Origin of the sequence: Streptomyces sp. NPDC096012, from assembly GCF_040426375.1 — a bacterium.
In the GTDB taxonomy this organism is placed as follows: Bacteria; Actinomycetota; Actinomycetes; order Streptomycetales; family Streptomycetaceae; genus Streptomyces.
The window spans coordinates 1-83,844 of record NZ_JBEOTD010000039.1; the positions used below are offsets into that span (position 1 = coordinate 1).

Consider the following 83,844-nt stretch of genomic DNA (forward strand, 5'->3'; position numbering starts at 1 on the left):
TCACGCCCCCCACCTGCCCCCCCCCCGCCCCCCCCCCGCGGGCCACCCCGGGGGCCCCTTGGGCCGCGCTGAACCGTCGGACCATGCGGCCCCGGTGCTTCTGCGGTGAGCCGGAAGAGGAGTGCCGGTCAGGCCGTGGGGACCTTGTCGGGCGCCTCGACCGCGGGCGCCTCGGCCGCGCGGCCCGCCGTCACCTTCTGCTTCACGAAGGCGATGGCGATCACGATCGCGGCCACCGCCAGCGACAGCAGCACGGTCTTGCGGCCGCTGCTCGGGCCCTCCGTGTCGGTGAGCATGTAACCGAGGACGAACACGATCAGCGCGGCCGTGGCCCAGGTCAGGTACGGGTACAGCCACATCTTCACGACGAGCTTCTCCGGCGCCTCGCGCTGGATGATCCTGCGCATCCGCAGCTGCGAGAAGCAGATCGCCAGCCAGACGAACAGGGCCACGGCGCCACTGGAGTTGAGCAGGAACAGGAAGACGGTGTCCGGGAACTTGTAGTTGAAGAACACCGCCACGAAACCGAAGACGACCGAGGCCAGGATCGCCGTCATCGGCACACCGCGGGAGGTGGTCCGGGCGAAGGCCTTCGGGGCGTCACCGCGCTGGCCGAGCGAGAACGCCATCCGGGAGGCCGTGTACAGGCCGGAGTTGAGGCACGACAGCACCGAGGTCAGCACGATGACGTTCATGATCTCGCCGGCGTGCGCGATGCCCAGGGAGTTCAGCGCGGCGACGTAGGAGCCGTCCTTGGCGATGGCCGGGTCGTTCCACGGGACCAGCGAGACCACGACGAGGATCGAGCCGAGGTAGAAGACGCCGATACGCCAGATGATGCTGTTGGTCGACTTGGTGACCGCGCGCTGCGGGTTCTCCGACTCGCCGGCCGCCAGGGTGGCGATCTCACTGCCCATGAAGGAGAAGACGACCAGCAGCACACCGGTGAGGATCGCGCCCGGACCGTGTGGCAGGAAACCGCCGTGACCGGTCAGGTTGCCGAAGCTCGCCTGGTCGGTGTGGGCACCCGGCAGGACGCCGAAGACGGCGAGCAGGCCGATGACGATGAACGCGCCGATCGCCACCACCTTGATGCCGGCGAACCAGAACTCGAACTCGCCGTAGGAGCCGACGGAGACCAGGTTGGTGGCGGTCAGCACGAACATCACGATCAGCGCCCAGCCCCACTGCGGGACGGCCGGGACCCAGCCTTCGAGGATCTTGGCACCGGCGGTCGCCTCGACGGCGAGCACGACGACCCAGAAGAACCAGTACAGCCAGCCGATGGAGAATCCGGCCCAGCTGCCGAGCGCGCGGTCGGCGTGGGCGGAGAAGGAGCCGGAGGTGGGGTTCGCGGCGGACATCTCGCCCAGCATCCGCATCACCAGCACGACGAGCGTGCCGACGAGGGCGTACGACAGGAGGATGCCGGGACCGGCGGTGGCGATGCCGGTGCTCGAGCCTACGAAGAGTCCGGCACCGATCACACCACCGATGGCGATCATCGACAGGTGACGGTTCTTGAGACCTGCTTGAAGTCCGGAACCAGGGGTCATGGGACGGATTTCCTTTGCGCCGGTGGAGCGTTTCCCGTACGCGGCGGGCGCCGTGGTACGGCGGTGTACGGGGCCTCGCACGAGCGGTGTACGAGGCGGTCCAGTGAATCTGAGGCGAATCGATTGGGGAACCTCTGATTCCAGATTGTTACTTGAGGTTCCCTTGAGCTTCAATGGCCTGGCTCACATTTCCGGCGCAGGCACCCGGGGCTGCGGGGGCCGGTACCCGGAGCTGCTGCCCCGGTGCGGGCGTGTCACACTCGTGGCATGCGCGTGTACCTCGGCTCGGACCATGCGGGCTACGAACTCAAGAACCACCTCGTCGAGTGGCTCAAGGCCGCCGGGCACGAGCCCGTCGACTGCGGACCGCACGTCTACGACGCCCAGGACGACTACCCGCCCTTCTGCCTGCGGGCCGCCGAGAAGGCCGCCGCGGACCCGGACGGACTCGGTGTCGTGATCGGCGGCTCCGGCAACGGCGAGCAGATCGCCGCGAACAAGGTGAAGGGCGTGCGGGCGGCCCTGGCCTGGAGCGAGGAGACCGCCTCGCTCGGCCGGCAGCACAACGACGCCAACGTGGTGGCCGTGGGTGCGCGCATGCACAGCACGCAGGAGGCGACCAAGTTCGTCGAGGTCTTCCTCAGCACCCCGTTCTCCGGTGACGAGCGCCACATCCGCCGCATCGACATGCTGTCCGCATATGAGGCGACCGGCGAGCTGCCCCCGATCCCGGCCCACCACCCGCAGCAGGACTGAGCCTCCCCCTGGGGCTGGAAGGAACAGGAACACCGTGCCAGAGGGGCACACGATCCACCGGCTGGCACAGGACTACGCCGCCCGCTTCCTGGGCACGGCGCCCCGCGTCACCAGCCCCCAGGGCAAGTTCTCCGACGCCGCGGACCTGCTGGACGGCGCCGTGCTCACGGCCACCGAGGCCCACGGCAAACATCTCTTCCTGCGTTTCCGGGACGCCGACTGGGTCCACATCCACCTCGGTCTCTTCGGCAAGGTCGGCTTCGGGGACGCCCCGGCGCCCCCGCCGACCGACACCGTCCGGCTCCGGCTCGCGACCGGCACCTCCTACGCCGACCTGCGCGGTCCCACGACCTGCGCCCTGATCACGGACGCCGGGAAGCGGGCCGTGCACGACCGGCTCGGCCCCGACCCGCTGCGCGACGACGCCGACCCGGACACCGCCTACCGCAGGATCTCCCGCAGCCGTACGACGATCGCCGCGCTGCTCATGGACCAGAAGATCGTGGCCGGCGTCGGCAACGTCTACCGCGCCGAGGTCCTCTTCCGGCACGGCATCGACCCCTACCGCGCGGGCCGGGACATCACCCCGGCCGAGTGGGCCGCCGTGTGGGCCGACCTCGTCGAGCTGATGCGCGAAGGGGTCCGCGACAACCGGATCGACACCGTACGACCCGAGCACACCCCGCGGGCGATGGGCCGCCCGCCGCGGGTGGACGACCACGGCGGCGAGGTGTACGTCTACCGCCGCGCCGCCCAGCCCTGCCACATCTGCGGCGACGAGATCCGCACCGCCGGTCTCGCCGCCCGCAACCTCTTCTGGTGCCCCACCTGCCAGCGGCCCTGAACCGGCGCCGGGGTCCTTCCGGCGGCTCGCCTCCCCACCCGGGCGGCCGGCCACCGATCAGCCGTGTGAACAACCCTGCGGGTCATACACCTAGAAGCCGTGCGGCAGCCACGGCGCCACCGGGGAGCCGAAGGCCACCGACGCCTCCGTCAGAGCACCCGGCCGCAGCTCCCGCACCCGCCCGGCCGCCGCGAGCGACAGCAGGCTCACCCCGCCGAGGTACGCCGCCGCCAACCCGCCCACCGGCAGGGCGAGATCGGCCGCGTCGGACGTGCGCTCGCAGGACGCGCCCCGGGCGTCGCCGGTCAGCCGCCAACGCCCCGCGTTCCAGGGGCAGAAGACGTCCTCCACCTCCAACACGACGGCCACGGGCGTCTGATACGTACGCGCCGCCAGGGCCGCGCCCACGTCCACGAGACGGACGTACCCGGCGTCCCGGAGCCGGCGCCCGCACCGCCGGATGTCGGAGACCAGGTGCTGCCACGGCTCGTCGACCGGCCGCCCCCGCAACGACAGCTTCGTCATCAGGTCGATGCCGAACAGGAAACGCCACAGCGCGCCCTCGGTCGCCGGATCGAGCCCGGCCAGATCCTCCAGGGTCACCGTGCCGTCGTGTCCGCCGGGACCCCAGCCCATCTTGGTGCGGAAGCGCGTGTACCCGGTGACCTCGCCGTCCCGCTCCGCGACCACACACTGCAGCGCCGAGGCACCCTCGCGCTCGCTCTCCGGGTCCAGCAGGGCGGCCTGCTCCCAGCCGGGCTGCCGGGCCAGCATGCCGGGGCGGCGGGGCACCAGGGTCGCGTACACGGCCTCGCACTCCTTCAGGACGTCCGCCGGCGGTGCGTAGCGCACGCGGACCTCCTCGGTGCCCGGCGGCAGCGTCAGGGTGACCCGGCCGGTATCGATCTCAGCGTCGAGCTGCAGGGTCGCCGTGCCGAACCCGAACCGGCCGTAGATCGCGGGCTCGGAGGCGAGGAGCGCCGCGAGCGGCTCACCCTTGGCGCGCGCGTCGTCCAGCAACCGCCGCATCATCGACGTCAGCACTCCGCGCCGCCGGTGCGTCGCGGCCACGCTGACCATGGTCACCCCGGCCGTGGGCAGCACGGCACCGCCCGGCACGGTCATCCGGAAGCTGAAGGCCGCCGACGTACCGACGAGCGTGTCCGCGTCCCAGACGGCGAGGGACCGGTCGAACTCGGTGAGGGATCTGTCCAGTTCGCGTTCCTCGGCCGGGGTCGCACCGCCGCCGAAGGCGCGGACCAGGTGGTCCCACCACCGGTCGAACTCCTCCGGGCGCAGCGTCTTCAACTCGGTGCCGTGCTCAGTGCCCATGAGCCATGCCTACCAGGGCATAGCGGGACGAGCCAGCGAATTTCCGGGAGGCCGGGAGGCACGGCGCAGCGAGCCCCGCACGGGGGACAAGTGGGACCACCCGTGCCAAGGGGCCGGTCCGATGGATAGGGTCGCGAACTAATGGCAGCAGGACGAGTGCGGCGCGCGAAGGCCGATACGTTCGCGGCGCGGTGGAAGATGAAGTGGCACCGGGCCCGCATCGCCCTGCGCAGAAGCGCCGTGGACTACTTCCGCGGCGACGGTTCGGACTGGATCGCGTTCGCCGGGCTGCTGCTGACGATCCCGGTCCTCGCCGCCATGACCCTCGGCAACGCGGTGTGGTGTTCACCGGCCACCCTCGTCCTGCCGATCGTCGCGGGCGGCCTCCTGCTGCGGCCGGCCAGCCTGCTCGGCCTGTACGCGGCGGCGGCCACCGCGCTGATCGTGGAGTCGGTGCGGCTCGGCCCGTACACCGAGGGCCCCTCGCGGGTCACCCCCGGCCTGGTCCTGGTGGTGGCGGCGTGCGGCTTCTTCGGGCTGCTGACCGCGCAGTTCCGCAGCCGGGTCGGAGTGCCCTGGCGGCGCGGCGGCACCATGCTCTTCGACCTGCGCGAGCGGATCCGGGTGCAGAGCAAGCTGCCGAAGCTGCCGCCGGGCTGGCACCACGAGATGGCGCTGCGGCCGGCCGGCGGGCAGTCCTTCTCCGGCGACTTCGTCGTCGCGGCCCGCACGAACGGCGGCCGCACCCTGGAGGTCGTGCTCACGGACGTGTCCGGCAAGGGCATGGACGCGGGCTCGCGCGCCCTGCTGCTGTCCGGTGCCTTCGGCGGCCTCCTCGGCTCCCTCCCGCCGCACGCCTTCCTCCCGGCCGCCAACGGCTACCTGCTCCGCCAGGAGTGGGACGAGGGCTTCGCCACCTCCATCCACCTCGTCCTGGACCTCGACTCCGGCGACTACGAGCTGTACTCCGCCGGTCATCCGCCCGGCCTCCAGCTCAGCGCGGGCAGCGGACGCTGGGAGGAGAAGGCCGCCGAGGGGCCGCTGCTGGGGGTGTACGACGGCGCCCAGTTCGACTCCGTGAAGGGCTCGCTGCGCCCCGGCGACGTGCTGATGCTGTTCACGGACGGCCTGGTGGAGACCTCCGACCGGGACATCGTCGAGGGCATCGACCGCCTCACCGGCGAGGCCGACCGCTATGTCGCCGGCGGCTTCCACGGCGCCGCCTGGCACCTCATCGAGGCGGTCGCGAAGGACGTCAACGACGACCGCGCCCTGCTGCTCATCTGCCGCCAGGCAACGGGGAACGGCCGCTGACCCCATGGGTTCCATGGGTTCCACGGAGCGAGGGGACGCCGAACGGACGGGACGGGGAGACGGGGAGACGGGGAGACGGGGAGACGTCGGGACCGCACCGCCCCTCACGCTCGTCGAGGTCGAGGTCGAGGTGGAGGTCGAGGTCGAGGTCGAGGTCAAGATCAAGGTGGAGGCCGAGATCGAGGTCGAGGCCGTCGCGGAGCGAGAGGACGCCGAACGGATGACGGAGCAGGACGCCGGGACCGCACCGCCCCTCACCCTCGCCGAGGTCGAGGCCGTCGCGCGCGCCGCCCACGCGGGGCAGACGGACAAGGCGGGACGGCCGTACGCCGAGCATCTCGCGGCCGTCGCCGAGGGCGTCCGGGCCCGTGGCGGTGACGCGGAACAGATCGCGGCGGCCTGGCTGCACGACTCCGTGGAGGACGCCGCACTCACCCGGGAGTGGCTGGCCGCGGCGGCGCTGACCCCGCGCACCAAGGCCATCGTGGACGCCCTCACCAAGCGGCCGGGGGAGGAGCAGGAGGAGTACGCCCGCCGGATCCTCGCCACCCCGGGCGCGCTGCTGGTGAAGGAGTCCGACCTGGCGCACAACGCCGACCCCGGCCGGCTGGCCGCCCTGCCCGAGGCGACCGGGAAACGGCTGACCGGCAAGTACGCCCGCATGCGTGCCCTGCTCGGCCTGGACCGCCCGGACGCCGGCTAGACCCCCGCCCGGGCGTGGGCCGGACGACGACCCGGCGTGGGCTGCACCGGAGCGCCCGGGTGTGGGCCGGACGACGGCCCGGCGTGGGCTGTACCGGAGCGCCCGGGTGTGGGCCGGACGACGGCCCGGCGTGGGCTGTACCGGAGCGCCCGGGTGTGGGCCGGACGACCGCCCGGCCTGGGCTGGACGGCCGCGGGCTAGACGCCGGCGCCGGCCTTCTCGCGTTCGGGTTCCTTCCGCTGCCGCTCTCTGGCCAGTTCGGCGGCGTCCTGCTTGAACGCCCACTCCAGCTTCGGTTCCATCGCGAAGCGGAAGACACGCTGCACCGGCCGCGTGCACAGCAGGGTGACGGCGGCGGCCGCGAGGACGGTGACGGCGAGCGCGCCGACCGCCCCGTGCCGCCGGGCCAGGTCGAACCCGCCCGTGTACACCGTGGTCTTGACCACGAAACCGTGCAGCAGGTAGCCGTACAGCGTGCCCGCGCCGAGCGCGGTGAACCACGTCCGGCGCCCCGGCACCCAGGAGAGGAAGCAGGCGGTCAGCAGCACCGCGCAGCCGAACACCGCCAGTGTCATGAGCGGCCCGGTCCACCAGGGGGCCCCGAGATCCTGCGCCGAGTACTGCCGGTAGAACCAGCCGCCGTCCACGTGCGGTACGGACCACCAGCCGATGGCCAGGGCCGCGGCGAACACCGGTACGGACAGGATCCGCACCCGGCGCCGGCGCACCAGCGCGAAGTGCTCGGGCTTCAGCAGCAGACCGAGGACGAAGCAGGGCAGGAACTGCAGGACGCGGCCGAGGTCCAGGTTGTCGTCGATCCCCCGGGTGACGGATCCGATCATGGCGATCCCGAGCGCGACGGGCAGCGGCCAGCGCACCAGCTTCCAGACGGGTGTGGTCAGCCGCCAGATGAACAGCGCGCACAGGAACCAGGTCAGGTAGTACGGCGAGACCAGGCTGATCGGGTCGCCGGCGTGGCCCGCGTAGCGCCTGAACAGCGAATAGGCGATCTGGAACAGCAGATACGGCACCACGACCCCGGTGATCAGCCGCTTCAGCCGGTCCGGGCGCATGTCGAAACTGCGCGAGAAGTAGCCGGAGATGATGATGAACGCCGGCATGTGGAAGGTGTACACGACGTTGTACAGGCCTTCGAGGACCCGGTTGTCCGTCTTGATCGCCGACCAGGAGTGCCCCAGCGCCACCAGCACGATGGCCAGGTACTTGGCGTTGTCGAAGAACGGGTCCCGCGCGGTGCCGGGTCTCGCGCCCTGTTGCCGCGGCTCCTGCGTACCCGCCTGGGTGCGCGGTTCGGGCCCTCCACGCGCCGGCGACTGTGCCGGGGGGAGGGGCCTGCGGTCGTGGCCGGGGGACGGGGCGGCGTCAAACATCTCAGGCACCCTAGCGTCGGCTGCGGGATTACGTAAAACCACACGCGGTTATTTCTGGTTATCGCGTCCGAGTACCCGGAAATTCACCGAACTTGCCGCCTCCGTCGGCGTGATGATGGGCACACAGGTGTCGTCCGTTCATCCCGGATGTACCGATTAATCCAGACTAACTCGGGCATACGACGTCTCGGTGTTACGTACTTCGAATCGTCGGCCGTGCAATGCGTGGATATTGAAACGAAGTTCCGTGAATTGAGCGTGGATTCAGTGCCCGCGTGTCCCTTCGTATTCATGTGCGAGCCGTCGCGCGAGCGGGCGCCGGCCCGACGTTGCGTCATGGGCCGCATAAGGGAGCCGGGTTGGTGGCACGATGGTTCTGGCGGGGGTGCGTGGGCCGCACCTCCGGGCCGGGAGAGCGGACCGACCGAGGGTGTGATCAGTGTGGCCATTTCACTGTCCGTGGTGCTGCTGTTGGCGATCATCCTGGTGGTGCTGATCCGAGGGGGGAACATCAAGGCGGGCCCGGCGATCGTCGCGATCCTCTTCGGCTTCTTCCTCGCCTCGACCGGCATGGCGCCGTCCATCAGCCGGTTCCTGAACTCGATAGCGGAGTCCATCAACTCGATCAGGTTCTGACCCGCCGGGCCCGCGCCGACGAACCGCTCACCCGGCACGCGCACGCCGACCGTCCGGAACTGCGCAGGGCCCCGGCACCGGAACGGCAGAAGGTCCGAAGAGACCGGAACGGCCCAAGGTCCGGGGAGACCGGAACGGCCGAAGGCCCCGGCACCGGAACGGCCGAAGGCCCCGGCACCGGAACGGCCGAAGGCCCAGGGAGAGGAGGCAACCTCTCACCTGGGCCTTCGGTGTGTGGAGCGGGCGACGGGAATCGAACCCGCGTAGCTAGTTTGGAAGACTAGTGCTCTACCATTGAGCTACGCCCGCAACAATGCGCCGCAGGTCCGTGACCGCGGCACTGAAGTGCATCGTAGCGGGTCGCCGGCCGCCGAGGCGAACGTGTTGCCCGGCTGTGCGGCCGGCGTCACCGCCGCGCCCGGCCGCTGCCTCCGAATACGGCCGCCGTGGCGGGCCGGGGCATGTACCCTACGTGTCGCACCAGACGGGGTGTGGCGCAGCTTGGTAGCGCGTCCGCTTTGGGAGCGGAAGGCCGTGGGTTCAAATCCCGCCACCCCGACCACCGGATCACGATGTCGTGATGATCGCCTTTTGGGGCGCTGACCGGCTGCGGTTACTATGCAAGCTGGTCGCCCGTGTGTCCCGGCCCTCACGGCTATGTACTCCTCCGGGCGGCCAGATCCGCCGGACCTGTCAGGCTCCGGTAGAACCCGAGAAGTCAGCCACAAGGAGACCGAACCGTGAAGAGCGCCGTGGAGACCCTGAACCCGACCCGGGTTCGGCTCACTGTCGAGGTGCCCTTCGAGGAGCTCAAGGACAGCCTCGACGCGGCGTACAAGAAGATCAACCAGCAGGTCACGGTGAAGGGCTTCCGCAAGGGCAAGATCCCGGCCCGCGTCATCGACCAGCGGTTCGGCCGCGGTGCGGTGCTGGAGGAGGCCGTCAACGACGCGCTTCCGAAGTTCTACACCGAGGCGGTCAACGAGGCGGAGCTGAGCCCGCTGGGCCAGCCCGAGGTCGACATCACGGACCTGAAGGACGGCGAGACGCTGAACTTCACCGCCGAGGTCGACATCCGTCCCGCCCTTCAGATCCCGGACTACTCCGGCATCGAGGTAGAGGTCGACGCCGTCGAGGTCACCGACGAGGACGTCGAGAAGTCGGTCGAGCAGCTGCGCGAGCGCTTCGCCTCCACCTCCCCGGTCGACCGTGCCGCCGAGGACGGGGACGTCGTCACCATCGACCTGGAGGCCAAGGTCGACGGCGAGGTCCTCGAGGACGGCGTCGCCGACGGCGTCTCCTACACCATCGGCTCCGGTGAGCTGCTGGACGGCATCGACGACGCCGTCAAGGGCAAGTCCGCCGGCGAGGAGGCCACCTTCACCTCCGAGCTGAAGGGTGGCTCCGCCGCCGGCAAGGAGGCCGAGGTGACCGTCAAGATCTCCCAGGTCGCCGCCCGCGAACTGCCCGAGCTGGACGACGAGTTCGCGCAGCTCGCCTCCGAGTTCGACACGCTGGAGGAGCTGAAGGCCGACAGCCGCAAGCGCCTCGCGAACATGAAGCAGTTCGACCAGGCCACCCAGGCCCAGGAGCGCGTCCTGGAGAAGCTCCTCGAGCTGGTCGAGGTCCCCGTCCCCGAGAAGCTGCTCGAGGACGAGGTCAACACCCGCAAGCACAACCTGGAGCACCACCAGCTCGGCCAGATGGGCCTCACCCTCGACAAGTACCTGGAGATCCAGGGCAAGACCGCCGAGGAGTTCGAGACCGAGACCCGTGACGCCGCGGTCAAGGGCATCAAGACCCAGTTCGTCCTGGACGAGCTGGTGAAGAAGGAGAACCTCAACGTCAACCAGGAGGAGCTCACCGAGCACCTCATGCGGCGTGCGGCCTCCTCCGGCATGTCCCCCGACCAGTTCGCCCAGGCCGTCGTCGAGGGCGGCCAGGTGCCGCTCCTGGTCGGCGAGGTCGCCCGCGGCAAGGCCCTGGCCGTCGTGGTCGAGGCCGCCACGGTGAAGGACACCAACGGCGAGGTCATCGACCTGGACGACGAGGAGGAGGAGACCGAGGCCGCCGAGGCGTCGGAGACCTCCGAGGAGAACGCCGAGGGCTGAGCCGCCCCACGGCGCCTCTGACAGCGTGGACGGGCCCCCGGGGGAGTGTCTCCCGGGGGCCCGTCCGTCGTACGGTGAGTGAGCGGTCCCGGGGACACGGGGCCGGCCCGTCGTACGGGGGCGTGAGCGGTCCCTGAGGCACGGGGCCGGCCCGTCGGAGCCGGCCGGCGGAGACACGCGGCCGGGCCGCCGTACGGGAGCGTGAGCCGGCCCCAGGGGCGCCGGGAACCGCGGGAACGGCCTCGGCGCGCCCGCGGTCCGCGGACCACCGCACGACCCCCCGGTAACCGCACCGGTTCCCCGCGTGAGCGCTACGCCCCCGGCGAACACTCCCATCTCCGGGATTCCCCGGAGGGACCTGAGCGTTAGGGTCCATGAATACGGGGGCAGGGGAGTCTCCTGACACCCCCGCCAAGCCTCCGGCAGGACGACGTGAGACGGCCCGGCGCCGTCGTAAGACGAGCAGGTGGATACGTGACGAATCTGATGCCCTCAGCCGCCGGCGAGCCTTCCATCGGTGGTGGCCTCGGCGACCAGGTCTACAACCGGCTGCTCGGCGAGCGGATCATCTTCCTCGGCCAGCAGGTCGACGACGACATCGCCAACAAGATCACCGCGCAGCTGCTGCTCCTTGCCGCTGATCCGGACAAGGACATCTACCTCTACATCAACAGCCCCGGCGGCTCGGTGACGGCCGGCATGGCGATCTACGACACCATGCAGTACATCCCGAACGACGTGGTCACGATCGCGATGGGCATGGCCGCCTCGATGGGCCAGTTCCTGCTCACCGGCGGCGCCGCGGGCAAGCGCTTCGCGCTGCCGCACGCGGACATCATGATGCACCAGGGCTCCGCGGGCCTCGGCGGTACGGTGTCGGACATCAAGATCCAGGCCGAGTACCTGCTGCGCACCAAGAAGCGCATGTCCGAGCTGACCGCCCAGCACTCCGGCCAGACGGTCGAGGCCATCATCCGCGACGGCGACCGCGACCGCTGGTTCACCCCGGAAGAGGCCAAGGAGTACGGTCTCATCGACGAGATCATCACGCACGCCTCGGGTGTTCCGGGAGGCGGCGGCACCGGTGCCTGACCGGCCCGGCCACGCCACGCACCGAGACCGAAGCCCCCAGAACGCCACCAGGACGGTGAACACCCCATGAGCAACTTCCCCGGCACCGCCAGCGGCATGTACGAAGGGCCCCGCCCCGACAGCCGTTATGTCATCCCGCGCTTCGTCGAGCGCACCTCCCAGGGCATCCGCGAGTACGACCCCTACGCGAAGCTCTTCGAGGAGCGCGTGATCTTCCTGGGTGTCCAGATCGACGACGCCTCCGCCAACGACGTCATGGCGCAGCTGCTGTGCCTGGAGTCGATGGACCCGGACCGGGACATCTCGATCTACATCAACAGCCCCGGTGGCGACATGACCGCCCTGACGGCGATCTACGACACCATGCAGTTCGTGAAGCCCGACATCCAGACGGTCTGCATGGGCCAGGCCGCCTCCGCCGCGGCCATCCTGCTCGCCGCCGGCACCCCGGGCAAGCGCATGGCCCTGCCGAACTCCCGCGTGCTGATCCACCAGCCGGCCGGTTCCACGGGCCGCGGTCAGCTCTCCGACCTGGAGATCATCGCCAAGGAGTTCACCCGGATGCGTGAGCAGCTGGAGGACATGCTGGCGAAGCACTCCAACCAGCCGCTGGAGAAGATCCGCGAGGACATCGAGCGCGACAAGATCCTCACGGCCGAGGAGGCGCTGCAGTACGGCCTCGTCGACCAGATCATCTCCACCCGCAAGCTGAACAACTCCGAGGTCCGCTGACCCCGGAGGACGTACTTTTCGCCCCTCTTGGCACGGTGCACGTCAAAGTGAACCCTGCCAAGGGGGGCCCGAACACCGGGCCCGGCAAGGTACCGTCGGACATAAGGCAGCACCAGGAGCCGCTGGACCTCAGTGTCCAGTCGTCTCCCAGGCGAAGGGGAAGCACACCGTGGCACGCATCGGTGACGGCGGCGATCTGCTCAAGTGCTCGTTCTGCGGCAAGAGCCAGAAGCAGGTCAAGAAGCTCATCGCAGGGCCCGGTGTGTACATCTGCGACGAGTGCATCGACCTCTGCAACGAGATCATCGAGGAAGAGCTCGCCGAGACCAGTGAGGTCCGCTGGGAGGAACTGCCGAAGCCCCGCGAGATCTACGAGTTCCTCGAGGGCTACGTGGTCGGCCAGGAAGCGGCCAAGAAGGCGCTCTCCGTCGCGGTGTACAACCACTACAAGCGGGTCCAGGCGGGCGAGAACGGCGGCGGGAGCGGCCGTGACGACGCCATCGAGCTGGCGAAGTCCAACATCCTCCTGCTGGGCCCCACGGGCTCCGGCAAGACCCTCCTCGCGCAGACCCTGGCGCGCATGCTGAACGTCCCGTTCGCCATCGCCGACGCCACGGCGCTGACGGAGGCGGGCTACGTCGGCGAGGACGTCGAGAACATCCTCCTGAAGCTCATCCAGGCGGCGGACTACGACGTCAAGAAGGCCGAGACGGGCATCATCTACATCGACGAGATCGACAAGGTGGCCCGTAAGAGCGAAAACCCGTCGATCACGCGGGACGTCAGCGGCGAGGGCGTGCAGCAGGCCCTGCTGAAGATCCTGGAGGGCACCACGGCCTCGGTGCCGCCCCAGGGCGGCCGCAAGCACCCCCACCAGGAGTTCATCCAGATCGACACGACGAACGTCCTGTTCATCGTGGGCGGCGCCTTCGCGGGCCTGGAGAAGATCATCGAGTCCCGGGCCGGCGCCAAGGGCATCGGCTTCGGTGCGACGATCCTGTCCAAGCGCGAGCTCGAGGCCAAGGACGTCTTCGAGGACGTCATGCCGGAGGACCTGGTCAAGTTCGGCATGATCCCCGAGTTCATCGGCCGCCTCCCGGTGATCACGAGCGTCCACAACCTGGACCGCGAGGCCCTGCTGAAGATCCTGGTCGAGCCCCGCAACGCACTGGTCAAGCAGTACCAGCGGCTGTTCGAACTCGACGGCGTCGAGTTGGACTTCGAGCGCGAGGCGCTGGAGGCCATCGCCGACCAGGCCATCCTCCGCCAGACCGGCGCACGCGGCCTGCGCGCCATCATGGAGGAGGTCCTCCAGGGCGTGATGTACGAGGTCCCGTCCCGCAAGGACGTCGCCCGCGTGGTCATCACCGCCGACGTGGTCCTCTCCAACGTCAACCCGACCCTGATCCCGCGCGACGCCCGCGGCCGGGGCTCCGGGGAGCAGAAGACGGCGTAGCACCCGGCACATGCGAAGGGGCCCCGGTCGAGTGACCGGGGCCCCTTCGCATGTCCCTTTGCGGGCGTCAGGCCTTCACACGCACATCGGTGCGGAGCTTGGCCGCGATATCGGCCGCGTCGCCGATCGAGCCGCCGTCGCCCGAGGCGATGGAGGCGACGCTGAACGACGACACCAGGGCGACGGTGCTGTGGTCGCCCCAGATGCACACGGGCATCTTGATGGTCTTCGGCACCCCGGCCGACGAGGACGACGAGCCGCCGCTGTCGATCTGCGCGATCTGGCACTTCATGACAGCACCCGAGAGGCCGGAGGGGTGGACCGTCTCCGGGCTGCCGACCAGCTTGCCCTTGGTCTCCGAGCCGCCGTTGTCCTTGGCCGCCTCGGACTTGGCCTTGGCGAACATGGCGTCGACGACCGCCTCGGGGTCGTCGATGGTCCCGTACACGCCGCTGAAGGACAGGCCCTTCTTCGTCAGCCCGGTGCCGCTGCCGTAGGAGGCGCTGACCTCGGTGGGGTTCTTCACGCCCCACTTCTCGAAGTCCGAGCGGTCGGAGTCGTCGAAGCCGCCCGACGAGCCCGAGCCGGGGTCCTTCTTGTAGGTCCCGCCGATCACCGTGGTCGGGGTGGTCAGCTTGTGCGGGCCGTCGTCGGCGACGTCGGTGCCGCTGCCGCCGATCACGAAGTAGGCACCCACCGCGAGCGCGGCCACCACGGCGACCGCACCGATGATCAGGCCGGTCTTCTTCTTCCCCCCGGCCGGCTGCGGCGGCTGCGGCATGCCGTAGGGCTGCTGCCCGTACGGGTTCGGCTGCTGCGGGCCGCCCTGCTGCGGATAGCCGTATCCCTGCGGCGGGGCCGCAGGGGCCTGCTGGGGGTAGGCGTAACCGGGCTGCGGCGGGGCCGGGGGCGCCTGCTGGGGGTAGCCGTAGCCGGGCTGCGGAGCCTGCGGCTGCTGGCCGTAGGGGCCCGCCTGGCCGTGGGGGCCCTGCTGGCCGTACGGTCCGGGCTGCCCCTGCTGGCCGTACGGGCCCGGCTGCTGGGGCGGGCCGCCGTACGGGCCCGGCTGGTTGCTGCTCATTTCTGGGTTCCCCTCCAGATGCTTATGTGTTCCTGACATCCTGGCCCAGGCCAGGGGGGCTCAGGGCACCGGGGGTCTCACCGTTACAGAACAAACGCGTTTCGGGACCGCCCCGTGACACCTCTAAACTGACCCCCGTGACCGAGAACGCTCAGCAGCAGCCACCCGCGCCCGAGAACGAACTGCCGACCCAGTACGCGCCGGCCGATGTAGAGGGGCCGCTGTACGAGCGCTGGGTGGAGCGGGGTTACTTCGAGGCGGACGCGAAGAGCGACAAGCCGCCGTACACGATCGTCATCCCGCCGCCGAACGTCACGGGCTCGCTCCACCTGGGCCACGCCTTCGAGCACACCCTCATCGACGCCCTGACCCGCCGCAAGCGCATGCAGGGCTACGAGACGCTGTGGCAGCCCGGCATGGACCACGCCGGCATCGCCACGCAGAACGTCGTCGAGCGCGAGCTGGGCAAGGAGGGCAAGTCCCGCCACGACCTGGGCCGGGAGGCCTTCGTCGAGCGCGTCTGGCAGTGGAAGGCCGAGTCCGGCGGCCAGATCAGCGGCCAGATGCGCCGCCTCGGCGACGGCGTCGCCTGGTCCCGCGAGCGCTTCACCATGGACGAGGGCCTCTCCCAGGCCGTCCAGACCATCTTCAAGCGGCTCTACGACGACGAGCTGATCTACCGCGCCGAACGCATCATCAACTGGTGCCCCCGCTGTCTGACGGCGATCTCGGACATCGAGGTCGAGTACCAGGACGACGACGGCGAGCTCGTCTCCATGAAGTACGGCGACGGGGACGACGCCATCGTCGTCGCCACCACCCGCGCCGAGACGATGCTCGGTGACACCGCCGTCGCCGTCCACCCCGACGACGAGCGCTACCGGCACCTGGTCGGCAAGCTCATCCGGCTCCCGCTGACCGACCGCTCCATCCCGGTCGTCGCCGACGAGCACGTCGACCCCGAGTTCGGCACCGGCGCCGTCAAGGTCACCCCGGCCCACGACCCGAACGACTTCGAGATCGGCCGGCGGCACGACCTGCCCGCCATCACCGTGATGGACGAGCACGCCGTCATCACCGTCCACGGCCCCTTCCAGGGGATGGACCGCCTGGAGGCGCGCTCCGCCATCGTCGCCGCGCTGCGCGCCGAGGGCCGGATCGTCGCCGAGAAGCGGCCCTACGTCCACTCCGTCGGCCACTGCTCGCGCTGCAAGACCACCGTCGAGCCCCGCCTGTCCATGCAGTGGTGGGTCAAGGTCGGCCCGCTGGCCAAGGCCGCCGGCGACGCCGTCCGCGACGGCAAGGTCAAGATCCACCCGCAGGAGATGGAGAAGCGGTACTTCGACTGGGTCGACAACCTCCACGACTGGTGCATCTCGCGCCAGTTGTGGTGGGGCCACCGCATCCCGGTCTGGTACGGCCCGAACGGCGAGGTCGTCTGCGTCGGCCCCGACGAGGAGGCTCCCACCGGCGAGGGCTGGCACCAGGACACCGACGTCCTCGACACCTGGTTCTCCTCCGGCCTGTGGCCCTTCTCCACCCTGGGCTGGCCCGAACAGACCGAGTCGCTCGCGAAGTTCTACCCGAACTCCGTCCTGGTCACCGGCTACGACATCCTCTTCTTCTGGGTCGCCCGGATGATGATGTTCGGCCTGTACGCGATGGACGGCACCCCGCCCTTCCACACCATCGCCCTGCACGGCATGGTCCGTGACCAGTTCGGCAAGAAGATGTCGAAGTCCTTCGGCAACGCGGTCAACCCGCTGGACTGGATGGACAAGTACGGCTCCGACGCCCTGCGTTTCACCCTGGCCCGCGGCGCCAACCCGGGCGTCGACGTCCCGATCGGCGAGGACTGGGTCCAGGGCTCCCGCAACTTCGCCAACAAGATCTGGAACGCCACCCGCTTCGCGCTGATGAACGGCGCGACGGTGGACGGGCCCCTGCCGGACCCGTCGGCCATGTCGGCCACCGACCGCTGGATCCTCTCCCGCCTCAACTCCGTCATCGCCGAGGTCGACGCGTACTACGAGGACTACCAGTTCGCCAAGCTGTCCGACGCCCTCTTCCACTTCGCGTGGGACGAGGTCTTCGACTGGTACGTCGAGCTGTCCAAGACGACGTTCCAGGCGGGCGGTGCGGCCGCCGAGGCGAGCAAGCGCGTCCTGGGCGAGGTCCTCGACGTCACGCTGAAGCTGCTGCACCCGGTGGTCCCGTTCGTCACGGAGACCCTCTGGACGACGCTGACGGGCGGCGAGTCGCTGGTGATCGCCGAGTGGCCGACCGACAGCGGCTTCCGTGACGCGGCGGCCGAGCGGGAGATCTCCACCCTGCAGTCCGTCATCACCGAGGTCCGCCGCTTCCGCGCCGACCAGGGCCTGCAGCCCGGCCAGCGGGTCCCGGCCCGCCTGACGCTGGACGGCACGGACCTCGCCCCGCACGAGGCGGCCATCCGCCAGCTGCTGCGGCTGCAGCCGGAAGGCGACTCCTTCACGGCCACGGCCACCCTCCCGGTCGGCGGAGCGGAGGTCGCCCTGGACCTCTCCGGCACGATCGACGTGGCCGCGGAGCGCAAGCGCCTCGCGAAGGACCTCGCCGCGGCCGAGAAGGAGAAGGCCCAGGCCACGGCCAAGCTCGGCAACGAGGCGTTCCTGGCCAAGGCCCCGGAGAACGTGATCGACAAGATCCGCACCCGCCTCACCAAGGCGGACGCGGACATCACCCGGATCCAGTCCCAACTGGACCGTCTGCCCCAGGCCTGACCCGCCCCCGGGCCCCGGAGCCACGCCACTCCGGGGCCCCCGCCCCCCACCCCAGGGACCCGCAAAACGCGACCCACAACACCCCCGCGCTGGATAGCCACGACCGGCCACCCACCCCGCCAGGGGCGCGGGGAACTGCGCGACGGCCCACGACGCACCCGCACTGTGGACGACCACGACCAGCTACCCACCCCGCCAGGGGCGCGGGGAACTGCGCGAGGCCCACGACGCACCCGCACTGGACGACCACGACCGGCCACCCACTGCCCAGGGGCGCGGGGAACTGCGCGACGGCCACGACGCACCCGCACGGAACAGCGACGACCAGCCACCCCACGGCCGCCCCCCGACGCACCCGCACGCAAGGGACACCTCCAGCCACCCCGAACCGGCGCCGCACACCCCCGCCCCGCTCCGTAGACTGGCCCCGTGAGCGACCTCCCGCACGAAGACGACCAGCCCGACCCCCTCGACAGCTTCGAGGAGATCATCGCCGAGGAGACCACCCGCGACCCCGATCTCGCGGTGATCGAGGCCGGCAGCCGCACCCTGCGTACGCAGGGCGGCGCGCCGCACGCCGACGTGCCCGGGCGGCCCGACGACCCGGAGGTCGACAGGGCCCTGCGCTTGGTCGAGACGGAGCTGGCCGGCCGCTGGGGCGAGACCAAGCTGGAGCCCTCGGTCAGCAGGATCTCCGCGCTGATGGACGTCCTCGGCGAGCCGCAGCGCTCGTACCCGTCCATCCACATCACGGGCACGAACGGCAAGACCTCCACCGCCCGCATGATCGAGGCCCTGCTCGGCGCCTTCGAGCTGCGCACCGGCCGCTACACCAGCCCGCACGTGCAGTCGATCACCGAGCGGATCAGCCTGGACGGCGCGCCGATCACCGCCGAGCGGTTCATCGAGACGTACCAGGACATCAAGCCGTACGTGGAGATGGTGGACTCCGCCCAGGAGTACCGGCTGTCCTTCTTCGAGGTGCTCACCGGCATGGCCTACGCGGCCTTCGCCGACGCGCCGGTCGACGTCGCCGTCGTCGAGGTCGGCATGGGCGGTTCCTGGGACGCCACCAACGTGATCGACGGCGATGTCGCCGTGGTCACCCCGATCGACCTGGACCACACCGACCGGCTCGGCGGGACACACGCGGAGATCGCCACCGAGAAGAGCGGCATCATCAAGCAGGACGCCACCGTCATCCTGGCCCAGCAGCCGGTGGACGCGGCGCAGGTGCTGCTGAAGAAGGCCGTCGAGGTGGACGCCACCGTGGCCCGAGAGGGCCTGGAGTTCGGCGTCGTGGCCCGGCAGGTCGCCGTCGGCGGCCAGCTGCTCACGCTGCGCGGCCTCGGCGGCGAGTACCCCGAGGTGTACCTCCCGCTGCACGGCGCCCACCAGGCGCACAACGCGGCCGTCGCGCTCGCCGCCGTCGAGGCGTTCTTCGGCGTCGGCGCGCAGCGCGCGGAGCCGCTGGACGTCGACACCGTCCGCAAGGCCTTCGCGGCCGTGACCTCGCCGGGCCGGCTGGAGACCGTACGGCGCTCGCCGACGGTCGTGCTGGACGCGGCGCACAATCCGGCGGGCGCCGCGGCCACCGCGGAGGCCGTCCGCGAGGCGTTCGACTTCACCCGGCTGATCGGCGTGGTCGGCGCGAGCGGCGACAAGAACGTGCGCGGGCTGCTCGAGGCCTTCGAGCCGATCTTCGCCGAGGTCGTCGTCACCCAGAACTCCAGCCACCGCGCCATGGACGCGGACGCGCTGGCCGCGATCGCCGTCGAGGTGTTCGGCGAGGAGCGGGTGCAGGTCGAGCCGCGGCTGCCCGACGCTCTGGAGGCCGCGATCACGCTGGCCGAGGAGGAGGGCGAGTTCGCGGGCGGTGGCGTCCTCGTCACCGGATCCGTCATCACCGTCGGCGAGGCCCGGCTGCTGCTGGGGAAGGGCTGAGATCCTCCGTGCGTACGCTCTGTTCATCGACACTCATCGGCGAGTTCTTCATCATCGGGTTCGCCGGGCTCGTCGCCATGAAGGACCCTGACCTGTCCACCTCCACGGTGTGGCTGGTCAGCGGTATCGCCATGCTGCTGTGCCTGCTGCTGTGCGGCATGGTGACGCGCCCCGGCGGGGTGGCCCTCGGCTGGGCCCTGCAGATCGCGCTGATCGCCTCCGGCGTCGTCATCCCGACCATGTACTTCATGGGTGCGATCTTCGCGGCACTGTGGTGGGCGTCCGTGCACTACGGGCGGAAGGTGGACGAGGCGAAGGCCCGGTTCGCCGCGCAGGCGGAGGCCGGCTCCTCCACGCCTGACGCTGCGTGACGGGCGCCCCGACACGCCCTGTAGCCTCGTGCCACCACCGCAGACGTCTGTCAGAAGGAGTCCCTCCGTGAGCCAGCGCACCCTCGTCCTCCTCAAGCCCGACGCCGTCCGTCGCGGCCTGACCGGCGAGATCATCAGCCGTATCGAGCGCAAGGCCGGCTGGCAGATCACCGCGCTGGAGCTGCGCACGCTGGACCGGGCCACGCTGGAGCAGCACTACGCCGAGCACGTCGGCAAGCCCTTCTACGAGCCGCTGGTCGAGTTCATGACCACCGGCCCCGTCGTCGCCCTGATCGTCGAGGGTGAGCGGGTCGTCGAGGGCCTGCGCCAGCTGGCCGGCCCGACCGACCCGATCGCCGCCGCCCCCGGTTCGATCCGCGGTGACTACGGTGTGATCGTCCGCGAGAACCTGATCCACGCCTCCGACTCCGAGGAGTCCGCCGAGCGCGAGGTGAAGATCTTCTTCCCGGGCCGGGCGTGAGCCGCGGCGAGCCGCTCTCCCGCCGATTCCCCTGAGCGGGCGTCAGCTCGGGCCGCCCTGCCTGACCAGGGACGGCCGTACGTTTTCGGCCGTCCTTCGGCATATGCCTTGCCGATCGGGGGAACGTCTGCCTCCGATGGACCGTCTCCACAAGCGAGGCGGCCCGCCATCTGGTGACAATGGCGGAGACCCTCGCGCAGTGTTCGTGCAGGCGCGTCTACGATGGAAGCCTTCACGTCACAGCACCCGCCTCGCCGACCTGATATGCCCTCAGAAGCTCAGGAAAGCCAGATGAATCCGGATGGGGAACTCAATGTCGTTCATCGGCCGTGACATGGCTGTCGACCTCGGGACCGCCAACACGCTGGTGTACGTCAGGGGTCGCGGGATCGTACTCAACGAACCGTCCGTCGTCGCGATCAACACCAACACGGGTGGGATCCTCGCGGTCGGTGCCGAAGCGAAGAAGATGATCGGCCGGACGCCCGGCAACATCGTCGCCGTGCGGCCGCTGAAGGACGGTGTGATCGCCGACTTCGAGATCACCGAGCGGATGCTCCGCTACTTCATCCTGAAGATCCACAAGCGGCGGTACCTGGCGCGCCCGCGCGTCGTCGTCTGCGTGCCCTCGGGCATCACGGGGGTCGAGCGCCGCGCGGTCATCGAGGCGTCCTCCCAGGCCGGTGCCCGCCAGGTGCACATCATCGAGGAGCCCATGGCGGCCGCCATCGGCTCCGGTCTGCCGGTCCACGAGGCGACCGGCAACATGGTGGTGGACATCGGCGGCGGCACCACCGAGGTCGCGGTCATCTCGCTCGGCGGCATCGTGACCGCCCAGTCCATCCGCGTCGCCGGCGACGAACTGGACAACGCGATCATCCAGTACATCAAGAAGGAGTACAGCCTTCTGCTGGGTGAGCGCACGGCGGAACAGATCAAGATCACGATCGGTTCGGCGTACGACCTCGACGCCGACGAGCACACCGAAGTCCGCGGCCGGGACCTGGTGTCCGGGCTGCCGAAGACCGTCGTCATCTCGGCCGCCGAGGTCCGCAAGGCGATCGAGGAGCCGGTCAACGCCATCGTCGACGCGGTCAAGACCACCCTCGACAAGTGCCCGCCGGAGCTGTCCGGCGACATCATGGACCGAGGAATCGTTCTGACCGGCGGCGGAGCCCTGCTGCGCGGGCTCGACGAGCGGCTGCGGCGGGAGACCGGCATGCCGATCCACATCGCCGAGGACCCGCTGGACAGCGTGGCGCTCGGCTCCGGCAAGTGCGTCGAGGAGTTCGAGGCGCTGCAGCAGGTCCTCGACGCCCAGCCACGCAGATGACGTAACTCTTCGATTCCGCCGTACGAGACGTTCTCCTCTCGTGCGGCGGATCGTTGATATAGAGGCATAAGCTCCCCCGACCGGGCCTGATCGGTTCACGCGGCACCCTGCGCGTCGTCCGAAAGGCCCGCCGAATTCCTACTCGAGGAAGGGCACGGCCGCCGCACGTGAGGGACACGAAAGAGAGCCGGCTGCTCCTGGTCCTGCTGATCGCCATCGCGTTCGCGCTGATCACGGTGGACATCCGAGGAGGCCGGAACTCACCGGTCGACGGCGCCCGGCAGGCCGCGGCCACGGTGTTCGGCCCGGTGGAGAACGGACTGTCCTCCGCGGTCGACCCGGTCGGCAACGCCGTCTCGGCGATCCGGGACTCCGGCAGCCGCCACGACCGGCTCGCGGTTCTGGAGAAGGAGAACGCGGCCCTCAAGGCGAAGCTCGGCAGCGACGACCGCAACCGCAGCCGCCTGCAGCAGTTCGACAAGATGCTGAAGATCGCCGGCGAGGGCCAGTACGGCATCAAGGGCGCCCAGGTCATCGCCATCGGGTCGGCCCAGGGCTTCTCCTGGACCATCACCATCGACGCGGGCGCCAACGACGGGCTCGCGCGGGACATGACCGTGCTGAACGGCGACGGGCTGGTCGGCCGCGTCACCACCGTCGGCCCGGACACCGCCACCGTGCTCCTCGCCAACGACCCCGACTTCACCGTCGGCACCCGTATGGAGGGCAGCGACGAACTCGGCTTCGCCTCCGGCCAGGGCGACCGCCCGCTGCGCGTCGAACTGCTCAACGGCAAGGCGGAGGTGAAGAAGGGCGACCGGCTCATCACCTTCGGCTCGCAGGCCGACAAGCCGTTCGTGCCGGGAGTGCCGGTCGGTGTCGTCTCCCGGGTCGACCCCTCCGGCGGCGGCCTCACCCGCACCCTCTACGTCACCCCGTACGTCAGCTTCACCAAGCTGGACGTCGTCGGCGTGGTCGTCGAGGCCCCGAAGAAGGACCCGCGGGACACGGTGCTTCCGACCAAGCCGAAGCCCGTCCCCACGCCGACGGTGACCGTCACGGTGTCCCCCTCGGCGGGCGCATCCAACGACGGCCAGCAGCAAGCGCAGCAGTAGGAGCTGACTTTCCCATGCGTCTCAACCGGATCCTGCTCTCCAGCGCTCTGGTCGTCGTGGCCCTGGTGATCCAGGTGAGCGTCCTCGCCCGCCTGCACCTGCCGGGTGCCGTCCCCGACCTGCTGCTGCTCACCGTCCTCGGCCTCGCCATGGTGTACGGCCACGTCGGCGGCGCCCTCGTCGGCTTCGGCGCCGGACTCCTCGCGGACCTGGCCCCGCCCGCCGACCACGCCGCCGGCCGCTACGCGCTCGTGCTGTGCGTCATCGGCTACTTCGCCGGGCTCATCAAACCGGAGAACGGCCGCCTGAAGTCGGCGACCGGCCCGATGGCCGTCGTGGTCGCCGCCGCCGTCGGCTCCACCCTGCTCTACGCCGGTGTCGGCGCCCTCGTCGGGGACACCGCCGCCCGCCACGTCGGCCTGCCCGGCCTGCTGATCTCGGCGGCCCTGTACGACCTGCTGCTCGCCCCGTTCGTGGTCCCCGCCATCATGTGGCTGGCGCGCCGCGCCGACAACGACCCGCTCGTCGAGTCCGGCCCCGCCGCCAAGTCCGGCGACATCTCCGCCGGATGGCTCTCCTCCGGCACCGGCCTGCGCATCGGCAGCCAGCGCGGCGGCCTCGGCGCGCTGAAGGCCAAGGCCCGCGTGCGCTCCGCCCGGGTCGGCCGCATCAAGGGGGTCAAGCGGCTGTGACGGCCGGAGAGTTCACCCGAACGGGGCAGCGTTCGCGGAACGCGGGGTCACAGACCGGCCGTTCATCATTCGTACACGCCGACGCGTCCGGCACATCCGTGCACTGAGAGGGGGAGACAGCCGCAGTGACCAACATCCCCGAGACCGGTCGGACCCCACGGGTCCAGATCCGGCTCGTCGTCATCCAGATCCTCGTCCTCTCCCTCCTCGGCACGCTCGGCGGCCGGTTGTGGTACCTGCAGATCCGGGAGGGCGCCGCCTACCAGAAGGAGGCGTCCGGCAACCACGTCCAGCAGGTCGTGGACCCCGCCGTGCGCGGCGACATCCTGGACGCCCGCGGCGTCCCGCTCGCGGACAACGAGACCCGCCTGGTCGTCTCCGCCTCCCGCACCGACCTGCTCAAGCAGCCGGACGACGGCAAGGCCGTCCTCACCAAGCTGGCCGGCGTCCTCGGCCTGAAGCCCCAGGACGTCGAGCAGCGGGTCCGGCTGTGCGACGCCAAGACCCCCCAGCCCTGCTGGAACGGCTCGCCCTACCAGCCGATCCCGATCACCGACGAGGCCACGGCCAAGCAGGCCCTGCAGATCCGCGAACGCTCCGAGGACTTCCCCGGCATCACCGCCGAGCCCGAGGCGGTGCGCCGCTACCCGGGCCCCGGCAAGTCCAACACCTCCCAGGTGCTCGGCTACCTCTCGCCCGTCACCGACGCCGAGATCCAGCAGGCCAAGGACACCGACTCGCCCTACCTGCGCTCCGACATGGTCGGCCGCTCCGGCATCGAGCGCACCTACGACAAGATGCTCCGCGGCAAGGCCGGCGTGACGCGCTACGAGGTGGACAACCTCGGCCGGGTCATCGGCAAGGCCCGGTCCGACGCCGCACAGCCCGGTTCCAACCTGGTCACCAGCATCGACTCGCGCGTGCAGCGGGTCGCCGAGTACGAACTGGACAAGGCGATGAAGATCGCCCGCCAGCAGTTCGACAAGATCACCGGCGAGAACTACAAGGCCGACTCCGGCGCCGTCGTCGTCATGGAGGCCAAGACCGGCCGCGTCGTCGCCATGGCATCCGCCCCGACGTACGACCCGAACGTGTGGGTGGGCGGCATCTCCGCCAAGGACTACAAGGCCCTCACCGGCAAGAACTCCGACTACCCGCTGCTCAACCGCGCCACACAGGGTCAGGCCGCGCCCGGCTCGACCTTCAAGGTGGTCTCCACGGCCGCCGCCGTCCAGGCCGGCTACCCGTGGGACGGCGGCTACCCCTGCACCAGCTCGTACTCCGTCGGCAGCCAGGTCTTCAAGAACTTCGAGGGAGAGAGCTTCGGCCCGATCTCGCTCGGCCGGGCGCTGGAGGTCTCCTGCGACACCGTCTTCTACGGCCTCGCGGACAGGGAGTGGAAGAAGGACGGCGGCATCAACCCCAAGAAGGGGCAGCCGAAGGACTTCTTCTACAAGACCGCCCACCAGTTCGGCCTCGGCAAGGAGACCGGCATCGACCTGCCCAACGAGGTCACCGGCCGCGTTCCCGACCGCCAGTGGAAGCTGGACTACTGGAAGGCCAACAAGGACGCCTGGTGCAAGTCCGGCAAGAAGGACGGCTCCTACGTCGAGAAGATCGCGTACGAGAACTGCCTCGAAGGCAACAAGATGCGCGAGGGCGACTCGATCAACTACTCCATCGGCCAGGGCGACACCCTCGTCACCCCGATCCAGGAGGCCGTGATCTACGGCGCCGTCGCCAACGGCGGCACCATGTACCAGCCGACCATCGGCAAGGCGATCATCAGCGCCGACGGCAAGACTGTCACCCCGATCAAGCCCAGGAAGAACGGCAGGCTGCCGGTCAGCCAGGCCACCCTGAAGGGCATGGACGACGCCTTCGCCGGCGTCATCACCCGCGGTACGGCCGCCTGGAAGTTCGGCGGCTGGCCCCAGGACAAGATCCCGCTGCACGCCAAGACCGGCACGGCCGAGGTCTACGGCAAGCAGACCACCTCCTGGCTGGCCACCTACTCCAAGGACTACACGGTGATCATGACGATCGCCCAGGCCGGTACGGGTTCCGGAGCCTCCGGTGAGGCCGTGCGCAACATCTACAGCGCGCTCTACGGCGTCAAGGGCGACGGCTCCATCGACGAAAAGAAGGCACTGCTGCCGCAGCCGCAGACGAGCCTGCCGAAGATCCGCCCGGACGGCACCGTCGTCGACCCCAAGGTCGTCGGCGACCCGGCCAAGGACGTCGAGGCCGCCCAGAAGGACAACACCACCAACGGCGACGCCCAGCAGCCACCGGCCGCCACGGCCTCACCCGGCACGGGCAACCGTGTCACCCGCAGACGGTCCCGCAGGAGGGGAAGCCGGAGGATGCCCTCATGACCGGCGTGAACAGCTTCTCCGTCTCCGGGTACGGCCCCGAGCGGGCCGGCTGGACCAGGATCTTCGCCCGCGACTCGCTGGCCCGCCGGCTGGACTGGCCGATCCTGCTCGCGGCCACCGCCCTGTCCCTGCTGGGCTCGCTGCTGGTGTACTCGGCCACCCGCAACCGCACCGAGCTGAACCAGGGCGACCCGTACTTCTTCCTGGTCCGGCACCTGATGAACCTCGGCATCGGGATCGCCCTGATGATCGGCACGCTCTGGCTCGGCCACCGGGCCCTGCGCAACGCGGTGCCGATCCTCTACGGACTGTCGGTGCTCCTCGCCCTCGTGGTCCTCACCCCGCTCGGCGCGACGATCAACGGCCAGCGCAACTGGCTGGTCATCGGCGGCTTCTCGCTCCAGCCGGCCGAGTTCCTCAAGGTGTCGATCATCCTGGGCATGGCCATGATGCTGGCCGCCCGGGTGGACGCGGGCGACAAGCCGCACCCCGACCACCGGACGGTGTTCCAGTCGCTGTGCCTGGCGTCCGTACCCATCCTCATCCTGCTGCTCATGCCCGACCTCGGCTCGGTGCTGGCCATGGTGGCGATCATCCTCGGCGTGCTGCTCGCCTCCGGGGCCTCCAACCGCTGGGTCTTCGGCCTGCTCACGGCGGGCGTCATCGGCTGCGTCGCCATCTGGCAGCTGCACATCCTGGACGAGTACCAGATCAACCGCTTCGCGGCCTTCGCCAACCCCGACCTGGACCCCGCGGGCGTCGGCTACAACACCAACCAGGCCCGCATCGCCATCGGCTCCGGCGGCCTGACCGGGGCCGGGCTCTTCCACGGCTCGCAGACCACCGGCCAGTTCGTCCCCGAGCAGCAGACCGACTTCGTCTTCACGGTCGCGGGGGAGGAGCTGGGTTTCGTCGGCGCCGGCCTGATCATCTTCCTGCTCGGAGTCGTCCTGTGGCGGGCCTGCCGGATAGCGCGTGACTCACCCGAGCTGTACGGCACCACGGTCGCTGCCGGCATCGTCGCCTGGTTCGCCTTCCAGTCCTTCGAGAACATCGGCATGACCCTCGGCATCATGCCCGTCACCGGCCTCCCGCTGCCCTTCGTGTCGTACGGAGGCTCGTCGATGTTCGCCGTGTGGATCGCGATCGGGCTGCTGCAGTCGATCAAGGTACAGCGGCCCATGTCGGCATAGGACCCAGGCGGTCCGGCCGTCGCCCCGGGCGGCCGCCGGACCGGCACGGCCGCCCGCCGGACCGGCCGGAAGGGTAGTGCCCCCCGGCCGTACCGCCGGACCGGCCGGAAGGGTGGCGCCCCTGCCGTACCGCAGGACCGGCCGGAAGGGTAGTGCCCCCCTGCCGTACCGCCGGACCGGCCGGAAGGGTGGCGCCCCTGCCGTACCGCCGGACCAGCCGGAAGTGGTGGCGCACCCTGCCCTACCGACCCATGTGCCACTAGATTCGGGTCATGGCGGATACGAAACGCGAGATCGAGCGCAAGTACGAGTCCGGCGACAGCGGCCTGCCCGACCTGACCGGCGTCGACGGGGTGGCGAACGTGATCGACAAGGGCGTGGTCGAACTGGACGCCACCTACTACGACACCGCCGACCAGCGCCTGACCGCCGCGTCCCTCACGCTGCGCCGCCGCACCGGTGGCACCGACGCCGGCTGGCACCTGAAGTTCCCGGTCGCCCCCGGAGTCCGCGACGAGATCCGGACCCCGCTCTCCGACACCGTCCCCACCGAGATCGCCGCACTGGTCCGCGCCCGGGTCCGCGGCGCCGAGCTGGTCCCCATCGTCCGGCTCCGCTCCGCCCGCGACGTACGCCACCTCGTGGACGCCGACGGAAACCTGCTGGCCGAGGCGAGCATCGACACCGTGACCGCCGAACGGCTCATCGGCGAGGGCGGCAGCGCCCAGTGGACGGAGATCGAGGTCGAGCTGGCGGACGGGGTCGACCCCGACCTCCTCGACCGGCTGGACAAGCGGCTGCGCAAGGCGGGCGTACGGCCCTCGAAGTCGCCGTCCAAGCTGGTCAAGGCACTGGAACTGACCGGCGGCATCCGGCACGGATCCGGCAGTCGGGCCAAGCCGGTGACCGCCGGCGACCACGTCCTCGCCTATGTGCGCGAGCAGCGCGACAAGATCCTCGAACACGACCCGGGAGTCCGTCGCGACGTCCCGGACTCCGTCCACCAGATGCGCGTGGCCACCCGCCGTCTGCGCAGCACCCTGCGCACCTTCGGCACGGTCCTCGACCGCGCCGTCACCGACGCGGTCGCCGCCGAGCTGAAGTGGCTGGCGGGCGAGCTGGGCCTCGAACGCGACCAGGAGGTCATCGCCGAGCGTCTGACGGCCGCCCTCGACGGCCTCCCGCCCGCCCTGGTCCAGGGACCCGTACGCAAACGGCTGACCACCTGGGCGAGCGTCCGGCACGACAGCGCCCGCGGCCACCTCCTCGGGATCCTGGACTCGGCCCGCTACCTGGCCCTGCTCGACACCCTGGACGCCCTGCTCGCCGACCCGCCGCTCAAGAAGAACGCCTCCGGGAAACCGGCGAAGGTCCTGGCCAAGGCCGTACGCAAGGACTTCGCCAAGGTCTCCCGCCTGGTCACCGAGGCCCTGGACCTGCCGCCCGGCGAGGAACGCGACGTCGCCATCCACGAGGCCCGCAAGAAGGGCAAGCGCACCCGGTACGCGGCCGAGGCGGCCGTCTCCGCCCTCGGCGCCCCCGCCCGCTCCCTGGCCAAGTCCATGAAGTCCCTGACCAAACTGCTCGGTGAACACCAGGACAGCGTCATGGCCCGCCACACCCTGCGCGAACTGTCCGCGGTGGCGCACGCCGCGGGGGAGAGCACCTTCACCTACGGCCTGCTCCACGGCCGGGAAGAAGCGCGGGCGGCGGAGACGGAGGCGCAGCTGCCGGGCCTGTGGAAGGAGATCAGGACCAGGGTGTCCGTCTGAGCGTACGGGGGAGGTCTCCGGGCGGGTTACGCTTGATGGTCACCCCTGTCAGCTCACAAAGGTTCCCCCGATGTCTGTCGAGTCGGTGTTCCCGCAGCTCGAAGCCCTGCTCCCGCATGTGCAGAAGCCGATCCAGTACGTGGGCGGCGAGCTGAACTCCACCGTCAAGGAGTGGGACGGCTGCGAGGTCCGCTGGGCGCTCATGTACCCGGACGCGTACGAGGTCGGTCTGCCCAACCAGGGCGTCATGATCCTCTACGAGGTCCTCAACGAGCAGGAAGGCGTCCTCGCCGAGCGCACCTACAGCGTGTGGCCGGACCTGGAGGCGCTGATGCGCGAGCATCACGTCCCACAGTTCACGGTCGACAGCCACCGCCCGGTCAAGGCCTTCGACGTGTTCGGCCTCAGCTTCTCCACCGAGCTGGGCTACACGAACATGCTCACCGCCCTGGACCTGGCCGGCATCCCGCTGGAGTCCAAGGACCGCACCCTCGACGACCCGATCGTCCTGGCGGGCGGCCACGCGGCCTTCAACCCCGAGCCGATCGCGGACTTCATCGACGCGGCGATCATCGGCGACGGCGAGCAGGCCGTGCTGGACATGACGCGCATCATCCGCGCGTGGAAGGCGGAGGGCCGCCCCGGCGGCCGCGAGGAGGTCCTCCTCCGCCTGGCGAAGACGGGCGAGGTGTACATCCCGGCGTTCTACGACGTCGAGTACCTGCCGGACGGCCGTATCGCCCGCGTCGTCCCGAACCGTTCCGGCGTCCCGTGGCGCGTCTCCAAGCACACGGTGATGGACCTGGACGAGTGGCCGTACCCGAAGCAGCCGCTGGTCCCCCTCGCCGAGACCGTCCACGAGCGCATGTCGGTCGAGATCTTCCGCGGCTGCACCCGCGGCTGCCGCTTCTGCCAGGCGGGCATGATCACCCGCCCGGTCCGCGAGCGCTCGATCACCGGCATCGGGGAGATGGTCGACAAGGGCCTGAAGGCGACCGGCTTCGAGGAGGTCGGCCTCCTCTCCCTGTCCTCCGCGGACCACTCGGAGATCGGCGACATCGCCAAGGGCCTGGCGGACCGCTACACCGAGGACAAGATCGGCCTCTCGCTGCCCTCCACCCGCGTCGACGCCTTCAACGTCGACCTGGCGAACGAGCTGACCCGCAACGGCCGCCGCTCGGGTCTGACCTTCGCCCCCGAGGGCGGCTCGGAGCGCCTGCGCAAGGTCATCAACAAGATGGTCTCCGAAGAGGACCTGATCAGGACCGTCGCCACCGCCTACGGCAACGGCTGGCGCCAGGTGAAGCTGTACTTCATGTGCGGCCTGCCGACGGAGACCGACGAGGACGTCCTCCAGATCGCCGACATGGCGACCCACGTCATCCAGAAGGGCCGCGAGGTCTCCGGCTCGGGCGACATCCGCTGCACGGTCTCCATCGGCGGCTTCGTCCCCAAGCCCCACACGCCCTTCCAGTGGGCCCCGCAGCTCTCCGCCGAGGAGACGGACGCGCGCCTGGAGAAGCTCCGCGACAAGATCCGCGGCGACAAGAAGTACGGCCGCTCCATCGGCTTCCGCTACCACGACGGCAAGCCAGGCATCGTGGAAGGCCTGTTGTCGCGTGGCGACCGCCGCATCGGCGCCGTCATCCGCGCGGTCTACGAAGACGGCGGCCGCTTCGACGGCTGGCGCGAGCACTTCTCGTACGACCGCTGGATGGCGTGCGCGGACAAGGCCCTGGCCGCCTTCGGCGTGGACGTCGACTGGTACACCACCCGCGAGCGCACCTACGAGGAGGTCCTCCCGTGGGACCACCTCGACTCCGGCCTGGACAAGGAATGGCTCTGGGAGGACTGGCAGGACGCCCTCGACGAAACCGAGGTCGAGGACTGCCGCTGGACCCCGTGCTTCGACTGCGGCGTGTGCCCGCAGATGGATACTTGGGTACAAGTAGGCCCGACCGGCAAGAAGTTGCTGCCGCTGACGGTCAAGAACGCTGGTCAGGCGCCCACTTCGAGCGATCACACGCACTGAGGTGAGCGAGGCACTCGATCGGGTGATGGAGGCGCTGGCGGGGGTGAGCGAGGAGGAGGTGGCGGCTGCGTTGGCTGCAGTCGGCGTTTCCAGTCCTCGCCCGTCGGCGCCGTTGCCTTCCAGCCGGACGCCGCTGCCGGGTCGTACAAGTGCTCCGGCTATCGTCTCCGAGGTTGAGTGGGTCTGAGACCCCGTTGCAGGCTTGTGTGGCTCTCAGCGCTTTCCCTCTGGGTGGGAGGATGTAGGAGTGTGCACGGCCTGAGTTCACTAAGCTGGCTCCCCTGGGTGTGAGCGGGGTCAGGGCCGTCGAGAACCTGACGGAGGCCACGAAACGCCTTCGTGTATCGGTGGCCTTGCTTTCGTAGCTGGCCCTGACCGTCAGGGGAGGTCAGCGTTGCCCAAGCCCGTAGGCCGGTACGTCTACTGGTCCGAGAGGCTCGTCAGAGCGGTGATCGACGATAACGGGGTCCAGTTGGATTCCCGTGTCAAGGCATCCCTCAAGCTCGGCGTGGCTGGCGGTGGTTTGGACCTTGCAGGCCGAGACAGGGAGAAGACCACCTTCGAGGTCGCCGAAAAGCTCAAGAGGAAGCTCCGCCGATCCATCGTGTCGGACTTCGACGCCTCTGGACCCTTGCAGCTTGTACAGGGAGCGAGCTGGGTCGAAGTGGCGGAGTTCCGGCGGTGGGGGTACCCACGCCATCGCCTCGGTCAGCGGACCGCCGTGGTCCACGCGTGGACGGTCACTCGGCAAGGCCGACGTGTCGACCTCTGTCTGTTCGGTGGCTTGAAGAACCTGAGGGGCTACACCGTCCCAGAGGAAGATCCTGTCCGGGGTTGGACATCCTCAGCCGCTCCAGCAATCGAGGAACTGGTCGCTTCCCGAGGTGCGGCACCGAGCGAGGCGGGGGGCGATGCCTGCTCGTTCGATGAGGAGGAGCTTGCCGTGGACACACTTAAGATGGCCCTTTCCCAAGGCATCTATCGACACCCGGATGACCACATGGGGCGCCCCGAGACTCGTGCGTTCACGGTGATGGGCTTCGATGCTACGGAGTACGCTGCCCTCATCTACAAGGATGTGACGCTAACACCAGGTCGGTGGGACTTCGACCGGGAGCCGGAAATGATGGGTACGAGCCGTATCCTGATCGGGGCTCCGCTGTGGCTCCGCACCACGCGCCCCGGCTCCATCAGGACGTACTTCGGCTCCAACAGAGTTCAGCTCGCTCCATCTGGTCGACAACCCCTGACGCGGGTGCTCTTTCAGCCCATGCAGCAGGACGGCGGCCAGGTGTCTGGCTAGGCCCGCACTCTAGGTGAGGGCTTGATGCTCGATGTCCCGCCGGGCTTAGGCTTCCGTCCGCAGATGGATACTTGGGTACAAGTAGGCCCGACTGGCAAGAAGTTGCTGCCGCTGACGGTCAAGAACACTGGTCAGGCGCCTGCTTCGAGCGGTCACGAGCACTGACGTGAGCGAGGCACTCGATCGGGTGATGGAGGCGCTGGCGGGGGTGAGCGAGGAGGAGGTGGCGGCTGCGCTGGCTGCGGTCGGTGCTTCGGTCCCTCGCCCGCCGACGCCGCCGGCGTCCTCTCGGACACCGTTGCCGGGTCCTGGAAGTACCCGGTGGAGTGGCTGAGGGAGCTGCAGGCTGGCGGCTGCCCGGTCCCCAGCCCCCTTTCCACGGCGACAGCCCAGAGAACCCGATCCCGGTCGCCATCGAGACCTCTCACGGGCTCCTGGTCGCCTGCTTACGCACCACTGGCAGACCCATCTAGGTCCGTGCACCTTGCTCCGCCAGCCTCTTCGACGAAGGGCCGCTCTCCGCAGGGACTTGACCCGGGCTCCCCCTAGCAGCACCCTATTCGCTGTCGTAACATGAAGTGCTTACCAGCTCACGCGTTGAAGCCAAAGGGTTTAGGGGGGATTATGAGTATCGATTTTGGGTTGCTCAAAATCCGAGAAGTCATCGTTCATGAGGTCCCCAAGGTCTTCAAGCGCGATATGAATCCTGCCCCCTTGCGTCTGAGTCAAGTATCGAGCCCTCTGATTCCTGAAGTTCTCAAAAATTTGCAGGTCAAATTTCGAGGGGATTTGGCACACTCTGGACGCGAAATCGTAGAGGATTCTCCACGCTCCTCCAAGGTGCCGGATATCGTACGCGATTATCTAGATGGAGATGAATCCGACTTCGTCCCCGTTTCACAAGATCTGGCTGAAGCCCTAAGGGCATCTCAGGATGGCGCCAATTCGGGCGGGTTGCTCTTGATAGCCAGCGCATCAATTTCTGGAAGCCGTGCGCTACTAATCGTGAAACTGGCAAACGAAAATGGGATGCGCGCAACGTTTGACTCGGTTGACGGAAAAGACACCTTTCAAGTTACGTATCTAAATGACCTGCTATTCGCAGGAAAAGCGCAGGTCTACAAGGCGGGACTTTTCCTTCAACCGCAGGATGACGAGCATCCGCTTGAAGGATTCGTCTCCGACAAGCAGACTCCCGGTACCCGCATCGCCGGATTCTTCCTCCATGATTACCTAGGGTGTCGCCCGAAGGAACAGCCAGAGGAGCTGACGCTGCGCTTCTTCGAATCCTCAGGAAAATGGATAGATTCCTTCACCACCAGTTCAGAAAAACAAACGCGGTACACGGTTGCGCTACTGTCTGAACTTCAAAGCAATCGCAGAAGCATCTCCATGCGAGGATTCGCTAATTCCCATCTCGATGAAGAGGATCGCGATGCATACGTCCACTTGATGAGCGAATCAGGTGTGCCCAAAACGCCATTCGAGAAGGATCTTTATCTAGTCGAAAGTAAGCTTGCAAAGATTCAATACACCTTCGACAGTGGCACAGTAGTGATTGTCCCGCCTTCCGCGTTCACGGAAGGAATAGTTCACGTTGCCGACGACGATGACGGCCTTAGTCGGCTCGAGGTTCTTGACCACCTCAAGGAAATGAAGAGTCGAGGCAGCGGCGGACGCCGATCCCGGAAACCGCGCGATCTGGAAAGCTCTGATGGATCAAGTCCAGAATGAGGCGAGACTTAGGTACATAGACGAAAAACCCATATTCGACACCCTAGCGTCTAATGTCGCCGAGCTTATACGCACCGAGACGGCAGCCAATGGGATAACTTGCGAAGTTCAGGGGCGTAGCAAAGACGTAGCGAGTTTCGTCAGAAAGGCAATCCAGAAAAGGTACGCGAACCCCTGGGAAGAAATAACGGACAAAGCTGGGGTTCGAGTCATTCTTGAGCACAGCAATGACGTAGATGAAGTGCTCGAAGTAATCCGAGCAGCGTTCACAGTACTGCGTGAAGAAGATGAGCGCGATCAGCCTGAGAACGAAACGCGGCTAGTCTATCCCAGGGTTCACCTGCAAATCTCCGATCCCAGTCATGATCCAGCGAGTGGGACATCACCGCTGGAATGTGAGATTCAAGTTAGGACTAGGGCGCAGGATCTCTGGTCCCGCATGTCACACACGCTTCTTTACAAGCCGGCCGTTCCATCCACGCCCGTTGTCAGACGCTCCCTGTATCGTCTCCTAGCGCTGGTCGAGTTGTACGACTCGGAAGTGGCCCGGGGGGTCGAAGAGATGGAGTCCAACCCAGATTTTCGAGAGGTTCAACTACTACGTCACGCCGAACGAGTATTTCATCTTTTCGTGGCATCTGACTATGAAATCTCGATCTCAGAGGAGATTATGCCTGTATTGACCTCCTTGATTGAGGACACTGAATCCTACGGAATTAAGCTGGTTGACTTTTCGCGGCATCGATTCGCTAAGCTGGATGACACCTTCCGCGAGTACGGACCGATGAGCGAGGTCGGTCAATCGGGACAGTACGTTCTAGTAGGGCAACCTGAGAGTGTAATCATTTTCCAGCTACTCGAAGAAATGCCACTTCGCCTCGCAGCTGCATGGCGTGAAGCATTGCCTGACGATTGGCTGGATGAGCTTTCAAGTGTTTGGGGAGTAGCTTTTGAATGAAGGGTCGGGCATCTCGGTTACTGCCCTTTTCGCAGAGGTGCTAGTCGTTGGAATTGGCGCGACTCTGGCTAGCGCGGGATTTATGTTTTGCGCACTCGACGAACACGTGATTTCTCGGGTACTCCAAGCTGACACAGGGTTCCTGCTGGCCTGTGGACTTACTCTTTCATATGCGGTGGGCATAGTGCTTGACCGGGCAGCGGACCTACTCCTTAAGCCTCTGAGTGACAAATACAAACACGACCATTTCCCGAACCCTCGCGACTACGCGATTGCTCGCGAGCATATTTCTACAGTTCCCTACTTTCTGGCGCGTACAGAATACGCTCGAAGCCGTATGCGGGTCTGCCGCGGTTGGGTAGTCAACGGGGCATTGTTGACGTTGGCCGTTGACGGGAATCTCATGCGACATGGGGATAAGCTGAACGTTGCAACGTTGATGACCGTCGTCACCATTCTCGGAATCGCGTTGACTGCGGGCTCGTTCTTTTCCTGGAAAAGCATAGTGAAGAGCTCGTACCAACAAATCAAGCTGCAAAGTGACATAATCTCAGCTCGCGTTGCCCCGCTCGCATCGCCAAGCAACTAGAGAGCGCATCGCGCCACGACCAAGCCACAAACGCACCAGAAAAAGCACAGCTTACCCAAGCTGATGTCAGCTACCTCACGCCGGTACGCTCCACTCTGACCAGCATGCACCTTCACACGCATCAGAAACGGCGCCATGGTGACCAGAACCGCGGGCTCACCATCAAGTCGAGGGGTAGACGGCATTGCGAAGTGTGGCGCGCCGACAAAGGCAGGCGGTCCGGTGTCAGCGGAAAGTGGTGTCGGGTACCTCCCGGGGTCCGATCCATCAAGGTCCCTGGTCGGCCTATGGTATTGCTCAAGGAGAAAGAAGCCAGGGAGAAGAAGCGCAAGCTACGCAAGAAGCGCTAGCCCAGCCTGACATCCACGAGTGACATCAACGACCGCGCACACACCAGCACACGAGCACGGTTTAGCTCAACCGAAGCGACCCACGCACCTCCGCGGCAGAGTCAGCCGCGCCCGAACTCCTAATGCGGTCGTCGACAACTGCCGACGGCTCAGCAGCAGGTCAGGGCGTTGACCGATTAGGTGGGCCGCAGGTCACAGCCGCCGGTGATTAGTTGTGACTGTTCAGAGATTAGAGCGTCCGGCAGGCAAACCAGAGTCACGCCGCCACAGAGGACAGCTACAGAAGAGCTGCGGATGGCTCGGTAGCAAAGGAAACGCGCTTGCCACTTCCCGGCCGGCAGCCGACTCAGCCCGGGAGATCGCGGCCCACCATCCAAGAGCTGACCTAGGCGAAGCTGGAGAGGGAAGCCTCAGACTATGGCAGGCTGGCAGGGCCCTCGGCCCTTATCCCGCTCGACGGCACTCCGCCAATCAAAGTTTTCTTCCTTCGCATTGACAGCGCTACAGACCGCCTCGGCTGCTGGCCATGTGCGATATCAAGGCGGCCGACCCTGACCGGTGTCAGCGCAGCGTGAAGAATCTGTCGAAGAACCCCTTTAGCTTCTCGAGGACCACTCTCTTCTTGTCCGCGTGGTTGTTGTTACGGGCGAATCGGGAGACGGGGGGCAAGATCTTCGTGACGGCGATTCCCATGGTGGGGAGTACTCCGTCGCGGAAGGCGCCCGCAACGAAAGCGCGTGTCTCCTCAGCTTTAAGGTTCTCGTCGGCGATGATTTGCGTAAGCTCTTCCTCGCGCTTGGCCTCGATGTAGCGGCCCCACTCCTCGTCTGTGTCCGCATCCGCCGAGACAGAGTCGACGAACTCTATGACAAGGTCCTTCTTGTTGCGCAAGCTAATGCTGGAGTCGAGAGCCCTCTGGATCCCTGCGCGGATGGCGACCTCTCGGTCATGGCCGTTGCCAAGCTCTCCCTGCAGCTTCTTGACAAGCATGAGGATGTAGTCAACGTTGACCTCGACCTGCTTGACGAGCTCGATCTCGAAGACGACGTCCTCGTTGATGCTCTCCTTGGCGGCGTCGGTCTTGCGCCGGAAGTCCTGGTAGAGATCGAGGTAGAGGCTCTGGTAGTCCTGCAGCTGCCGCTCGGTGAGGATCTCGTTGCCGGCGAACTCGTCGAAGGCAACAAGGATGTTGCGCAGCCGCAGGACCGCCCCGAACAGCTTGATGAAGTGCTTCTGGTTGGCCTCACCAAGGATCGCGGCACCGAGCGGGTAGACCTCCAGCAGGTCGGAGACCGTCTGCTGGTACTCGGCGTGGTACTCGGCGTACGGGGCGAGCTTCACGATGCCAGCGGCATCTCTACTGCCGAACAAGGTGAGGGCCTCGTCGACCTCTTCCCCCAGGTCACGGAAGGAGACTATATTGCCATAGGTCTTGACGGAGTTGAGGATACGGTTTGTCCGGGAGAACGCCTGGATGAGGCCGTGCTGACGTAGGTTCTTGTCGACCCACAGGGTGTTAAGGGTGGTCGCGTCGAAGCCGGTCAGGAACATGTTGACGACGACGACGAGGTCAATCTCGCGATTCTTGAGCCGCTCGGACAGGTCCTTGTAGTAGTTCTGAAACCTCTGCGCCGACGTGTCGTAGCTGGTCCCGAACATACCGTTGTAGTCCTGAATGGCGTCCTCGAGGAAGTCGCGCGAGCTGGCGTCCAGGGCCTCTATCTCGAACTCTTCCTCACTCAGCAGTCCGTCGGCGTCGGCCTCGTTAGCGGAGTAGGAGTAGATGAGTGCGATCTTGAGCCGCTCGTAGCCCGGTATGGTGGCCTCGCGTTCGCGTTGCAACCGCTCGAAGTGGTTGTAGTAACGCTTGGCCGCGTCGATGGAGGCGGTGGCAAACATCGAGTTGAAGCCGCGCACGCGCCGGTCACGCAGCTGGTAACTCGAGTTGCGGCGGGTCTTTTGATCGAAGTGGTCGAGGATGTACTCGGCCACCTGGGCAATTCTCTCCGGGGCAAGCAGGGCGCGCTCAGTGTCGATTGTGGATACCTGCTTGTCAACCAAGCCGGATGCGACCTTGATCGTGTTGACGTAGTCGATACGGAATGGCAGAACATTCTTGTCATTGATCGCGTCGACGATCGTGTATGTGTGCAGCTTGTCGCCAAAGGCCTGCTCGGTAGTACGTAGTTTGGGGTTGCCGCTGGTTCCGGCATTGTCGGCGAAGATCGGCGTGCCCGTGAAGCCGAACAGGTGGTAGTGGTGGAATGCCTTGGTGATCGCAGTATGCATGCCACCGAACTGAGAGCGGTGACATTCGTCGAAGATGATGACGACGTGACCGTCATAGATCTGGTGGAGCCTGTTCTGCTCGACGAACCGGGAGAGCTTCTGGATCGTGGTAACGATGATGCGTGCGGCAGGGTCCCCAAGCTGCCGCTTGAGGACGGCAGTCGAGGCGTTAGAGTTCGCTGCCCCCTTCTCAAATCGGTCGTACTCCTTCATCGTCTGGTAGTCGAGGTCTTTGCGGTCCACGACGAACAGCACCTTGTCGATGCTCGGCAGGCGGCTGGCGAGCTGAGCAGCCTTGAAGCTGGTGAGAGTCTTGCCCGAGCCGGTGGTGTGCCAGACGTATCCGCCGGCAGCGGCGGTCCTGGTCTTCTTGTAGGTGGTGCAGGTCTCGAGACGCTGCAGAATCCGCTCAGCGGCGACTATCTGGTAGGGGCGCATCACCAGCAGGTTGTGGTTCACGTCGAACACGCAGTACCGGGTCAGGATGCTCAGTAGCGTGCGCCCCGCGAAGAACGTCTTGGTAAAGCCGACGAGGTCCGTGATGGGGCGGTTGTTGGCGTCGGCCCAGCAACTAGTGAACTCGAAGGTGTTCGAGGTCTGCTTGTGTCCCCGGCGTCGGCTGGTGACCTCACCGACGTGCCGGTTACGGGTGGTGTTGCTGTAGTACTTGGTGAGCGTGCCGTTGCTGATCACGAACAGCTGCACGTAGTCGAATAGTCCGGAACCCGCCCAGAAGCTCTCCCGCTGGTAGCGGTTGATCTGGTTGAAGGCTTCGCGGATGTCAACACCGCGGCGCTTGAGTTCGACGTGCACCATCGGTAAGCCGTTGACGAGGATCGTGACGTCGTACCGGTGAGACCGAACACCCTCGGCCTCGTACTGGTTGAGCACCTGCAGCCGGTTGTTGTGGACGTTTTGCTTGTCTAGCAGATAGACGTTCTTCGTGGTGCCGTCGTCTCGGGTGAGGGCCTGGATGTGGTCCTCCTGGATGCGGGCGGTCTTCTGATCGATGCCGTCGTTCTTGGCGGCGATCTTCTCCGCGAAGAACCGACCCCATTCGCCGTCGGTGAACGTGATGCCGTTCAGCACTTCTAACTGGGCGCGCAAATTCGCGACCAGGGCAGATTCGTCCCTGATGCGGAGGTGTTCGTAGGCCTGCGCCTGCAGTTGGTTGATGAAGGCAGCCTCAAGCAAGGCCTCGCTCTGGTACCGCTCCTCGGCGGTCGGGTCGGGCTCGTATTCGGCGACGACGGTGCACTCGTCGCTCACTGCAAGCATCTCGAAGCAGTGAGCGGTACCAGAACTCTCGATCATGCAGAGGACTCCCCGAAAGTCAGCAGGCGATCACGGCAGTGTTCGTACTGGCGGCGCCGTGCCTCAATCTCCGCCTCAAGCTCCGCCTCAAGCTCCGCCTCAAGCGACTCCAACGTCGTCAAAATCCTGACGACTTCCCGCTGGATTTCCTTTGGCGGAACTGGAATACGAATCTTGGCCATGTTCTCGCCTGTGACACGCACAACCTTGGCGCCAGCCGCATACTTCATCTTCTGGTCACGGAACATCGAGGATTGGAAGAAGTACGAAACATAAAGAGGGTCAAGAGAGTGCTCGAATCGATAGCAATCGTCATGAATTGCGATGTCTTCCGGCCCAAGCCAAGCCACGGCCTTACAAACAGCTTCCGCAGTCTCGCCTGTCGCGGCGATCACCAGATCTCCATGACTGGCCATCCGCAGCCGAGCCGCGAGCTCAGGTGGGACAAACGAACGGGTCTCAGTCGCGAACGTTCCGTAACTCGTGTAGATCTCGCCGTAGTGGATACATCCGACTCCGGAGTCGACAAAGTCATTCTTGGTGATCCGGCGGCCCCGCTCGAACTGCCCAACCTCGCCGAGTCGCTTGTAGTGGACACCTTCTGGGCAGTGTTTCGCGATCAGTTCGTCGATGCGGCTCATGCGCGGTCCCCCTCAAGGTCCGCGACGATGGCGTCGATCTGTCGACGGAGTTCGGCCTGGCGGTTCACGATCCGCTCGATCTCCTTATTGAGCACCTTGATGTCGACGGTCTCGCGGATGTTCTTCTCTTCAATGTATGAGGAGACCACGATGTTGTAGCTGTTCTCGGCAATCTCACTGTTGTCGACCAGGCGTGCGAAGTGGTCGACGTCGGCCCGCGCGATGTAGGCGGCCAGGATCTTGGTTCGATTAGCCTCGGAGAGCTTGTTCTTATTGCCCTCGCGCACGAGCTCAGCGGTGCCGTCGATGAACAGCGTCTTATTGTCGTTCTTGGACTTCTTGAGCACGATGATGCAAGTTGCGATCGTGGTACCGAAGAAGAGGTCCGGCGGCAGCTGAATGACCGCGTCGACCAAGTTGTTGTCGATCAGGTATTTGCGGATCTTCTGCTCAGCACCACTGCGGTACAGCACGCCCGGGAACTCGACGATCGCCGCAGTCCCGTCGATGGCCAGCCAGCTGAGAATGTGCATGGTGAAGGCTAGGTCGGCCTTGCTCTTCGGAGCCAGCACGCCAGCGGGCGCGAACCGCGGGTCGTTGATGAGTAGAGGGTTGGAGTCACCCTCCCAGTTGGTGGAGTAGGGAGGGTTAGACACGATCGCCTGGAAGGGCTCGTCGTCCCAGTGCGCGGGGTCGGTCAGAGTGTCGCCATGCGCGATGTCGAACTTCTCGTAGTTGATGTCGTGCAGGAACATGTTGATCCGGCACAGGTTGTACGTGGTCGGGTTAATCTCCTGACCATAGAACCCCTGGCGGACGTTTTCCTTGCCAAGCACCTTGGCGAACTTCAGCAGCAGCGAGCCCGAACCGCAAGCCGGGTCGTACACCTTGTTCACCTCGGTCTTACCAACGACGGTGATCCGCGCAAGAAGCTCGGAGACCTCCTGCGGGGTGAAAAACTCACCGCCGGACTTGCCGGCGCTGGAGGCGTACATCGCCATCAGGTACTCATATGCGTCACCGAATGCGTCGATGGTGTTCTCGGTAAAGGATCCGAGGTTGAGGTCGCCAATCGCGTCGAGCAGCTTGACGAGCTTTTCGTTCCGCTTGATCACGGTGGAGCCGAGCTTTTTGCTGTTGACGTCCAGGTCGTCGAACAGGCCCTTGAAGTCGTCCTCACTGTCAGTCCCCCGCGCGGAGGCTTCGATACCGGCGAAGACCGCTGCGAGGGTCTCGTTGAGGTTCTGGTCCTGGCGCGCACATTTGCGGACGTTGGCGAACAGGTTCGAGGGCAGAACGTAGAAGCCCTTCTCCGCGACCGTCTCTTCGCGCCCGAACTCCGCCTCCGAGTCCTGCAGTTGTACGTAGTCGAAATCCGGGTTGCCCGCATGGCGCTCCTGCTCGTTCAGGTAGGCCGTAAGGTTCTCCGAGATGTAACGGTAGAAGAGCATCCCGAGCACGTAGCTCTTGAAGTCCCAGCCGTCGACGCTGCCGCGCAGGTCGTTCGCGATCCGCCAAATGGTCCTGTGCAGCTCACCGCGCTGCGCTTCCCTGCTCTCCCAAGTCACCTCCGGATTGTCGCAGGCCCGAAGCTCCACCGGTAACCACTTCGTCCTCCAGAGCGTCATCCGGCTGTCCCAGCTGCGAGTGTTCTTTGAGCACGCGGCTCTCAACTCGCTAGGCACCGCGATCGATGCCCAGCGGTGGGCGAGCAATCCACTCACTACCCTCAGCGTTCAAGCCGCTACCAACCGTCCTCAGTTTCGGTATGCCGCGGGATCCACCAGGCCAGACGAACCCATCAATGTGCGCCTGAGGTCATGCTGGCTACGCAGACATGACATCGCTGGGTATGAGGAGGTCGTTTCGGATGACGCCCTTGAAACGAGCTCACCAGAACGTCTGCCTGGCCAGCATTGCGAGCAGCAGCGAAGCATAGTAATCACCGTGACCACGACCGGCCAGCATCGGCTCCAGGACAGCGACTCACCGGCCGAGGAGACCTAGCAACCGCTTGCCGGTAGTTCGGGACGAAAAGGTCGTGTGTCACAGTCCTGCTAGACACCCGTGGCACCACAGCTACTACGACTGCCTGTTGCTCCACCGTCCCCGACGCCGCATCCTCGGTCGTATGGCGGTCTCTCCTGACACCCGTGACCTCTGCCGGGCCGTTCTCGCGCCTGACTTGGTCGAGTTGGCCGTTTTGGCTCTGGAGACCTACGCCGGGCCAGAAGAGACTTGGGTTCACCAGGCCGCGATCAGGCTGAGTGACGGACGGCTTCACCGCCTGGCCCGCTGGTTGAACTCGGCCGAACGAGAACCGGAGACGTTCCGCTGGTACGCCGGCGAACCCACCGACGTGTCACCCGAATCCCACCGGTTTGCCGTCGACTTCATCAACGGTCTGATCGACAAGGATCTCTCTGATCCTCCTGCGCCGCTGATCAGCGTGCCAGACGCGTGCCAGATGCTGCGGGGAACCACGGGAAACACCGGTCACTCACCCGGCGCGCCCACAGACGATGAGGCCGCTCGACAGCAGGTCAGCAAGCCCATCGGCCCCAAAGCGCCCAAGCTTCCCAAGCTGAGAGCTCCCGCTCTCGCTGAGACCGCCTGCTCCTGGGTACCGTCGTGCTCGTGTGTCCGGTGCGCGTTGGGTTGGTCACCCGAGGCTCGCACTGGTTGATCGTGCGCGACTAGGGGAGCTGGTACGGGCATGGCGGTTAACGCTGCTCGATCGGAAGAGGGGTTCACGTCGGCCAGGGCTACGCGGGTGATGAGTGCCGCGTGCCAGGCTGCGGGCCTCGATGGCAGAGGTGCGGAGCTGATTCGTCTCGGAGAGAACGCGCTGTTCCGGCTAGCCTCGGTGCCGGTGATCGTCCGGGTGGCAAGGGGAGAGCCATGGTTGCCGAAGGCCCGTGTCGAGGTGGCGGTGTCCGAGTGGCTGGCCGCAGAGGGTTTCCCGGCGGCCAGACTCGTTGACGGCCTGGATCAGCCGCTGGTGGTCGACGGTCACCCGGTGACCCTCTGGCGTCTCATTGTGGAGGGCGACCGTAAGGCCACGTACGGCGAACTGGGCGGCATCCTGAGGGACCTGCACTCTATGAGGGTGCCCACGGGCCTTGAGCTGCCTGCGTTCGACCCCTTCGACAAGCAAGAGCTGCGGATCAGTAAGGCACCGATCCCAGACGATGACCGGGTCTTCCTCCGGAAGCGGTGGCAGGAGCTGCGCGGCCAGTTCGAGGAGTTGAGGTTCGAGACTCCGAAGGGGCCGGTGCACGGTGATGCCCACGTGCAGAACCTCATGGTGAACGATCGGGATGAGGTGATCCTGATCGACTTCGAGGCCTTCTGCTTCGATCACCCGGAGTGGGACCTGATGGTGACGGCGGTCGAGCATCACAGCCTTGGGTGGCAGACCGATGAGCAGTACGCGGACTTCGTGCGGGCGTATGGGCGGGACCTGTACGACTGGCACGGCTACGACACGCTCCGGCGGCTCCAGGAGTTCGGCATGACGACGTGGCTCATGCAGAACGTGCAGGAGAGCGAGGGGACGGCGGCCGAGTACCGCCGGCGTATCGCTGGTTTGCGTAACGACGATGCGCCGCGGGATTGGCGTCCCTGGTAGCTGCTACTCGTCCTCGTCGTCCAGGCGGGCGAGAGCTTCGCTGACCTGCTCGTTGAAGGCGACGACGGTGGGGTGAGTGGCGTGTGCGCTGACCTCGGCTTGGAAGTCGGTGACGTAGCGCTGGAAGCGGGAGGACTGGAGGGAATCGCCGCCGTCCACGGCAAGGCTCGCGGTGGTGACGGCGGCCTCCAGTTCGCCGTTCAGTAGCTGGCTCTGGGCGAGCACCATGCGGCAGAAGCCCAACGTGCGGGCGTACTGCGGATCGGTGCTGTCTACGGCGCGCTGTGCGTGCTCGACTGCTTCCCGTCGCATCTTCAGGTCCCGGAAGCAGTGGCAGAACTCGCCCAAGAGTTCGGCGTCATCGAAGTAGCTCAGCCATGCCGGGTCATCGGCGCCTTCGGCCCGCTCGAAGTGTCGTTCTGCTTGGTGCATCGCCTCGGCTGCTCCGGCCCGGTCGCCGGCGTTGGAGAGTGCGCGGGCCTCCATCGCCCAGTAGTTGGCCATGGCTCGTGGGGTGGCTCGGCCTTTGGCACCCTCGACGGCTGCGCGGGCGAGCTGGATGGCTTGTGTGTGCTCGCCCAAGTAGTTGGCCTGGTGGCTGAGGTTGCCCAGGATGCGGGCCCCGAACATGCGGTCATCGATGACCTTGGACAGCCGTAGTGTGGAGGTGAGGTAGCGGTGGGCAAGCCGGTGGTTACCGACGTCGTATGCGGTCCACGCGAGCAGCTGGGAGACCTCGGCGGCGGCCCCGTAGAGCGCTGTGCCCACCTTCTCGCTGTAGCTGGCGTTCAGCAGGGGAAGGACCTCGTGACGGAAGTAGTGGCGTAATGCCTTGTGGCCGTGGCCTCCGCCGTACTTGAAGTCGAGTTGCATGAACATGGAGGCGGCATCTCTGATCGCGTGTACGTCGCGCATGCCGACTCGTTGTTGTGCGGGCCTGTCGGCCTGGACGCCGTCGGGCCGGTCGATTATCCATGACAGGACGGCTGAGCTTAGGTCGGCCTCCGCAATGATGAGACGGTCTGAGACGGGTGCGTCGGCACCCTCCTGCGCAAGACCGTCAAGCACCGACAGCACGTCCGGGACCGTGCTCGGGTAGCCGATCGGCTCGGGAGCGGTCGACCGAGTGTGGTCGAAGAAGCCGAGATCGCCCGGCGTGATGCGGCGGTCCAGCTTGGCACTGAGAACGTCGGCCATGATCGCTGCAGTCTCCGGTTTGATGCCGACGCCGTCTCGCCAGCGCTGCACAGCGATGTGTGTCGTTCCGAGACTGATGCCTCGCTGGGCGGCAGCGTCCTTCATCCGCTTGGCCAGCCCTTTGTTGGAGACCTTCGCTTCGTCCAGGACCGCGATCAACTGAGCGTTCGGTTCTCGGCTCATGCTCCCCTGCCAACCCGAGAATTACGGCGAGTGTTCATCGTGTCACAGCAGTGTCGCGTTGGGGGTTCATTGGTGAACCCCTCGCACATTTGCCGATGTTCACGTGAACCCCCCGATGAACGCTCCCGGCCAAGCCTGCCGCGCCGTTCACTGGTCACCACAGTTCGGCGAGCCATGGGGCTCGCCAGTGCACGGGAGGGAACGCGGTGGAAGCGCGGCAGAGCAAACACACAGCGAACGCCCCGATGGTGGGCGCATCGCACCGCTCGTGGTACGACCCCTCTAGCGGCCACTTCCGGGCGCTGACGGTCTACGCAGAGGACCCGGACTGCGTTAAGGCCGCGCGGGACATGGTCGGCTCCTACCTCACGACGTGGAGCTTGGAGTACGTGGTCGATGACGCGAAGCTCGTCGTGTCGGAACTGGTGGGCAACGTCGTCCACCACGCCGTACCGGATGAGCGCCTGTCGATGCCCGGCGCTAAGAGGCGCATCGACGTGTGGCTGATCAACTGGCCGGGAGTGCTGGGGATCGGAGTCTTTGACGAGGACTCGAATCCGCCCGATTTGCCGGCGGGTGAGTTCCTCTCGCCGGACTTGGCAGGTGACTTCATTGAAGCTCTGGTACCGGACCGTGGACGCGGGCTGCTGATCGTTCAGCGTCTGGCCGATGCGGTGTGGTGGTCGCCGGGGCTCAAGGGCGCTGGTAAGTCGGTGTGGTGCCGGTTTGATCTTGATCGTGTCTGGGCCGACTGGTTCGAGTCGTCGGCCTGATAGACGCCGGGTCGCCACCCCTGCTCTGCTCCCTCGCGATCGGGAGCGGGGCGGCGGCCCGGTAACTGGCCGGAGCCTGACCACTCCGGCCGATGGGGCGCGGTCTCTCGGACGGCCCGGGGGCTCCCCTCCCGAGCGAGAGTCCGCGCTTCACATCCCCATATAGGCCGGGCCACCCCGTCAGCCCTGGAAAGCGAAGGGTGGCCCGGCTGGGAACACGGCGGTTCCCGGTGCCTGATGGTACCGGGGCCGCCGTGCTGCGTTTGTGCCCTGGTCCAAGGAAGTTGATGACCCGTTACCTAGATCAGGGCAGAGGTGGGCAAGGTGACTGGCTCGGGTGAGGGCTGGCTGAACGATGGTCTCGATCTACCGGGGGCGGACTTCGGTCTCTGGGTGTCCGGGGTGGACTACATCTCCGGTTGGCGTGAGGCGCGTGAGGCTGCCGATCGGTTGAACCGCGCACTCCTGGGCGTGGGCTTGGAACTGTCCGCCGTGCGGGCCGTCGCGTCCACGAACGAGAATGGGCGCGGGGTGGTGCGGCTGACGGGCTGGCCGGCCGTCGTGGACCGGCTCGCTGAGCTCCTGGAGACACGCGCGGACAGCGATGGCGGTGCAGCATGAGGGGTGCTTCCGCTGGTGAAGTCTGCGTGAGGTCGGCGACTCTCCTGTTTGATGCCCCAGCCACAGAAAGTCAGCCACGACGATGCCGTGCGGCGAACGAGATGGCACGCGTGTGTCTCGCTCAGCCACCCACCGGCAGCAACCACGCTTCCGTGTTCTTGATCGTCGCGGCCGGTACCGCCCGAGACTCGGCATCGATGAGTGGTCGACGCCTCGACTTCTTGGGCGTGCTGCGGGCGGGGGCGCCGGCCGACCGGACGGGACCGGCGTCCACGCCGCACGCCCGGCCGGGGCGGCCGGGCGCCCCGGCGCGCCGCAGGCGCGCCCTTGAGGAAGTGAAGGCGGTTTCGACCGATCGTTGTCGGCGCTCAGGCGCGGGGGCGTCGTGCGGGCTGCTTGCCGGCGGTGATCCGGTAGGCGAGTTCGGCCCGGTCGGCGCCGAAGCGCAGTTCTTCGAGGATCAGCGGGTGGTCGCCGGTGCCGTGCGCGACGCGGCAGACGTGCAGGATCGGTGTGGCGTCCGGGAGCTGGAGCGTGGTGCGCTCGTCGGGCAGGGGCATGCGTGCTCGTACGGTCTCGGCCCAGGTGAGCTTGTGCCCGGCGTGGGTGAGCACCCCGTAGAGGGCGGCCGATGGCTTGCACGGCTCCTGACCGAGCAGGGGAACGGCCTCGGCAACCTCGAACGGGATCAAGGTGCGATGCATGGCGCGCGTCCCGGTGCTGGGGTCGGTGAGCAGTCGGTCACAGCCGAACAGGGCTTCCTCAGCTTCCAGTTGGAGGAGTCGGCCCGTGGCCTTCGTCGTGCGGGTGCGGTAGGTGCTCGGCTCCTCGACCTCCTGCCAGATGCCGCCGCTGGGCATCACGAACTTGCCGTCGCTGGTGCGGCTGACGCCCCGTTCCAGGGTGAGGACGGGCTGACCGCTGGAGCGGACAAAGCTGCCTTTGCCGTGCCGGACGTCGATGAGCCCTTCGGCCCGCAGTGCTGCAATGGCGTTGCGGACGGTCGGCCGGGAGACACCGTAGCGGGCCATGAGCTGTGCTTCGGACGGCAACAGGGACTCGGGCGCGAACTCGCCGGACAGGATCGCCTCACGGATCGCGGCGGCCACCTGCTGGTAGAGGGCTCCGGGGCGCTGGATCTCCGACATTCGGTCATCTCCGGGTGAGGTCGTAGGCACGTCGCACGCGCGACATCACTCGTCAGCATAAGTAGTTGCGCCACCGCCGTACAGAGCTCCATAGTCATCACTCGTCAGGACAAGTGACGTCAGCATGTGACTGGCGTCCCGACTGGCCAAGGAGGCCAACGAAATGCAGTCCATTCCCGTGGACACGGCGCGGCTGGGCGTGCTGCGATGCGCCATCGCTCCGGAAGCGAAGATCAGCAACCACGAGACACAGGAGGTGAAGAGGGACCGGGACGGCAACCCGGTGTGGACCGTAGCCGTCACCGTGCGGCAGGACGGGCGGCGGATCTCCGTCATCGAGATCGCCGTGAGCGGTCAGCCCAAGGGGATCGAGGAAGGCCAGATCGTCAAGGTCACCGGCCTGACTGCGTTCATGTGGTCGATGGGCGATCGACACGGCGTCAGCTTCCGCGCCGACGCCGTCACCCCCGTGACCGGTCCGGCGCATGCCAAGGGCGGTGACGCCTGATGGGACCGCTCCTGCTCGCCCTCGGCCTGGCCGTGCTGGCGTGGGTGCTCGTCGTCGGTGACCTGGTCCGCCAGCACCGCCCTGTCTGGCACTGGTATCTGATCGGCTACCCGGCCACCGCCTGCCGGGTCGTGTTCACCTGGCGCAAGGTCGCGATGCTCAATGACCTCGCCGTGTCCAAGCGTCCGCCGCGCGGGTTGCTCGGTGACCTGGTCGTCAAGGGTGACCCGCTGCGGCCGGTGGCCCCGCGGATCTCCTTCCCGCGCGCCACCCGCATGGGCCTGACGGTGCTGGTTCGGCTCCATGCCGGACAGACCCCGGCGACCTTCCTGAAGGCCGCTGACGCGTTCGTGCACGCGTGGAGGGTCCACGCGGTCCGGGTCACTTCGCCGGAGCGCGGGCTCGTCCTGCTGACGGCGACAGCCACGGATCCGCTTCAGCGGCCCGGCTTAGCGTCTGCTCCGTCCGAGTTGCTGTCGGCGCTCATCGGGGTCCTGGAGAGCGGCGGCGCCTGGGTGATGAACCTGCGGCTCGTGCCCCACTGGCTGATCGCCGGTGCCACCCGCTCGGGTAAGTCCACGCTGCTGGCCCGGCTGATCACCCAGCTCGCCCCGCAGCCGGTCGCCCTGATCGGCATCGACTGCAAGGGCGGCATGGAACTGGGCCTATTCGCCGACCGTCTCAGCGCGCTGGCCACCTGCCGACGCGAAGCGGTCGCCGTGCTCTCCGCACTCGTGGTCGACATGCAGGACCGCATGAGCGCCTGCCGATCGGCTGGGGTCCGCTCTATCTGGGAACTGCCGGACAAGATCCGGCCGGTGCCGGTCGTCGTGATCGTGGACGAGATCGCCGAACTGTACCTGTCGGACGGCACCCGTGAGAGCAAGGCGGAAGCCGAACAGTGCTCCACCCTCCTGCTCCGGATCGGGCAGCTCGGGGCCGCGCTCGGCCTGCACCTGGTCGTCGCCGGCCAACGCGTCGGCTCCGACCTCGGCGCCGGCGTCACCGCGCTGCGTGCCCAGCTCGGCGGCCGGATCTGCCACCGCGTCAACGACCCCGGCACGGCCGAAATGACCCTGGGCGACCTGAACAAGGACGCCGTAGCGGTTGCCCAGTCGATCACGGCAGAGGAACGCGGCGTGGCTGTCTGTACCGGCCCGGACGGCGGCTGGAGCCGTGGTCGCTCCCACCTCACCCCGACCGAAGAAGCCGTCTCCACGGCGCGGAAGTACGCCGCGACGGTCCCGGAACTGCCCGCCCTGAACGGCGCCGTTGAGGTGCCGAAAGGAGACGACAAGTGATCAGCGAAGGTGCGGCGTTCACGTTCTCGGTGATCTTCGGGATCATCACCGTCCTCCTCGTCCGCTCCCGCGACGTGCGTGCCTGGGAAGCGGTCTGCGTCGGCCTCTTCGGCCTCTACCTCGGCCAGACCCCGGTGGTCTTCACCATCCACGGTCTCGTGACCTGGCTCATCAGCGGCTTCGCCCACCACTGACCCGAAGGGACACAAAGCCATGCCCATGCCTCGCGTGAGGTGCCCCCACTGCAAGGGCGACGGAGCCCGCAAGACCTGGACCGGACGTACGCGCCGCTGCCGCGTCTGCCGGGGCACCGGAACCATCCGCTGACCACCAACCCGCCCCCGACGCCACGGAGGTGATCTCCATGACCCACCCCGGACCACCAGCCGTCCATACCCCTGCCGCTTCGGCGGCCCACCCCGGAAGGTCACCACCATCACCCCGGACTTCACTCCGGCTGACCGGCGCGCCGCCCTCGACCGCGCGGCGCGCCTGCGTCAGCTCCCCGAAGTAGACCGCGACGCAATCCGTCTCGCACAAGACCCGAAGTTCCCTCGCCTGCTGGAGCAGATCACCGCTACCGGCGGCTGCTCCCACCCAGTCCACCTCTCCGGCTCCACCACCACAGTGGACGGCACGACCGGCGAGATCCTCCACCACTACGACACCCGCAACGAGCCCGGCGAACGCCTCCTCGTCCGCTGCCGCAACCGCCGCGCAACCATCTGCCCGGCCTGCTCCCGCCTCCACGCCGGAGACACCTACCACCTCGTCCGCGCCGGCCTCCTCGGCGGCAAGAACGTCCCCGACTCCGTCCGCCACCGGCCCCGACTGTTCGTCACTCTCACCGCTCCGTCGTTCGGCTCGGTCCACCGATCATCGGAGCTGTGCCGTCCCCGCCGCGACGGCGGCACCTGCGAACACGGCCGTCCCCTCGGCTGCGGCCTCGTCCATGCGCCGGACGAACCGAGTGTCGGCCAACCGCTCTGCCCCGACTGCTACGACTACACCGCCCACGTCCTGTGGCACGCCCACGCCTCCAAACTCTGGGACCGCTTCGTCATCGACGTTCGGCGGCGCCTCGCATCATCGGTCGGCCTGGTGCAGTCCCACTTCCTCCGGCACGCCCGGCTGTCCTTCGCCCGCGTCGCCGAGTACCAGAAGCGGATTGCCGTCCACGTTCATGCCGTCGTCCGCCTGGACGGCCCGACGGGACCCGACGACGAACCGCCGGTCTGGGCCACGGCCGAACTCCTCATCGATGCCGTACGCGCCTCCGCCCGGCGGGTCCGGGTCCACACGCCCTACAGCCCCGCCGTGGGCGAGTTGAACCTACGCTGGGGCGCCCAGACCGACGCCCGACCCCTACGGACCGACGGTGACGGCCCCGACGATGACGCGGTCGCCGCGTACGTCGCCAAGTACGTCACCAAAGGCGCTAGCGACACAGGCGCCGGCACTGACCACCCGCTCTCAACGTGGGCCGACATCGAGTCGGCACCTGTGAGCGAACACACCCGAACCCTCATGCGGACCTGCTGGCGCCTCGGCGGCCTACCCGAGTACGCGCCCCTCCGCCTGCGTGCCTGGTCTCACACGCTCGGCTACCGGGGACACATTCTCACCAAGTCCCGCGCCTACTCCACCACCTACGCAGCACTTCGCGCCCAACGCGCCCACCACCAGGGCCACACCGACATACCCGACGCAATCACCGAACGGAACTGGCGCTACGCCGGCTCTGGCCACACTCCCGGCGCTGCCCTCATCGCGGCCGGCGTTGCCGAAGATCTCGCCGAGTCTCGACGGCTCGGCCTGGAAAGGAGGCAAGAGGGGGAGCGGTGCCGATGACCGCTCCGACCGAACGTGAACATCGGAAATCTCGGCGCTCGTCGCTGCCTCGGGCTGATGACGAGACGGCCGTGAGTCTGATCGAGAGCGAGATCGTGATCGTTGACGATGACGGCACGGAAGAGCCGTTCGACCCCGCGTCGTGGTTCGACTGACACGAAGAGCCGCCTCCCCGTATGCCTCGGGGTTGCGGCTCTTTTTCGTGCGTCGGTTCGGCCTTGTCAGAAGGCTTCCGCGAAGTCGTCCTCTCGTATCACGAGCCGTTCGCGCACGTCCTTCGGGATCAGTAGGCGAAGGTGCACCTTCGGTGCCCGTACCTTCGGCACCTTCGTGCGGGTGACCTCGCACCGGATGCCGACTCGGTACAGGTCTGCGGCCATGGCCTCCATGCCGCCTTCCCGCCAGTGTTCGCGGAAGGTCTTACCGCCGTGGACGTTGACCCACCGGTCCTTGGCCGTCTCGGGGTCGATGTCTTCCAACTCCCCGATGAGCTTGTCGAGCGTCGCCTCTGCCTGCTCCTTCGTGAACCGGGTCTTCGTATACCGGCCTCCGGGTTCGAGTTCCTTCATGTAGAGAGCGATGGACTCTTGAAGACGCTTGACCTCCCGCCGTACTTCGGCCCCCTCGGCGTACTGGCGAACCTGCACCGGGAAGTCGCCGAGAACCTTGAGCACGTCCTCCACGAGGCGCTCGTAGACCTGCTCGGGGTTGGGTGCGCCGAGGCCGCCGCTCTTGCAGTTGCGGCACCGTAGGTAGTGGTAGGTGCCCCATGTGTTGTTCGTGATGTGAACGGTCATGTTCGTCTTGCAGTCGGCGCAAAGGAGGACGCCGAGGAACTGAGTCGCTCCACCGACACGGCGCGGAGGCTGGTTCTTCTTGCGTTTGTCGAGAGCGGCGCCGAGGGTCTCGAACTCCTCCTCGGTGAAGATCGGCGGAGCAACCTTGATCGGTCTGCCGTCCTTGCCGAGAACAGGCTTCGATCGCCGTTGTCCTCCCCGCTTGTCTTCTTCTACTCGGTAGCCGCGGAGCGCAGGGTTGCGGAGACGACGGTGGAGCGTTGCCACGGTCAGCCCTTGGCTCATGAGGCCAGACCGCTTCAGGCAGCGCACCATGAACCGGGCGGAGCGTCCTCGCAGCGCCATACGCCGAGCCCAGTGCAGAGCCTTGTACGCGTCGGGTTCGATGACGAGACCGGGCTTCCCCGATCCGTCTTCACCTGTGACATAGCCGTACGCCGGCTTGCCGATGATCCATTCTTCTTGGGTCTTCGCGTAGTCCCACAGGCTCGTGACACGCGTGGAGGTGTTGGCCGCCTCGATCTCCGCGATACCGCCGATGATCGTGACCATGATCTTCCCGGCGGTCGTTGTGAGATCAAGGCTGTCATTCTTTGAGACCAGGTTCTTCCCGCGTTTCAGGCTCCACTCGATCATCGTCGAGAGGTCGGAGAGGCGGCGTACGAAACGGTCGAGCTTCCAGAACAGGAGCTCGTCGAACTCAGGGGAGCGGTTGTTCAGCCAGTCCCCGAGTGCCTTCCTCTTCCATGGCGGAACCTTCGTTGCCGACACGTTCAGGTCTGAGGCGACGCCGACGACCCGACAGCCGCGTTCCCTCGCCAGGATGCGAAGGTCAAGTTCCTGCCGCACCGGCGACGTGGTCTCGTCCGTCAGCACAGACAGGCGCACCGATAAGAGAGCCCGTGGGGCGTCCTGGGGGAGTAGGGCCTCAGCCTGCTTCAGTTCCTCCAGGAGTGCGAGATCTGCGTCGGTCCACTCGGCCTCAACTGTGTACTGCCTCTGATCGGTTGTTGCGCGCTTCCGCGTCCGTGTCCCCATGTCTTCGACGTTAGAGCTGGATTTGGGCGTGTGTCCATATGCCCGGCCATGGACACACAGATTCAGGTGGGGCCGACAGGGAAGAAGCTCCTGCCTCTGACCGTGGTGAACAAGTAGCTGGTTGAGCCCGGGGTGGCAGGAGTCCTCTGGCAGGGGGCGTTCTGGGACGCCCCCTGCCCTGTTGTGCCGTTCCGCACTTACTCCCTCGCCGGTCAGGCGGACGCTTCGACCGGACCTCGCCTCGCTTGCGCACTCCAGGTCAGCGGTTCGGCGTCACTCTCTGATGAGTGGCTGAGCCAGCCCGGCACCGTGTCGCAGATCTTTTCCGGCCGGCCGCCCTGCAAGACGCCGAAGGCAAAGAGCATCTCTGCATCGACGTACGTGCCGAACGGGCCATCGTCATTGTCCGTATGAGGGGACCAGAGGAAAGGCGGACCCGCCTCGCCGCGCAACACGGCGTGGCATGCCTATGACAGATTGAGCCGCCTGTTCCACGCGATGTTCCCGGCCGAGGAAGCGGGGCGTCGCGGTACCGAGCGATCAGGAGCCAAGAGCATGGAACAGCCGGAAGTGATGACCGACCTGGATGTCGCCAGCGCCGACAAGCACGTCATGAAGAAGCTGCCAGAGATCACCCTGGCCTTCTGGATCATGAAGATCGCTGCGACGACCCTTGGCGAGACGGCCGGTGACCTCTTCTCCCAGACTCTCAAACTGGGCTACTTCCTGACGACGATCGCCCTGTTCCTGGTCTTCGTGGTCACGCTCGTCGTCCAGCTCAACTCCAAGCGGTACAACCCTCTCTTCTACTGGACCGTCATCCTGTCCACCAGTATGGCGGGCACCACGATGTCCGACTTCATGAACCGGGACGCCAGCGAGAAGTACCTCTCCAACGGGGCCACCTCGCTGGGCTGGGGGCCGCAGGGCCTGGGACTGGGTTACCCGGCCGGCGCCGCTATCCTGACCTCGATCCTGGTTGTGATCTTCACGGTCTGGAAGTTCACCGGGATGACTTTCGTCATCCGGGACATCACGACGTTTCGCGGTGAGGCCCTCTTCTGGTCGGCGATTCTCGTCTCCAACACGCTGGGCACGTCCATGGGGGACTTTCTGTCCGACAGTTCCGGGCTCGGCTACCTGGGTGGCGCACTCCTGGTCTCAGGACTGCTGGCGGTGCTCCTCCTCCTCATGCGGGTACCGGCCGTTCCCAACGTCCTGCTGTTCTGGATCGCATTCGTGCTAACCCGTCCGCTCGGTGCCACCGCGGGTGACTTCCTGACCAAGCCCATCGCCAAGGGCGGTCTCGACCTCGGCACGGAGGGCTCGTCCGCGGTGCTCCTCGCGGTCCTCCTCGGTCTCACGTGCTATGCCCACATGCAAGAGCGCAGGAACGCCGTCCCGGGTGGCAGGGTCGTGACCCGAAACTCCTGAAACCGGTATGAACCCGGCGGGGGGGCGGGTCAACCTTCCGTGCGGGATTCGGCACCGGCACGCGGCCCATGGCGCCCGCGGGTCCCAGTGGATGTGGTCCTGTTGGCCTGTGCCCGCAGATGGACATGCAGATCTAAATCGGCCCGACGGGCAAGAAGTTGCTCCCGCTGACGGTCAAGAACGCGGGTCCGACGCCGGCTGCGAGTGGTCACGCGCACTGACGTGCGTGAGGCACGCGATCGGGTGGGTGAGGCGCTGGAGGGGGCGGGTGAGGAGGAGGTGGCCGCTGCGTTGACTGCGGTCGGCGCTTCGGTCCCTCGCCCCTCGGCGCGGCTGGCGTCCTCTCGGACACCTTTGCCAGCGTCTGGAAGTAGCCGGTACATCGTTTCCGAGGTGGAGTGGGTCTGACGGGTATCTGACGGGTATCTGACGGGTAGGGGCGCGGTGGCATAGGCCGCTCGATTGAATCTGCGAAGCCCCCTCCTCACCTGAGTGTTTGGGGCCCTGGACGAGCGGCATCTGTGGAAGAACCTGCGCACCTGACGAGGCTGTGGCTGTCCGCAATCACAGTCACGGGGCCAGTCAATAGTCGGAAGCACAGAACGGAGACAACGTCCGCCAGGCCCCGTGCAAGACATTGGCCCGTGCACGGGTGTCGCTTGCTAATCTCGACTTTCTGCGCGTGCACGGACCGCGTCGATTTGCCTTGTTAGCGGTGGCGTTGGTCACGTGCACAGGAGTTGCGGGGCATGCGGACGGTGGTGTGCCCCGGCTGCGGCCCCAGCCGCCTGCCACACCCTGCTGTGTGGGGCGCTGGCTCAACTACTGGGACCGTGACGACATCATTGCTCCGCGCCCGTGGCTGGAGCGGGATGTGCTGCCCAATAGCGCCGGGTGCCTGCCGGTCAGCGACCGAGTGGACTCCGATGGCATCTGGGTCCACACCGCCACCGAATACCTGGCGCAAACGAGCGTGGCCGGCCCGGTCATGGAGGCCCTCCGCCTTGCCGCAGAGGGGCCCACCGCATGAGCTCCCCGCGATTGCTCCTCATCGTGGCCCCCCAGAACATGGCCATGGGCCATCTGAGCGCATTGGAGGACTCCGCGCATGCCTTGCGCGAGGTGCTCCAGCGTGATGACCTGGGCCACTGCTCCCCTGCACCATCCGACGGAATGGCTTTGCCGTACGAGGCGGACGCCACGTAGGCACGGATCGAGGCCGCGGTGCGTGACGCCGCTCGGCGGGCCGGCGCAGTCGGCGCCACCCTCGTCCTGGCTTTCCTCGGCCACGGCATGTCGCCGCGCGGGCGCTCGGACCTCTATCCGATGGGAGTCGACGCGGAGCCGGACGTGTTGAGCACTGCGGTGAACGTCGGCCATCTCGGGGGAACCTCACGACGCCTGCGGCTGGTGGTCAGCTTGCATGCCACGGTGGCCGACGACTGGCCCGAGTCGCTGGGCCTATGGCTCCTGGACGGCGGCACAGTGTGCGAGCGAGCGGAATTTCCCGGTGCCCCGACGCAGGCAGGGGTTGAGACGAAGCTCGGGGAGTCCGTCGCCTGGGGGCGTAAGCATGCGCGGCTACGCAACGCGCCGCTGAGGCACGTGGACGTAGCGGGTTCCCACCTCGCTGCTGCTGCGCTGGAAGCCTGAGGAAATCGACTTCGGGCGTGCGGTTGGGCGTGAACCACGTGGTGGTGCGCTGGAGCATGCGCCTGAACCCGCCCGCGCACCTGTGGTGGATCAACGACCATGCCCGGGCGGGACTGGAGAAAATGAGCACCTGTGCGGCCAGGGCCCCCGTCGACTGGCTGGCTGAACATGAAACGAACCAGCCACACGACCTCGGCGAGCGGTTGCGGGCCGGCCGGTACACGCGCGCGGTGGCCTTCTCCCAGCGCCCTGCCCACCTCAAGCAGAGATGACCGCTACCGGCGGCTGCTCCCACCCCGTCCACCTCTCCGGCTCCACCACCACAGTGGACGGCACCACCGGCGAGATCCTCCACCACTACGACACCCGCGACGACCCCGGCGAACGCCTCCTCGTCCGCTGCCGCAACCGCCGCGCAGACATCTGCCCGGCCTGCTCCCGCCTCCACGCCGGAGACACCCACCACCTCGTCCGCGTCGGCCTTCTGGGCGGCAAGAGCGTCCCCGACTCCGTCCGCCACCGGCCCCGGCTGTTCGTCACTCTCACGGCCCCGTCGTTCGGCCCGGTGCACCGGTCATCGGAGTTGTCCCGTCCCCGTCGTGACGGCGGCACCTGCGAACACGGCCGTCCTCTCGGTTGCGGCCTCGTCCACGCGCCCGACGCGCCGAGTGTCGGCCAACCGCTCTGCCTCGCCTGCTACGACTACACCGCCCACGTCCTGTGGCACGCACACGCCTCCAAGCTCTGGGACCGCTTCGTCATCGACGTCCGGCGGCGCCTCGCATCATCGGTCGGCCTGGCGCAGTCGCGCTTTCGCCGGCACGCCCGGCTGTCCTTCGCCCGCGTCGCCGAATATCAGCGGCGGGCGGCCGTCCACGTCCATGCCGTCGTCCGCCTCGACGGACCGACCGGACCCGGCGACGGACCTCCGGCCTCGGGCACGGCCGAACTCCTCATCGACGCCGTACGCGCCTCCGCCCGGCGGGTCCTGGTCCGCACGCCCTACAGCCCCGCCGTGGGCGAGTTGAACCTACGCTGGGGCGCCCAGGCCGACGCCCGGCCCCTGCGGACGGACGGTGACGGCCCCGACGATGACGCGGTGGCCGCGTACGTCGCCAAGTACGTCACCAAGGGCGCGAGCGACATAGGCGCCGGCACTGACTACCGGCTCTCGTCCCGGGGCGAGTCGGCGCCCGTGAGTGAACACGTGCGCACCCTCATGCGGACCTGCTGGCGCCTTGGAGGCCTTCCCGAGTACGAGCCCCTCCGCCTCCGGGCATGGGTCCACACGCTCGGCTACCGGGGACACATCCTCACCAAATCCCGCGCCTACTCCACCACCTACGCAGCACTTCGCGCCCAACGCGCCCACCACCAGGGCCACACCGACACACCCAACGCGATCACCGAACGGAACTGGCGCTACGTCGGCTCTGGCCACACGCCCGGCGCTGCCCTCATCGCGGCCGGGGTTGCCGAAGATCTCGCCGAGTCTCGACGGCTCTGCCTGGAAAGGAGGCAAGAGGGGGAGTGGTGCCGGTGACCGCTCCGACCGAACGTGAACATCGGAAGTCTCGGCGTTCGTCGCTGCCTCGGGCTGATGACGAGACGGCCGGGAGCCTGATCGAGAGCGAGATCGTGATCGTTGACGATGACGGCACGGAAGAGCCGTTCGACCCCGCGTCATGGTTCAAGTGACCGATGTCACGCAGGAGTCTTTATGCATCACTCCATTCCATGAATGTCGCCGATTGCCCGAATCGCCCCTGTCGGGAAAACGTGAGTTCACCATCCAATGGCCAAGCTCTAGTCAAGAGTTGATTCCATTGTTGGATGGTAGGGGTGTATTCCGTTTCGAAGGTTTGCGCTTGATCGTGTAGAAGTTGATCTGTCCGTGTTGACCAGCGGACCGCAACACCTTCTGGGGGATAACTTCATGCGCAGACGTGCAATAGCCGGCTTTTCCACCCTTGCCGGTGCAGCCGCTCTGACCGCCACTCTGGCGCCCGCTGCGGCAGCTGACACGAACCACTCAGCCTCTCGTGCCGCGACGGTGATCGAAAAAGCAACGGGGACTGCCAACCTACGCTCGACCGCCCTGGACTCGCCGGTGAACGGTGCCCAGGTGACGCTCCCCGCTCGCGGTGATGAGCCCATCACTGCAACGAAGGGAGACGCGACCGTCTCCCTTACGCTGCCGGCGACCGGAGCTAAGCAGCAGTCCAGCACGAACGACACAAATATCTTCGCGGGCAACGACGCATCCGTGACTGCAGCCGCACAGGCGACCACTGATGGTGGTTTCCGTGCGCTGTTCACACTCAACGACGCCAACGCTCCGCGCCAACAGTCGTTCAGGCTCACCCTGTCCACGGGGGCTACGGTCCGTCAAACCGCCGAGGGCGGCCTGATCGTCTTCAACGCCGACGGAACGATCATCGGCGGCCTGGAGACCCCGTGGGCCAAGGATGCCAATGGCAACGCCGTACCCACGACCTACACCGTTGACGGTGACACCGTTACGCAGACGGTCACCCCGAACGCCGACACAGCCTTCCCGGTGGTCGCTGACCCCAAGTGGACGTGGGGGATCATCAGCGGAACTGTGTATTTCAACAAAAAGGAAACCTCTCACTTGGCTGCCAACGCGGGCTTCGTAGCCGTGCTCTTCGCCGCAGCACCGCCGCCGTTCGACGCGTACGGCATCCTGAATGCGGCAAATATTTCCCGGGTTGCCTGGAACGCCGGCTCCGACCACAAGTGCGTGGAGGTAAAGGTGCCCACCTTCCTTCCGTACGAATACTCCGGCGGCTACTGCAAGTAGACTGCGTCTTAGACCGGACATTCGTCCGTAGAGAGAGGACCTAGGACATGGAAGCTTTTGCCGGACCGTCCATCCTCATCCTGGCCGCGGCGGTCATCCTGGCAGTCAAGTACCGCCGGCTCCTGGCCGGACGGCAGCCGTTGCGGGTCACGTCCACCATGTCCGGCCGCATCGCCGTCGTCGTGGCCTTCCTCGCGGGGGGTGCCTGGGCGTGGTCCCAGGGGCCGTCCATCATCAACGCCGGTGTGCTGGGGCTGAGCCTGGCCCTTCTGGTTGGTGTGGCCGCCGAGTTCTTGATGAGCAGGACAGCGCGACGCTGACAAGCCGAGGTTCGTCGCACGGGGCCGGAGTCCATGATCACTCCGGCCCCTCATGCGTATCTGCGAAGACGGATCAGAAGGCAACCATGATCTTCCCGGCCGTGGTGGTCAGGTCGATCGCGTCGTTCTTGGAGACGAGGTTCTTCCCGTACTTGAGGCACCAGTCGATCATGGTGCTGAGGTCACTGAGCCGCCGCACGAAGCGGTCCAGCTTCCAGAAAAGGATCTCGTCGAACTCCGGTGTCCTGTTGTGTTCAGCCAGTCGCCGAGTTCCTTGCGCTTCCAGGGCGGAACCTTCGTCGCCGACACGTTCAGGTCGCTGGCCACGCCGACGACTCGGCTGCCGCGGTCCAGGGCCAACTTCCGGAGATCGAGTTCCTCACGGACGGGTGACGTCGTGTCGTCGGTGAGCACGGACAGCCGTACAGACAACAGGGCCCGTGGAGCGTCGTCGGGTAAGAGCCCCTCCGCCCGCTTCAGCTCCTCCAAGAGAGCTAAGTCCGCCTCGGCCCACTCGGCCTCAACTGAGTACTGGGCGCGGTCAGTCGCTGTGCGCGCCCTCGTCCGCTTCGCCATGACCAGCACCGTAGCGGGATGTAGATGCATGGGGGTATGCCCGCAGATGTACACCCAGATCCAGATCGGTCCGACGGGCAAGAAGTTGCTCCCGCTGACGGTCAAGAACGCGGGTCAGGCGCCGGCTTCGAGTGATCACGCGCACTGAGGTGGGTGAGCGCTCGATCGGGTGATGGAGGCGCTGGCGGGAGCTGATGAGGAAGAGGTTGCGGTGGCGCTGGCTGCGGTCGGCGTTTCGGTCCCTCGCCCGCCGGCGTCGTCGGCGCCCTCTCGGACGCCGTTGCCGGCGACATCAACCGACTCGGGTGATCGGAGGGCAGTGCCACCGTGCGTCGATGACCTCGGGCCTTGGGAGGTACATGCGCAGTGCCACGTACCAGATGCCCTGCTGCGGTGTGGGCAACCAGTTCGACTCCCGACCGGGTCCTGGTGAGTCGGGCCGCAGGTAGAGGGTCAGGCCCCCGTCGGCGTCCCTGACCAGCCCCTGGGTGCGGTCTCCGATGGAGTACCGGTCGATCGGATTCGGGATGAGGTTCCGGTCCTCGTCATAGGCGGTCAGCGACCAGAAGGCGTCGACCGGCGGCAGCGTCCCCGCCTCATAGTGCAGTTCGTAGTTGCCGGCGGCCAGCGTTTCGCCGGCGCCGTCGGTGAAGGCCGCCAGATAGACGGCTTCCTCGGGATCATTGATGGCGATGCCCACCAGGGACTGCTCCGCGGCCCGCCGGAGAAAGTCGTCCCCGAGGTGCCCGATCTGCGGGGGAGGGTACCGCCAGCCGTCGATCAGCTCGCCCCACTGGCCGCTGAGCAGCTGCTGTTCGAGCATGGGTACGGCGGTGGCGGCGGCCCTGATCAGGCCTTCCTTCACCGGCTCCGGTTGCGCCTCGACGTCCAGCCCCGGGCCGATGCCGATCTCCGCGAACTGCCGTAGCAGGACATCGTGGTGTTTCGGCGGAGGATTCTCAGCCAGCACCGCGTTGAGCGTCTTCCACGGCCCGAGCGGATCCTTGGCGGGGTCGACCGGTACCGGTACGTCGCGGCGTTCCGGGAGCTTGGCGCCCTCCTGGCCGAACAGGTGAAGCGGCGTCAACCGGTACTGCTGCTGCAGCGCGTGGACGGCCGCGAGGTCGTTTTCGTCCTCGACGAGGGTCCGTCCGGCCACCAGGATCCACGGGGTGGGGGCGGTCGCCGTGCGGTGTACCCCCGGCGGGAGGTCCCCGGTCCACTCCGGGCCGATGAGGGCGAAGTCACCGGCCTTCGATCCGGTCGCCCGCATGCCCACGTAGTCGTAGTTGTCGGAGGTGAAGGCGACCAGTTCGAAGGTGAAGTAGCGGTTGCCCATGTCCGGGTGCGAGAGAATGAGGGGCTCCTCGCGCAGGTCCACCCACGCCCACGAGTACAGCGTGTCGTTGTTGGGGGAAATACCCTCCCGATCCGAGGCGTCCCAGAGCCTGCTCGCATGCCAGAAGTGGTTGACGGGCGCGTAGGGCGTCGTTTCCGTCTCGGGCTTCTGGGTCACCCAGCGATGGCGGAGCACGGCGTTGTTGATGTAAGGGAAGCCGTAGACGAACGCCTGTTGCCCCAGGGTGTACGCATACTCGCGGCGCCAGTCGTCCAGCCGGCCGGTCAGCGTCGGCTCACCGAGTGCCATGCCACAGGCACGGTCCGCGTCATCTTCCTGGCGCGGTCGATGGTCTCCCCCGGGTGACGTACGGCGGCCGCGGTGGCCTTTCGGGTGGCGGCCGCCGCCTGACCGATGCCGGTCGCCGCCTCGCCGAGACCGTGCCGCAAGCGTTGTATGGGCCGGTAGCCGGTAGCTGAGGATGCCATCACCGCACTCCTCTCGTATGGCTGGACAGCACGGCTTGTGGCCACCACGCGAACTGAGGAAGGACCTTCGACGACGTGGTCCGGCTCTCCCGGTGCAGGCCAAAGGCGGCGTTCTGCGCCATGCTCTATGTGGTACCGGGTCGAGTGCTCCAGCGCACCTACTACCTCGAGTAGATCACCGCGTCCTCACCCCGGCAACCGGGTCCGGCAGGTCATGGCGCACGACCCCTGGTCCCCGTTCGAGGGCGGCGGGGAGCGGGATCGTTTCGTCGTCAACCGCACCGCTCGCCGGTGATGCCCCCCATCCCCGGCACGACCAGCGTCCAGCACCTTCTCAGGCGCCACCGGGCTGTGGCCCCAGACCCCGGATACGACTGTGAAAGTGCCGGGGTGCCGCCTTGGGCACTGGTCGGGCCCGCGATACGGGTGAAGGGGAGCGTCCGGGTGCTCTTCGGGCCGGCTGGACACCCCTTCTGCCTGTGTCTGGGCGAGGGATGACCGGCTGGATCGCGCATCACCTGATCCACAACTCTTGACGATGACCTGATCGGGAGGGGGCTCGCTGCTGTCTTTCGGTGCGTGTCGGCCCGGGGAACCCGACGGTGCGCCATGGCCGGGTTAGTGTCGACCCGCTATGCGACGAAGCACGGGAGTCTCTGCTGTGTCATCCGCTGAGTCGGCTACCGACTCGACGCCCCTGCGGATCATCCTCGCTCTCGCTCTCGCTTTCACGGTCACCGTCGTCGATCCGCTGGTTCTCGACCTGAATCTGCCGGAGGTGAACCGGGCCCTCCACGTGCCACCGCAAGCCGTGGGGTTGCTCGGCGGGGCAGCGACGCTGGTGATGGCCACCTCCGTGCTCGCCGCCGGCAGGCTCGGGGACTCCATCGGTCTCAGGCGGCTGCTGATGCTGGGACTGGTCATCGTCACGATCGCCGACCTGCTCTCCGTCTTCTCGCCCGGCTACGGCTTCCTGCTTGGGATGCGCTTTCTGGCCGGTCTGGGGATGACCTGGCCGGTCTGGGGATGACCGCACTGCTGGCAGTGCCGCTGGCCCTGCTGAAGGTGTCCGTGACGCCGGAGAAGCGGCCGATCGCCATCGGTGGCCTGATGGCCGTTGACGTGATCCTGTGCGGTGTGATCCCCGCGTTCACGGGGTGGGCGGTGGCGGTCGTCGGCTGGCGCTTCCTCTTCCTGATCGCCCCACTGCTGTGCTTGGTGTCGCTGTGGTTGACGTCCCGGTACGTCCCGGAGTCACCCGTCCAGCCGGGCCGTCGCCTCGACGTGGTGGGTGTCGCCCTGATCGGGGCGACCCTCCTGGCGCTCGTCGTCGGCCTCGCCGCGGCGCAGAACGGCATTCTCCGGCCCGAGACATGGGCACCGCTGGTGATCAGCCCGGTTCTCGCCGCGATCTTCGTGCTTCATGCACGCCGCACTCCGGAACCCGCCGTGGACCTGGCGCTGTTCCGCAGCGCACCGTTCAAGGTGGCCTTGGCGGCGACCCTCACGCTGAATTTCCTGATCGCGGGGCTCGGCATCGTCCTTGGGCAGTTCGGCAGCGTTGTGCTATCGCTCTCGCCCGAGTCCGTCGGTCTGCTGTACCTGCCCGGTACTCTGCTGATCGCCGGTACCGTGATCCTGGCCGGAAACCTGATCGGGAAGTGCGGTCCGCGCCCGGTGATGATCAGCGGTCTGGTGGTGATGGCGGCAAGTGGACTGCTGCTGGCGGCCACAGCCGGCCCCGCGATGGCGCTGTGGCTGCTCGTGCCGACCACATGGCTGTGCAACCTGGGGTCGGTGGTCACTTCCGCATCGGTGTCCGAGACGGTCCTCTCCCAGGCGCCGCCCGGGCACTCCGGCGCGGTGGCCTCCGTCCAGATGGCCCTCGCGATGACCGGCGCCGCTTTCGGGCCCACCGTCTACGTTCTGCTGCTCAATCTCTTCTTCCGGCGGCAGTGGCTGATGGACGCGAAGTCACGCGGGCTGTCGGTGGCCCGGGCCGGACGGGCCGTGGATGCCGTGCGCAGCGGACTGGCGCAGACGCCGGGCAGCACCGTGTACGACTCCAACCTGCTCCGTCAGGCCTCAGGACTGGACCTCGGGCTGGACTTCGCCGACGGTCTACGGCTCACCATGCTGACCGTCAGCATCCTGCCGCTCGTGGTGGCGGTGCTGGCCTTCCTGCTGATGCCACGCCGAAAGAAGCCCACGGTCCGACACGGGTGATCGGAGGGGAGTGCCCCGGTGCGCCGATGACCTCGGGCCTTGGGAGGTACACGCGCGAGACGTTGACGGCGTCGGTGGTGTTGTGGGTGTCGACACGAAGACCACGGTGAGTCGGCCACAAGCCAGTCGTGTCATGACCTGCCGGAACATCCGGTGCACGTTGCCTTTGGCAAGTCGATGTCCGTACCAGCGATTGCTGGCTAAAGTCGTTTGGTGACTACTGGTTGTGGGGGCAACCAGAGTTTGGTCGGCTCTGCCGACATCCTGGGGAGGGCCTGTAGCGCATGAGTCGTCGCTCTGCTGGTTTTGTCGGTGCCTGGGCAGAAATGCAGCGTCAGCACCAGCGTCAAGTGGAAGCCGAAGCCAGACGGCTCCGGGAAGAGGCACGGCAGGCGCGGGCCTATCAACGACGTGCCACGCAGGAGTACCGGCAGTACCGCCAGGCAGAGGCGAGGCGACGCACGGAGGAACTGGACGCGCAGGTCGCCACCTTGCAGGGGCTGCTGACCGCGGGCTGCCAGGCGCCGGCCTTCAGAGCCTCGTCCCTGATACGCACGGAAGAGATCCCGCCGTTCGACCCGGGACAGCTCGCCTGGCCCGTGCGCATGCCGGATCCAGGCCAGTACCAGGTACAGGGAGGTTGGACCGCAAACCGGCGTGCACAGGCCCAGGCGGAGGCGCAGGCTCGTTTCGAACGGGACTGGCACGCTGCGCAAGCTGCCGAGGCCCAGCGACAGCAGCGGCTGGCTGCCCTCCAGCGGGACTACGAGCAGAGGACTGGGGCTCAGCGTGCGGGGGTGCGTCGGCACAATGCCGGCATCGTCAAGGTGACCGAGGGCGTGAGGCGGGGAGACCCCGACTCCGTGGTCGAGTACTTCTCAGCGGCTCTCTACTCGTCGCCTGCCTGGCCGGAAGGGTTTCCTCGACAGGTCGCGGCAGCCTTCGACTCGGCGGCGCGACAGCTGGTGCTGGACTGGGAGCTGCCCGGATACGACGTGGTCCCCGAGGCGAAATCGGTGAGGTACGTGCCCACCCAGGACGAGGACAAGGAAACCGCACGTCCGGTCACCCAACGCCGTGGGCTGTACCGAGAGGTGCTCGCGCAGAGCCTGCTGTTGGTCCTGCATCAGCTCTTCGCGGCGGACGAGTACGGCATCCTCGACTCGGTGGCCCTGAACGGCTTCGTCGACGCTCACGATCCGGCCACGGGCCGACGCACGCACATCTTCCTCGCAACCGTCATGGCCCAGCGGGCGGCGTTCACCGGCCTGCACCTGGAACTGGTGGACGCGGTCAGCTGTCTGACCGACGCGTTGAGGGGTCAGCTCGCGTCCCGCCCTGATCAGCTCACCTCCGTGCGCCCGGGCCGAAAGCCTCAGGACGTCGGGAACCATGTCGTCGCGCACGGAGGTGACGAGGAGCCGGATCTGTATGAAATGGATCCGATCGCATTCGAGTCGCTCGTTGCCGACCTGTTCCGCGCCATGGGCATGCAGGCTGTGACGACCCAGCGCTCGAACGATGGCGGCGTGGATGTGGACGCGCTGGACCCGACGCCCATCCGAGGCGGCAAGCTCGTCGTACAGGTGAAGCGCTACCGCAGCACGGTGCCGCCCACCGCGGTGCGTGACCTTTACGGGACGGTCCAGGACGTGGGCGCCAACAAGGGAGTGCTGGTGACCACGGCGGGCTTCGGCCCCGGCTCACACGCATTCGCCCGGGGCAAGCCCTTGGAGCTCATCTCGGGCGGTGAACTCGTCGACCTCCTGCACCGGCACGGGCTTCGTGGGCGCCTGGGGGAGGGAGGGCGAGCCACTCCAACGCAGCCGTCTCCTACCAGTCCTGCAACAGCGCCCGACAACCACAACGTGTTGGGCATGACGTGGTCCGGGAGTGTCGCACTGGACGTCTGCGCTCTCGTCTGCCGTGGTAACCGAGTCCTGAGCGAAGACCACTTCGTCTTCTTCAACAATCCGCAGACTCCGGACGGCTCGGTACGCACAGTGCCGGCCGCGGCACCGGACAAGGCAGCGCTCCGTGTGTCCTTCGACGCGCTGCCGGAAGCGGCTGATCGGTTCGTGCTCGTGGCGGCCGTTGATCCGGAGGTGGACCCGGAAGCCGACCTGTCCGGATTCACCGATGCGTGTATTCGGTTGCTGGACCCGGCAATGACTGAGCTCGGTCGGCTCGAAGTCTCCGACGGCCGTTCCGGCGAGACCGCACTGGTGCTCGGCTCCTTCCGGCTCAGGCCCAATGGCGACTGGGACTTCGTGCTTGGAGGGAAGGGGTACACAGGCGGGCTGGAGCAGCTCGTCCAGGAGTACGGCATCGAAGTGGAGTGACGACACGGGGGCTTCTACACGGTGCTGACCTTGCCTGCCGATGGACACGCAGATCCAGATTGGCCCGACGGGCAAGGAGTTACTGCCGCTGACGGTCAGGAACGCGGGTCCGACGCCGGCTGCGAGTGGTCACGCGCACGGAGGTGGGTCTGGGCGCCCTTCAGGAGGTTCAGGAGCAGCAGCCTGAGTGGTCGGTGCTGCGCTGTCCGCCGTGGAGGTCGTCGTCGCGGCCTGCGTCGAGCCGTTCCCATTGCGCGGTCGGCCGTCCGTCCTTGCGGAACTGCTGACCGCGGGTCCCGTACGGCTGAGGCCAGCCCGGTGGGGAGTCCTCCCAGGTCTCCTGCCGCCCGTGGACGGTCATGTCGAGAATGCCGTAGGCCGGGGCCATGGGTTCGACGCCGCGGCCGGTGGTCCAGTACGTCTCGTGGACCCGGTCCCCGTCTCGGAGGTAGCACGCCTTCATCCCGAAATGGCGGCCGGCCAGGAGCCGTTCGTGCGACTCGGCGGGCACCGAGTACCAGGGCATGTCCCAGCCCATGAAGCGGCGGTAGCGGTCGGACTCCTCGAAGGGGCCCTGGCAGAAGGCCGCGAAGGTGACGTCACGCTGATGCAGATAGGACAGTTCGCGGACCTGGCCGGTGAAGAAGGTGCAGCCCTCACACTGGTCGGCGGCGCGGTGGCCGTCGTGCCACATGTGATACGAGACGAACAACTGGGTGCGGCCCTCGAAGACGTCGATCAGGGGAACGGCCCCGGCGGCGGTGACGAGCGGGGTGGACGGATCCACCTCGGTCATGGGCAGGCGCCGCCGTGCGGCGGCGATCGCGTCGCCCTCCCGGGTGTGCGCCTTCTCCCGGGCGCGCAGGGTGTCGATGGCGGTCAGCCACTCCCGGCGGGAGACGACCGGCGGCGTGTTCACAGCAGTCATGCTTGTACTGACCCGGCAGCCCATGAGAACTCATCGGTTGGGCCCGAGGCGGGCGAGAGACGATTGGGGTACAGCAGCGAAGTACGGCAACCTCGGCGTCCAACATCGTCTCGCATAGCCGGCACGGCCGGCCACAGGTGGCCTTCGCCCTCGGGCTGGGCGGTCTCGGCGCCGCGAGCACGCTGAGTCCCTGAACGGTCGGCCCCACCCGCGTCCCCGTCGTGAGCGGGTACTCGTACGACCTTGGGGACGTCGAGGAGCAATGTGTAACCTGAGCGGCTGCGAAGGGGAGTAGCCCCGCAATACCGGTCGTCGACATACGGGAACCCTGTGCCGGGTTCCCGGTGGCCGGGCCCGCATCGTGACGCGGATGGGCGAGACCTTCGGCCCTTTGTCGACGACGTATACGTGTCGGCGGGGTCGAAGCTGCCGCCGTCCTCCTCTCGCGCGGTTGTCCTCGAAGCCCCCGCCGACGCGGGAAGGCTGACCGAGACGTGATCCATTTCCTGTTGCTGATCGTCTGTGCGGTGGCGATCTACCTCTCCTGCGAGTGGTTCGTCAACGCCGTCGAGTGGCTCGGCGAGCGCCTCAACGTGGGCAAGATGGCGGTCGGAACCATCCTGGCCGCCTTCGGCACCGCCCTGCCCGAGTCCGTCGTCACCCTCGTCGCGGTGACCACCGGCGCCACGGCGGAAGCCAAGGACATCGGCGTGGGCGCGGCCATGGGTGGCCCGCTCGCCTTGGCCACCGTCGCCTACGGCGTGACGGGCACGATGCTCCTGCTGAAGCGCCGGCGCGAGCGCAACGCCGTCCTGGCCACCACCGGACTGCCTCCCTCGGACCCGCTCACCCACCCGGAAGCCGAGGACGCCGTCGGCACGGAAAAGGACATGCGGAGGCTGGCCAAGGACCAGAAGTGGTTCCTGCCGATCTTCATCGTGAAGGTGGCACTCGGCCTCCTCGCCTTCGCCTTCAAGCCGGTCCTCGGCCTGCTGTTCTTCGCGGCGTACGCGGTCTACTTCTGGCGCGAGATCCGCGGCGGCCAGGACGAGGACGGTGACGAGGAGGAACTGGAGCCACTGAAGTTCCAGCCCAGGGCCGCCTCGCCCGCCACCTGGGCGGTGGTCGCCCAGACCCTGGTCACCCTCGCGGTGATCTTCTTCGCCTCGCAGCTGTTCGTGAAGCAGCTCGACGCCATCGGCCCGATGATCGGCCTGTCCGCGTCGGTCACCGCTCTGCTGCTCTCCCCGATCGCGACCGAGCTGCCGGAAATCATGAACGCGGTCATCTGGGTCCGTCAGGGCAAGACCAAGCTGGCCCTGGCGAACATCTCCGGCTCCATGATGATCCAGGCCACCGTCCCCTCGGGCCTGGGCCTTCTCTTCACCGGCTGGCACTTCGACGCCGCCCTGCTGTGGTCCGGGCTGATCACCATCGCCGCGATCGTCTACCTGCTGCTGACCATGCGCGCCCACCGGCTCACGCCCGCGCGCCTGGCCCTCACGGCCGGCTTCTACGTCCTCTTCGGCCTCGGCCTGATTCCCCTCCTCGCCTGACCGGGTTCCACCGGTGCTGTCGCCGAGGCCCGGGCGGCGGCACCACGAGCACGCCGCCGCCATTCCCGGCGCGCGGCGGCCGGGCCGCACCCCGTGGAGCGACACAGGCCCACCCGGCCGGCGAAGAAAGATCGTCAGCCGTCTCCTCGCGCGTCGCCGGTCGCCCGTCGGGGTCGAAGAACTCGAACGCGCAGGTGCGCGTGGCGTCGCCGAGGGCCGCCAAGCCGGTCAGGGAAGCGTGATCCGGTCCCGCCGGGGCAGAACATCGCCCATCCACATGGGCCACCCCCCAGATGCCGTTTTCCCGGGAGATGTCTCCTCCCGCCCAGAGATACGCCAGCTGAGCTTGGCGGGATTGCTCGCGCTCCTACGGAATGGAACGCGCAATGACTTCGCCAAGCTTCACTGAAGTCACCACCCGTCGCTTGTTAGGTAAGCCTTGCCTGCTTTACTTTCTGGAGGCCACCTGTGCGCGTCATACCGGAGTCCCCATGTCCAGCGGCAACATCGTCCTGCTCGGAGCCATAGCAGGCTTCACCATCTACCTCGGTCTCCCTCTGGGGCGTCTCCGCACACCCACACCCCGGCTCAAGGCCGGCCTCAACGCCGTCGCCATCGGCATCCTGATCTTCCTCGTCTGGGACGTACTGACCCACGCCTGGGAGCCCGTCGACGAGGCGCTGGGCAAGCACGCCTGGGGGACCGTGGCGTCGGGGGGCTTCACGCTGGTGGCGGGGCTGACGATCGGACTCGCCGGGCTCGTCCACTACGACGGCTGGATGGCCCGCCGCCGCGAGGCCGCTGCCCGGCCCGCGGGTCCAGGTGCCGCCGCCTCCACCGAGCTGGCGCCGAAGACCCGCAGCCAGGCGGCATCGCTCGCGCTGATGATCGCCACCGGCATCGGCCTGCACAACTTCGCCGAGGGTCTCGCCATCGGCAACTCCGCCGCCCAGGGGGAACTCTCCCTCGCCCTGCTGCTGATCATCGGCTTCGGCCTGCACAACGCCACCGAGGGCTTCGGCATCGTCGCCCCGCTGGCCGCTGAGAGCGAACGACCGTCCTGGGTCAGCCTGCTGCGGCTCGGCCTGATCGGTGGCGGTCCCACCTTCCTGGGCACCGTCGTCGGCCAGCACCTGGTCGACGACACGCTCTCGATCGCCTTCCTCGGCCTGGCCGCGGGCTCCATCCTCTACGTCGTCATCGAACTGCTGGCCGTCGCCCGCAGGACCGGACTCAAGACCCTCACCACCTGGTGCATCCTTCTCGGCCTCCTGCTCGGCTTCGTCACCGACGCGATCGTCACGGCCGCAGGCGCCTGAGGCGGGAAGTTCGGCCGAGCTCACGAGTGATCCGAACACCCTGGTCAGGCAGGAACTGTCCGTCTCGGTGTCCGTCTCGTTCGGCGACGGACACCACCGTTCAGCCGAGTCCGGCCCTCGGCTCGCGATGAGCGCCCGGACGTCATGAACGCAGGTGGATGGCCGCGATCCGGTGTGCGTCGGGATCGCTGCGGGGCGAGCAAGGACGAGAGGCGGCTGCTGTCGGCACTTCCGGCCGGGTAAAGCAGGCGGCATCACGAACGCCCCTGCCGGGGCCTGTAGGTGCCTGGGACGCTCACTCGGAGGGGGAGTGGGGCTGAGTACCTCCGCGTACGCCCCATGCGGACACCCGTGGCCGGCCTCGGCTCTTGGGAAGCGCTGCGGGTAGGGCAATGAGTCGACGTGGCGGCGTCTTTTCGCCCGATCAGGCAACGGACGAGTCGCCACCCACTGGCAGGGGTGGCGACTCGTTGCAGTCGGGCGCTGACGGAAAACGGTGGGCGAATGCCTCTGGGGCGTTGCTCGCAGGCCTACGCCACGCCGACTTCCACGGTGTCGCGAGTCCCCCACTTGCCGATCTTCCAGCAGGTGAACATCGCGTAGAAGTACATCGGGCGCAGGATGAGCAGCCGCCAGATGCCGGTGAAGGGTGCGCTGAAGAACAGGGCGGCTCGGAACCAGGCGGATTCGTCCGAGCGGTCGATGCAGAAGAACCTGAGGGCGATGATCCAGTTCACGCCGAGCCCGACGACGGCGGTCGAGATCAGGAGCGCCGTCAGGTTGTGGCGTTGTGCCGGGTCGGTCAGCAGAGCCACGGGGATGGCGACGGAGAGGATGAGCTGCGCGACCTCCATGACGGGCATCCACCAGGCGACGCTGGTGGGGCAGGTAGCGGAACCACCAGAAGGTGCGGACGAAGGTGCCGCGCATCCAGCGGAACTGCTGGTTGAGGTAGTGGCGCACGGTGACGGGTACGAGGGTGAAGCAGATGGAGCTGGGCTGGTGGACGGTGTCTCCGTCGAGGAGGCCGTACAGCGTCATCAGTGAGTCGTCGTTCATCTGCATCGGCCGGCCCCGGAACGTCTCGTTCGGGTAGGCGTCGGCGTATTTGCGGATGACCTCGCCGCGGTAGAACGCGAGCGTGCCGGAGTTGACCATGACGCGCTTGAGAACCGACTGCGCTGAGCGGAACCCACGGGTGAAGGGCAGGTACAGCATGCTCGTCATGAAGGTGAGCAGGTTGTCCCTGCTGTTGAGCACGACGACCATGCCGGCCACGGACTTCACCTTCGGGTCGGCGAAAGGCTTGAGTCCCTCATGAATGGCCTGACGGTCGAGGACCGAGTCGCTGTCGAGAGTGATGAAGACGTCGGCCGGATCAGTGGCGAGGACTTCCATCTGCGCGTGGCGCTTGCCTCGGTTCACAGTGCGGGTCCACGTGGATTCGATGCCATGCGCCTGGGCACGGTCAGTGAACCAGTCGCGGACTGAGTCGTAGGTGATGGGTCGCCCGGTTCTCCTGTCGATCGAGCCGTCGTCCACCACATGGATCCGGTCGGGACGACGGGACTGGTCGAAGACGCTCTGCAGGCAGAGCCTCAGGGCGGCCTCGTCCTCGTTGTAGACCGGTACCTGGACGGTCACGGTGAGGCTTTCGAGCTGCTTCTGCTGACGCGGAGTCGCGGTGAAGGGCTTCTCCTTCCAGGCCAGCGGAACCCACCAGAGAAGCAGGAAGCTGACGGCCCAGGCCAGGGCGAGGTGGTTGCCGTGGCCGTGGAATGCGGCCAGCACCGCGAAGGTGTGGTAGATGCCCCAGCCCACGAACCCCAGCAGGGGCAGGGTGGCCACGACTACGAGGCGCTTCCGGGACGCGTAGACGGCCGAAGGTATCTGCTGCATCGTCAGATCACCTCCGGTCCCTTTCCGCGGCGGAACCCCAGCCGAATGAACAGTGCTCCCAGCACTACCAGTCCCAGTGCGGCGGCGATGAGCCACGTCTGGTCGAGCACGATGCTGCCGATGGTCAGGCTCGTGCCCGTGGCAGCGAGCTGTCCGTATCCATGCATGGATGGGTCACCCCCGATGAAGATGGGCACGGCGGCGTACGACGGTGCCGCCGGGCCGAAGACACAACTGCGCCTGAATCGCAGCTGGTGATGAAGTGGCTTCGTGACTCGGCCACTTGCCGGCACGCGGCAGTGTCACCGGCCCCCTCCTGCCGGTGGACGCGCGTGAGTCACGGGTGGCGCTCCGCCCCTATCCGGAGCAGCCACAGGTCTCTTCCCCCGGAGAAACACGCTGAACACCTAATCACTTGTGGCGGAGAAGTGGAGGCGTCGTTCGTTGTTTCACGGCATCAGGTGGGGGCGCACAGGCGCACTGGTGGTGAACATGCGGCGCGCACCGGTCCGCGTAGGGGCGGCGGTGTCGCACGTGCTGCTCACGTCACCTGTGCCCCGTGCTCGGCACTCGCGGGCGAGGGTGCGGCCTGCCGGTCGAGGTGTGCCCGCTGTGGCCTGGTGCTTGAGGGAGCGCGGTGCGGTGCCGGTCGGCCCAACGACCTGATCGCCCTTCACCCGTCCACCGGCGACGGCGCACACCGCCATGCTCCGCCCAGTACAGGATGCTGCCGGCTGCCACGGCAGACCCGAGTCCCGCGCCCACCAGCGCGCCGAACCCGCCCCCCGAGGTGGCGCCCAAACCGGCACCGGTCGGCAGTCCCGCCAACACGGCAAGGATGAAGGACCTGCGGATCCTCTCGTCCACGTCCACCACTTCCTTTCAGTCGAACTCCGGACCCACATACGTGACTGAGCGGCTCGTCAGGGTCCGTTTCCTGATGCCGGCCGGGGCGACGGCCCACTCCCGCCACGCCGGCCGTGGCCTCAGCGGCCGGCCGCGGGTCAGCGGGGTGAGCGACTGTGCGGGACCCGGGCCAACGGGCTCACCAGTCCGTACAGTTGCTCGAACGCATCGTGCAGCACTGGGCGGTCAACCGGCGCGGCCGTCATCGCAACCTGTTCCAAGAGCTGACGGCGACGCTGACGCGTCGCTTCGAGCACACACTTTCCGGCACCGGTGAGGCAGAACTCCCCGGACGGCAGACGGCGCACCAGCGTGCGCTCCTCCAATCGGTCGAACAGCCGCATCACCGACAAGGCACTGACGCAAAGGCGCCTCGCGACTCCCTCCGGGTCGGACTGCTCCCTCTCCAGGGCGAGCAGACCGCGCATCTGCTCCTCCGAAACGGTCGGCGCTACGTCTTCATGGGCCCGCTGCCACAACCGGATCATCGATTCGGCGACACATTCCGCCGCCGAAATGGCTTCAGCAGGTACGGGTTCCACTGACATGGCTTACCCCTTCCTCGCGGCCGTCGTGGAAAGGCGCTTACCCGCCTGACGCCGCATCAGCCGCGCCCATGCGTTCGAAAGGGCCCTCACCTGGGGTAATGGCGAAACCGCGCGTGGAATTCGCCGGTCATTCGAGTGACGGCCCGGAGTGGGAAGTCGTTTCCGCCGGCGGGCGTCCCCGGCACCGTGTTGCCGGTAGGTGCGGACGCGAGAGTGCGGGTGCTGCGGGCGTCTGGAGCGGAATCCTTGGGCTTCCACTGCGGAACCGTCGCGGCCGGCACGTCGAGTCGCCGGCCGCAGACCCGGACGCACCGGGAACTCCTGGCGGAACGACTCGCGGACGACTCGGTGGCAGTGACCGGGATCAGCCGACAGGAGGGCCGTGGGCGTTGCCGGGGGAGGGGCATGGGGGCGTAGTGGATCCGATCCGTCTCTCGGACGGCGACAACGGCTTCCGAGTACGTGTGCCGGGCCGCCGGAAGCCGGGAGTGCGGCCACTGCACGACCTGCTCGACGCCGAGGTGCTCGTCGAGAGTGGTTCCGTGACCGGGAGAGTGGTTCCGTGACCGGACGGCTGGACCTCGGTTTGTGTCCGGACGGCCTGGACGGTTAGAGCTCGGTTTGTGTCTGGGCGGCCTGGGGGTTGGGCCTCGGTTTGTGTCCGGGCGGCCTGGACGGTTAGACCTCGGTTTGTGTCCGGACGGCCTGGACGGCAGGCCCTCGGCTTGTGTCGGGACGACCTGGATGGTTGGACCTCGGCTTGTTCCGGACGGCCTGGATGGTTGGACCTCGGCTTGTTCCGGACGACCTGGACGGCCCGCCCTCGGCTTGTGTCGGGACGACCTGGACGGTTGGACCTCGGCTTGTTCCGGACGACCTGGACGGTTGGACCTCGGCTTGTTCCGGACGACCTGGACGGCCGGCCCTCGGCCTGTGTCCGGACGGCCCGGGCGGCTGGTCACACGCCCTGGGTGTGCTTGCCGCGGGCGGTGACGTGACCTGCGGCAGACCCGCTCCCGACGCCTGCCCGCGCACTGCCGCGGGGGCCGGCGTCCGCCCGCGGACCGCGTGGCCGTGCGGACTCCCGAGCGGCGTTGCTCGGCGGCCGCCGCCGGCATGGCCGTGCTCGCCGTCCCGCACGCGGGCACGCCCCTGCCACGCTCCTGCCAGCCCATGCGGCTCGCCCGGCCGGTCGGTGCGCGCGTCACACGAACGGCCGCTGCCGAGCGGCCCCGTTGCCCGCCCCGCTGTTGCGGAGGGGAGCGGCCCCGCGTTGCAATCAAGTGTGAGGCACTTTGGTGGGGCCGTCCCCGCCGGCCGCCCCGCTCCGGGGACAGGGGCCGGCCGGAAGGGGCTCAGGAGCGACGCCCTGGGCATGCTCTCCTCGGTCGCCATGGGCCTGGCCTCCGCCGGCCCGGCGTACAGCCTCGCCGCCACGTTGGGCCTCATCGTGGCGGGGGTCGGACTGCAGGCCCCGATCGTCACCATGCTGGCCTTCATCCCGATGCTGCTGGTCGCGTACGCCTACCGGGAACTCAACGCGAGCAACGCCGACTGCGGGACGACGTTCGCCTGGGCCACCCGCGCCTTCGGGCCGCGCACGGGCTGGATGGGCGGCTGGGCCGTGATCGTCGCCAACATCATCGTCATGGTGAACCTCGCCGAGATCGCCGCGATCTACGGCTTCCGCCTGGTGGGCCTGAACAGCCTGGAGGAGAGCCGGCTGTGGGTCACCCTTGCGGGCATCGTCTGGATCGCCCTGCTGACCGTGGTCTGTTACGTCGGCATCGAGGTCTCGGCGGCCGTGCAGCGCTGGCTGCTGTGCCTGGAGCTGCTGACGCTGATCCTGTTCGCCGTCGCCGCCCTCGTCCGGGTCTACACCGATCCCCCGCCGACGGCGATCCACGTCTCCGCCTCCTGGTTCAACCCCTTCGAGGTGCCCTCGCCCAAGGCCCTGACGGCGGGGCTCCTCGCGGCGGTCTTCATCTACTGGGGCTGGGACACCGCCTTCTCGGTCAACGAGGAGACGGTCGACAGCGCGCACGTCCCCGGGCGCGCCGCGGTCATGTCCACCGTGCTGATGCTGGTCCTGTACGGGCTGGTGTCCACGTCGGCACAGGCCTTCGCGGGGGTCGGCACCTCGGGCATCGGGCTGGGCAATCCCAGGAACTCCGGCGACGTGTTCTCGGGACTGGGCGAGGCCGTGTTCGGGAGCCGGGACGTGGGGCTGGCCCTGTCGAGACTGCTCATCCTGATGGTGCTGACCTCGGCGCTGGCCTCCGCCCAGACCACCATCCTGCCCCTGGCCAGGACCGTCTTCTCCATGGCGGTCCACAAGGCCGTACCGGCCCGGTTCGCCCGGGTCCATCGCAGGTTCCTCACCCCGACCTGGGGGACCGTCGGTATGGGGGTGGCCTCGATCGCCCTGCTGGTGCTGCTGACCTCGTTCAGCCGGAACGTGCTGGCCGACTCCGTCGGTTCCGTCGGCCTCGCCATCGCGTTCCACTACGGGCTGACCGGCTTCGCCTGCGTCTGGTACCACCGCAAGGTCCTCACCCGCAGCGGCAGGGACCTCCTCTTCAAGGGGGTGCTGCCGGGGCTGGGCGGACTGATGATGCTGGTGCTCTTCCTCTACGCCACCTTCGTCGTCTACGCGAACCCCGGCTACGGCGCCAGCACCGTCGACCTGCCGCTGATCGGACCGACCGGCGGCGTCACCGTCGTCGGCGTGGGCGCCCTGCTGCTCGGTGTCGTGCTGATGCCGCTGGTCACGCGGGGCCACACGGTGGCCCTGAAACTCCAGCGGAGCCTGCTTCCGCGCCGCCTGCCGGCGCACACCGCCCTGGACTCGGCGAGCTGCTACCAGCCCGCCGACAACGGCTCGGGGGTGGGCGGCGACTGGTACGACGTCATTCCGCTGTCGGGCACCCGGGTCGGCCTGGTCGTCGGGGACGTGCTCGGGCACGGCCTGCGTGCCGCGGTCACCATGGGCCGCCTGCGCACGGGGGTGCGCGTGCTGGCCCGGCTGGACCTGAGCCCGGACGAGCTGCTGTCCCGCCTGGACGACCTGGTCGAGCAGACCGCGTACGAGCGCGGAGCCGGCCACGGCCCGGGCCACCACAGGCAGCACGCCGACGAGGCCCTGGGCGTGTCCTGCCTGTACGCGGTGTACGACCCCGTCTCGGGGAGCTGCAGCATGGCGCGGGCCGGGGAGTCGGTGCTGGCGGTCGTCGGACCGCGCGAGGGCCTCGTCCACCCGCCCGAGCTGCCCCCGGGGCCGCCGCTCGGCATGGGGGGCCCGCCCTACCGGAGCGCGGAGTTCCAGCTTTCCCCGGGCAGTCTCGTCGCCCTGTGCACGGACGGCCTCCTGCAGGCGGCCGAGGACCGGCACGCCGGGCTCGCGCAGCTGTCCCGCATCCTGGCCGAGCGGGCCCCGCTGAAGGACGTGTGCGACCGCGCGGTGTACAGCCTGCTGCCCGGGGCGGTGGACGAGGACGCGACGCTGCTCGTGGTGCGCACCCGCTCGCTCGACCCGAACCGGTTCAACCAGTGGGAACTGCCCCCGGACCCCGCGCAGGTTGCCACGGTCCGCAGCGCCGTCGGCAAACAGCTGCGCGACTGGGGGCTGGACGACCTGGCGTTCACCACCGAACTCATCGCCAGCGAACTGGTCACCAACGCCATCCGCTATGTCGGCGGCCCGATCCAGGTGCGCCTCATCCGGGACCGGACCCTGATCTGCGAAGTCTCCGACACCGGTCACACCACGCCCAATCTGCGGCACGCGGCCAACGACGACGAGGGTGGCCGTGGCCTGTTCATCATCGCCCAGATGACCCACCACTGGGGCACGCGCTACACCTCCACCGGCAAGACGATCTGGACCGAGCAGGACCTGCCGGCCACAGACGACGTCCGATAGCCCCCCGGCCCCGTACCGGCTGGGCGGCCCCGCGCGTGGACGGTCCGGAGCCGTACGGCGGGAGGGCGGCGGGGCGGGAACGGTCCGGGGCCGACGCGGTGCCGCGGCCCGCCGCCGCGGGCGCGCGAGCGGTGGGCCGGGCCGCCCGCGAGGCGCCGGCCGCGGCCCGCGAGACCGTACGCAGGCCCGTGCCGAGTTCCGCCGGACGCTGTTCGGGCAGCCGGTCCAGGTTCCCGCCGTGGACCGGCGGGAACCCGTGGCCCGTGACACACGTACTCTTGGTAGGAGTACGACCGCTCTCACGAAGGACTAGGACACTGGGCAAGCGACAGCCCGAAGGCCCGCCGCCCGCACCCGCGGTGCAGCGCATCCGACTGCGCTACACCAAGCGCGGCCGCCTGAGGTTCACCAGCCACCGAGACTTCCAGCGCGCCTTCGAGCGTGCGCTGCGCCGCGCCGAGGTGCCCATGGCGTACTCGGCGGGGTTCACGCCACACCCGAAGGTGTCGTACGCCAATGCCGCACCCACCGGCACGGGCAGTGAGGCGGAATATCTGGAGATCGCGTTGACCGCGCCGCGTGACCCGGAGACCCTGCGCGTCCTCCTCGACGAGTCGATGCCCACCGGGCTCGACGTCATCGAGGCGGTCGAGGCACGGACCTCCGGCCTCGCCGACCGGCTGACGGCCTCCGTCTGGGAGCTGCGGCTGGACGGTGTCGACCCGGTCGACGCCGAGCGCGCGGTCGAGGCCTTCACCGGGGCCGACGCGGTCGAGGTGCAGCGGACGACCAAGAACGGCGTCCGCACCTTCGACGCCCGCCCGGCCGTGGTGAGCCTGGAAACGCATGGTTCGCCGGCTGATAGGCCGAGCGACCGGCCCTGTGCGATACTGCGGCTGGTTGTTCGGCACGTGACGCCTGCCGTACGACCCGACGACGTCCTGTCCGGTCTCCGCGCCGTGGCCGACCTGGCGCCGCCGGTCCCCGCAGCGGTGACCAGGCTGGCGCAGGGGCTTTTCGATGAAGAGACCGGCACGGTGACCGACCCGCTCGCGCCCGACCGCGAGGCAGCCGAGGCCCTGACGGCCCAACCGGTTGCCGCCGCGACGGCGCCGACGCCGGAAGGTCCCGCGTAGGGACGGACGTCGTAGCGCAGCCCTCGTACTCGGGAGCCACCTGGGTCGGGCGGCGCACCGACCAGAAGACTTTCGCCAGGCCGTACCGACAAGGCGTACGGAACCGGCGAGACAGGACACAGAGTGCTCCCGTGTGGCGCCCGCGCCCCGGACGGCGGCCATCGCGCATCGCGCGTACCGCGGACGTCAACGGCGGACGGTCTTTTCGGACCGACGCCGGACCAGGCACGGCGCCCGGGAGCCTGACGGGAGAAACGCCCGCATGCTCGAGCCGACCGAACCCATCGAGGGTTCCGAACCGAATACGCCCAGCGACACCCTGCCTTCGCGCAGGCGTCGCCGTGCCGCCTCTCGCCCCGCGGGTCCGCCCGTCGCGGCCGAGGTGCCCACCGAGGTCACCGTGCCGGCCATACCGGCCGCGGACGCCGACGAGGTCATCGAGGTCCTCGGGGCCGACGACCCCGAAGCGGCGGCACAGCCCGAAGGGCAGGAAGAGGCCGCCGCGACCGCGGCCACCGAGGTAGCCGCGCAGGCCGGTCCCCCGGCGGCCGCCGCCGAGGAGGCCACCGCCACCCGGCCGCGCCGTCGCGCCCGCCGGGCGTCCGCGCCCACGGGTTCGCCGGCCGCCGAGGCCCCCGTGCCCGCCGAGACCGTCGTACCCGCGGCTTCCGCGGTGAGCGAGCCGGAGCAGGCCGCCGTCGCCGAGGGCGGCGCGGTCGTCGTCGGCGAGGAGGCCGCGCCGCGTCGCACCCGGCGCCGCGCCACCCGCAGCGTCACCGCACCGACCGGCGCCGCCGCCGAGACGACGGCCACCGAGACGACGGCCACCGAGACGACCGCCGCCGAGGCATCGGCCACCGACGCATCGGGTGCCGAGCAGGCCGCCACCGCCTCCGACGCGAGCGCCGAGGGCGCCGCGTCCGCCGGCCCCGCCGAGACCGCGCCCGCCGCGCGTCCGCGCCGGCGTGCCGCGCGCCGTACGTCGGCGCCCGCCGGGCCCGCCGAGTCGGCCGAGACGGTGGTCCCCGCCACCACCGAGACCGTGTTCCCCGCCACCGCCCTGACCGGGAAGGCCGGGGACGAGACGCCTGTCGTCGAGACGCCCGCGGCCGTCGAGGAGAGCGCGGCCGTCGAGGAGAGCGCGCCGGCCGCGCGTCCGCGCCGCCGCGCGACCCGCCGTGCGTCCGCACCCTCCGGCGCGCCGAAGGCCGCCGGGACCACGCCGGCCGAGGCGACTCCAGCCGCCGGGACGCCGGCCACCGCGCCCGCCGCCGAGACGCCGGCCACCGAAGCCGTTTCCGTCGCGGCAGCCGCCGCCGAGACCACCGAAGGCGCCGAGGAGGCCGCTCCGGCCGCCGAGGAAGCCGCTCCGCGCCCTGCCCGCCGCCGTGCCACGCGCCGCGTGTCCACGCCCGCCGGTGCCCCCGCACAGGAGGAGGCCACCGTGTCCCAGGCCGACGAGTCCGCCACCGAGCCCCAGGCCGGCGAGGCCACTGAGACCACCAAGAGCGCCAGGCCGGCCAGGGGAACCAGGGCCGCCAGGGGTGCCAAGGCCACCGAGGGTGCCGTCGCGCAGGGCGAGGAGGCTCCGGCCGCCGAGACCGCCGAGGTGTCCGACCGGTCCGCGTCCGGCGCCCAGGAGACGCAGGCCGCCGCCGAGGCCGGTGCTCCGCGCCGGACCCGGCGCCGGGCCGTGAGGGCCGCCTCGGGCTTCTCCGAGCCGGCGCAGTCCGCCGCGTCGCGGTCCGCCAAGGCCCAGCCCGCCGAGCCCGAGCCCGCCGAGGCCCAGCCCGCGGCCCCCGCGGCCGAGGTCCCCGCGGCCAAGGCCACGCGCCGGCCCAGGCGTCCCGCCGTCGCCGTGTTCCAGGCGCCGGTGTTCACGGAGCCCAGGTTCCAGACGCCGGAGCGTGCCGCCGCCGAAGCGGCCGCCGAGGCCGCCGAGGAGCCCGCGGAGTCCGTGGAGCCGGTGCAGGCCGAGGAGTACGCGGAGGAGCGCGCCGACGCCGGCTCGCGCCGCCGCCGTCGCCGCCGGGGTGCGCCCCAGGCCGAGGAGGCGCCGGCCGCCCGGACCGCCGTCCAGGACCGGAAGCCGGACGAGACCGACGAGGCCGACGAGGCCGACGACCTCGCCGAGGGCGAGGACGCCGACGAGGCCGAGGGCGCCGACGGCTTCGAGGAGTCCGGTTCGCGCCGTCGCCGCCGCCGTGGCGGCCGTCGCCGTCGCCGTGGTGAGACCGCCGAGGGCGAGGGCCTGGACGCGGACGCCGACGAACTGGCCGACGAGCAGGCCGCGCAGGACGCCGAGGACACCGCCGAGCAGGAGGACGAGGACGCCGAGGAGGCTCGCGGCGACGAGTCCGGCGGTTCCAGCTCCAGCAGCCGGCGCCGTCGCCGCCGTCGTCGCCGCGCGGGTGACGCCGGTCCGGAGGCCGAGCCGTCCGAGGGCGACCCGGAGCGCACGATCGTCAAGGTCCGTGAGCCCCGCAAGGCCGCCGAGCCGTCCGACGAGGTGCAGTCCATCAAGGGCTCGACCCGTCTGGAGGCCAAGAAGCAGCGCCGCCGGGAAGGCCGCGAGCAGGGCCGCCGCCGCGTCCCGATCATCACGGAGGCCGAGTTCCTGGCCCGCCGTGAGGCCGTCGAGCGCGTGATGGTCGTCCGTCAGCACGGCGACCGTACGCAGATCGGCGTCCTGGAGGACGGCGTGCTCGTCGAGCACTACGTCAACAAGGAGGAGTCGACCTCGTACGTCGGCAACGTCTACCTGGGCAAGGTCCAGAACGTGCTGCCGTCGATGGAGGCCGCCTTCATCGACATCGGCAAGGGCCGCAACGCCGTGCTCTACGCCGGTGAGGTCAACTTCGAGGCGCTCGGCATGGCCAACGGGCCGCGCCGCATCGAGTCCGCCCTGAAGTCCGGCCAGTCCGTCCTCGTGCAGGTCACGAAGGACCCCATCGGGCACAAGGGCGCGCGTCTGACCAGCCAGGTCTCCCTGCCGGGCCGCTACCTCGTGTACGTCCCCGAGGGCTCGATGACGGGCATCAGCCGCAAGCTGCCCGACACCGAGCGGGCCCGGCTGAAGACCATCCTCAAGAAGATCGTCCCCGAGGACGCGGGCGTCATCGTGCGCACCGCCGCCGAGGGCGCGAGCGAGGACGAGCTGCGCCGGGACGTCGAGCGGCTGCAGGGGCAGTGGGAGGACATCAAGAAGAAGGCCAGGACCGGCAACGCCCCGACGCTGCTCTACGGCGAGCCGGACATGACCGTCCGGGTCGTGCGCGACATCTTCAACGAGGACTTCTCCAAGGTCGTCGTCAGCGGTGACGAGGCCTGGTCGACCATCCACGGGTACGTCTCGCACGTCGCCCCGGACCTGGCCGACCGGCTGTCGAGGTGGACCAGCGAGGTGGACGTCTTCGCCACCTACCGGATCGACGAGCAGCTCGCCAAGGCCCTGGACCGCAAGGTCTGGCTGCCCAGCGGCGGTTCGCTCGTGATCGACCGGACCGAGGCGATGATCGTCGTCGACGTCAACACCGGCAAGTTCACCGGCCAGGGCGGCAACCTGGAGGAGACGGTCACCAGGAACAACCTGGAGGCGGCCGAGGAGATCGTGCGCCAGCTGCGGCTGCGCGACCTCGGCGGCATCATCGTGATCGACTTCATCGACATGGTCCTGGAGTCCAACCGCGACCTGGTGCTGCGCCGTCTGCTGGAGTGCCTGGGCCGCGACCGCACGAAGCACCAGGTGGCGGAGGTGACCTCGCTGGGCCTGGTGCAGATGACCCGGAAGCGGGTCGGCCAGGGCCTGCTGGAGTCCTTCTCCGAGACCTGCGTCCACTGCAACGGCCGTGGCGTCATCGTGCACATGGAGCAGCCGGCCTCCGGCGGCGGAGGCGGTGGCGGCAAGCGCAAGAAGCGCGGGCGCGGCGGCGACGCGCACGAGCACGAGCACGTGCACGTGCACGAGACCGCCGCGGTCGCCGTCGAGAGCGGCGAGGCCGTCGAGCCGGAGGTGGAGACCGCCGTGGAGGTGGCCGCCGAGCTGGCCGAGCCGGTGGCCCTGCCCGCGCCCGACTTCGCGCTGGACGAGGAGCTGTTCAGCAGCGTCGCCGAGGCGGAGGCGGCGGCAGGCCGTGGCCGTACGCGGCGCCGGGCGAGCCGCCGGGCGTCGGCTCCGGCCGGCGCGCCGAAGGCGGACAGGGCCGAGAAGGCGGCCGAGCGGGCCGAAAGGGCCGAGCGGGCGAAGGCGGGCCGGGCGAAGGCCGAGGCTCCGCGGGAGGAGCCGGCACTGCCCGAGACCGCTGTGGCCGCCGCGGCGCCGACCGCGCAGGACGTCACGGCCGAGGAGGCCGCCGCGCGTCCGGTGCGACCGGAGCCGGCCGCCGAGGCGCTGGCCGAGCCCACGGCCGCCGAGGACCAGGTGGTCCCGGCGCCGCAGGCCGAGCACGCCGAGGAGGCCGCGCCCAAGGGCCGTACGCGCCGCCGGGCGACCCGGAAGGTGTCGGCCCCGGCCGGTTCCCCGGCGGGCGCCGAGACGGCCGTGGTGACGGTCCCGGAGACCGCGTCCGCGGACGCGGCCCCGGCGGAGGCCCCGGTGGAGCGGCCGGAGGCTCCGGCCGCGGTCGAGGAGGCGCCCGCGGAGAGTGCCGCCCCGGCCCGTCCGCGCCGCCGTGCCGTGCGCAGGGCCACCGCGCCGACCGCGTCCGAGGAGACGGCCGTCGTGGTCGTCCCGGCGTCCGCGGCGGACGAGACCCCGGCGGCCGAGGCCCCGGTGTCGGATGCCCCGGCGTCCGGCGAGCCCGCCGAGGAGCTGGCCGAGGCGGTCGCCGCGGCCAAGAAGACCGTCCGCAAGGCGGCCAAGAAGGCGACGGCGAAGAAGGCCGCCACCAAGAAGACGGCCGCCAAGAAGACCGCGGCCAAGAAGACGGCCGCCAAGAAGACGACGGCCAAGAAGGCGGCCAAGACCGTCAAGACGGCCGCGGCGAAGTCGACGGCGAAGAAGACCACTTCGGTCTCCTCCACCGCCGACGCCGTCCTCGCCAACCTGCGGGCGCTGCCGGCCCAGTTGGCCCAGCTGCACCCGGCCGCGGTGTTCACGAGCGTGCTGACCCTGACCCTGCTGCTG

General features: G+C 68.1%; 65 protein-coding genes, 2 tRNA genes and 3 pseudogenes. 51 read left to right on the forward strand and 19 right to left on the reverse strand.

Annotated features, from left to right (window positions below):
* Positions 1-128 precede the first annotated feature (128 nt).
* The gene (locus tag ABVB68_RS29320) at positions 129-1,556 is read right to left on the reverse strand and encodes an amino acid permease (protein WP_353604193.1); all 1,428 of its coding nucleotides are present in this window, start codon (positions 1,554-1,556) and stop codon (positions 129-131) included.
* Positions 1,557-1,823: 267 nt separating this feature from the next.
* Here ABVB68_RS29320 and ABVB68_RS29325 point away from each other — a divergent pair, with 267 nt between their 5' ends.
* Both ABVB68_RS29325 and ABVB68_RS29330 read left to right on the forward strand, forming a co-directional pair.
* Complete coding sequence (locus tag ABVB68_RS29325) at positions 1,824-2,312, forward strand: ribose-5-phosphate isomerase (protein ID WP_353604194.1); 489 nt, start codon at positions 1,824-1,826, stop codon at positions 2,310-2,312.
* Positions 2,313-2,346: 34 nt separating this feature from the next.
* Positions 2,347-3,156 (forward strand): Fpg/Nei family DNA glycosylase, encoded by an 810-nt coding sequence (locus ABVB68_RS29330; protein WP_353604195.1) that lies wholly within the window; start codon positions 2,347-2,349, stop codon positions 3,154-3,156.
* 90 nt (positions 3,157-3,246) lie between these two features.
* On the opposite strand, the gene ABVB68_RS29335 is transcribed toward ABVB68_RS29330, so the two are convergent.
* Positions 3,247-4,488 (reverse strand): GNAT family N-acetyltransferase, encoded by a 1,242-nt coding sequence (locus ABVB68_RS29335; RefSeq protein ID WP_353604196.1) that lies wholly within the window; start codon positions 4,486-4,488, stop codon positions 3,247-3,249.
* A gap of 141 nt (positions 4,489-4,629) precedes the next feature.
* Here ABVB68_RS29335 and ABVB68_RS29340 point away from each other — a divergent pair, with 141 nt between their 5' ends.
* Positions 4,630-5,802 carry a SpoIIE family protein phosphatase gene (locus ABVB68_RS29340; protein ID WP_353604197.1) on the forward strand — a complete coding sequence of 391 codons (1,173 nt, stop codon included), beginning with the start codon at positions 4,630-4,632 and terminating at the stop codon, positions 5,800-5,802.
* A 220-nt stretch (positions 5,803-6,022) separates the two neighbouring features.
* Complete coding sequence (locus ABVB68_RS29345) at positions 6,023-6,505, forward strand: HD domain-containing protein (protein WP_353604251.1); 483 nt, start codon at positions 6,023-6,025, stop codon at positions 6,503-6,505.
* Between the two features lie 197 nt (positions 6,506-6,702).
* On the opposite strand, the gene ABVB68_RS29350 is transcribed toward ABVB68_RS29345, so the two are convergent.
* Positions 6,703-7,896: an acyltransferase family protein gene (locus ABVB68_RS29350; protein WP_353604198.1), complete on the reverse strand. Its 1,194-nt coding sequence runs from the start codon at positions 7,894-7,896 to the stop codon at positions 6,703-6,705.
* Positions 7,897-8,337: 441 nt separating this feature from the next.
* On the opposite strand from ABVB68_RS29350, the gene ABVB68_RS29355 reads away from it, so the two are divergent.
* A complete protein-coding gene (locus ABVB68_RS29355; protein ID WP_184959728.1) occupies positions 8,338-8,532 on the forward strand; it encodes a hypothetical protein in 195 nt (64 codons plus the stop codon).
* A 235-nt stretch (positions 8,533-8,767) separates the two neighbouring features.
* Here the strand turns inward: ABVB68_RS29355 and ABVB68_RS29360 are convergent.
* Positions 8,768-8,841 (reverse strand) — tRNA-Gly (locus ABVB68_RS29360).
* 176 nt (positions 8,842-9,017) lie between these two features.
* Here ABVB68_RS29360 and ABVB68_RS29365 point away from each other — a divergent pair.
* The 5 genes from ABVB68_RS29365 to clpX all read left to right on the forward strand — a co-directional run bounded on the left by ABVB68_RS29365 (position 9,018) and on the right by clpX (position 13,923).
* A tRNA-Pro gene (locus ABVB68_RS29365) sits at positions 9,018-9,094 on the forward strand.
* Positions 9,095-9,272: 178 nt separating this feature from the next.
* Entirely contained in the window at positions 9,273-10,643 is a 1,371-nt protein-coding gene (gene tig / locus ABVB68_RS29370; protein WP_353604199.1) for a trigger factor, read from the forward strand.
* Between the two features lie 486 nt (positions 10,644-11,129).
* Positions 11,130-11,735 carry an ATP-dependent Clp protease proteolytic subunit gene (locus tag ABVB68_RS29375; RefSeq protein WP_018545112.1) on the forward strand — a complete coding sequence of 202 codons (606 nt, stop codon included), beginning with the start codon at positions 11,130-11,132 and terminating at the stop codon, positions 11,733-11,735.
* 66 nt (positions 11,736-11,801) lie between these two features.
* Complete coding sequence (locus tag ABVB68_RS29380) at positions 11,802-12,467, forward strand: ATP-dependent Clp protease proteolytic subunit (protein WP_353604200.1); 666 nt, start codon at positions 11,802-11,804, stop codon at positions 12,465-12,467.
* A 169-nt stretch (positions 12,468-12,636) separates the two neighbouring features.
* Positions 12,637-13,923 (forward strand): ATP-dependent Clp protease ATP-binding subunit ClpX, encoded by a 1,287-nt coding sequence (gene clpX / locus ABVB68_RS29385; protein WP_353604201.1) that lies wholly within the window; start codon positions 12,637-12,639, stop codon positions 13,921-13,923.
* Between the two features lie 67 nt (positions 13,924-13,990).
* Here the strand turns inward: clpX and ABVB68_RS29390 are convergent, their stop codons facing one another.
* Positions 13,991-15,004 (reverse strand): hypothetical protein, encoded by a 1,014-nt coding sequence (locus ABVB68_RS29390; RefSeq protein WP_353604202.1) that lies wholly within the window; start codon positions 15,002-15,004, stop codon positions 13,991-13,993.
* 137 nt (positions 15,005-15,141) lie between these two features.
* On the opposite strand from ABVB68_RS29390, the gene ABVB68_RS29395 reads away from it, so the two are divergent.
* The 14 genes from ABVB68_RS29395 (at position 15,142) to ABVB68_RS29460 (ending at position 35,072) form a co-directional block, all read left to right on the forward strand.
* Positions 15,142-17,766, forward strand: coding sequence for a valine--tRNA ligase (locus tag ABVB68_RS29395; protein WP_353604203.1), 2,625 nt, complete (start codon positions 15,142-15,144; stop codon positions 17,764-17,766).
* A gap of 429 nt (positions 17,767-18,195) precedes the next feature.
* A complete protein-coding gene (gene folC / locus ABVB68_RS29400) occupies positions 18,196-19,710 on the forward strand; it encodes a bifunctional tetrahydrofolate synthase/dihydrofolate synthase (RefSeq protein WP_353604204.1) in 1,515 nt (504 codons plus the stop codon).
* 8 nt (positions 19,711-19,718) lie between these two features.
* A complete protein-coding gene (locus ABVB68_RS29405) occupies positions 19,719-20,081 on the forward strand; it encodes a DUF4233 domain-containing protein (RefSeq protein WP_353604205.1) in 363 nt (120 codons plus the stop codon).
* Between the two features lie 67 nt (positions 20,082-20,148).
* On the forward strand, positions 20,149-20,562 hold the full coding sequence (gene ndk, locus ABVB68_RS29410; RefSeq protein WP_353604206.1) for a nucleoside-diphosphate kinase: 414 nt from the start codon (positions 20,149-20,151) through the stop codon (positions 20,560-20,562).
* A gap of 313 nt (positions 20,563-20,875) precedes the next feature.
* Positions 20,876-21,895, forward strand: a complete 1,020-nt coding sequence (locus ABVB68_RS29415) for a rod shape-determining protein (protein ID WP_031158632.1) — start codon at positions 20,876-20,878, stop codon at positions 21,893-21,895.
* Positions 21,896-22,062: 167 nt separating this feature from the next.
* Positions 22,063-23,010, forward strand: a complete 948-nt coding sequence (gene mreC, locus ABVB68_RS29420) for a rod shape-determining protein MreC (RefSeq protein WP_353604207.1) — start codon at positions 22,063-22,065, stop codon at positions 23,008-23,010.
* A gap of 14 nt (positions 23,011-23,024) precedes the next feature.
* The gene (gene mreD, locus ABVB68_RS29425; RefSeq protein ID WP_353604208.1) at positions 23,025-23,702 is read left to right on the forward strand and encodes a rod shape-determining protein MreD; all 678 of its coding nucleotides are present in this window, start codon (positions 23,025-23,027) and stop codon (positions 23,700-23,702) included.
* Between the two features lie 125 nt (positions 23,703-23,827).
* Positions 23,828-26,080: a penicillin-binding protein 2 gene (gene mrdA, locus ABVB68_RS29430; protein WP_353604209.1), complete on the forward strand. Its 2,253-nt coding sequence runs from the start codon at positions 23,828-23,830 to the stop codon at positions 26,078-26,080.
* Positions 26,077-27,273, forward strand: a complete 1,197-nt coding sequence (gene rodA, locus ABVB68_RS29435) for a rod shape-determining protein RodA (protein ID WP_353604210.1) — start codon at positions 26,077-26,079, stop codon at positions 27,271-27,273. Before mrdA ends, rodA begins: the two co-directional genes overlap by 4 nt.
* 272 nt (positions 27,274-27,545) lie before the next feature.
* Positions 27,546-29,045, forward strand: coding sequence for a CYTH and CHAD domain-containing protein (locus ABVB68_RS29440; RefSeq protein WP_353604211.1), 1,500 nt, complete (start codon positions 27,546-27,548; stop codon positions 29,043-29,045).
* Between the two features lie 70 nt (positions 29,046-29,115).
* Entirely contained in the window at positions 29,116-31,077 is a 1,962-nt protein-coding gene (locus tag ABVB68_RS29445) for a TIGR03960 family B12-binding radical SAM protein (RefSeq protein WP_353604212.1), read from the forward strand.
* Positions 31,078-31,471: 394 nt separating this feature from the next.
* The gene (locus tag ABVB68_RS29450) at positions 31,472-32,380 is read left to right on the forward strand and encodes a hypothetical protein (RefSeq protein WP_353604213.1); all 909 of its coding nucleotides are present in this window, start codon (positions 31,472-31,474) and stop codon (positions 32,378-32,380) included.
* A gap of 624 nt (positions 32,381-33,004) precedes the next feature.
* Positions 33,005-34,114, forward strand: a complete 1,110-nt coding sequence (locus ABVB68_RS29455) for a nucleoid-associated protein (protein ID WP_353604214.1) — start codon at positions 33,005-33,007, stop codon at positions 34,112-34,114.
* Complete coding sequence (locus ABVB68_RS29460) at positions 34,095-35,072, forward strand: RelA/SpoT-related domain-containing protein (protein ID WP_353604215.1); 978 nt, start codon at positions 34,095-34,097, stop codon at positions 35,070-35,072. Before ABVB68_RS29455 ends, ABVB68_RS29460 begins: the two co-directional genes overlap by 20 nt.
* 1,500 nt (positions 35,073-36,572) lie before the next feature.
* On the opposite strand, the gene ABVB68_RS29465 is transcribed toward ABVB68_RS29460, so the two are convergent.
* From ABVB68_RS29465 to ABVB68_RS29475, 3 genes are read right to left on the reverse strand one after another with little or no spacing between them, the layout of a single operon-like run.
* Positions 36,573-39,614, reverse strand: coding sequence for a type I restriction endonuclease subunit R (locus ABVB68_RS29465; RefSeq protein ID WP_353604216.1), 3,042 nt, complete (start codon positions 39,612-39,614; stop codon positions 36,573-36,575).
* A complete protein-coding gene (locus ABVB68_RS29470; RefSeq protein WP_353604217.1) occupies positions 39,611-40,255 on the reverse strand; it encodes a restriction endonuclease subunit S in 645 nt (214 codons plus the stop codon). The genes ABVB68_RS29465 and ABVB68_RS29470 overlap by 4 nt, the downstream gene beginning before the upstream one ends.
* The gene (locus ABVB68_RS29475) at positions 40,252-41,823 is read right to left on the reverse strand and encodes a type I restriction-modification system subunit M (protein ID WP_353604218.1); all 1,572 of its coding nucleotides are present in this window, start codon (positions 41,821-41,823) and stop codon (positions 40,252-40,254) included. Before ABVB68_RS29475 ends, ABVB68_RS29470 begins: the two co-directional genes overlap by 4 nt.
* 1,148 nt (positions 41,824-42,971) lie before the next feature.
* Here ABVB68_RS29475 and ABVB68_RS29480 point away from each other — a divergent pair.
* A complete protein-coding gene (locus ABVB68_RS29480) occupies positions 42,972-43,886 on the forward strand; it encodes a phosphotransferase enzyme family protein (protein WP_353604219.1) in 915 nt (304 codons plus the stop codon).
* 3 nt (positions 43,887-43,889) lie between these two features.
* On the opposite strand, the gene ABVB68_RS29485 is transcribed toward ABVB68_RS29480, so the two are convergent.
* Positions 43,890-45,266, reverse strand: a complete 1,377-nt coding sequence (locus ABVB68_RS29485; protein WP_353604220.1) for an NsdA family TPR-like regulatory protein — start codon at positions 45,264-45,266, stop codon at positions 43,890-43,892.
* 206 nt (positions 45,267-45,472) lie between these two features.
* Here ABVB68_RS29485 and ABVB68_RS29490 point away from each other — a divergent pair, with 206 nt between their 5' ends.
* Both ABVB68_RS29490 and ABVB68_RS29495 read left to right on the forward strand, forming a co-directional pair.
* Positions 45,473-46,039: an ATP-binding protein gene (locus ABVB68_RS29490; protein WP_353604221.1), complete on the forward strand. Its 567-nt coding sequence runs from the start codon at positions 45,473-45,475 to the stop codon at positions 46,037-46,039.
* A 324-nt stretch (positions 46,040-46,363) separates the two neighbouring features.
* Positions 46,364-46,660, forward strand: a complete 297-nt coding sequence (locus tag ABVB68_RS29495; protein ID WP_353604252.1) for a hypothetical protein — start codon at positions 46,364-46,366, stop codon at positions 46,658-46,660.
* A gap of 368 nt (positions 46,661-47,028) precedes the next feature.
* Here ABVB68_RS29495 and ABVB68_RS29500 read toward each other — a convergent pair whose 3' ends face one another.
* Positions 47,029-47,808 (reverse strand): GntR family transcriptional regulator, encoded by a 780-nt coding sequence (locus ABVB68_RS29500; protein ID WP_353604222.1) that lies wholly within the window; start codon positions 47,806-47,808, stop codon positions 47,029-47,031.
* Between the two features lie 163 nt (positions 47,809-47,971).
* Between ABVB68_RS29500 and ABVB68_RS29505 the strand changes: the two genes are divergently transcribed.
* The 5 genes from ABVB68_RS29505 to ABVB68_RS29525 all read left to right on the forward strand — a co-directional run bounded on the left by ABVB68_RS29505 (position 47,972) and on the right by ABVB68_RS29525 (position 51,623).
* Positions 47,972-48,316 (forward strand): SCO3933 family regulatory protein, encoded by a 345-nt coding sequence (locus tag ABVB68_RS29505; protein WP_353604223.1) that lies wholly within the window; start codon positions 47,972-47,974, stop codon positions 48,314-48,316.
* Positions 48,316-49,617: an FtsK/SpoIIIE domain-containing protein gene (locus ABVB68_RS29510; protein WP_353604224.1), complete on the forward strand. Its 1,302-nt coding sequence runs from the start codon at positions 48,316-48,318 to the stop codon at positions 49,615-49,617. Before ABVB68_RS29505 ends, ABVB68_RS29510 begins: the two co-directional genes overlap by 1 nt.
* The gene (locus tag ABVB68_RS29515; protein ID WP_353604225.1) at positions 49,614-49,811 is read left to right on the forward strand and encodes a hypothetical protein; all 198 of its coding nucleotides are present in this window, start codon (positions 49,614-49,616) and stop codon (positions 49,809-49,811) included. The genes ABVB68_RS29510 and ABVB68_RS29515 overlap by 4 nt, the downstream gene beginning before the upstream one ends.
* 298 nt (positions 49,812-50,109) lie before the next feature.
* Positions 50,110-51,468, forward strand: coding sequence for a replication initiator (locus ABVB68_RS29520; protein WP_353604254.1), 1,359 nt, complete (start codon positions 50,110-50,112; stop codon positions 51,466-51,468).
* Positions 51,465-51,623, forward strand: a complete 159-nt coding sequence (locus tag ABVB68_RS29525; RefSeq protein ID WP_353604226.1) for a hypothetical protein — start codon at positions 51,465-51,467, stop codon at positions 51,621-51,623. Before ABVB68_RS29520 ends, ABVB68_RS29525 begins: the two co-directional genes overlap by 4 nt.
* A 66-nt stretch (positions 51,624-51,689) precedes the next feature.
* On the opposite strand, the gene ABVB68_RS29530 is transcribed toward ABVB68_RS29525, so the two are convergent.
* Positions 51,690-53,303, reverse strand: a complete 1,614-nt coding sequence (locus ABVB68_RS29530) for a recombinase family protein (RefSeq protein WP_353604227.1) — start codon at positions 53,301-53,303, stop codon at positions 51,690-51,692.
* A gap of 555 nt (positions 53,304-53,858) precedes the next feature.
* On the opposite strand from ABVB68_RS29530, the gene ABVB68_RS29535 reads away from it, so the two are divergent.
* The 8 genes from ABVB68_RS29535 to ABVB68_RS29570 all read left to right on the forward strand — a co-directional run bounded on the left by ABVB68_RS29535 (position 53,859) and on the right by ABVB68_RS29570 (position 59,534).
* Positions 53,859-54,737, forward strand: a complete 879-nt coding sequence (locus tag ABVB68_RS29535; RefSeq protein ID WP_353604228.1) for a COG4705 family protein — start codon at positions 53,859-53,861, stop codon at positions 54,735-54,737.
* An 805-nt stretch (positions 54,738-55,542) separates the two neighbouring features.
* Positions 55,543-55,767 carry a hypothetical protein gene (locus ABVB68_RS29540; protein ID WP_353604229.1) on the forward strand — a complete coding sequence of 75 codons (225 nt, stop codon included), beginning with the start codon at positions 55,543-55,545 and terminating at the stop codon, positions 55,765-55,767.
* 194 nt (positions 55,768-55,961) lie between these two features.
* Positions 55,962-56,390 (forward strand): hypothetical protein, encoded by a 429-nt coding sequence (locus ABVB68_RS29545; protein ID WP_353604230.1) that lies wholly within the window; start codon positions 55,962-55,964, stop codon positions 56,388-56,390.
* A gap of 29 nt (positions 56,391-56,419) precedes the next feature.
* On the forward strand, positions 56,420-56,662 hold the full coding sequence (locus tag ABVB68_RS29550; RefSeq protein WP_353604231.1) for a hypothetical protein: 243 nt from the start codon (positions 56,420-56,422) through the stop codon (positions 56,660-56,662).
* A complete protein-coding gene (locus tag ABVB68_RS29555; RefSeq protein WP_353604232.1) occupies positions 56,659-57,933 on the forward strand; it encodes a replication initiator in 1,275 nt (424 codons plus the stop codon). The genes ABVB68_RS29550 and ABVB68_RS29555 overlap by 4 nt, the downstream gene beginning before the upstream one ends.
* A complete protein-coding gene (locus ABVB68_RS29560; RefSeq protein ID WP_353604233.1) occupies positions 57,930-58,088 on the forward strand; it encodes a hypothetical protein in 159 nt (52 codons plus the stop codon). The genes ABVB68_RS29555 and ABVB68_RS29560 overlap by 4 nt, the downstream gene beginning before the upstream one ends.
* Positions 58,089-58,326: 238 nt before the next feature.
* A complete protein-coding gene (locus tag ABVB68_RS29565) occupies positions 58,327-59,214 on the forward strand; it encodes a hypothetical protein (protein ID WP_353604234.1) in 888 nt (295 codons plus the stop codon).
* A gap of 47 nt (positions 59,215-59,261) precedes the next feature.
* The gene (locus tag ABVB68_RS29570; RefSeq protein ID WP_353604235.1) at positions 59,262-59,534 is read left to right on the forward strand and encodes a hypothetical protein; all 273 of its coding nucleotides are present in this window, start codon (positions 59,262-59,264) and stop codon (positions 59,532-59,534) included.
* An 82-nt stretch (positions 59,535-59,616) separates the two neighbouring features.
* Here ABVB68_RS29570 and ABVB68_RS29575 read toward each other — a convergent pair.
* From ABVB68_RS29575 to ABVB68_RS29585, 3 genes and pseudogenes are all read right to left on the reverse strand, one after another.
* A pseudogene (locus ABVB68_RS29575) lies at positions 59,617-60,110 on the reverse strand (recombinase family protein); the annotation flags it as partial.
* Between the two features lie 292 nt (positions 60,111-60,402).
* The gene (locus tag ABVB68_RS29580; RefSeq protein ID WP_353604236.1) at positions 60,403-61,758 is read right to left on the reverse strand and encodes a DUF1254 domain-containing protein; all 1,356 of its coding nucleotides are present in this window, start codon (positions 61,756-61,758) and stop codon (positions 60,403-60,405) included.
* Positions 61,734-61,937 carry a hypothetical protein gene (locus tag ABVB68_RS29585; protein WP_353604237.1) on the reverse strand — a complete coding sequence of 68 codons (204 nt, stop codon included), beginning with the start codon at positions 61,935-61,937 and terminating at the stop codon, positions 61,734-61,736. Before ABVB68_RS29585 ends, ABVB68_RS29580 begins: the two co-directional genes overlap by 25 nt.
* A 661-nt stretch (positions 61,938-62,598) precedes the next feature.
* Between ABVB68_RS29585 and ABVB68_RS29590 the strand changes: the two genes are divergently transcribed.
* The 3 genes from ABVB68_RS29590 (at position 62,599) to ABVB68_RS29600 (ending at position 66,505) form a co-directional block, all read left to right on the forward strand.
* A complete protein-coding gene (locus tag ABVB68_RS29590) occupies positions 62,599-62,967 on the forward strand; it encodes an MFS transporter (RefSeq protein ID WP_353604238.1) in 369 nt (122 codons plus the stop codon).
* A 14-nt stretch (positions 62,968-62,981) separates the two neighbouring features.
* A complete protein-coding gene (locus tag ABVB68_RS29595; protein ID WP_353604239.1) occupies positions 62,982-64,163 on the forward strand; it encodes an MFS transporter in 1,182 nt (393 codons plus the stop codon).
* A gap of 284 nt (positions 64,164-64,447) precedes the next feature.
* Positions 64,448-66,505, forward strand: coding sequence for a restriction endonuclease (locus tag ABVB68_RS29600; RefSeq protein WP_353604240.1), 2,058 nt, complete (start codon positions 64,448-64,450; stop codon positions 66,503-66,505).
* 169 nt (positions 66,506-66,674) lie between these two features.
* On the opposite strand, the gene ABVB68_RS29605 is transcribed toward ABVB68_RS29600, so the two are convergent.
* The gene (locus ABVB68_RS29605) at positions 66,675-67,433 is read right to left on the reverse strand and encodes a DUF899 family protein (RefSeq protein WP_353604241.1); all 759 of its coding nucleotides are present in this window, start codon (positions 67,431-67,433) and stop codon (positions 66,675-66,677) included.
* A 494-nt stretch (positions 67,434-67,927) separates the two neighbouring features.
* Between ABVB68_RS29605 and ABVB68_RS29610 the strand changes: the two genes are divergently transcribed.
* On the forward strand, positions 67,928-68,989 hold the full coding sequence (locus ABVB68_RS29610; protein ID WP_353604242.1) for a sodium:calcium antiporter: 1,062 nt from the start codon (positions 67,928-67,930) through the stop codon (positions 68,987-68,989).
* 491 nt (positions 68,990-69,480) lie between these two features.
* Positions 69,481-70,308 (forward strand): ZIP family metal transporter, encoded by an 828-nt coding sequence (locus tag ABVB68_RS29615; protein WP_353604243.1) that lies wholly within the window; start codon positions 69,481-69,483, stop codon positions 70,306-70,308.
* 530 nt (positions 70,309-70,838) lie between these two features.
* On the opposite strand, the gene ABVB68_RS29620 is transcribed toward ABVB68_RS29615, so the two are convergent.
* Positions 70,839-71,162, reverse strand: coding sequence for a hypothetical protein (locus ABVB68_RS29620; protein ID WP_353604244.1), 324 nt, complete (start codon positions 71,160-71,162; stop codon positions 70,839-70,841).
* Between ABVB68_RS29620 and ABVB68_RS37020 the strand changes: the two genes are divergently transcribed.
* Entirely contained in the window at positions 71,161-71,355 is a 195-nt protein-coding gene (locus tag ABVB68_RS37020; RefSeq protein WP_503006342.1) for a hypothetical protein, read from the forward strand. The genes ABVB68_RS29620 and ABVB68_RS37020 overlap by 2 nt on opposite strands.
* On the opposite strand, the pseudogene ABVB68_RS29625 reads toward ABVB68_RS37020, so the two are convergent.
* The 3 genes and pseudogenes from ABVB68_RS29625 to ABVB68_RS29635 all read right to left on the reverse strand — a co-directional run.
* Positions 71,263-72,207: pseudogene (locus tag ABVB68_RS29625) on the reverse strand (glycosyltransferase family 2 protein); the annotation flags it as partial. The gene ABVB68_RS37020 and the pseudogene ABVB68_RS29625 overlap by 93 nt on opposite strands.
* A 2-nt stretch (positions 72,208-72,209) precedes the next feature.
* Positions 72,210-72,404 (reverse strand): hypothetical protein, encoded by a 195-nt coding sequence (locus ABVB68_RS29630; protein WP_353604245.1) that lies wholly within the window; start codon positions 72,402-72,404, stop codon positions 72,210-72,212.
* Positions 72,405-73,211: 807 nt separating this feature from the next.
* Positions 73,212-73,661 carry a hypothetical protein gene (locus ABVB68_RS29635; protein WP_353604246.1) on the reverse strand — a complete coding sequence of 150 codons (450 nt, stop codon included), beginning with the start codon at positions 73,659-73,661 and terminating at the stop codon, positions 73,212-73,214.
* A gap of 98 nt (positions 73,662-73,759) precedes the next feature.
* Between ABVB68_RS29635 and ABVB68_RS29640 the strand changes: the two genes are divergently transcribed.
* The 5 genes and pseudogenes from ABVB68_RS29640 to ABVB68_RS29660 all read left to right on the forward strand — a co-directional run.
* The gene (locus ABVB68_RS29640) at positions 73,760-74,227 is read left to right on the forward strand and encodes a DUF5959 family protein (RefSeq protein ID WP_353604247.1); all 468 of its coding nucleotides are present in this window, start codon (positions 73,760-73,762) and stop codon (positions 74,225-74,227) included.
* 809 nt (positions 74,228-75,036) lie between these two features.
* Positions 75,037-77,583, forward strand: a complete 2,547-nt coding sequence (locus tag ABVB68_RS29645) for an amino acid permease (RefSeq protein ID WP_353604248.1) — start codon at positions 75,037-75,039, stop codon at positions 77,581-77,583.
* Positions 77,584-77,675: 92 nt separating this feature from the next.
* A pseudogene (locus tag ABVB68_RS29650) lies at positions 77,676-77,896 on the forward strand (hypothetical protein); the annotation flags it as partial.
* 46 nt (positions 77,897-77,942) lie between these two features.
* Entirely contained in the window at positions 77,943-78,719 is a 777-nt protein-coding gene (locus tag ABVB68_RS29655) for a TIGR03936 family radical SAM-associated protein (protein WP_353604249.1), read from the forward strand.
* Positions 78,720-78,981: 262 nt separating this feature from the next.
* Positions 78,982-83,844 (forward strand): Rne/Rng family ribonuclease (locus ABVB68_RS29660; RefSeq protein ID WP_353604250.1); only part of this gene is annotated, 4,863 nt, incomplete at its 3' end.

Coding starts and splice junctions, on each gene's coding strand:
- ABVB68_RS29320 (WP_353604193.1), bottom strand. CDS start 1,556: ATGACCCCTGGTTCCGGACTTCAAGCAGGTCTCAAGAACCGTCACCTG.
- ABVB68_RS29325 (WP_353604194.1), top strand. CDS start 1,824: ATGCGCGTGTACCTCGGCTCGGACCATGCGGGCTACGAACTCAAGAAC.
- ABVB68_RS29335 (WP_353604196.1), bottom strand. CDS start 4,488: ATGGGCACTGAGCACGGCACCGAGTTGAAGACGCTGCGCCCGGAGGAG.
- ABVB68_RS29340 (WP_353604197.1), top strand. CDS start 4,630: ATGGCAGCAGGACGAGTGCGGCGCGCGAAGGCCGATACGTTCGCGGCG.
- ABVB68_RS29345 (WP_353604251.1), top strand. CDS start 6,023: ATGACGGAGCAGGACGCCGGGACCGCACCGCCCCTCACCCTCGCCGAG.
- ABVB68_RS29350 (WP_353604198.1), bottom strand. CDS start 7,896: ATGTTTGACGCCGCCCCGTCCCCCGGCCACGACCGCAGGCCCCTCCCC.
- ABVB68_RS29375 (WP_018545112.1), top strand. CDS start 11,130: ATGCCCTCAGCCGCCGGCGAGCCTTCCATCGGTGGTGGCCTCGGCGAC.
- ABVB68_RS29380 (WP_353604200.1), top strand. CDS start 11,802: ATGAGCAACTTCCCCGGCACCGCCAGCGGCATGTACGAAGGGCCCCGC.
- ABVB68_RS29390 (WP_353604202.1), bottom strand. CDS start 15,004: ATGAGCAGCAACCAGCCGGGCCCGTACGGCGGCCCGCCCCAGCAGCCG.
- ABVB68_RS29415 (WP_031158632.1), top strand. CDS start 20,876: ATGTCGTTCATCGGCCGTGACATGGCTGTCGACCTCGGGACCGCCAAC.
- mreD (WP_353604208.1), top strand. CDS start 23,025: ATGCGTCTCAACCGGATCCTGCTCTCCAGCGCTCTGGTCGTCGTGGCC.
- rodA (WP_353604210.1), top strand. CDS start 26,077: ATGACCGGCGTGAACAGCTTCTCCGTCTCCGGGTACGGCCCCGAGCGG.
- ABVB68_RS29440 (WP_353604211.1), top strand. CDS start 27,546: ATGGCGGATACGAAACGCGAGATCGAGCGCAAGTACGAGTCCGGCGAC.
- ABVB68_RS29445 (WP_353604212.1), top strand. CDS start 29,116: ATGTCTGTCGAGTCGGTGTTCCCGCAGCTCGAAGCCCTGCTCCCGCAT.
- ABVB68_RS29455 (WP_353604214.1), top strand. CDS start 33,005: ATGAGTATCGATTTTGGGTTGCTCAAAATCCGAGAAGTCATCGTTCAT.
- ABVB68_RS29460 (WP_353604215.1), top strand. CDS start 34,095: ATGGATCAAGTCCAGAATGAGGCGAGACTTAGGTACATAGACGAAAAA.
- ABVB68_RS29465 (WP_353604216.1), bottom strand. CDS start 39,614: ATGATCGAGAGTTCTGGTACCGCTCACTGCTTCGAGATGCTTGCAGTG.
- ABVB68_RS29470 (WP_353604217.1), bottom strand. CDS start 40,255: ATGAGCCGCATCGACGAACTGATCGCGAAACACTGCCCAGAAGGTGTC.
- ABVB68_RS29480 (WP_353604219.1), top strand. CDS start 42,972: ATGGCGGTTAACGCTGCTCGATCGGAAGAGGGGTTCACGTCGGCCAGG.
- ABVB68_RS29485 (WP_353604220.1), bottom strand. CDS start 45,266: ATGAGCCGAGAACCGAACGCTCAGTTGATCGCGGTCCTGGACGAAGCG.
- ABVB68_RS29500 (WP_353604222.1), bottom strand. CDS start 47,808: ATGTCGGAGATCCAGCGCCCCGGAGCCCTCTACCAGCAGGTGGCCGCC.
- ABVB68_RS29505 (WP_353604223.1), top strand. CDS start 47,972: ATGCAGTCCATTCCCGTGGACACGGCGCGGCTGGGCGTGCTGCGATGC.
- ABVB68_RS29510 (WP_353604224.1), top strand. CDS start 48,316: ATGGGACCGCTCCTGCTCGCCCTCGGCCTGGCCGTGCTGGCGTGGGTG.
- ABVB68_RS29525 (WP_353604226.1), top strand. CDS start 51,465: ATGACCGCTCCGACCGAACGTGAACATCGGAAATCTCGGCGCTCGTCG.
- ABVB68_RS29530 (WP_353604227.1), bottom strand. CDS start 53,303: ATGGGGACACGGACGCGGAAGCGCGCAACAACCGATCAGAGGCAGTAC.
- ABVB68_RS29535 (WP_353604228.1), top strand. CDS start 53,859: ATGGAACAGCCGGAAGTGATGACCGACCTGGATGTCGCCAGCGCCGAC.
- ABVB68_RS29555 (WP_353604232.1), top strand. CDS start 56,659: ATGACCGCTACCGGCGGCTGCTCCCACCCCGTCCACCTCTCCGGCTCC.
- ABVB68_RS29565 (WP_353604234.1), top strand. CDS start 58,327: ATGCGCAGACGTGCAATAGCCGGCTTTTCCACCCTTGCCGGTGCAGCC.
- ABVB68_RS29570 (WP_353604235.1), top strand. CDS start 59,262: ATGGAAGCTTTTGCCGGACCGTCCATCCTCATCCTGGCCGCGGCGGTC.
- ABVB68_RS29580 (WP_353604236.1), bottom strand. CDS start 61,758: ATGGCACTCGGTGAGCCGACGCTGACCGGCCGGCTGGACGACTGGCGC.
- ABVB68_RS29585 (WP_353604237.1), bottom strand. CDS start 61,937: ATGGCATCCTCAGCTACCGGCTACCGGCCCATACAACGCTTGCGGCAC.
- ABVB68_RS29600 (WP_353604240.1), top strand. CDS start 64,448: ATGAGTCGTCGCTCTGCTGGTTTTGTCGGTGCCTGGGCAGAAATGCAG.
- ABVB68_RS29605 (WP_353604241.1), bottom strand. CDS start 67,433: ATGACTGCTGTGAACACGCCGCCGGTCGTCTCCCGCCGGGAGTGGCTG.
- ABVB68_RS29615 (WP_353604243.1), top strand. CDS start 69,481: ATGTCCAGCGGCAACATCGTCCTGCTCGGAGCCATAGCAGGCTTCACC.
- ABVB68_RS37020 (WP_503006342.1), top strand. CDS start 71,161: ATGACGGGCATCCACCAGGCGACGCTGGTGGGGCAGGTAGCGGAACCA.
- ABVB68_RS29620 (WP_353604244.1), bottom strand. CDS start 71,162: ATGGAGGTCGCGCAGCTCATCCTCTCCGTCGCCATCCCCGTGGCTCTG.
- ABVB68_RS29635 (WP_353604246.1), bottom strand. CDS start 73,661: ATGTCAGTGGAACCCGTACCTGCTGAAGCCATTTCGGCGGCGGAATGT.
- ABVB68_RS29640 (WP_353604247.1), top strand. CDS start 73,760: ATGGCGAAACCGCGCGTGGAATTCGCCGGTCATTCGAGTGACGGCCCG.
- ABVB68_RS29645 (WP_353604248.1), top strand. CDS start 75,037: ATGCTCTCCTCGGTCGCCATGGGCCTGGCCTCCGCCGGCCCGGCGTAC.